This window comes from Pseudomonas sp. S150 (genome assembly GCF_004526365.1).
Taxonomy (GTDB): domain Bacteria; phylum Pseudomonadota; class Gammaproteobacteria; order Pseudomonadales; family Pseudomonadaceae; genus Aquipseudomonas; species Aquipseudomonas putida_A.
This window is the reverse complement of sequence record NZ_CP038207.1, coordinates 1,551,385-1,666,727: the sequence shown is the minus strand read 5'-3', so window position 1 is coordinate 1,666,727 and position 115,343 is coordinate 1,551,385. Positions and strand designations below refer to the sequence as shown.

General features: G+C 60.2%; 97 protein-coding genes and 7 pseudogenes (2 of these 104 only partly in view). 58 read left to right on the top strand and 46 right to left on the bottom strand.

Annotated elements, in window-relative coordinates:
* The 3 genes from E3Z29_RS07585 to E3Z29_RS07575 all read right to left on the bottom strand — a co-directional run.
* Positions 1-18, bottom strand: partial view of an amino acid ABC transporter permease gene (locus E3Z29_RS07585; RefSeq protein WP_007965184.1) — the start only. It extends 1,080 nt beyond the left edge of the window; only the first 18 of its 1,098 coding nucleotides appear in the window; the start codon lies at positions 16-18; the stop codon falls past the left edge of the window.
* A 10-nt stretch (positions 19-28) separates the two neighbouring features.
* On the bottom strand, positions 29-1,210 hold the full coding sequence (locus tag E3Z29_RS07580) for an amino acid ABC transporter permease (protein WP_134785491.1): 1,182 nt from the start codon (positions 1,208-1,210) through the stop codon (positions 29-31).
* Between the two features lie 65 nt (positions 1,211-1,275).
* Entirely contained in the window at positions 1,276-2,307 is a 1,032-nt protein-coding gene (locus E3Z29_RS07575) for an amino acid ABC transporter substrate-binding protein (RefSeq protein WP_007965188.1), read from the bottom strand.
* A 468-nt stretch (positions 2,308-2,775) separates the two neighbouring features.
* Between E3Z29_RS07575 and E3Z29_RS07570 the strand changes: the two genes are divergently transcribed.
* The 5 genes from E3Z29_RS07570 (at position 2,776) to E3Z29_RS07545 (ending at position 8,080) form a co-directional block, all read left to right on the top strand.
* Entirely contained in the window at positions 2,776-3,432 is a 657-nt protein-coding gene (locus tag E3Z29_RS07570; RefSeq protein ID WP_134785490.1) for an alpha/beta hydrolase, read from the top strand.
* A 96-nt stretch (positions 3,433-3,528) separates the two neighbouring features.
* On the top strand, positions 3,529-5,001 hold the full coding sequence (rhlB, locus tag E3Z29_RS07565) for an ATP-dependent RNA helicase RhlB (protein ID WP_134785489.1): 1,473 nt from the start codon (positions 3,529-3,531) through the stop codon (positions 4,999-5,001).
* A 137-nt stretch (positions 5,002-5,138) separates the two neighbouring features.
* Positions 5,139-6,083, top strand: coding sequence for an ornithine cyclodeaminase family protein (locus E3Z29_RS07560; RefSeq protein WP_134785488.1), 945 nt, complete (start codon positions 5,139-5,141; stop codon positions 6,081-6,083).
* 150 nt (positions 6,084-6,233) lie between these two features.
* Entirely contained in the window at positions 6,234-7,361 is a 1,128-nt protein-coding gene (locus E3Z29_RS07550; RefSeq protein WP_134785487.1) for an FAD-binding oxidoreductase, read from the top strand.
* Positions 7,362-7,453: 92 nt separating this feature from the next.
* Entirely contained in the window at positions 7,454-8,080 is a 627-nt protein-coding gene (locus tag E3Z29_RS07545) for a transcriptional regulator (protein ID WP_098967310.1), read from the top strand.
* Between the two features lie 100 nt (positions 8,081-8,180).
* Here the strand turns inward: E3Z29_RS07545 and E3Z29_RS07540 are convergent, their stop codons facing one another.
* The 6 genes from E3Z29_RS07540 to E3Z29_RS07510 form a co-directional block, all read right to left on the bottom strand.
* On the bottom strand, positions 8,181-8,957 hold the full coding sequence (locus tag E3Z29_RS07540; protein ID WP_134785486.1) for an ABC transporter substrate-binding protein: 777 nt from the start codon (positions 8,955-8,957) through the stop codon (positions 8,181-8,183).
* A 283-nt stretch (positions 8,958-9,240) separates the two neighbouring features.
* Positions 9,241-9,693, bottom strand: a complete 453-nt coding sequence (gene moaE / locus E3Z29_RS07530; protein WP_134785484.1) for a molybdopterin synthase catalytic subunit MoaE — start codon at positions 9,691-9,693, stop codon at positions 9,241-9,243.
* A 3-nt stretch (positions 9,694-9,696) separates the two neighbouring features.
* Positions 9,697-9,939: a molybdopterin converting factor subunit 1 gene (gene moaD / locus E3Z29_RS07525; protein ID WP_098967306.1), complete on the bottom strand. Its 243-nt coding sequence runs from the start codon at positions 9,937-9,939 to the stop codon at positions 9,697-9,699.
* Complete coding sequence (moaC, locus tag E3Z29_RS07520; protein ID WP_027610932.1) at positions 9,936-10,409, bottom strand: cyclic pyranopterin monophosphate synthase MoaC; 474 nt, start codon at positions 10,407-10,409, stop codon at positions 9,936-9,938. Before moaC ends, moaD begins: the two co-directional genes overlap by 4 nt.
* A 237-nt stretch (positions 10,410-10,646) precedes the next feature.
* The gene (locus tag E3Z29_RS07515) at positions 10,647-12,041 is read right to left on the bottom strand and encodes a PhoH family protein (protein ID WP_027610931.1); all 1,395 of its coding nucleotides are present in this window, start codon (positions 12,039-12,041) and stop codon (positions 10,647-10,649) included.
* A gap of 337 nt (positions 12,042-12,378) precedes the next feature.
* Entirely contained in the window at positions 12,379-13,455 is a 1,077-nt protein-coding gene (locus tag E3Z29_RS07510; protein ID WP_372241220.1) for a polysaccharide deacetylase family protein, read from the bottom strand.
* A gap of 373 nt (positions 13,456-13,828) precedes the next feature.
* Between E3Z29_RS07510 and yaaA the strand changes: the two genes are divergently transcribed.
* The 13 genes and pseudogenes from yaaA (at position 13,829) to E3Z29_RS07440 (ending at position 32,132) form a co-directional block, all read left to right on the top strand.
* Positions 13,829-14,608 carry a peroxide stress protein YaaA gene (yaaA, locus tag E3Z29_RS07505; protein WP_108181747.1) on the top strand — a complete coding sequence of 260 codons (780 nt, stop codon included), beginning with the start codon at positions 13,829-13,831 and terminating at the stop codon, positions 14,606-14,608.
* Positions 14,609-15,419: 811 nt separating this feature from the next.
* On the top strand, positions 15,420-16,736 hold the full coding sequence (locus tag E3Z29_RS07500) for a nucleotide sugar dehydrogenase (protein ID WP_047601441.1): 1,317 nt from the start codon (positions 15,420-15,422) through the stop codon (positions 16,734-16,736).
* A 106-nt stretch (positions 16,737-16,842) separates the two neighbouring features.
* On the top strand, positions 16,843-18,324 hold the full coding sequence (gene alg8 / locus E3Z29_RS07495) for a glycosyltransferase family 2 protein (RefSeq protein ID WP_219738132.1): 1,482 nt from the start codon (positions 16,843-16,845) through the stop codon (positions 18,322-18,324).
* Between the two features lie 35 nt (positions 18,325-18,359).
* Complete coding sequence (locus tag E3Z29_RS07490; protein WP_098967301.1) at positions 18,360-19,529, top strand: alginate biosynthesis protein Alg44; 1,170 nt, start codon at positions 18,360-18,362, stop codon at positions 19,527-19,529.
* 15 nt (positions 19,530-19,544) lie between these two features.
* Positions 19,545-21,050, top strand: a complete 1,506-nt coding sequence (gene algK / locus E3Z29_RS07480) for an alginate biosynthesis TPR repeat lipoprotein AlgK (protein ID WP_177416189.1) — start codon at positions 19,545-19,547, stop codon at positions 21,048-21,050.
* On the top strand, positions 21,047-22,528 hold the full coding sequence (locus tag E3Z29_RS07475; RefSeq protein WP_134785482.1) for an alginate export family protein: 1,482 nt from the start codon (positions 21,047-21,049) through the stop codon (positions 22,526-22,528). The genes algK and E3Z29_RS07475 overlap by 4 nt, the downstream gene beginning before the upstream one ends.
* A gap of 26 nt (positions 22,529-22,554) precedes the next feature.
* Entirely contained in the window at positions 22,555-24,126 is a 1,572-nt protein-coding gene (gene algG / locus E3Z29_RS07470) for a mannuronan 5-epimerase AlgG (RefSeq protein ID WP_134785481.1), read from the top strand.
* A gap of 10 nt (positions 24,127-24,136) precedes the next feature.
* Positions 24,137-25,597, top strand: a complete 1,461-nt coding sequence (locus tag E3Z29_RS07465) for an alginate O-acetyltransferase (protein WP_098967297.1) — start codon at positions 24,137-24,139, stop codon at positions 25,595-25,597.
* 8 nt (positions 25,598-25,605) lie between these two features.
* Positions 25,606-26,719: pseudogene (locus E3Z29_RS07460) on the top strand (mannuronate-specific alginate lyase).
* A gap of 323 nt (positions 26,720-27,042) precedes the next feature.
* Positions 27,043-28,608: an MBOAT family protein gene (locus E3Z29_RS07455; RefSeq protein ID WP_007969546.1), complete on the top strand. Its 1,566-nt coding sequence runs from the start codon at positions 27,043-27,045 to the stop codon at positions 28,606-28,608.
* Positions 28,609-28,618: 10 nt separating this feature from the next.
* Positions 28,619-29,791: an alginate O-acetyltransferase gene (locus tag E3Z29_RS07450; protein WP_134785480.1), complete on the top strand. Its 1,173-nt coding sequence runs from the start codon at positions 28,619-28,621 to the stop codon at positions 29,789-29,791.
* A 15-nt stretch (positions 29,792-29,806) separates the two neighbouring features.
* A complete protein-coding gene (locus E3Z29_RS07445; protein WP_007969549.1) occupies positions 29,807-30,463 on the top strand; it encodes an alginate O-acetyltransferase AlgF in 657 nt (218 codons plus the stop codon).
* A 216-nt stretch (positions 30,464-30,679) separates the two neighbouring features.
* Positions 30,680-32,132, top strand: a pseudogene (locus E3Z29_RS07440) (mannose-1-phosphate guanylyltransferase/mannose-6-phosphate isomerase).
* A gap of 74 nt (positions 32,133-32,206) precedes the next feature.
* On the opposite strand, the gene E3Z29_RS07435 reads toward E3Z29_RS07440, so the two are convergent.
* On the bottom strand, positions 32,207-35,059 hold the full coding sequence (locus E3Z29_RS07435; RefSeq protein ID WP_134785479.1) for an RHS repeat domain-containing protein: 2,853 nt from the start codon (positions 35,057-35,059) through the stop codon (positions 32,207-32,209).
* A 178-nt stretch (positions 35,060-35,237) separates the two neighbouring features.
* On the opposite strand from E3Z29_RS07435, the gene E3Z29_RS07430 reads away from it, so the two are divergent.
* From E3Z29_RS07430 to E3Z29_RS07420, 3 genes and pseudogenes are all read left to right on the top strand, one after another.
* A complete protein-coding gene (locus E3Z29_RS07430; RefSeq protein ID WP_098967290.1) occupies positions 35,238-35,702 on the top strand; it encodes a multidrug transporter in 465 nt (154 codons plus the stop codon).
* Between the two features lie 36 nt (positions 35,703-35,738).
* On the top strand, positions 35,739-36,563 hold the full coding sequence (locus E3Z29_RS07425; protein ID WP_134785478.1) for an SDR family oxidoreductase: 825 nt from the start codon (positions 35,739-35,741) through the stop codon (positions 36,561-36,563).
* A 73-nt stretch (positions 36,564-36,636) separates the two neighbouring features.
* A pseudogene (locus E3Z29_RS07420) lies at positions 36,637-36,813 on the top strand (short-chain dehydrogenase); the annotation flags it as partial.
* 100 nt (positions 36,814-36,913) lie between these two features.
* Here the strand turns inward: E3Z29_RS07420 and E3Z29_RS07415 are convergent.
* Positions 36,914-37,795 (bottom strand): LysR family transcriptional regulator, encoded by an 882-nt coding sequence (locus E3Z29_RS07415; protein ID WP_134785477.1) that lies wholly within the window; start codon positions 37,793-37,795, stop codon positions 36,914-36,916.
* A gap of 109 nt (positions 37,796-37,904) precedes the next feature.
* Between E3Z29_RS07415 and E3Z29_RS07410 the strand changes: the two genes are divergently transcribed.
* Together E3Z29_RS07410 and E3Z29_RS07405 are read left to right on the top strand one after the other, a co-directional pair.
* On the top strand, positions 37,905-39,275 hold the full coding sequence (locus tag E3Z29_RS07410; protein WP_134785476.1) for an MFS transporter: 1,371 nt from the start codon (positions 37,905-37,907) through the stop codon (positions 39,273-39,275).
* Positions 39,272-39,670: a DUF4440 domain-containing protein gene (locus E3Z29_RS07405; protein WP_098967285.1), complete on the top strand. Its 399-nt coding sequence runs from the start codon at positions 39,272-39,274 to the stop codon at positions 39,668-39,670. Before E3Z29_RS07410 ends, E3Z29_RS07405 begins: the two co-directional genes overlap by 4 nt.
* A gap of 129 nt (positions 39,671-39,799) precedes the next feature.
* Here the strand turns inward: E3Z29_RS07405 and E3Z29_RS07400 are convergent, their stop codons facing one another.
* The 4 genes from E3Z29_RS07400 to E3Z29_RS07385 form a co-directional block, all read right to left on the bottom strand.
* A complete protein-coding gene (locus E3Z29_RS07400; protein ID WP_027610912.1) occupies positions 39,800-40,666 on the bottom strand; it encodes an HlyD family secretion protein in 867 nt (288 codons plus the stop codon).
* A 10-nt stretch (positions 40,667-40,676) separates the two neighbouring features.
* Complete coding sequence (locus E3Z29_RS07395; protein ID WP_003221811.1) at positions 40,677-40,877, bottom strand: DUF1656 domain-containing protein; 201 nt, start codon at positions 40,875-40,877, stop codon at positions 40,677-40,679.
* Positions 40,867-43,059 carry an FUSC family protein gene (locus E3Z29_RS07390; RefSeq protein WP_134785475.1) on the bottom strand — a complete coding sequence of 731 codons (2,193 nt, stop codon included), beginning with the start codon at positions 43,057-43,059 and terminating at the stop codon, positions 40,867-40,869. The genes E3Z29_RS07395 and E3Z29_RS07390 overlap by 11 nt, the downstream gene beginning before the upstream one ends.
* Positions 43,060-43,198: 139 nt before the next feature.
* Positions 43,199-44,698 carry an efflux transporter outer membrane subunit gene (locus E3Z29_RS07385; RefSeq protein WP_134785474.1) on the bottom strand — a complete coding sequence of 500 codons (1,500 nt, stop codon included), beginning with the start codon at positions 44,696-44,698 and terminating at the stop codon, positions 43,199-43,201.
* 275 nt (positions 44,699-44,973) lie between these two features.
* On the opposite strand from E3Z29_RS07385, the gene E3Z29_RS07380 reads away from it, so the two are divergent.
* The 4 genes from E3Z29_RS07380 (at position 44,974) to E3Z29_RS07360 (ending at position 48,971) form a co-directional block, all read left to right on the top strand.
* Positions 44,974-45,942: a LysR family transcriptional regulator gene (locus E3Z29_RS07380; RefSeq protein WP_027610909.1), complete on the top strand. Its 969-nt coding sequence runs from the start codon at positions 44,974-44,976 to the stop codon at positions 45,940-45,942.
* 152 nt (positions 45,943-46,094) lie between these two features.
* Positions 46,095-46,607 (top strand): hypothetical protein, encoded by a 513-nt coding sequence (locus tag E3Z29_RS07375; RefSeq protein ID WP_134785473.1) that lies wholly within the window; start codon positions 46,095-46,097, stop codon positions 46,605-46,607.
* A gap of 731 nt (positions 46,608-47,338) precedes the next feature.
* Positions 47,339-48,313: a D-glycerate dehydrogenase gene (locus E3Z29_RS07365; protein ID WP_134785472.1), complete on the top strand. Its 975-nt coding sequence runs from the start codon at positions 47,339-47,341 to the stop codon at positions 48,311-48,313.
* Positions 48,314-48,461: 148 nt separating this feature from the next.
* Positions 48,462-48,971 (top strand): DUF2165 family protein, encoded by a 510-nt coding sequence (locus E3Z29_RS07360; RefSeq protein WP_134785471.1) that lies wholly within the window; start codon positions 48,462-48,464, stop codon positions 48,969-48,971.
* Positions 48,972-48,990: 19 nt separating this feature from the next.
* On the opposite strand, the gene E3Z29_RS07355 is transcribed toward E3Z29_RS07360, so the two are convergent.
* The gene (locus tag E3Z29_RS07355) at positions 48,991-49,893 is read right to left on the bottom strand and encodes a DMT family transporter (RefSeq protein ID WP_134785470.1); all 903 of its coding nucleotides are present in this window, start codon (positions 49,891-49,893) and stop codon (positions 48,991-48,993) included.
* Between the two features lie 254 nt (positions 49,894-50,147).
* Here E3Z29_RS07355 and E3Z29_RS07350 point away from each other — a divergent pair, with 254 nt between their 5' ends.
* Positions 50,148-51,023, top strand: a complete 876-nt coding sequence (locus E3Z29_RS07350; RefSeq protein ID WP_027610904.1) for a helix-turn-helix domain-containing protein — start codon at positions 50,148-50,150, stop codon at positions 51,021-51,023.
* Between the two features lie 143 nt (positions 51,024-51,166).
* On the opposite strand, the gene E3Z29_RS07345 is transcribed toward E3Z29_RS07350, so the two are convergent.
* The 6 genes from E3Z29_RS07345 to E3Z29_RS07320 form a co-directional block, all read right to left on the bottom strand.
* Positions 51,167-53,596, bottom strand: a complete 2,430-nt coding sequence (locus E3Z29_RS07345; protein WP_115988177.1) for a TonB-dependent receptor — start codon at positions 53,594-53,596, stop codon at positions 51,167-51,169.
* Between the two features lie 214 nt (positions 53,597-53,810).
* Positions 53,811-54,800, bottom strand: coding sequence for a FecR family protein (locus E3Z29_RS07340; RefSeq protein WP_134785469.1), 990 nt, complete (start codon positions 54,798-54,800; stop codon positions 53,811-53,813).
* The gene (locus E3Z29_RS07335; RefSeq protein WP_003221797.1) at positions 54,797-55,363 is read right to left on the bottom strand and encodes an RNA polymerase sigma factor; all 567 of its coding nucleotides are present in this window, start codon (positions 55,361-55,363) and stop codon (positions 54,797-54,799) included. Before E3Z29_RS07335 ends, E3Z29_RS07340 begins: the two co-directional genes overlap by 4 nt.
* Before the next feature lies 1 nt (position 55,364).
* Entirely contained in the window at positions 55,365-55,691 is a 327-nt protein-coding gene (locus tag E3Z29_RS07330) for a DUF3325 domain-containing protein (protein WP_134785468.1), read from the bottom strand.
* Positions 55,691-57,274: a PepSY domain-containing protein gene (locus tag E3Z29_RS07325; protein WP_134785467.1), complete on the bottom strand. Its 1,584-nt coding sequence runs from the start codon at positions 57,272-57,274 to the stop codon at positions 55,691-55,693. Before E3Z29_RS07325 ends, E3Z29_RS07330 begins: the two co-directional genes overlap by 1 nt.
* Complete coding sequence (locus E3Z29_RS07320) at positions 57,271-57,576, bottom strand: DUF3649 domain-containing protein (RefSeq protein ID WP_007967542.1); 306 nt, start codon at positions 57,574-57,576, stop codon at positions 57,271-57,273. Before E3Z29_RS07320 ends, E3Z29_RS07325 begins: the two co-directional genes overlap by 4 nt.
* Positions 57,577-57,754: 178 nt before the next feature.
* On the opposite strand from E3Z29_RS07320, the gene E3Z29_RS07315 reads away from it, so the two are divergent.
* The 3 genes from E3Z29_RS07315 (at position 57,755) to fecA (ending at position 61,710) form a co-directional block, all read left to right on the top strand.
* A complete protein-coding gene (locus tag E3Z29_RS07315) occupies positions 57,755-58,243 on the top strand; it encodes a sigma-70 family RNA polymerase sigma factor (RefSeq protein WP_134785466.1) in 489 nt (162 codons plus the stop codon).
* A complete protein-coding gene (locus E3Z29_RS07310; RefSeq protein ID WP_134785465.1) occupies positions 58,240-59,172 on the top strand; it encodes a DUF4880 domain-containing protein in 933 nt (310 codons plus the stop codon). The genes E3Z29_RS07315 and E3Z29_RS07310 overlap by 4 nt, the downstream gene beginning before the upstream one ends.
* Positions 59,173-59,379: 207 nt before the next feature.
* Entirely contained in the window at positions 59,380-61,710 is a 2,331-nt protein-coding gene (gene fecA / locus E3Z29_RS07305; protein ID WP_134785464.1) for a TonB-dependent Fe(3+) dicitrate receptor FecA, read from the top strand.
* A 282-nt stretch (positions 61,711-61,992) separates the two neighbouring features.
* On the opposite strand, the gene E3Z29_RS07300 is transcribed toward fecA, so the two are convergent.
* Complete coding sequence (locus E3Z29_RS07300; RefSeq protein WP_027610895.1) at positions 61,993-62,397, bottom strand: HPF/RaiA family ribosome-associated protein; 405 nt, start codon at positions 62,395-62,397, stop codon at positions 61,993-61,995.
* A 200-nt stretch (positions 62,398-62,597) separates the two neighbouring features.
* Positions 62,598-63,547 (bottom strand): annotated as a pseudogene (locus tag E3Z29_RS07295) (LysR substrate-binding domain-containing protein).
* A 135-nt stretch (positions 63,548-63,682) separates the two neighbouring features.
* On the opposite strand from E3Z29_RS07295, the gene E3Z29_RS07290 reads away from it, so the two are divergent.
* The 3 genes from E3Z29_RS07290 to E3Z29_RS07280 all read left to right on the top strand — a co-directional run bounded on the left by E3Z29_RS07290 (position 63,683) and on the right by E3Z29_RS07280 (position 67,069).
* Entirely contained in the window at positions 63,683-65,059 is a 1,377-nt protein-coding gene (locus tag E3Z29_RS07290; RefSeq protein WP_134785463.1) for an L-serine ammonia-lyase, read from the top strand.
* A gap of 86 nt (positions 65,060-65,145) precedes the next feature.
* Positions 65,146-66,447, top strand: a complete 1,302-nt coding sequence (locus tag E3Z29_RS07285; protein ID WP_134785462.1) for an HAAAP family serine/threonine permease — start codon at positions 65,146-65,148, stop codon at positions 66,445-66,447.
* A gap of 304 nt (positions 66,448-66,751) precedes the next feature.
* Positions 66,752-67,069 carry a DUF3509 domain-containing protein gene (locus E3Z29_RS07280; protein ID WP_007968083.1) on the top strand — a complete coding sequence of 106 codons (318 nt, stop codon included), beginning with the start codon at positions 66,752-66,754 and terminating at the stop codon, positions 67,067-67,069.
* On the opposite strand, the gene E3Z29_RS07275 is transcribed toward E3Z29_RS07280, so the two are convergent.
* The gene (locus tag E3Z29_RS07275) at positions 67,066-67,566 is read right to left on the bottom strand and encodes a phosphate-starvation-inducible protein PsiE (RefSeq protein WP_003221775.1); all 501 of its coding nucleotides are present in this window, start codon (positions 67,564-67,566) and stop codon (positions 67,066-67,068) included. The genes E3Z29_RS07280 and E3Z29_RS07275 overlap by 4 nt on opposite strands.
* A 325-nt stretch (positions 67,567-67,891) precedes the next feature.
* On the bottom strand, positions 67,892-68,611 hold the full coding sequence (locus tag E3Z29_RS07270; RefSeq protein ID WP_027610892.1) for an autoinducer binding domain-containing protein: 720 nt from the start codon (positions 68,609-68,611) through the stop codon (positions 67,892-67,894).
* A gap of 155 nt (positions 68,612-68,766) precedes the next feature.
* On the opposite strand from E3Z29_RS07270, the gene E3Z29_RS07265 reads away from it, so the two are divergent.
* The 5 genes and pseudogenes from E3Z29_RS07265 to E3Z29_RS07245 all read left to right on the top strand — a co-directional run.
* The gene (locus E3Z29_RS07265; protein WP_027610891.1) at positions 68,767-69,321 is read left to right on the top strand and encodes an acyl-homoserine-lactone synthase; all 555 of its coding nucleotides are present in this window, start codon (positions 68,767-68,769) and stop codon (positions 69,319-69,321) included.
* A gap of 148 nt (positions 69,322-69,469) precedes the next feature.
* On the top strand, positions 69,470-70,714 hold the full coding sequence (locus tag E3Z29_RS07260; RefSeq protein WP_115990443.1) for an AfsA-related hotdog domain-containing protein: 1,245 nt from the start codon (positions 69,470-69,472) through the stop codon (positions 70,712-70,714).
* The gene (locus tag E3Z29_RS07255) at positions 70,711-71,859 is read left to right on the top strand and encodes an NADH:flavin oxidoreductase (RefSeq protein WP_098967261.1); all 1,149 of its coding nucleotides are present in this window, start codon (positions 70,711-70,713) and stop codon (positions 71,857-71,859) included. The genes E3Z29_RS07260 and E3Z29_RS07255 overlap by 4 nt, the downstream gene beginning before the upstream one ends.
* A 13-nt stretch (positions 71,860-71,872) precedes the next feature.
* The gene (locus E3Z29_RS07250; RefSeq protein ID WP_134785461.1) at positions 71,873-72,643 is read left to right on the top strand and encodes an SDR family NAD(P)-dependent oxidoreductase; all 771 of its coding nucleotides are present in this window, start codon (positions 71,873-71,875) and stop codon (positions 72,641-72,643) included.
* 188 nt (positions 72,644-72,831) lie between these two features.
* Positions 72,832-73,086, top strand: a pseudogene (locus E3Z29_RS07245) (YebG family protein); the annotation flags it as partial.
* A 178-nt stretch (positions 73,087-73,264) separates the two neighbouring features.
* Here the strand turns inward: E3Z29_RS07245 and E3Z29_RS07240 are convergent.
* Positions 73,265-74,284 (bottom strand): Glu/Leu/Phe/Val dehydrogenase dimerization domain-containing protein, encoded by a 1,020-nt coding sequence (locus tag E3Z29_RS07240; RefSeq protein WP_047597781.1) that lies wholly within the window; start codon positions 74,282-74,284, stop codon positions 73,265-73,267.
* A 172-nt stretch (positions 74,285-74,456) separates the two neighbouring features.
* Here E3Z29_RS07240 and E3Z29_RS07235 point away from each other — a divergent pair, with 172 nt between their 5' ends.
* Positions 74,457-75,260, top strand: a complete 804-nt coding sequence (locus E3Z29_RS07235) for a SirB1 family protein (protein WP_027610885.1) — start codon at positions 74,457-74,459, stop codon at positions 75,258-75,260.
* A gap of 178 nt (positions 75,261-75,438) precedes the next feature.
* Here the strand turns inward: E3Z29_RS07235 and E3Z29_RS07230 are convergent, their stop codons facing one another.
* The 4 genes and pseudogenes from E3Z29_RS07230 to hmgA all read right to left on the bottom strand — a co-directional run bounded on the left by E3Z29_RS07230 (position 75,439) and on the right by hmgA (position 80,231).
* Entirely contained in the window at positions 75,439-76,809 is a 1,371-nt protein-coding gene (locus tag E3Z29_RS07230) for an aromatic acid/H+ symport family MFS transporter (RefSeq protein WP_134785460.1), read from the bottom strand.
* Positions 76,810-76,970: 161 nt separating this feature from the next.
* Positions 76,971-77,606 (bottom strand): maleylacetoacetate isomerase, encoded by a 636-nt coding sequence (maiA, locus tag E3Z29_RS07225; RefSeq protein ID WP_098967252.1) that lies wholly within the window; start codon positions 77,604-77,606, stop codon positions 76,971-76,973.
* Between the two features lie 12 nt (positions 77,607-77,618).
* Positions 77,619-78,923, bottom strand: a complete 1,305-nt coding sequence (gene fahA, locus E3Z29_RS07220; RefSeq protein ID WP_134785459.1) for a fumarylacetoacetase — start codon at positions 78,921-78,923, stop codon at positions 77,619-77,621.
* 3 nt (positions 78,924-78,926) lie between these two features.
* Positions 78,927-80,231: pseudogene (gene hmgA / locus E3Z29_RS07215) on the bottom strand (homogentisate 1,2-dioxygenase).
* A 165-nt stretch (positions 80,232-80,396) separates the two neighbouring features.
* Here hmgA and E3Z29_RS07210 point away from each other — a divergent pair.
* Positions 80,397-81,182, top strand: a complete 786-nt coding sequence (locus E3Z29_RS07210) for an IclR family transcriptional regulator (protein WP_097090409.1) — start codon at positions 80,397-80,399, stop codon at positions 81,180-81,182.
* A 31-nt stretch (positions 81,183-81,213) separates the two neighbouring features.
* Here E3Z29_RS07210 and E3Z29_RS07205 read toward each other — a convergent pair whose 3' ends face one another.
* The 6 genes from E3Z29_RS07205 to E3Z29_RS07180 form a co-directional block, all read right to left on the bottom strand.
* The gene (locus E3Z29_RS07205) at positions 81,214-84,696 is read right to left on the bottom strand and encodes a dermonecrotic toxin domain-containing protein (protein WP_134785458.1); all 3,483 of its coding nucleotides are present in this window, start codon (positions 84,694-84,696) and stop codon (positions 81,214-81,216) included.
* A gap of 601 nt (positions 84,697-85,297) precedes the next feature.
* Positions 85,298-86,209 carry an SDR family oxidoreductase gene (locus tag E3Z29_RS07200; protein ID WP_134785457.1) on the bottom strand — a complete coding sequence of 304 codons (912 nt, stop codon included), beginning with the start codon at positions 86,207-86,209 and terminating at the stop codon, positions 85,298-85,300.
* Between the two features lie 201 nt (positions 86,210-86,410).
* The gene (locus E3Z29_RS07195) at positions 86,411-87,313 is read right to left on the bottom strand and encodes an alpha/beta fold hydrolase (protein WP_134785456.1); all 903 of its coding nucleotides are present in this window, start codon (positions 87,311-87,313) and stop codon (positions 86,411-86,413) included.
* A complete protein-coding gene (locus tag E3Z29_RS07190) occupies positions 87,313-88,095 on the bottom strand; it encodes a class II aldolase/adducin family protein (RefSeq protein WP_096795378.1) in 783 nt (260 codons plus the stop codon). The genes E3Z29_RS07195 and E3Z29_RS07190 overlap by 1 nt, the downstream gene beginning before the upstream one ends.
* A gap of 131 nt (positions 88,096-88,226) precedes the next feature.
* Positions 88,227-88,913, bottom strand: a complete 687-nt coding sequence (locus E3Z29_RS07185) for an LrgB family protein (RefSeq protein ID WP_097090405.1) — start codon at positions 88,911-88,913, stop codon at positions 88,227-88,229.
* On the bottom strand, positions 88,903-89,289 hold the full coding sequence (locus E3Z29_RS07180) for a CidA/LrgA family protein (RefSeq protein ID WP_027610876.1): 387 nt from the start codon (positions 89,287-89,289) through the stop codon (positions 88,903-88,905). The genes E3Z29_RS07185 and E3Z29_RS07180 overlap by 11 nt, the downstream gene beginning before the upstream one ends.
* A gap of 92 nt (positions 89,290-89,381) precedes the next feature.
* On the opposite strand from E3Z29_RS07180, the gene E3Z29_RS07175 reads away from it, so the two are divergent.
* Entirely contained in the window at positions 89,382-90,269 is an 888-nt protein-coding gene (locus E3Z29_RS07175) for a LysR family transcriptional regulator (protein WP_134785455.1), read from the top strand.
* Here the strand turns inward: E3Z29_RS07175 and E3Z29_RS07170 are convergent.
* The gene (locus E3Z29_RS07170) at positions 90,259-90,714 is read right to left on the bottom strand and encodes a flavodoxin (RefSeq protein WP_134785454.1); all 456 of its coding nucleotides are present in this window, start codon (positions 90,712-90,714) and stop codon (positions 90,259-90,261) included. The genes E3Z29_RS07175 and E3Z29_RS07170 overlap by 11 nt on opposite strands.
* A 152-nt stretch (positions 90,715-90,866) precedes the next feature.
* Between E3Z29_RS07170 and E3Z29_RS07165 the strand changes: the two genes are divergently transcribed.
* The gene (locus tag E3Z29_RS07165; protein ID WP_095139534.1) at positions 90,867-91,343 is read left to right on the top strand and encodes a PAS domain-containing protein; all 477 of its coding nucleotides are present in this window, start codon (positions 90,867-90,869) and stop codon (positions 91,341-91,343) included.
* A 55-nt stretch (positions 91,344-91,398) separates the two neighbouring features.
* A complete protein-coding gene (locus E3Z29_RS07160) occupies positions 91,399-92,004 on the top strand; it encodes a hypothetical protein (protein ID WP_027610872.1) in 606 nt (201 codons plus the stop codon).
* A 3-nt stretch (positions 92,005-92,007) separates the two neighbouring features.
* Here the strand turns inward: E3Z29_RS07160 and E3Z29_RS07155 are convergent, their stop codons facing one another.
* Positions 92,008-92,967: a MerR family transcriptional regulator gene (locus E3Z29_RS07155; protein ID WP_096795375.1), complete on the bottom strand. Its 960-nt coding sequence runs from the start codon at positions 92,965-92,967 to the stop codon at positions 92,008-92,010.
* A 213-nt stretch (positions 92,968-93,180) separates the two neighbouring features.
* On the opposite strand from E3Z29_RS07155, the gene E3Z29_RS07150 reads away from it, so the two are divergent.
* From E3Z29_RS07150 to E3Z29_RS07125, 6 genes are all read left to right on the top strand, one after another.
* The gene (locus E3Z29_RS07150; protein WP_098967238.1) at positions 93,181-93,750 is read left to right on the top strand and encodes an antibiotic biosynthesis monooxygenase; all 570 of its coding nucleotides are present in this window, start codon (positions 93,181-93,183) and stop codon (positions 93,748-93,750) included.
* Positions 93,751-93,929: 179 nt separating this feature from the next.
* Positions 93,930-94,640, top strand: a complete 711-nt coding sequence (gene folM / locus E3Z29_RS07145; RefSeq protein WP_134785453.1) for a dihydromonapterin reductase — start codon at positions 93,930-93,932, stop codon at positions 94,638-94,640.
* Positions 94,641-94,661: 21 nt separating this feature from the next.
* Entirely contained in the window at positions 94,662-95,222 is a 561-nt protein-coding gene (gene folE, locus E3Z29_RS07140; protein ID WP_097090401.1) for a GTP cyclohydrolase I FolE, read from the top strand.
* A complete protein-coding gene (gene folX / locus E3Z29_RS07135) occupies positions 95,223-95,594 on the top strand; it encodes a dihydroneopterin triphosphate 2'-epimerase (protein ID WP_007968040.1) in 372 nt (123 codons plus the stop codon).
* Between the two features lie 96 nt (positions 95,595-95,690).
* Positions 95,691-95,987, top strand: coding sequence for a DUF1244 domain-containing protein (locus E3Z29_RS07130; RefSeq protein ID WP_115986687.1), 297 nt, complete (start codon positions 95,691-95,693; stop codon positions 95,985-95,987).
* Positions 95,980-96,318, top strand: a complete 339-nt coding sequence (locus tag E3Z29_RS07125) for a HopJ type III effector protein (protein ID WP_134785452.1) — start codon at positions 95,980-95,982, stop codon at positions 96,316-96,318. Before E3Z29_RS07130 ends, E3Z29_RS07125 begins: the two co-directional genes overlap by 8 nt.
* 182 nt (positions 96,319-96,500) lie before the next feature.
* On the opposite strand, the gene trxB is transcribed toward E3Z29_RS07125, so the two are convergent.
* Positions 96,501-97,463: a thioredoxin-disulfide reductase gene (gene trxB / locus E3Z29_RS07120; protein WP_003221727.1), complete on the bottom strand. Its 963-nt coding sequence runs from the start codon at positions 97,461-97,463 to the stop codon at positions 96,501-96,503.
* A gap of 311 nt (positions 97,464-97,774) precedes the next feature.
* Here trxB and cysZ point away from each other — a divergent pair, with 311 nt between their 5' ends.
* The 3 genes from cysZ to E3Z29_RS07100 all read left to right on the top strand — a co-directional run bounded on the left by cysZ (position 97,775) and on the right by E3Z29_RS07100 (position 101,563).
* Positions 97,775-98,533: a sulfate transporter CysZ gene (gene cysZ, locus E3Z29_RS07110; RefSeq protein WP_134785451.1), complete on the top strand. Its 759-nt coding sequence runs from the start codon at positions 97,775-97,777 to the stop codon at positions 98,531-98,533.
* Positions 98,534-98,707: 174 nt separating this feature from the next.
* Positions 98,708-100,279 carry a family 20 glycosylhydrolase gene (locus E3Z29_RS07105; RefSeq protein ID WP_134785450.1) on the top strand — a complete coding sequence of 524 codons (1,572 nt, stop codon included), beginning with the start codon at positions 98,708-98,710 and terminating at the stop codon, positions 100,277-100,279.
* Between the two features lie 84 nt (positions 100,280-100,363).
* Positions 100,364-101,563, top strand: a complete 1,200-nt coding sequence (locus tag E3Z29_RS07100) for a glycosyltransferase family 1 protein (protein ID WP_134785449.1) — start codon at positions 100,364-100,366, stop codon at positions 101,561-101,563.
* 111 nt (positions 101,564-101,674) lie between these two features.
* Here E3Z29_RS07100 and E3Z29_RS07095 read toward each other — a convergent pair whose 3' ends face one another.
* The 3 genes from E3Z29_RS07095 to E3Z29_RS07085 form a co-directional block, all read right to left on the bottom strand.
* Entirely contained in the window at positions 101,675-102,778 is a 1,104-nt protein-coding gene (locus tag E3Z29_RS07095) for an NADH:flavin oxidoreductase (protein ID WP_003221722.1), read from the bottom strand.
* Between the two features lie 141 nt (positions 102,779-102,919).
* Positions 102,920-103,402 (bottom strand): glutathione peroxidase, encoded by a 483-nt coding sequence (locus E3Z29_RS07090; protein ID WP_027610864.1) that lies wholly within the window; start codon positions 103,400-103,402, stop codon positions 102,920-102,922.
* 122 nt (positions 103,403-103,524) lie between these two features.
* The gene (locus E3Z29_RS07085; RefSeq protein ID WP_007968032.1) at positions 103,525-104,010 is read right to left on the bottom strand and encodes a peptidylprolyl isomerase; all 486 of its coding nucleotides are present in this window, start codon (positions 104,008-104,010) and stop codon (positions 103,525-103,527) included.
* On the opposite strand from E3Z29_RS07085, the gene E3Z29_RS07080 reads away from it, so the two are divergent.
* Genes E3Z29_RS07080 through E3Z29_RS07070 form a run of 3 tightly spaced genes read left to right on the top strand, consistent with a single transcriptional unit; the run spans position 103,979 to position 107,371 of the window.
* Positions 103,979-104,305 (top strand): DUF3565 domain-containing protein, encoded by a 327-nt coding sequence (locus tag E3Z29_RS07080; protein WP_096795392.1) that lies wholly within the window; start codon positions 103,979-103,981, stop codon positions 104,303-104,305. The genes E3Z29_RS07085 and E3Z29_RS07080 overlap by 32 nt on opposite strands.
* Before the next feature lie 60 nt (positions 104,306-104,365).
* Positions 104,366-106,465 (top strand): phosphate acetyltransferase, encoded by a 2,100-nt coding sequence (pta, locus tag E3Z29_RS07075; protein ID WP_098967230.1) that lies wholly within the window; start codon positions 104,366-104,368, stop codon positions 106,463-106,465.
* Positions 106,466-107,371 carry an acyltransferase gene (locus tag E3Z29_RS07070; RefSeq protein ID WP_134785448.1) on the top strand — a complete coding sequence of 302 codons (906 nt, stop codon included), beginning with the start codon at positions 106,466-106,468 and terminating at the stop codon, positions 107,369-107,371.
* A gap of 711 nt (positions 107,372-108,082) precedes the next feature.
* On the opposite strand, the gene cysN is transcribed toward E3Z29_RS07070, so the two are convergent.
* The 3 genes from cysN to E3Z29_RS07055 all read right to left on the bottom strand — a co-directional run bounded on the left by cysN (position 108,083) and on the right by E3Z29_RS07055 (position 111,916).
* The gene (gene cysN / locus E3Z29_RS07065; RefSeq protein ID WP_027610861.1) at positions 108,083-109,981 is read right to left on the bottom strand and encodes a sulfate adenylyltransferase subunit CysN; all 1,899 of its coding nucleotides are present in this window, start codon (positions 109,979-109,981) and stop codon (positions 108,083-108,085) included.
* Positions 109,982-109,990: 9 nt separating this feature from the next.
* Positions 109,991-110,908, bottom strand: coding sequence for a sulfate adenylyltransferase subunit CysD (gene cysD, locus E3Z29_RS07060; protein ID WP_098967227.1), 918 nt, complete (start codon positions 110,906-110,908; stop codon positions 109,991-109,993).
* Positions 110,909-111,157: 249 nt separating this feature from the next.
* On the bottom strand, positions 111,158-111,916 hold the full coding sequence (locus tag E3Z29_RS07055) for a Nif3-like dinuclear metal center hexameric protein (protein ID WP_134785447.1): 759 nt from the start codon (positions 111,914-111,916) through the stop codon (positions 111,158-111,160).
* A 103-nt stretch (positions 111,917-112,019) separates the two neighbouring features.
* Between E3Z29_RS07055 and algW the strand changes: the two genes are divergently transcribed.
* On the top strand, positions 112,020-113,174 hold the full coding sequence (algW, locus tag E3Z29_RS07050) for a Do family serine endopeptidase AlgW (protein ID WP_096795365.1): 1,155 nt from the start codon (positions 112,020-112,022) through the stop codon (positions 113,172-113,174).
* Between the two features lie 87 nt (positions 113,175-113,261).
* Positions 113,262-115,343, top strand: a pseudogene (locus E3Z29_RS07045) (TonB-dependent siderophore receptor) (its annotated part continues 15 nt past the right edge of the window); the annotation flags it as partial.

Sequence of the window (115,343 nt, the reverse complement as noted above, 5' to 3'; positions counted from 1 at the left end):
GAAAGTATGGGTTGTCATGCGCGTTTCCTCACCGCTCGATCAGCGCAATGCGCTTGTTGTACCAGTTCATCAGCAGGGAAATGCTGATACTGATCGCCAGGTACACGCTCATGGTGATGGCAATGACTTCGATCGCCTGACCGGTCTGGTTGAGCACGGTGCCGGCGAACAGCGAAACCATTTCCGGATAACCGATACCGGCGGCCAGCGACGAGTTCTTCGCCAGGTTCAGGTATTGGCTGGTCAGCGGCGGAATGATCACTCGCAAGGCTTGCGGAATGATCACCTTGCGCAGGGTTGGGCCGTTGCGCAGGCCGAGCGAACGCGCCGCTTCGGTCTGGCCATGGCTGACCGACTTGATCCCCGAACGGACGATTTCCGCAATGAACGCTGCGGTGTACACGGTCAGGGCGAGGGTCAGCGCCAGCAGTTCCGGGATCAGCACCCAGCCACCGACGAAGTTGAAACCCTTGAGTTGCGGCATTTCCCAGTGCAGGGGGGCACCGAAGATCAGCGCGCACAAGGTCGGGATCACCAGCAGGATAGCCAGGCCGGTCCAGAACTTGTGAAACGGTACGCCGGTGTCTTCGAAACGCTTGTTGGCCCAGCGGCACATCAGCACGATGGCGACGATGGCCAGCACCACACTGATGAAGAACGCCCAGAAGCCGTCAGCCATTTGCGCGGCCGGCATGTTCAGGCCCCGGCTGCTGACGAAGAAGGTGTCGCCGAAGTTGTGGCTGTTGCGCGGTCCCGGCATGGTCAGGAATACCGCGAAGTACCAGAACAGGATCTGCAGCAGCGGCGGAATGTTGCGGAACACTTCCACGTACACGGTCGCCAGTTTGCTGATGATCCAGTTCGGCGACAGCCGCGCCACACCGATGATGAAGCCCAGCAGGGTCGCCAGGATCACGCCGATGAAGGTCACCAACAGGGTGTTGAGCAAGCCGATCACGAACACCCGAGCGTAACTGTCCGCTTCGGTGTAGGAGATCAGGTGCTGAGCGATGCCGAACCCGGCACTGCGCTCCAGAAAGCTGAAACCGGAAGTGATGCCCCGGTGCTGAAGGTTGGTCTGGGTGTTGTCGAACAGATACCAGCCCATGGCGATCACCGCCACGACGGTGATGATCTGAAACAGCCACGCACGCACTCGCGGATCGCTGAGGCTGAGCCTCTGCTTTGGTGCGCCGATTGAATTTTGCATGAAGTGCCCCGGAAGAAATGGAACAGAACATCACCCGGCGGTTGGCCCGCCGGGTGATAGAACCATTAGCGCACTGGTGGTGCGTACTGAATGCCGCCGTTGGTCCACAGCGCGTTCAGGCCACGGTCGATTTCCAGCGGAGTGCTCTTGCCGAGGTTTTTCTCGAAGATTTCACCGTAGTTACCGACCTGCGAAACGATTTTCACAACCCAGTCCTTCGGCAGTTTCAGGTCCTTGCCGTATTCACCGTCAGCACCCAGCAGACGAGCGACGTCCGGGTTCTTGGTGGATTTGGCTTCTTCCAGCACGTTTTTCGACGTCACGCCGGCTTCTTCAGTGTTCAGCAGCGCGTAGCCAACCCAGCGAACGATCGCCAGCCACTCGTCGTCGCCGTTACGCACGACCGGGCCCAGTGGTTCTTTGGAGATGGTTTCCGGCAGTACCACGTAGTCTTTTGGCGAAGCCAGTTTGCTGCGCTGTGCGTACAGCTGCGACTTGTCGGAGGTCAGCACGTCGCAACGACCGGATTCCAGCGACTTGGCGCTTTCATCGGAGGTGTCGAAAGTGATCGGGGTGTACTTCAGGCCGTTGGCGCGGAAGTAGTCGGAGACGTTCAGTTCGGTGGTGGTACCGGCCTGGATGCAGATGGTTGCACCGTCCAGTTCCTTGGCACTTTTCACGCCCAGCTTGTTGTTGGCCAGGAAGCCCACGCCGTCGTAGTAAGTGATGAAGCCCGGGAATTTCAGGCCCATGCCGGCGTCACGCGAGCTGGTCATGGTGGTGTTGCGCGAGAGCAGGTCGATTTCGCCGGACTGCAGCGCGGTGAAGCGCTCCTTGGCGTTCAACTGGCTGAACTTGACCTTGTTGGCGTCGCCGAATACGGCAGCGGCCACAGCGCGGCAGACGTCAGCGTCGATCCCGAGGATCTTGCCCGAAGCGTCCGGTACCGAGAAACCCGGCAGACCGTCGCTCACGCCACACTGCACGAAACCTTTCTTCTGCACGGCATCCAGGGTTGCACCCGCCTGAGCGAACCCGCTGACGCCGAGTACTGCTGCTGCAGTCACGACCGCCAGAGTGGATTTCAACATCTTCATTCAAACCTCCAGTTTTGCTCTTGTTGTGTCGGAGCTTGAGTCCAGTCGCACCCTTTTGAGGCGTTGTTGACCCGTGTTGGCTTTTTTTGGGGTCAACCGACGTAAGACCTTCGCTATGAGTCTAGTAGGAGAAAATCCACATCATGGACAACTCACTTCTCACCAATCGGCCGAACGGGCTGTAGCCCTTTCACGTTCGCTTTGCCCGTAGCGGCCATCGGCGAACATCCATCACCGGATTCTTTGCAATCCCGTCGCAAGACGTACACTGATAGTGTTACCGCAAGGCGTAGGACGCTTCGTACAGAATCCTCCATAGCAAAGCCCGTACCACACCGCTTGCTGAAGCGATTGCGCGACAGGTCAATAGCAAAACTTGTAGCCTTGCGACATCTTCTTAACGGATCGACCGGACGCGCACCTCAATCACGCACTTATTGAGAGCGCCCGCACATTTTTGGAGCAGCCATGACCGAGCCCCTGATTCTTCAACCCGTAAAGCCTGCAGACGCCTGCGTAATCTGGCTGCACGGCCTCGGCGCGGACCGCTATGACTTCTTGCCGGTCGCCGAAGCGCTGCAGGAAAGCCTGCTGAGTACGCGCTTCGTATTGCCGCAAGCGCCGACCCTGCCCGTCACCATCAATGGTGGTTACGAGATGCCGAGCTGGTACGACATAAAGGCCATGAGCCCGGCGCGGTCGATTGACCGTGACCAGTTGGAAGCGTCGGCGGATCGCATCATTGAATTGATCGAAAAGGAGCGCGCCAGCGGAATAGACGCTTCGCGGATTTTTCTCGCCGGGTTTTCCCAAGGCGGCGCCGTCGTTCTGCACACCGCTTATATAAAGTGGCAAGGTCCGTTGGGTGGCGTACTTGCCCTGTCCACCTACGCCCCGACCTTCACTGACGAGATGGAGCTTTCAGCCAGTCAGCAGCGTATTCCTGCGCTGTGCCTGCACGGCCAGTTCGACAGCGTGGTGCAGAACTCGATGGGGCGCAGTGCCTATGAGCATTTGGTGAAGCATGGTGTCACCGTGACATGGCAGGAATACCCAATGGAGCACGAAGTGTTACCCGAAGAAATTCGTGATATCGGCGTCTGGCTGGGCGAACGCCTGCGTTGATCGTTTCAGCGCGAACGCCCCTTTGATCATCCCACTACGCCGCGCCCGTTTCTTGCATTACACTGGCCGGCGTACATTCCTTAACCAATTGATGAGATGACCGTGCTCAAAGCACTCAAGAAAATGTTCGGTAAAAGCGAGGCTGAGCAGCTCGCGCCAGTCCCCAGTGCGCCGTCGCACGCCCCCGGCCCTCGCAGCGATGTGCCCAAGGCTGAACGTCCGGCTCCGGTAGCGACACCCCAGCCTGAGCCGCAACCTGCCGTCGCCACCGAACCGGTCCGCGCCGAAGCGCCGAAACCACCCCGGCCGCGCCGCGAACCGAAGCCCAAGGCACCGGTCATTCCCTGGAAACTCGAAGATTTCGTCGTCGAACCCCAGGAAGGCAAAACCCGCTTTCACGATTTCAAGCTCGCTCCGGAACTGATGCACGCCATCCAGGACCTGGGCTTCCCGTACTGCACGCCGATCCAGGCGCAGGTGCTGGGTTTCACCCTCGCCGGCAAAGATGCCATCGGCCGCGCGCAGACCGGCACCGGCAAGACCGCTGCGTTCCTGATCTCGATCATCACTCAGTTGTTGCAGACGCCACCGCCGAAAGAACGCTACATGGGTGAACCCCGTGCGCTGATCATCGCACCGACCCGTGAGCTGGTGGTGCAGATCGCCAAGGATGCTGCCGACCTGACCAAGTACACCGGCCTCAACGTCATGACGTTCGTTGGCGGCATGGACTTCGACAAGCAACTCAAGCACCTCGAAGCACGCCACTGCGACATCCTTGTCGCCACCCCAGGCCGTCTGCTCGACTTCAATCAGCGCGGCGACGTGCACCTGGACATGGTCGAAGTGATGGTGCTGGACGAAGCCGACCGCATGCTCGACATGGGCTTCATCCCGCAAGTGCGGCAGATCATTCGCCAGACCCCGCCGAAGTCCGAGCGTCAGACCCTGCTGTTCTCCGCGACCTTCACCGAAGACGTGATGAACCTGGCCAAGCAATGGACCACCGATCCGGCAATCGTCGAAATCGAAATCACCAACGTGGCCAACGAAAACGTCGAGCAGCACATCTATGCCGTGGCCGCGGCTGACAAATACAAACTGCTCTACAACCTGGTCAACGATAACGGCTGGGAGCGCGTGATCGTCTTCGCCAACCGCAAGGATGAAGTGCGCCGCATCGAAGAACGCCTGGTGCGCGACGGCATCAACGCCGCGCAGCTGTCCGGCGACGTGCCGCAGCACAAGCGCATCAAGACCCTCGAAGGCTTCCGCGAAGGCAAGATCCGCGTGCTGGTGGCCACCGATGTCGCCGGTCGCGGCATCCACATCGACGGCATCAGCCACGTGATCAACTTCACCCTGCCGGAAGTCCCGGACGACTACGTGCACCGCATCGGCCGCACCGGTCGCGCGGGCGCCGACGGCGTGTCGATCAGCTTCGCCGGCGAGGACGACTCCTACCAACTGCCGTCGATCGAAGAGAAACTCGGTCGCAAGATCAGCTGCGAAACACCGCCTACGCACCTGTTGCGCACCGTTGAACGCAAGCGTCCGCAGCCGCAGTAAGCGCCCCGTAACGCAAAAAGCGCAGCCGGCAACGGACTGCGCTTTTTTTTGCCCGGCGTTTTCAACAGGCGCTTGCGATAGACAACTAAAAGTCCATAATGGACAAATTAGTTTATATCCAGACCGCGGAGCCTGACATGTCCAGTACACCCTACGTGATCGACCACACCCAGGCCCGCGAGCTGCTGGCGCGCATCGACGTGCCGCAGATCCTGCGCAAACTGTTCCGCGACCTCGCCGCCGGCCACGCCGTGCAACCGGCGCAGCAACTGGTGGAGTTTCCGCAGGGCGCCGGCGACTTCATCAATTATCTGGGGGTGCTGGCCGAGGATGGCGTGTACGGGGTCAAGACCTCGCCGTACATCGTCCGCGAGCAAGGGCCACTGGTCACGGCGTGGACCCTATTGATGTCGATGAAAACCGGCCAACCGCTGTTGCTTTGCGATGCCGGCGAGCTGACCAGCGCACGCACTGCAGCGACCACCGCCGTTGCTGTCGATGCCCTCGCCCCGCTGAATGCCCAACGGCTGGCGATCATCGGCAGCGGCAAGGTTGCTCAGGCGCATCTGCATTACGTGAAAGGTCTGCGCGACTGGCAGAACATCAGCGTGTATTCGCCGAGCCTGTCGGAAGACGCTGAAACCCGGGCGCTGCTGAAAGAGATCTACCCGGGGGTGAAGATTGCCGACAGCCGCGATGTCGCCCACATAGACGCGGACGTGATCATGCTCTGCACCTCGTCCGCCGGCCCAGTGATCGACCCGGCCAGCTTGAGCAAACCGGCGCTGATCACCTCGATCAGCACCAACGCGCCACGCGCCCATGAGGTGCCGCCGCAGAGCCTGAGCGACATGCAAGTGTTCTGTGACTATCGGCTGACCACGCCGGGCTCGGCCGGTGAGATGTTGATCGCGACCGAGCAGCATGGCTGGAGCAAGGATTTGATTGTCGGTGACCTTGCTGACCTGCTCAGCGAGAAAGTGCCGCGCCCTGATTACGACCGTCACGTATTTTTCCGTTCAATCGGCCTGGGCCTGGAAGACATTGCGCTGGCGAATGCGGTTTATCTCTTAACCCACTGACACCACAAATCCCATTGTGGGAGCGGGCTTGCTCGCGAAGAGGCCGTATCAGGCAACGCATTTGCCGAATGACATACCGCCTTCGCGAGCAAGCCCGCTCCCACAGGGGATCAGCGAATTTTCCAATATTGCGAGCAACTGGAGACTTTCATGAGCCAGGCAGATTTCATCATCATCGGCGGCGGGATTGCCGGCGCTTCCACCGGTTTCTGGCTGTCGCCCCACGCCAAAGTGATCGTGCTCGAACGTGAATCGCACCCGGCCTATCACTCCACCGGGCGTTCTGCCGCGCTGTACACCGCCGCCTACGGTACGCCGCAGGTGCGGGCGCTGACACTGGCCAGCCGTGAGTTTTTCGACCATCCGCCGAGCGGTTTCTGTGAGCACCCATTGCTGACACCGCGCGGCGAAATGACCGTGGACTTCAGCGGTGACGCCGCCGAGCTGAACAACCAGTACCTCAGCGCCAAAGCCACAGTGCCAGAAATGCAGCTGCTCAGCGCCGACGAAGCCTGCGCCCGTCTGCCGATCCTGCGTCGGGAAAAAGTCCACGGCGCGATCTACGATCCGACCGCCAGTGACATCGACACCGACGCCCTGCATCAGGGCTACCTGCGCGGTATCCGCCGCAACAACGGCGAGGTGCACACCGATTGCGAAGTGCTGGGCCTGACGCGCGACGCCGCTGGCCTCTGGCAGGTGCAAACCAACGGTCAGACCTTCCGCGCGCCGGTCATCATCAACGCCGCCGGCGCCTGGGCTGACCAGATCGGCGCGCTGGCTGGCGCCCAGGCGCTGGGCCTGCAACCGAAACGCCGTGCGGCGTTCATTTTCGCCGGCCCCGAGGGCGTGGACATTCATCACTGGCCGATGCTGGTCAGCCTCGACGAATCGTTCTACATGAAGCCCGACGCCGGGATGTTCCTCGGCTCGCCGGCCAACGCCGACCCGGTCGAACCGCATGACGTGCAACCGGAAGAGCTGGACATCGCCATGGGCATCTATCAGATCGAAGAGGCTACGACCCTGACTATCCGCCGCCCGATCCGCACCTGGGCCGGACTGCGCAGCTTCGTCGCCGACGGTGATCTGCTCAGCGGTTTCGATCCGCAGGTGCCGGGGCTGTTCTGGGTCGCGGCCCAGGGTGGTTACGGCATCCAGACTTCACCGGCCATGGGCCAGGCCAGTGCGGCATTGGTGCGTGGGCAGGCGTTGCCTGAACACCTGCGTCAGTTCGGCCTGAGCAGCGCCATGCTCTCCCCCTCACGGCTGCGCTGAAGGCCCCTGCGGATGACGCGCCCAACGGATTGCGGCACACTCGCAGCGCCCCCGTGCACGGGGGCGCTGACGCCGCCTGGAGCTCCACAATCATGACCGCCCCCGAATTCGATCCGGCACTGGATAACTTCCGTGCCATCGCCGACGCCATCGCCACGCTGTTCTTTCCCCACGCCGAAGTGGTGCTGCACGACCTGCGCACGCAGAAGGTCGACTACATCGCCAACAACCTGTCCAAGCGCGAGATCGGCGACGATTCATCGCTTGAAGACATGCTCAGCGAGGAGGTCAGCGAGCGCAACATCGGCCCGTACGAAAAGCTCAATTGGGACGGCCAGAAAATCCGCAGCCTGAGCACCGTGCTGCGCGACCACGATGAGCGGCCGCTGGCGGTGCTGTGCATCAACCTGAATATTTCGCTGTTCGAGAATGCCAAGGCTGCGCTGGATCTGTTCCTGTCGCCGAGCAAACTGATCCCGCAGCCGGATTCACTGTTTCGCGATGACTGGCAGGAACGCATCAACACCTTCCTCCACGCCTGGCTGCGCGAGCGCCAGCTGAGCCTGAATCTGCTGACCCGCGATCACAAGCGCGAACTGGTATTGGCCCTGCACGCCGAAGGCGCGTTCAAGGGCAAGAGCGCCTCGAACTATGTGGCCAATGTGCTGAACATGGGGCGGGCGACGGTGTACAAGCATTTGAAGGAATTGAAGGGCTGAAGATCTGCATTGGCAGTTCTGGCCCCATCGCGAGCAGGCTCACTCCTACAGTTGGAATGCGTTCCCCTGTAGGAGTGAGCCTGCTCGCGATAGCGGACTATCAGTCGCCGTAGATGTCGGACTTGAAATACTTCTGGGAAATCTTCTGATACTCGCCACTCGCCCGAATCCCGTCGATGGCCGTGTTCAACTCACTGACCAGCTCGGTATTGCCCTTGCGCACCGCGATCCCCGCGCCCTCGCCCACGTACTTCGGATCCTTCAGCTCCGGCCCGACAAACGCATAGCCCTTGCCGCGCGGCATCGACAGGAAATCGTTCAGCGGGATGGTGTCGGCGAAAATCGCATCGAGCCGCCCGGCCGACAGGTCCATGTAGATTTCTTCGTTATTGCCGTAGCGCTTGACGTTGATGCCCTTCGGTTCGAACACCTCGGTAGCATAACGATCGGTGGTGGTGGCGCGCTGCACGCCGACGGTTTTGCCCTTGAGGCTGGCGTACTGGTCGTCGACCGTGGCGCCTTCCTTCATCACCAGCCGTGACGACGTGAAGTAGTACTTGTGGGTGAAATCCACCGACTTCTTGCGGTCTTCGTTGATGGTCATCGACGACAAAGCCATGTCGATTTTCTTCACTTTCAACGAAGGAATCAGACCATCGAACTCACCCTCGACCCACACACACTTGACCTTCATCTGCGCGCACAGGGCGTTGCCGATGTCGTAGTCGAAACCGACGATTTCACCCTTGTCGGTTTTCGAAGCGAACGGTGGATAAGCGGCCTCGATGCCGATGCGCAGGGTTTTCTCGGCGGCAAACGAGCTGGTGCACGCCAACAGGCTCAGGGCCAGACCGGTGATCAGGGGGAGTTTCTTCATGTTCGTTCTCTCGCGGGTTGTTGTTGGTTTGGCAAGACGAAGAAGAGCAGCTGGGAGCAGGGAGCTACGAGCGGCAAGATTGAAGCTTTTTGTACTTGGAAATCCATATTGGACTTATAGGTATAAGCCGTCAATTAGGGAAGAGAGTGTGTCTGCGAGGTTTTTGGTGTTACAGATGGCCCCTTCGCGAGCAAGCTCGCTCCCACATTGGATTTGGGAACGACACAGATCCAATGTGGGAGCGAGCTTGCTCGCGAAGACGGACTTGAAGGCGCTATAAAAACTATTTTTTCCAGCGATCCGCAGCGGCATGATCACTGTCACGCCCCTCGACCCAGCGCGGGCCGTTACTGGTGTTTTCTTTTTTCCAGAACGGCGCGCGGGTTTTCAGGTAGTCCATGACGAAGGCGCAGGCGTCGAACGCCGCCTGGCGATGGGCGCTGGCCGCACCGACAAACACGATCGGCTCGCCAGGCTCCAGCGCGCCGATGCGGTGCAGCACTTCCAGCTTCAGCAACGGCCAGCGCTGCTCGGCCTCGACGGCGATCTTGCCAAGGGCTTTTTCGGTCATGCCCGGATAATGCTCGAGGAACATACCCGCCACATCCAGCCCGTCATTGAAGTCGCGCACGTAGCCGACAAAGCTCACCACCGCGCCGACACCGACATTCGCCGCGTGCATCGCGTTGACTTCAGCGCCGGGATCGAACGCCATGGACTGCACCCGAATCGCCATGCCTCAGCCTCCGGTCACGGTGGGGAAAAACGCCACTTCGTCGCCATCGCTCACCGGCTCGTCGAGCGGGCACAGGTCTTCGTTGCGTGCGCACATCAGGTTCTGTTCGCTCAGCACTTCGGCGCCCTCGCGTTGCGCGAGCAGCGCACGCACAGCGTCGACCGTGGCGAAATCGCCTTCGACCTCCACCGAGTCCACGCCCAGCGCTTCACGATAACGGGCAAAGAATTTAACCGTCAGCTTCATGGCTGCTCCGCCTGAAAATGCCCGCTCTTGCCGCCGACCTTCTCCAGCAGACGCACGCTTTCGATGATCATGCCGCGATCCACCGCTTTGCACATGTCATAGATGGTCAGTGCGGCGACGCTGGCAGCGGTCAGTGCTTCCATCTCGACGCCGGTCTGCCCCGACAGCTTGCAGCGGGCGACGATGCGCACGCTGTCGTCACCTTCAGCGCTGAGTTCAACCTTGACCCCGGTCAGCATCAGCGGATGGCACAGCGGGATCAGATCACTGGTTTTCTTCGCCGCCTGAATGCCGGCAATGCGCGCCACGGCAAACACGTCGCCCTTGGGATGGCCGCCGCTGACGATCATCTGCAAGGTTTCGGGGAGCATGCGCACCAGCGCTTGGGCCGTCGCCTCACGGAACGTCACGGCTTTTTCGGTGACGTCGACCATGTTGGCGCGACCTTGGGAATCGAGATGAGTCAGCACGGGATTACTCCTGATCAGGAGCAGGGATTGTAAACCTGTGGGTCAAATTTCCGCATCACTGATTATGAATTCACCACTATCCCCTGTGGGAGCGGGCTTGCTCGCGAAAGCGGTGTATCAGGCACACATTTGGTGGCTGACACACCGCTTTCGCGAGCAAGCCCGCTCCCACATTGGGTGATGTGTTTATCCATAAAAAACGGGCGGCTGTCAGGCCGCCCGTTTTCTGGTGAAGGGTTACAAATGCGATTCGGCGTATTCGGCCAGAATCGAACGTGGCACCCCTTGCAGGGTGATGTGCACACCGTTGGGGAAATCCTTGAAGCGTTCGGTCAGATAGGTCAGCCCGGAACTGGTCGCGGACAGATAAGGGGTGTCGATCTGTGCCAGGTTGCCCAGGCACACCACTTTGGAACCGGCGCCGGCCCGGGTGATGATGGTTTTCATCTGGTGCGGCGTGAGGTTCTGGCATTCGTCGATCAGGATCAGGCTCTGCTGGAAGCTGCGACCGCGAATGTAGTTGAGCGATTTGAACTGCAACGGCACTTTGCTGAGGATGTAATCGACGCTGCCATGGGTGTTTTCGTCATCCATGTGCAAGGCTTCGAGGTTGTCGGTGATGGCGCCCAGCCAAGGTTCCATTTTTTCCGCTTCAGTACCCGGCAGGAAGCCGATTTCCTGGTCCAGGCCCTGCACGCTGCGGGTCGCGATAATGCGGCGATAGCGCTTGCTGACCATGGTCTGCTCGATCGCCGCGGCCAGTGCCAGAATGGTTTTACCGGAACCCGCTGCACCCGACAGGTTGACCAGGTGAATGTCCGGATCCAGCAAGGCATACAGCGCCAGGCTCTGGTAGATGTCGCGCGGTTTGAGGCCCCAGGCTTCCTGATGCAGCAACGGTTCCTGATGCAGGTCGAGGATCAGCAGCTTGTCTTCCTGAATTTCCTTGATCCAGCCGACAAAGCCTTGTTCGTCAATGATGAACTCGTTGATGTGCACCGCCGGCAGGTTGTCGATCAACTGCACCTGATGCCAGGTGCGGCCGTGATCCTGACGGGTTTCGACTTTGCTGACGCGGTCCCAGAAGGAGCCGGTCATGTTGTGGTAGCCATTGGGCAGCAGGGACACGTCATCGACCAACTGGTCGGTGCTGTAGTCCTCGGCATCGATCCCGCAGGCGCGCGCCTTGAGGCGCATGTTGATGTCTTTGGTGACCAGCACCACGGCCTTCTTCGGATCACGGGTGTGCAGGTCGATCAACTGGTTGATGATTTTGTTGTCGTTCAGATGCTCGGGCAGAATCAGGTTCGACTCGGCCTGTTTGCTCATCAGAATTGACAGCAAGCCCTTTGGCCCGCCCTTGCCGCGCTGAATCGGCACACCCAGTTCAACGTCCTCGGGGGAGGCATCGCCCAGGGTCTTGTCGATCAGGCGGATCGCCTGGCGGCATTCGGCAGCAACGCTGTGATGGCCGCTCTTGAGCTTGTCCAGCTCTTCGAGCACGGTCATCGGGATCGCGACGTGGTGTTCTTCGAAATTCAGCAGGGCATTTGGATCGTGAATCAATACGTTGGTATCGAGTACATAAAGGATTGGCTGGTTGGAAGAAGGGCTACGTCCGTGATCATCCATACTCGGTCACCTTTGTGGGAGCCATTCGACGCAATACCTGGGCGGTGCTGCGCCTCGAAGTGACTGCCGAATTCATCCACGAGGGCCTGGATGAACTGCACACAAAAGGAGTCTTGGAAGACGCCACCTGTGTTGCAGGTTTCGGCGGTCTGTCTTCGTAATACTCCAAAACCCATGACATAAAAAAGCACTTTGACGGTTTTTTTAAGTTTATTTTGCAGAGTGACGAAAAGCCCTTGGCGGACCGTCCAGACCCCGCTAAAGTCGGAAGTCCGCCTGCATCGAATTCTCTAGAAAAATCGCCCCAAGCCCAATGTTTCCGGGCTTTTTCCGTTTATCAGCGAAACCCGTCCTGACAGTCTTCAAAGCCGATGCCGCTTTGTGCAGTTTGCGTGATCAGCCACGGCAACGCGGTCTTCACCGCATCCTGTTTCATGTTGAAATTGATCACCCCGTGACGCCACAGCAGCATCAGGGTCAGCACCCGCTGCGCACTCTGTGCGCCCTTGAGCTTGCCAGCGCCGTCCTGGGCGTCGATGTCCCACAGCGCCACTTGCAGGCCCTGATTGCGGAAGAAGCTGCCGGCATCACTGCGGCGCTGTCCCTCCGGCGGACGGAACAGTGGCACATAGTTCTCCGGCAACTTGTTCTTCACCAGATCGGCGCTGCGGCGCACCGAGTCCTGCCAGTCCTGCCAATAGCTGTGGGAACGGAACTCCCAACCCTGCACGCCCACACACTGTTTCGAGAACTCCGATTGCAGGTTGCTCACCGAGCGATCGGCCAGACGCGCCTGCACATCCTTGCCCAACAGGAAGAACGTGCCGCTGAGATTGGATTTGCGCAGGTAGTCGGCAATCCAGTCGGTGTTGTCCGGCTGCAGATTGGCGGCGCTGTCGAAGCTCAGCAGAAACAGTCGATCGTGCATCTCGTCGCCATTGCGCTCGTAGTCGCCGAATTGATCGACTTCGCTGCTGGTTTGCGGCGACAGCGCGGCCTTGCGCATCAGCTCGTCCAGATACTGCAGATGAAACAACCGGCTCGGCTCGGCCCACTTGGTGTAATAGCTGTCGTCGCTGACCACGAACTTGGCGGCCTGCTCGCGCAGGGTCGGCAGGTCTTCGACGAGGAAGCAGAACGAGGCATCCTGATCGCAGCTCTGCTGGGCGAAGTTGTAGTTGGCCAACAGACGTTCCCAGAGCCGCTGGCGCAGGCGGCTGATCGCGTCGACGTTGACCGTGCGCAGCCCAAGGCGCTGGGCCAGCGCGGCCTCGTCCAGCGCCTCGGTGCCGAGCAGGCCCCGGGCGAACATGAGGATTTCCGCGCGCGAGGCGACGTCGAACAGCGTCGGGCTGCTCAGTTGCTCCGGCCAGGTGCTGCGATCCAGCGTCGCCACATCGCCCGGCGCCGCCATGGCCCCGAAGCTCAACAGCCACGCGGTGAATAAAAGAACAATGCGCAAAGGGGTGTCTCCATAACCAAACCCGCGCGGCACTATAGCTGATGTGCAAGCTTCAAGGACGCTGCCCTCACCCCAGCCCTCTCCCGGAGGGAGAGGGAGCCGATCTTCATGTTTTCAAACCTGAGTTCGACTGGATATTTCAGGTCGATGTATGACTCTAGAACAACACGGTCAGCTCCCTCTCCCTCCGGGAGAGGGCTGGGGTGAGGGGAAAATCCACCAGCCGTCGCAAAAGCCCGAGCTTCCTGATACCTATTACCCTCATAGCTGGAGTCCACTCGGCCAACCCCCTAGAATCGCCCCCACGATAAAAGGAGACGACTTCATGCTGATGGTGATTTCCCCCGCCAAGACCCTCGATTACGAAACACCGCCGGCGACCCAGCGCTTTACCCAGCCGCAATACCTCGATCACTCTCAGGAGCTGATCCAGCAGCTGCGCGAACTGAGCCCGGCACAGATCAGCGAACTGATGCACGTGTCCGACAAGATCGGCGGCCTGAATGCCGCGCGTTTCGGCAGCTGGACGCCCGCCTTCACCCCGGAAAACGCCAAGCAGGCGCTGCTCGCGTTCAAGGGTGACGTGTACACCGGCCTCGACGCGCAATCGTTCAGCGAAGCTCAGTTCGACTATGCGCAAAAGCACTTGCGCATGCTCTCCGGTCTCTATGGCCTGCTGCGTCCGCTGGACCTGATGCAGCCGTATCGTCTGGAAATGGGCACCAAACTGGCCAACGCCCGTGGCAAGGACCTGTACGCGTTCTGGGGCACGCGCATCAGCGAATGGCTCAACGAAGCGCTGGCCGATCAGGGCGACGATGTGCTGCTGAACCTGGCCTCCAACGAGTACTTTTCGGCGGTCAAACGCAGCGCCCTGAACGCCCGGATCATCAACACCGATTTCAAGGACCTGAAGAACGGCCAGTACAAGATCATCAGCTTCTACGCGAAGAAGGCCCGCGGCCTGATGAGCCGTTTCGTGATTCAGGAAAAAATCAACGATCCTGCCCTGCTCAAGCAGTTCGATGTGCAGGGTTATCGCTACAGCGCCGAGCAATCGAAACCGGACAATCTGGTATTTCTGCGCGACCACGCCCCGGAATAAAGCATGCCCATTGCACGACTCTTTCTATAAAGAGTCGTGCAGCTCGCACGACGTCAAAAATCCCTCGCAACATTTCGCCGTTTTATTGGCGCCATAAAATCGTCCTGCCCAATTCTAATTTTAGTTTCACTCGACAGCCGCACTTTTTTTCAGTAGTGGCACGTAAATTTTTTTACGGTAGTGGCACAAAACTATCTAGCTCGATTACGCACCGATTAACAAAGGCCCAAATCGAAAGTGCTATCAAATTGAGACCAGTGCCATCTTTGGCAATATTTCAAAAAATTTCAGATTTCGCGATGAGCGGGTAGGAACTATGTCCAAATGCATAGCTCATACCACCGGTAACGATTCTCGCCGAGTTTGTACGAGATAACTTACGCAGAGCGGAGAACCATGTAACCAAGTTGTCACAGCAACTTGCCTAGATGGTTCACTCATCTGATCAACTAACGATGGATAGGTGATACGCACCATAAACATCCTCTACAAGGCCAAGGCTGCGCCCCTGTAATTGTGCTCGCCTGAGCACCCAACCGCTTGATCTACGGGCCTTTCGTCCGACATCAGGTGGACTGAACACATGCACAAGCGTCTTCCAGCAAGAAGATCCGCTGCATAACAGGGCAAGTCATAACAACTAAGGCCTAGTTGCGCACATCTTGAGTGCACTTATTTAGACACTCGGAACTTAGTATGCCTGCACACGGCATTGTGGCGCCTGTATGCCGCACTTTCGAGTGCACTATGACCGCTGAACACCATTAACTCCGGCCATCTAATGGCTTGATAAAACACAGAGGTAATTGCGATGCGCATCAGCATATTTGGTTTGGGTTACGTTGGCGCAGTGTGTGCCGGTTGCCTGTCTGCACGGGGCCATGACGTGGTTGGCGTCGATGTTGCCAAAGACAAGATCGACATGATCAACGCCGGCAAGTCGCCGATTGTGGAACCGGGTCTGGGCGAACTTCTGGCTCAGGGTATCGAGACCGGTCGTCTGCGCGGTACGACCAACTTCGCCGAGGCGATTCGTGACACCGACCTGTCGATGATCTGCGTCGGTACGCCGAGTAAGAAGAACGGCGACCTGGAACTGAACTACATCGAGGCGGTGTGCCGCGAGATCGGTTTCGTACTGCGTGAAAAAACCACCCGCCACACCATCGTGGTACGCAGCACCGTGCTGCCGGGCACCGTCGCCAACGTGGTGATCCCGATCCTCGAAGACTGCTCGGGCAAGAAGGCCGGTGTCGATTTCGGCGTCGCGGTCAACCCGGAATTCCTGCGTGAATCCACCGCGATCAAGGACTACGACCTGCCACCGATGACCGTCATTGGCGAGTTCGACAAGGCCTCGGGCGACGTTCTGCAATCGCTGTACGAAGAACTCGACGCGCCGATCATCCGCAAGGACATCGCGGTCGCCGAGATGATCAAGTACACCTGCAACGTCTGGCACGCAACCAAGGTCACCTTCGCCAACGAGATCGGCAACATCGCCAAAGCGGTCGGCGTCGATGGTCGTGAAGTGATGGACGTGGTCTGCCAGGACAAGACCCTCAACCTGTCCCAGTACTACATGCGCCCGGGCTTCGCCTTCGGCGGTTCGTGCCTGCCCAAAGACGTGCGCGCCCTGACCTACCGTGCAGGTTCGCTTGACGTCGAAGCACCGTTGCTCAACTCGCTGATGCGCAGTAACGAATCGCAAGTGCAGAACGCCTTCGACATCGTTGAAAGCCACGACAAACGCAAAGTCGCCCTGCTCGGTCTGAGCTTCAAGGCCGGTACCGATGACCTGCGCGAAAGTCCGCTGGTGGAACTGGCCGAAATGCTGATCGGCAAGGGCTACGACCTGAGCATCTACGACAGCAACGTCGAGTACGCCCGTGTTCACGGCGCGAACAAGGACTACATCGAGTCGAAGATCCCGCACGTGTCGTCCCTGCTCAACTCGGACTTCGATTCGGTGATCGACAACTCCGACGTGATCATCCTCGGCAACCGCGACGAGAAATTCCGCGCGCTGGCCCAGGAAGCACCGCAAGGCAAACAGGTCATCGACCTGGTCGGCTTCATGGCCAAAGCCACCAACCCGGGTACTCGCACTGAAGGTATCTGCTGGTAAGTCAGCCTTCCGGCCGGGGGGTTTGAACCCTCGGCCGGTTCTTCGCCTGCCTTAACCCCATCGGGCCACCCGACAGGCTCGCCCGAGATAGAGACGGATGCAGATTATGCACAGGCTAAAGCACGGCCTACTTCAGGCCGCCGGTTGGCTGTTTTACCTCAGTTTGTTGTTGGGCCTGGCCTTGATGCTGCCCACGTCCACGTTCGACTCCGAGTCGAAGGACTTTATTTTCCTGATTGGCGCCGTGGGTATCTGGCGCTACTCGATGGGTGCAACGCACTTTGTGCGCGGCATGATTTTTCTCTACATCGTTTACCCGCACCTGCGCCGCAAAGTGCGCAAGCTGGGTAAAGCGGCGGATCCGTCGCATGTATTTCTGATGGTCACCAGTTTCCGCATCGACGCGCTGACCACCGCACAGGTCTACAGCTCGGTGATCCGCGAAGCCATCGACTGCGAACTGCCGACCACCGTGGTCTGCTCGATCGTCGAAATGTCCGATGAGCTGCTGGTGAAAGCGCTGTGGGCGCGGATGAATCCGCCGGACCGCGTGAAGCTCGACTTCGTGCGCATTCCCGGCACCGGCAAGCGCGATGGCCTGGCCTACGGTTTCCGCGCGATCTCTCGCCACCTGCCGGACGACCGCGCCGTGGTGGCCGTGATCGACGGCGACACCGTGCTTGGCGAAGGCACCGTGCGCAAGACCGTGCCGTGGTTCCAGCTGTTCGGCAACGTCGGCGGCCTGACCACCAACGAGTTCTGCGAGGTGCGCGGCGGCTACATCATGAGCGAATGGCACAAGCTGCGTTTTGCCCAGCGCCACATCAACATGTGCTCGATGGCCCTGTCCAAGCGCGTGCTGACCATGACCGGGCGCATGTCGGTGTTTCGTGCCACCGTGGTGACCGATCCGGAATTCATCGCCGACGTCGAAAGCGACTCGCTGCAACACTGGCGCCTGGGCCGTTTCAAGTTTCTCACCGGCGACGACAAGTCGAGCTGGTTCAGCCTGATGCGCCTGGGTTACGACACCTTTTACGTGCCGGACGCCGCGATCAACACCGTTGAGCATCCGCCGGAAAAGAGCTTCATCAAGGCCAGCCGCAAACTGATGTTCCGCTGGTACGGCAACAACCTGCGCCAGAACTCGCGAGCGCTGGGCCTGGGTGTAAAACGCCTCGGCGCCTTCACCTCGGTGGTGCTGTTCGATCAGCGCGTATCGATGTGGACGTCGTTGCTGGGCCTGACCGTGGCGATCATCGCCAGCTTCAAGTACGGCGGCGCGTTCATCCTCGCCTACCTGCTGTGGATCGGCATCACCCGCCTGATTCTGACCCTGTTGCTGTCGTGCTCCGGTCACCGGATCGGCCCGGCCTATCCCGTGATTCTGTATTACAACCAGATCGTTGGTGCGCTGGTGAAGATCTACGTGTTCTTCCGCCTCGACCAGCAATCCTGGACGCGCCAACCCACTTCCCTGACCCGTGATCTCGCCAGCTTTCAACGTTGGTTCAACACCTGGTCGTCTCGGACCATGACCTTCTCCGCCGGCAGCATTTTCGTCGCCGTGCTGCTGATGATGGTCTGACCTGCCCCTATTGAATTAACAAGGAAATCGCCCCCATGAATACCGCCGTCAACGCCAACGTAGTGCATGAATCCGAAGCCCAGCGTCAGCACGCCCGAGTGAAAATCCCGGCCAAACTGCGTTTCTTCGGCCCGGACCGGACGCCGGTCGAAGCGCGGGTCCTCGACCTGTCCGCCGGTGGTCTGGCGTTCAACGCCGGGCAACTGCCGCTGACCCTCGGCGAGGTGTACAAGGCACGCCTGCAATTCGTCATCGACAACCTCGGTCTGGCCATGGACGTCGAACTGCAAGTGCGCTCCTACGATCGCCAGAGCGGCCGCGCCGGTTGCCAGTTCCAGAACCTGGAACCGCAGGATATTTCCACCCTGCGCCACCTGATCACTTCGCACCTGGCCGGCGACATCGTCAGCATGGGTGAAGTGCTGGCGACCCTGCAGCGCGACAACTTCACCAAGGCGCGCAAGGTCAAGGACGGCGGCAGCGGCATGACCCCGTTCGGGCGTCTGAAAGCCGTGACCTTCAGCGCCGGCATCTTCGCCATTGGCCTGGTGGCGTTCGGTTTCGTCTTCAAGTCGGTGTACGGCATGTACTTCGTCAGCCACGCGCAAGCAGGTCTGGTCAGCGTGCCGGGAATGAACATCACCATGCCGCGTGACGGCACCGTGCAGAGCCTGGTCAAGTCTGACGGCGTGGCCGCCAAAGGCGCGCCGCTGGCGACCTTCAGCACCAGCATGCTCGACGTGCTCAAGGGCCATCTGGACGAAGACCAGTTGCAACCGGCCAAGGTTGAAGAACTGTTCGGCAAGCAGATGACCGGCACCCTGACTTCGCCGTGCGATTGCACCGTGGCCCAGCAACTGGTGGCTGACGGTCAGTACGCGAGCAAGGGCGACGTGATCTTCACTCTGGTACCGCGCAACACCCAGGCCACCGTCGATGCACGCTTCTCCTATCGCCAGTTCGGCGACGTGCGTCCGGGGACGCCAGTGAGCTTCCAGATCGCCGGCGAAGACCAGACCCGCACCGGCAAGATCGTCAGCAGCACCAGCCTGAAAAGCGCCGACCTGTCCTCCGACATCCGCGTGCAGATCCAGCCGGACGAACCGCTGGACAGCAGCTTCGCCGGCCGCCCGGTGGAAGTGAACAGCGACCGTGGCCCGAACCTGAACTGGCTGATCGACAAAGCCATGGCTGCCGGTCTTTAAGTCGAGGACATGCCTGTGACGATTCCTACTCTTTTGAACACGCCGCAGCCCTTGTGGGAGCGGGCTTGCTCGCGAATGCGGTTCAACATTCAAAATCAGTGTGGGCTGACACACCGCCTTCGCGAGCAAGCCCGCTCCCACATGGGTCCGCTGTGTGCAGTCGCACTGGCGGTAAGTCTCGCCGGTTGCGCCGGCCTGCCCGACCAACGCCTGGCCAACGAAGCGCTCAAGCGTGGCGACACCGCCACCGCCGCGCAGAACTACCGCGCACTGGCAGATCTGGGTTATAGCGAGGCGCAAGTCGGTCTCGCCGATATCCAGGTCGACAGCCGCGACCCCGAGCAGATCAAACAGGCCGAGGCGACTTACCGTGCCGCCGCCGACGTGTCGCCACGGGCCCAGGCCCGTCTCGGGCGCCTGCTGGTAGCCAAGCCGGGTTCCACCGAAGCCGAGCACCACGAAGCCGAAAGCCTGTTGAAAAAAGCCGCCGCCAATGGCGAAGGCAACACGTTGATCCCGCTGGCGATGCTGTACCTGCAATTCCCGCACAGCTTCCCGAACATCAACGCACAGCAGCAGATCGATCAGTGGCGCAAATCCGGCTACCCGGAAGCCGGTCTGGCGCAGGTGCTGCTGTATCGCACCCAGGGCACTTACGACCAGCATCTGGATGACGTGGAAAAAATCTGCAAAGCCGCGCTCAACACCACCGACATCTGCTACGTCGAATTGGCCACGGTCTATCAGAAACGCGCCCAGCCGGAGCAACAGGCCGAGCTGATCAAGCAGATGCAGGCCGGTTACAGCCGTGGCACGGTCAGCGCGCAGCGCGTCGATTCGGTGGCCCGCGTGCTGGCCGATTCGACCCTGGGCAAGACCGACGAGAAGACCGCGCAGTCGCTGCTCGAACCGATCGCACCGGGCTACCCGGCATCGTGGGTGACCCTCGCGCAACTGCTCTACGACTTCCCGGAACTGGGCGACGTCGATCAGATGATGAAGTACCTGGACAACGGCCGCGCCGCCGACCAGCCGCGCGCCGAACTGTTGCTGGGCAAGCTCTACTACGAAGGCAAACTGGTGCCGGCCGACGCCAAAGTCGCTGAAGAACACTTCCAGAAAGCCGTCGGCCGCGAAGTCGCCGCCGACTACTACCTCGGCCAGATCTATCGCCGTGGTTATCTGGGCAAGGTCTACCCGCAGAAGGCCCTCGACCACCTGCTGACCGCTGCGCGCAATGGCCAGAACAGCGCCGATTTCGCCATTGCCCAACTGTTTTCCCAAGGCAAGGGCACCAAGCCCGACCCGCTCAACGCCTATGTCTTCAGCCAATTGGCCAAGGCGCAGAACACCCCGCAAGCCGATGAACTGGCGACCACCCTGGCAGCACAATTGCCGCCCGAGCGTCTGGCCGAAGCCCAGCGCCTGCTGCAACAGGAACAGGCCAGCCGTGGCGCCCTGAACCAGAACACGCTGCAACTGCACGCCCTGCAAGAAGAAGACGGCGAGGAATCCCTATGAAGTTGAATCCCTTTGTGAAGGCCGGCATTGGCCTCACGTTCGCGCTGATCTGGTCTTGCCCGACACTGGCCGCGATCACTGAAACCAAGAACTTCGGTCTGGAAGTAAAAATCACCGGCCAGTCCGAAGACGACCGCGACCTCGGCACCGCCAGCGGTGGCGACGTCAACGGTGTGGGCCTGGACCTGCGTCCGTGGGTCTACGGCGAAAGCGGCGCGTGGAGTGCCTACGCCATGGGTCAGGCTGTGACCTCGACCGACATCATCGAGACCGACACCCTGCAGCAGTCCGACGGTGAGCAAACCACCGACAACAGCGACCGCAAAACCAAGAAAAACTATCTGGCGATGCGCGAGTTCTGGGTCGGCTACAGCGGCCTGACGCCGTACCCCGGCGAGATGCTCAAGCTCGGTCGCCAGCGCCTGCGCAATGACGACGGCCAATGGCGCGACACCAACATCGAAGCGCTGAACTGGACCTTCGACACCACCCTGTTGCGCGCCAACGTCGGTGTCGCCGAACGCTTCAGCGAATACCGCACTGACCTCAAAGAGCTGGCGCCGAAAGACAAGGATCGCCTGCACGCCTACGCCGATGCCGCCTATCAGTGGACCCCGGGTAACTGGGTCGGCATTCGCGGTCATCACACCCACGACAACGGCAAGCTCGATTACGCCGAACCGGGCGTGCCCCGCGACACCCTCGACAAAACCCAGAACGGCGACATCAGCTGGCTCGGTCTGACCGCCGACAGCGACGCCTACAACTGGCGCAACACCAACACCGTCAACTACTGGGGCAGCATCACTGGCATGAGCGGCGACCTCGATTCGGTCAACCCGCTGAACGCCGATGGCAGCCGTCCGGCACAAGCCAAGCGCAGTGATGACATCAACGGCTGGGCCACCGACTTGGGCGTGCGCCTGCGCCTCGATCCGCAGTGGCAGGTCGGTGCGGCCTACGCTCGCGCCAGCGCCGATTACCAGCAGAACGGTCTGGAGAGCAACCGCTCCAACTACACCGGTACCCGCTCGCGCGTGCACCGCTTCGGCGAAGCGTTCCGTGGCGAAATGAACAACATGCAGACCGCGACCCTGTTCGGTTCGTGGATGCTCAACGATCAGTACGACGCCAGCGTGATCTACCACAAGTTCTGGCGCGTGGACGGCAACAAGCCGGTGGGCAGCAACGGCATCAACGCCGTGGAAAACAACACCGACGACGTCACCGGCGCAATCCTCTCCAGCACCTCGCTGCCGCTGCAGGATGGCAACAAGGACCTGGGCCAGGAAATGGATCTGGTGGTGACCAAGTACTTCAAGCAAGGCCTGTTGCCGGCGGCGTTGAGCCAGTCGATCGACGAGCCGTCGGCGCTGGTGCGCTTCCGTGGCGGTGTGTTCAAGCCCGGTGATGCCTATGGCAGCCAGGTCGATTCGTACATGCACCGCGCGTTCATCGACGTGATCTGGCGCTTCTGATGCAAACCGCCAAGGGAGTGCCCGACATGCACCATGCAAGGAAAGGCTCGCTCAGCCTGTTGGCCGGCGCCATGCTGCTGGCCTCCGCTGGCGCGTTCGCCACGGTGGAACCGGCCAAGCCTGTGACCACCGCCAAAGAGCTGCAACAAGCCAAGACCTACACCGTCAGCAGCGCGCCGACCGAGGCGCTGGAACTGGCCAAGCCGAAACTGCCCGACCTGTCCGGCTTCACCGCCGAGGCCGCTGCCGCGAAGATCAATCGCAGCAAACCGGGCAAGATCAGCGTGCGCCGGATGATGCAGGAAGACGCGCTGAAGGACTTCATCGGCGGCGACAACAAGATGGCCGAATGGGTGGTGCGTCAGCACGGCATCCCGCAGGCGATCTTCGTCGACGACGGTTACCTGAACCTCAAGGATCTGGCGCAGAAGCTGCCCAAGCAGTACTTCAGCGAGACCTCGCCGGGCGTGTACCTGGCGAAGCTGCCAATCGTGGTAGGCCGTAAAGGCATCCTCGAAATCGACGGCCAGACCCAGGAGTTGCGTCTGTCGCAAGAGGCCGGCTCGTTCCTGGTCAACGACGGTCAGCTGTTCGTGCGTGACACCAAAGTCACCGGCTGGCGCGAGAAGGACAACGGCCCGGCCACCTTCCGTTCGCCGAAGGAATTCCGGCCGTTTCTGCTGGCCTGGGGCGGCACCGAGACCTACATCGTCAACAGCAAGATGGCCAGTTTCGGCTACGCCAACAGTAAGTCGTACGGGGTGAGTATTTCCCAGTACACGCCGAACATGGCCAAGGTGCTCAAGCGCCCTGAACCGACCGGCTGGATCGTCGGCTCCGAGTTCTCCGACATGTGGTACGGCTTCTACTGCTACGAGACCCGCGACTTCGTGGTCAAGGGCAACACCTACAAGGACAACATCGTCTACGGCATCGACCCGCACGACCGTTCCCACGGTCTGATCATTGCCGAGAACACCGTCCACGGTACGAAGAAGAAGCACGGCATCATCATTTCCCGAGAAGTGAACGACAGCTTCATCTTCAACAACAAGAGCTACGACAACCACCTCTCGGGCCTGGTGATCGACCGTAACAGCGTCAACAACATCATCGCCTACAACGAGATCTACAAGAACCACACGGACGGCATCACGCTTTACGAGTCCGCCGACAACCTGCTGTGGGGCAACAAGGTCATCAGCAACAAACGTCACGGCATCCGCATTCGTAACAGCGTGAACATCCGCCTCTACGAAAACGTCGCCATGGCCAACGGGCTGACCGGCGTCTACGGCCACATCAAGGACCTGACCGACACCGACCGTGACATCAAGCTCGACCCGTTCGACGCGCAAGTCTCGCTGATCGTGGTCGGCGGTGAACTGGCGGCCAACGGCAGCGGCCCGATGGCCATCGACTCGCCATTGAGCGTCGAGCTGTATCGCGTATCGATGCTGGCGCCGACCAAATCCAGCGGCATCAGCTTCAACGGCATCCTCGGCGAGCGCCAGGATGAAATTCTCGACCTGCTGGTGCGCCAGCAGAAAGCCGTACTGATCGACCCTGTCGAACGCCAGACCGAAATGCGGGACTGAGGATAATTTTATGCACCCACACTTGATCAAATTACTCAGCCTGTCGGCCCTGACCGTGGGCATTATGGCGGCCAGCAATGCTGCCCGCGCCGATGACGCGGCGGGCGCCACCCCGCCAAAATTCAGCGCCGAACCATGCTGCAACCTGTGCCCGGCCGCGCACGACGCGAAGAACTACACCACGCGTTATCAGCAAAACTTCACCACCCTAGTGCAGGCGCAGGGCGACTGGCTGTTCCGTACCCAGGAAGATTTGCGCACCGAGTTCAACACCACCCCGGCCGGCTACAAACGCCTGCAACAGCTGCACGATGCGTTCAAGGCCAAAGGCGTCGAACTGGTGATCGTCTATCAGCCGACCCGTGGCCTGGTGAACCGCAACAAGCTCAACCCGCAGGAAAAAGCCGCGTTCGATTACGAGAAAGCGCTGGGCAACTACAAGACCATGCTCGGCCGTTTCGCGCAGATGGGTTACGTGGTGCCGGACCTGTCGCCGCTGACCAACGAATCGCTGCCGGACACCCTGCCCGCCCACGATTTCTACTTCCGCGGCGACCAGCACTGGACGCCATACGGCGCTCAGCGCACAGCGAAAATCGTCGCCGAGAAGGTCAAGCAGATCCCGGCCTTCGCCGACATTCCCAAGCGTGAATTCGAGACCAAGCGCACCGGGCGCATGGGCAAGACCGGCACCCTGCACAACATGGCCGGGCAACTGTGCGGCACCAGTTACGCGATCCAGTACATGGACCAGTTCACCACCGAGCCGAAAGGCGAGGCCGGTGACGGCGACCTGTTCGGTGATTCCGGCAACCCGCAAATCACCCTCGTGGGCACCTCGCACAGCGGCAAGAACTACAACTTCGCCGGCTTCCTCGAAGAGGCCATTGGCGCCGACATTCTCAACGTCGCCTTCCCCGGCGGTGGTCTCGAAGGTTCGATGCTGCAGTACCTCGGTAGCGACGAATTCCAGAAGACTCCGCCGAAGATTCTGATCTGGGAATTCTCGCCGCTGTACCGCCTCGACCAGGAGACCATCTACCGCCAGATGATGTCGCTGCTCGATAACGGCTGCGAAGGCAAAGACACGCAAATGTCCGCCAGCACCACGCTCAAGCCCGGCGGCAAACAGGAACTGCTGGTCAACAGCAAGAACCTGAACCTGCAGAACAGCAGTCATCAGGTCGACATCCGCTTCGCCGACCCCTCGGTGAAAACCCTGCAAGCCACCCTCTGGTACATGAACGGTCGCCACGAGGACATCAAGATCGAGAAACCGGAAACCTCCGACACCGACGGTCGTTTCGCCTTTGAGCTGCGCACGGACGAAGACTGGGCCTCGCAAAATCTGCTGGCAGTCGAAGTCCAGGGCCCGGAAGCGGGTACTGCGCCACAAAAAGTCGAAGCGAAAATCTGCAAACGCAACGTATTCCCGGGCGCTGGGCCACAAACCGCTCAGCTCGGGCAATGAGGTCTGCTATGCGAAATCGAACGATCAAACACTTGCTTGCGCCATCCCTGCTGACCCTGGCGATGTTCGCCGGGGCCACTCAGGCCGCCGCGCCACTGCGTCCGCCGCAGGGCTACTTTGCTCCTGTGGATAAATTCAAGAGCGGCGACAACAGCGAAGGCTGCGATGCGATGCCCGCGCCGTACACCGGGCCGCTGCAATTTCGCAGCAAGTACGAAGGCTCGGACAAGGCCCGCGCGACCCTGAACGTGCAGTCGGAAAAAGCCTTCCGCGACACCACCAAGGACATCACCACGCTGGAGCGCGGCACCGCCAAACGAGTGATGCAGTTCATGCGCGACGGTCGTCCGGAGCAGCTCGACTGCACGCTGAACTGGCTGACCGCGTGGGCCAAGGCCGATGCGTTGATGTCGAAAGACTTCAACCACACCGGCAAATCGATGCGCAAATGGGCGCTGGGCAGCATGGCCTCTTCGTACATTCGCCTGAAGTTCTCCGACTCGCATCCGTTGGCCACGCATCAGCAAGAAGCGCAGCAGATCGAGGCGTGGTTCAGCAAGATGGCCGATCAGGTGGTCAGCGACTGGGACAACCTGCCGCTGGAAAAAACCAACAACCACTCGTACTGGGCCGCGTGGTCGGTGATGGCGACCTCGATCGCCACCAACCGTCGCGACCTGTTTGATTGGGCGGTGAAGGAATACAAGGTCGGGGTCAATCAAATCGACGCCGACGGCTTCCTGCCCAACGAACTCAAGCGCCAGCAACGCGCCCTCGCCTATCACAACTACGCCCTGCCGCCACTGGCGATGATCGCCAGTTTCGCCCAGGTCAACGGTGTCGATCTGCGTCAGGAAAACAACAGCGCGCTCAAGCGTCTGGGTGACCGGGTGCTGGCCGGGGTAAAAGACCCGGATCAGTTCGAGAAGAAGAACGGCAAAGAGCAGGACATGACCGACCTGAAAAGAGGACATGAAATTCGCCTGGCTCGAACCGTTCTGCACCCTCTACACCTGCCCGGCGGATGTGATCGAGAAGAAGCACGGCATGCAACCGTTCAAGACCTTCCGCCTCGGCGGCGACCTGACCAAGGTCTACGACCCGTCCCACGAGAAGGGCTAAAAGCCCCTCACCCTAACCCTCTCCCGGAGGGAGAGGGGACTGACCGAGGTGTTTTTGAGAAATCCGCCGACCTGATACATCCAGTCGATCTCAGGTGTTGAAAAACAATCGAGATCAGGCTGCACAGAAATACCGAGTCGATCTCGATATTGGCAGCGCCAGAGATCAGGCTCCCTCTCCCTCCGGGAGAGGGCGGGGGTGAGGGAAAGATTTCAAGTCCCTCCGCAACCCTGAAAGAAACACGCATCACCCCCCTCCAATAGCACGGGGGGTTTGGGGGGGCTTTGGCCCTTGACTGTTGGTTCAAACATGGAGAGATCGGGATGGTATTTTCATCCAACGTGTTCCTGTTTCTGTTCTTGCCGATCTTTCTCGGCTTGTACTACCTGAGCGGGCAACGCTATCGCAACCTGTTGCTGCTGATCGCCAGCTACGTGTTCTACGCGTGGTGGCGGGTGGACTTCCTGGCGCTGTTCGCCGGCGTCACCCTGTGGAATTACTGGATCGGCCTGAAAGTCGGTGCTGCCGGCGTGCGTACCAAACCGGCACAGCGCTGGCTGCTGCTCGGCGTCGCGGTCGACCTGTGCATCCTCGGCTACTTCAAATACGCCAATTTCGGCGTGGACAGCATCAACGCGATCATGACCTCGTTCGGTCTGGAACCGTTCATCCTGACCCACGTGCTGCTGCCGATCGGTATCTCGTTCTACATCTTCGAGTCGATCAGCTACATCATCGACGTGTATCGCGGCGACACCCCGGCCACGCGCAACCTGATCGACTTCGCGGCGTTCGTGGCGATTTTCCCGCACCTGATTGCTGGCCCGGTTCTGCGTTTCCGCGACCTCGCCGACCAGTTCAACAACCGCACCCACACCCTCGACAAGTTCTCCGAAGGTTGCACGCGGTTCATGCAGGGTTTCATCAAGAAAGTCTTCATCGCTGACACCCTCGCCGTGGTCGCCGACCACTGCTTCGCCCTGCAAAACCCGACTACCGGGGATGCCTGGCTTGGCGCGCTGGCGTACACCGCGCAGCTGTATTTCGACTTCTCCGGCTACAGCGACATGGCCATTGGTCTGGGCCTGATGATGGGTTTCCGCTTCATGGAAAACTTCAAGCAGCCGTACATCAGCCAGTCGATCACCGAGTTCTGGCGCCGCTGGCACATCAGCCTGTCGACCTGGCTGCGTGACTACCTGTACATCACCCTCGGCGGTAACCGCAAAGGCACGCTGATGACCTATCGCAACCTGTTCCTGACCATGCTCCTGGGTGGTCTGTGGCACGGCGCGAACATCACTTACATCGTCTGGGGCGCCTGGCACGGCATGTGGCTGGCGATCGAAAAAATGCTCGGCATCAACACCTCGCCGCGCAGCCTGAACCCGATCCGCTGGGCGCTGACCTTCCTGCTGGTGGTGATGGGCTGGGTGATCTTCCGTGCCGAAAACCTGCACGTCGCCGGGCGCATGTACGGCGCGATGTTCAGCTTCAGCGACTGGTCGCTGTCGGAACTCAACCGCGCCAGCCTCACCGGTCTGCAAGTGGCGACCCTGGTGGTGGCGTACGCAACCCTGGCGTTCTTCGGCCTGCGTGATCTGTACACCAACCAGCCTCCGGTGAAGAGCAAACCTGAAGTCAACGTCGAAGCCAACGGCCCTGCCACCGCGACCCCGGGCATGATCAAAGCCGCGCCTGGCGAAAACCCGGCGAGCATCCACGAGCCTGGCTACACCGTCGGCGTCGAAGCCCAGGTGCAACCGGCCTACTGGACGGCGGACTGGTCACGCTACGTGATGCGCGGGCTGATCCTGCTGCTGTTCATCGCCTCGATTCTCAAACTCTCGGCGCAAAGCTTCTCGCCGTTCCTTTACTTCCAGTTCTGAGGGATCTGACATGACCCGCTCATTACGCATCTTCTACATCGCGCTGTTTCTGCTGACCCTGCTGGTGCTCGGTCTGTGGTCGGTGCGCAGCTTCTTCGGCTTCAGCACCAACGCCGATGCGACGGTGCTCAACGGTCGCTGGACAAAAGCTGTGGAAACCCACTACGACGATCAGTTTCCGATCAAGCGCCTGGGCACCAACCTCTGGGCGGCGCTGGATTTCAAACTGTTCAACGAAGGTCGTCCGGGCGTGGTGCTCGGTCGCGATCAGTGGCTGTACAGCGACGAGGAATTCAACCCGATCGTCAACGAAGAGCTGAACCTGCAAGGCAACTACGCGCTGGTCGAAGGCGTGCGCCAGACCCTCAAGGCCAAAGGCGTAAAACTGGTAATGGCCATCGTCCCTGCCAAAGTGCGCCTGTACCCGGAACACCTGGGTGAAGTGAAACCGGCGAGTATCCACGCCAACCTCTATCAGGACTTCCACGCCCGTGTCGCGGCGGACAAGATCCTCGCCCCGGACCTGCTCGGCCCGCTGCAACAGGCCAAGCAGAACGGTCAGCAAGTGTTCCTGCGCACCGACACTCACTGGACCCCGGAAGGCGCCGAGATCGCCGCCAACACTCTGGCGAAAACCATCGCCGCCAAGTTCCCGCTCAGCGGCGAGCCACAGCGCTTTGTCACCACGCCAGCGGAGAAGGTCACGCACAAGGGCGACCTGCGTCTGTTCCTGCCGCTGGATCCGCTGTTCGAAAACCTGATGCCGGCACAAGAGCCGCTGCAGAAGCGCAACACCGTGGCCGCCGAGCAGCCTGCCGGTGACGACGCGCTGTTCGCCAGCAGCGAAGTACCGGTCGCGCTGATCGGTACCAGCTACAGCGCCAACCCCAACTGGAACTTCGTCGGTGCGCTGAAACAAGCGCTGCACAGTGACGTGGTCAATTACGCCGAAGACGGCCACGGCCCGATCCTGCCGATGCTCAGCTACCTGAAAAGCGATGACTTCAAGAACAGCCCGCCACAGGTGCTGATCTGGGAGTTTCCTGAACGATATCTGCCTGTGAACAACGAAATCGGCGACGCCGACCCACAGTGGGTCGCAGAGCTCAAACAAGCCGGTGCTCGCCAACAAAACGTAGCCATCAACTCCAAATCCGAGACGCCCGATCGGGCGCAAAACTGAAAGAGAGGTAACACCATGACTTTCACAACTACTCCTCGTCGTCTCGCAAAACGCTTCGCACTGGTTGCAGGCCTCAGCGTGCTTTCCGTCCAGGCCTTCGCCGGTGGCGACGCCGCGCTGTACGGCCCGACCGCACCGAAAGGCTCGACTTTCGTGCGGGTCTACAACGCCAGCAACGCCGAAGTCAGCGCCACCGTCGGCAGCACCAACCTGAGCGACGTTGCGCCACTGGCCAGCAGCGACTTCAGCTTCATGCCGGGCGGCGACTACAGCGCCAAGGTCGGCAGCCAGACCCTGCCGGTCAAACTCGCCGGCGACCACTACTACACCCTGGTCAACAACGCTTCCGGCGCGCCACAACTGATCGAAGAACCGCCGTTCAAGAACAAGCAGAAATCCCTGGTGCGCGTGCAGAACCTCAGCGACAAGCCGCTGACCCTGAAGACCGCTGACGGCAAGACCGACGTGGTGCCGAACGTGGCCGCCAAGGGCCGTGGCGAACGTGAAATCAACCCGGTGAAAGTCAGCCTGGCGCTGTACGAAGGTGACAAGAAAGTCGGCGACGTGAAACCGGTCGCTCTGGAGCGCGGTGAGGCAGCGGTGCTGTACGTCACCGGTTCCGGCAGCAGCCTGTCGCCAGTCTGGGTGAAACGCCCGGTGTCGACTCGCTAATCATTTTTCCTGACTGACCCCGTCCCCACTGTGGGAGGGGGCTTGCTCGCGAAAGCGGTCTGACATTCAACCGATATGTCGACTGATAAACCGCCTTCGGGAGCAAGCCCCCTCCCACCCTTGATCGGGTTGTCAGTTCGGATACGAGACAAAAACAAGAGTGAAACGACACAACGTTCGTGCCTCTAACCAATCGATTTTTATGGAGTAAACAATATGATTCCGGTGATCTTGTCAGGTGGTAGCGGTTCACGTCTTTGGCCGCTTTCGCGCAAGCAATTCCCTAACCAATTCCTGGCCCTGACCGGTGAACACACGCTGTTCCAGCAAACTCTGGAACGTCTGGTGTTCGAAGGCATGGACACGCCGATCGTGGTCTGCAACAAGGATCACCGCTTCATCGTCAACGAGCAGTTAGCCAACCGTAACCTCGAATGCCAGCGCATCCTGATGGAACCGTTCGGCCGCAACACAGCACCAGCGGTAGCGCTGACTGCGATGATGCTGGTCAACGAAGGCCGTGACGAACTGATGCTGGTGCTGCCGGCCGACCATGTGCTGGAAGACCAGAAAGCCCTGCAACGCGCCCTCGCCCTGGCCACGGTCGCCGCCGAAAACGGCGAGATGGTGCTGTTCGGCGTGCCGGCGACCAAACCGGAAACCGGCTATGGCTACATCAAATCCACCGGCGACTCGCTGCTGCCCGAGGGCGTCAGCCGCGTCTCGCACTTCGTCGAGAAACCCGACGTCAAACGTGCCACCGAGTACGTTGAATCCGGCGGCTACTACTGGAACAGCGGCATGTTCCTGTTCCGCGCCAGCCGCTTCCTCGAAGAGCTGAAAAAGCACGATCCGGACATCTACGACACCTGCCTGCTGACCCTCGAGCGCAGCCAGCAGGATGCCGACACCGTCACACTGGACGAAGCTACCTTCGCCTGCTGCCCGGACAACTCCATCGACTACTCGGTGATGGAAAAGACCCAGCGCGCCTGCGTGGTGCCGCTGACCGCTGGCTGGAGCGATGTCGGCTGCTGGTCGTCGCTGTGGGAAGTCAACGAGAAAGACGCCAACGGTAACGTCAGCAAAGGCGACGTGGTAATCCAGGACAGCAAGAACTGCATGATCCACGGCAACGGCAAACTGGTGTCGGTGATCGGGCTGGAAAACATCGTCGTGGTCGAAACCAAGGACGCGATGATGATCGCGCACAAGGACAAGGTTCAGGGCGTCAAGCAGATGGTCAACACCCTCAACGAGCAGGGCCGCAGCGAAACCCAGAACCACTGCGAGGTTTACCGTCCGTGGGGGTCCTACGACTCGGTGGACATGGGCGGGCGCTTCCAGGTCAAGCACATCTCGGTCAAAACCGGGTGCGTGCCTGTCGCTGCAGATGCACCACCACCGCGCCGAACACTGGATCGTGGTCAGCGGCACTGCTGAAGTGACCTGCGACGAGAACGTCTTTCTGCTCACTGAAAACCAGTCGACCTACATCCCGATCGCCTCGGTGCACCGCCTGCGCAACCCGGGCAAGATCCCGCTGGAAATCATCGAAGTGCAATCGGGCAGCTATCTCGGTGAAGATGATATCGAACGCTTCGAAGATATCTACGGTCGCTCCACCCCGATCGAACGTGGCGTGTCGGTGAAAACCATCGCGCAGTGATCACCCGGCAATGAGAAGCCCCCTTCCAGCCCGCTGCGTCCCCTATCCGCAGTGGGTTGGGCGGGGGCTTTTTTTCAACTCAACGAATGTTGTCGAGTCAGCCTTGGCCGGGAATATCCCCCCAGCGATTGCTGCCTTCCCGCGTAAGGAGCCGGTGCGAGCAGTCCGATAAAGTCCTGGGTCCGCTGCAGGCTCTGCAGCGTACTGGACGTTTGCATCGACAAGTCGGAAACCGCTTCGAAAAGCTCCGGATCCGCGCTGCCGGTGGTTGCCAGCTCGGTAAGGATGGCCTGCGTCCTGAACTCGACCATGTCGATGCCTGCCGAAAGATGTTCGTAAGTGTTGCTTAACGCCTCAGCATTCAGTCCCTGCGCTGCATGGATGAATTCCCGCCCCGTCTGGAACAGCCCCCGAGTTTCTGGTCCCAGTTTTTCAGAGACTGCCTCGATCACTTTGCCCTCGACCTTGGCGCGCGCCATTTCGGTCAATCGTGATCGACCGTCGGCTGTGCGCGGATCATGCGCTGCCAATTGCAGTTTCACTGTGGCAAGACTCAGCTTCTTTTTCGGCTCGACGCTTTCAACCAGAGCCTTGGGATTCAATTCGCTGCCCTTGAAATGGATAGGTCGGTTCAACTGATAGGTGTCCACCACCTTGTCGATGGCTGCACCCGCCAACTTATCGCCGACCTTCGTGCCAATCTTGCCCCCAAGCGAACCGGCTACCGGTCCGAACACGGTGCCCATTGCAGTGCCAATCGTGCCCCATGCGGCTTGAGCGCCTGCGCTGAACATGCTGCTGGCCAGTTGCGTGCCGACGCGCCTGACCAAGGCCTGAAACCGGTGTCGCGCCTGAGTGTGGTTGAGCAATGAGTTTCTGACGTCCGCTGCCGCCGAGGTCATCGTGCTCATTAATGCCTGCTGCTTTTGCACACTGTCAGCCAACTCAGATGTGGCGGTCTTCCCGCCCCCATCGGTGTCGACATGGTTCATGGGCGAGTTACCCACCATCTGATACAGGTTCGGCCCGTCGATAAAGCCTTTCGGGTCAGGATTCAACCAGCGCTGCAACCACGGCATGTAATAGCGATAGCCATAATAATAGAGACCTGTGGCATCGCGCTCCTTACCCGAATAACGCAGGGTTTTGTAACTGGCCTCGGTGTCCTTACTCCACGCCGTTTCACCGGACGGGAAGAAAGTTTCTTGACTGATGAGCCGGGCATCCTCGCCCAGTTCCAGGCAGGTCGATCCGAGATGATCCGTCAGCGTGTACCGATAATGGTCATTGGAACCGGTGGGCGGAGCACTTTCCCAGTGCAGCACGTGTACACGGCTGATGTGGCCCTCGACGCAGATCACTTGCAGTTGTTCACCGGTGGCCGTGTCGGTACGTAGCTCCAGCCCAGGCAAATAGCGCACCTGGGCCGTGACGCCGCGGGCATTCGTCTGGAGTGAGCGAATCTTGCGCACACGTTGGCCGGCACCGTCGTAGCAATAGTGTTCACGGTCATTGGGGCCGCTGGCACGTTCGACCGGCGTGACCGATTGCAACTGATTACGCAGATTCCACGTCAATGAACTCCCCGCGTACAGCGCTCGCAAATTGCCACGGGGATCGAACGCCGCGGCAATCTCCTCTTCCGTCGGTGGCACGCCATTACGGTAAGGCAAACAGCGATTACTTGATCGCGCAGCTTTGAGCTCGCGGCCATTGCGCACGCCAACATGCGTCAGCAGCATCAGATTGCCAGATTCATCGTAGTGGAAGGTCTGTCGATAATTGCTCACTGCTGCCGGATCGTCACGTCCGATGGACGCCGGACCTTGAGTAGCAGCACCTGCTTCCCAACCGGTGGCCACATGCAACTGGTAGAAGCTGTCATAGTCGAAACGACTGGCAGGATCGATACGCTGGTTGGCGAAATACCGGATCGGCAGTGCCTTGTCCTCGATGCTCAGCAAGTTGCCCATCGGGTCATAGTCGTAGATCAGATGTTGCAATACCTCGCCCCCGGCTTTCCTCGCATGGCGGGTTAGCAGAAGACCATCCTCGGGCTGATAGGTCAGCGTCGTCAGCACACCATTGCCCGCCAGCTCCTGAGTGACTTGCCCATCAGCGTTGTAACGAATGTCGCTCACCAGCGTTTGCGCTTTGGTCTGGTGCCGCAATTGCAGATGGCAGGCGCACAACTGACCGTCCAGCGTCAACTCGCGGTCCTGTCGATTATCACGTGCATCGACTTGTTCGAGTACCTGCCCCAGCGGCCCGAAGCGCCAGCGGGTCGTTGCACCGTCACCGGGCTCCAGCAAGCGCTGGCGGTCATCAACGTTTTGCGGCCAATCGGGGGCGCTGGGGTCGAGGGTGAAGTGCCGTGTGCTTTCAATGCATTGCCCACTGATTGCAAAGCTTTGCGAGCACACACTACCCGCCGGATCATCGTGCCGAATCAACTGGCCCAGCTGATTCCGGGAGGGATCACCCGCGCCGGGCTGACCGTAAGTGAGACGTTCGACGCACCGCCTAGGCTCGGATGCGCCTTCTTCGAACACGGCAATCGGACGCAGCAACGGGTCGTGTTGCACCTCGCGCCAGGTTTCTCGACTGTCCCAGTCGTACAGCGTCTCGGCACCCAGCCCGTACAACGCCAGCTGCGTGCCGGCATCGACGCTGTCGGAGCGCAGCGTTTGCCCGATCAACGAATAAAGGGTGCGCAGATTCGCTGGCGTCAGCGGCTCGGTCGTTTGCAGTGCCCACAGGCGCGGATCCCACTGTTCCACAACCCTTCCGGCAGCGTCGCGCGCCGTGCGATTGACGCGGGTTTGAGCTGGGCAAAGGTCGTCGGCACGCCAATAACCAACCGTCCGAACCTGCAGTCCGCGCGGGTCGCTTACTGAAAGCGTCGGTGTTTTGCCATGCTTGTTCATCAGCTTGCTCCCGGCACTAGCGTTATCCATGCTTCAGGGCATCAGAGCATCCGCGCTTTACGATTTTCAACTGTCAGAAATTACAGTACCGACTGACGGTACATTCGGAATACGCGCGAATGTCCATTGCGCCGGCCCTCCGGTAGGATGGTACTCACGAACCAAGGAGCGTTCCCTCATGTTCATCGGCATCCTGCTGATCATCACCTGGTTGATTCTGCTGCTGCGCTATCCCGCCAAGGCTGTGCCGGTCTCCGTGGCCGCGGCTGTCGGTCTGGGCCTGGTGGCCATGTGGGTGGTGTGGCTGGACAACCGCGAGCTCAAGCAACTGGCGCGCCTTGAGATGCGCATCAGCTATGCACCGGAACAATGCCCGGCAGATCGGCCGCTGCAATTGAAAATGAAAAACGGCAACGACGTGCCGCTGACTGAACTGCGCTGGCGCATCGCAGCTTACGCGCCGGGCGACACGGTCAATCTGGCCGACAACCAATACACCGCCCCGCGCTATCGCGGCCCCGGCGAACTGCAGGCCGGTGGCGACTGGGAAGACTGCCTGCCGATGCCGCCACTGCGCCCCGGTTATCGCCCACAAACCCTAGAGTTTCGTGCCGAGCGCTTGCAGGGCAGTTTCTCCGACTGATCCCCCTCCTCCCATTTTTTGCACAAGGAATGCGCCATGCCCGTTGCGTTGATTACCGGTTGCTCCAGCGGCATTGGCCGCGCCCTCGCTGACGCGTTCAAAGCCGCCGGTTACGAGGTCTGGGCCAGTGCGCGCAAGGCTGAAGACGTCGCGGCCCTCGCCGCTGCGGGGTTCAGCGCAATCGCGCTGGACGTCAATGACAGTGTGGCGCTGGAACAACTCGCTGAGCGCATCAACCAGCAACACGGCGGCCTCGACGTGCTGATCAACAACGCCGGTTATGGCGCCATGGGACCGCTGCTCGATGGCGGCGTGCCGGCCATGCAGCGCCAGTTCGAGACCAACGTGTTCTCGATTGTCGGCGTCACTCGCGCACTGTTCCCGGTGCTGCGCCGGGCCAAGGGGCTGGTGGTGAACATCGGCAGTGTCTCAGGGGTACTGGTCACGCCGTTCGCCGGCGCCTACTGCGCCTCGAAGGCCGCGGTGCATGCGCTGAGCGATGCGCTGCGCATGGAGCTGGCGCCGTTCGGTATCCGCGTGATGGAGGTCCAGCCTGGGGCGATCCAGTCGAGCTTTGCCAAGAATGCCGGGCACGAAGCCGAGCAACTGATCAACGAGCAATCACCGTGGTTTCCGTTGCGCGAGGGGATTCGTGCGCGGGCCAAGGCATCGCAGGACAAGCCGACGCCGGCCAGTGAGTTTGCGGCTGAGTTGCTCAAAGCGGTGCAGCAGAACACGCCGCCACGCTTGATCCGCATTGGTAATGGCAGCCGCGCGTTGCCATTGCTGGCGACGTTATTGCCCAAGGGATTGCTGGAGTCGACGTTGATGAAGCGGTTCGGCTTGCGTGGGAAGCTCTGAGACCGGGTTGACGCTTTCGCGAGCAAGCCCGCTCCCACAGGAGAATGCATTCCAAATGTGGGAGGAGAAATCGACGCCGGCCAGTGAGTTTGCGGCTGAGTTGCTCAAAGCGGTGCAGCAGAACACGCCGCCACGCTTGATCCGCATTGGTAATGGCAGCCGCGCGTTGCCGTTGCTGGCGACGTTATTGCCCAAGGGATTGCTGGAGTCGACGTTGATGAAGCGGTTCGGCTTGCGTGGGAAGCTCTGAGACCGGGTTGACGCTTTCGCGAGCAAGCCCGCTCCCACAGGAGAATGCATTCCAAATGTGGGAGCGGGCTTGCTCGCGAAGGGGCCAGATCAGCCAGCATTCAGCCCCAGCCCTTCATGAAATCAATAAACGCCCGTACCTTCAGCGGCAGATGCCGGGTATCCGGGTACAGCGCATAAACACCCTGCTGGGCAAAGCGATAATCGGCCAGCAACCGCACCAATCGCCCCGCCTGCAGATCCTCCTGAATCAGCCACTGCGGCAAAATCGCCACGCCTTGGCCAGTCAGCGCAAACGCCCTGAGCGTCGCCGAGTTGTCGGCGACGATGGCGGTGGTCCCCGGTTTTGGCTGGTAGACATGCTCACTGCCGGCCGGGTCGGTCACGGTCATTTCCGGAACTCGGCCATGGCCCAGCGTCGGCATCGACTCCAGCGTTGCCAGCGTGGCAACCGGCGCGAAGCGCTCGACCAGTTGCGGCGCTGCCACCGCAAACACTTCGAACCTCGACAACTGCACCGCGCGCAGATTGGAGTCGTGCATGCGTCCCAGACGGATCGCCATGTCGAAGCGCTCGGAGATCAGATCGGCGTGGGTCGAGGATGTCGACAAGTGAATGTTCAGTTGCGGCTGTTGCTGGCGAAACACCTCCAGCGCCGGCACCACTTGGGCCAGGGCAAACTCCACGGTGGTGGTGATGCGCAACGTGCCCTTGAGTTGCGAATGCTCAGAGCGCGCTTCCTCGATCGCCAGTCGCGCTTCGTCGAGGGTGCGCAGGCAGCGCCGATAGAAGCGCTCGCCGGCATCGGTCAGGGCCAGTTGCCGAGTGTTACGCGTGAGCAAGGTGACGCCCAGTTCTTCTTCCAGGCGCTTGAGATTGAAGCTCACCACCGCCCGAGTTTGGCCCAGCGTCTCAGCAGCCGCCGTCAACGACCCGGCCTCGACCACGGCTTTGAAAGTGTCAAAACGGTCCAGACTGACCATATCCAGCGCACTCCCTGTCAAAATTATTTTGACAAACTAGCAGGCAAACCAGCGTTTTCCTAACGCCTGAAGCGCACTACCCTGCGCGTCTCATTACAGGGAAGCTGCCATGGCCTATCGCTCGAAAGTCGCGCTGGTGTATCTGTTCGGGTTCGCCCTCGACCTGCTGAACATGTTCGCCGCGAGCATTGCCTACCCGGACATCGCCCGGGAATTACAGGCATCAGTGACGCAACTGGCGTGGATCACCAACGCCTACATGCTCGGGCTGACGCTGATCATTCCGCTGAGTGTGTGGCTGGCGGCACGGCTGGGCGAACGGCGGCTGATTCTCGGCTCGTTGCTGCTGTTCGGTGTCGCTTCCGGTCTGGTGGCCCAGGCCGGGTCGATTGAAAGCCTGATTGTCTGGCGCCTGCTGCAAGGCCTCGGTGGCGGGTTGTTGCTGCCGATCGGTCAGGCCCTGGCTTATCGGCAGTATCCCGCGACACAACGCGCGCACCTGACCGGCGTGGTGCTGATGGTCGCGCTGATGGTGCCAGCCCTGTCGCCGGCGGCGGGGGGGCTGATCGTCGAGGCGTTGTCGTGGCGCTGGATTTTCTACCTGAACATGCCGCTGGCGCTGCTCGCGTTCGGCCTGGGTCTGCTGTGGTTGCAAGCGGATCAACCCGGCACGGAACGCCCGACACTGGATCTGCGCGGCCTGCTGCTGGCGGTGGCAGCCCTGACACTGTTGTTGATTGCCGTGAGCCTGGCGAGCGCCGCCGCTACCCGACACCTCGCCAGCGGCGTTCTGCTGCTCGGCGTCCTGACCTTATGGCTGTACCTGCGTGATGGCTGGCACAAACCCGACGCGGTGCTCGACCTGCAACTGCTCAAGAGTCCGTCACTGCGTTTGGCAATGCTGATCTACCTGTTCGTGCCCGGGGTGTTTACCGGCACCAACATGATTGCCGTGTTGTACCTGCACGACCTCGGTTTCGGCGCCGCGCAGACCGGTGCGTTGATGCTGTCCTGGGCGGCCGCATCGGGGGTGGCGATCATGCTCGGCAAACGCAGTTTCAACCGCATTGGCCCCAAACCGCTGCTGATCACCGGGATGCTTTTGCAGTGCCTGGGGATTGTCCTGCTGATGCGCATCGAACAACCCGCCGCCACGCCGCTGATCATTGCCTATGCCTTGATGGGACTGGGCGGCAGCCTGTGCAGCGTCACCGCGCAGAGCCTGGCATTTGTCGGCATCGCGCCGGAAAAAATGGGCCACTCCAGCGCTCTGTGGAACATCAATCGCCAGCTCGGTTTCTGTCTTGGCGCCGCGTTGCTCAGTTCGCTGTTGGGCGCACTGGGCGGCAACGGATTCAAATACTGCTTTGTCGCGGCGGCCTTGCTCACCTTGTTGCCCATGATCGCCGTGCTGCGTTTCGACGCCTCCACAGTGCTCGCCCTGCTGAGCCCACCTCCCCTTCAGGAAAAATCCACATGACTGACTACAACGAATATTTTGATGAAGTGATCCAGGCCCACCTGGTGATCGAACGCTGGTTTGCCGTGGAGCAGGATTCAGCCGAAATGGAGCGCTTGCTGAGCCGGTTCTCGGCGGATTTTTCCATGGTCACGCCGCTGGGCCGGGCGCTGGATATCGAAGCCTTGCGTGCGCTGTTTCACGCGGCGGGCGGGAAGAAGCCCGGGTTCAGGATCGAGCTCAGTGAGCTGCGCGGGATTGCGCTGCATGCGCATGGCGCGACGCTGAGTTATCGCGAGCAGCAGAGCGATGCGAGCGGGTTGCGCAGCGATCGCCGGTCGACGGTGGTGTTTGAAAAGACCGAGGCCGGGCGGGTGCTGTGGCGGCATTTGCAGGAGACGTTTTGCGCTGAGTGATTACTCGGTTTTGGTCTGAAAGACCGGGTTGTCCTTATCGCGAGCAGGCTCACTCCTACAAGGAATCTTCGGTGTGGCAGAGATCCAGTGTAGGAGTGAGCCTGCTCGCGATTCAGTCGGCGCGGTCTGTCAGTTATCCACAGACTCTTGCTTCACCACCACCGTGCAAGTAATCCCCGCCGCCAACAACACACCCTCCGGCACTTCGTCGATGTGAATGCGCACCGGCACCCGCTGCGCCAGACGCACCCAGTTGAACGTCGGGTTCACATCGGCGATCAGCTCGCGGCTTTCCGGGTTGTCGCGGTCGTAGATGCCGCGGGAAATGCTCTCCACGTGGCCCTTCAACACTTCGCCGCTCATCAGTTGCATGTCGGCTTTGTCGCCTACGCGCACATGCGGCAGCTTGGTCTCTTCGAAGAAGCCGTAGACCCAGAACGAGTTCATGTCGACCACGGCCATTTTCGCTTCGCCGATGCGCGCGTAGTCGCCGCGATGCACGTTGAGGTTGGTCACGTAGCCGTCCACCGCCGCGCGCACTTCGGTGCGTTTCAGGTTGAGTTCGGCGGCTTCCAGTTGCGCTTGTGCGTGTTGGTAATCGGCGAGTGCGGCGTCGGCGATGTTGCTGGCGTCGTCGCGGTTTTCCTTGGAGATCACCAGGTTGTCGAGGTCGGCGCGACGATGCGCGTTGACCTTGCGCATCTCCCAGGTCGACTTGCGCGACGCGACCAGCGACTGCGCCTGCTTGACCGCGATGCGGTAGTGCTCGGGATCGATCTGCATCAGCAAATCGCCCTTCTTCACCAATTGGTTGTCGCGCACCGGTACGTCGACCACTTCCCCGGTGACGTCGGCGGCGACGTTGATGATGTCCGCCCGCACCCGGCCGTCGCGGGTCCACGGGGTGTTCATGTAGTGCTCCCACAGGGTCCGGCCGATCCACAGTGCCAGGGCCAGCACCAGCAGGGTCGCAAGCAGGCTGAAAAACTTTTTCATCAGAACGTTCTCAACGGTAGACAGTCAGCGCCATGGCGCCGAACAGACAGGTAAACAGACTCAGACGCAAAAGCGCCGGGTGCCAGAAAAAACGGTACAGGTCGAACCCCGACAGGAACCGGTCCAGCGCCCAGGCCAGCGCCGCAGCGACAAAGAACATCAGGGTCATGGTCGGCATGTACACGCCGTGGAAGGCGATTTCACGAGGCATGGGCAAGTCCTTCGGGCTTGGCGACGGCGTAGGCAGCGAGTGGTGATTGCGGATCGAGCAACGAGGTGCGGATGAAGTGCAGATAGCTCTTCACCCGGCGTAACGCGGACGTGTCGAAGTGCGGCGCGAACGGCTCGTCGGTCGCGGCGACCCTACTGATCGCGTGATCGACCGCCACCAGTGCGCGTTCCAGGTTGCTCGGGTTCGGTTGCAGAAACAGTCGCACCAGCGCCCGGCCCATCACGCGAATTGCCTGACGCCACGGCTGCGATTCGGCATACGCCGGATGCACCGGGAGGATCGCCTGTTCCTTGCGCAACTCGATGATCGCGTGGCCGACTTCGAGCACCACGAACATCCAGCGCAGCAGGTTCTTCTGCACGGTCGGCTGCCCGGCGGCGAGACCATAAGCCTGATGCAGCAAGTCACGAGTACGACTCTCGAAACTCGACGCCAGGCCCTTGAGTTTGCCGCTGATCGCGTAGACAACCTGACCGCGCAAATCCTGCTCCAGGCGCTTCCACAACCAGCGGCTGTTGGGCGGCAGAATGATTGCGCCAGCAGCGGCGCAGACCAGCATGCCCATGACCATGGCGATGTAGTCGTTGATGAAGGTGTAGGGGTTGTAAATGGTCAGGTTGTCCGGCACCGAACCGGTGCTGAAGAAGATCAACAGACCGAGACCGACCCCGGCGTATTGCGGTCGCGAAGCGAGGAACGAGCCGAGCACGATCACTGGCGCAAGCATCACGCACAACAGCGGAAATCCATCGATCCACGGGAAGATGAAAAACATCTCGACGAAGCCGATCAGCGCCCCGAGGAACGTACCGCAGGCCATTTGAAAAGCCATGCGTTTCGGGTTCGGCGTGGCGGCGGATAGGCCCACGGTGGCGGCAGCGATCAGGGTCATGGTCGCGCCGCTCGGCCACGCGGTGGCGACCCAATAGCTGCCCAGCACAATCAGGATGAACGAGGCGCGAATCCCCGAAGCCGCAGCGGCCCACCAGTTGGTTTGCGGGGTGAACGGCTCGTCCCAGCGCTCACGTTCGTGGCGGTGATCGGCCAGCGAGGCGTGGGTCTGTGCATAACTGTGCAGGTCGTCGACGAAGCGATAGAGCAGTTCGTATGCAGTGTGGAAATCCAGTTGTTCGGCTTCACTCGGACCGGTTTCCTGAAAGGCTGCACGCAGGCTGCGCACCCGCGCCGGCAGACCTTCCTTGTAGCTCGCCAGTGCCGTGACCAAACGTGCCGCGTCCGGGCTGGTCAAGGCGCGGCCACTGAAGCCGTCGAGCACTTCGGCCAGATCCTGCAGACCCGGCCTGATCGCGGTCACCACGTGTTCTTCGTCATTCACGCGCAGGCGTTCCAGCAACTGATGCAGGGCGTTGAAGCGCGTGGTAATGCCCATGAACTCGCTGTTCAAACGGCTGAGGCGACCGTTGCGCCGACGCATGTGCGGGTCTTCGAATACGGTGACGCTGCGCAGCCCTTCCAGGCCCACGGCTTCGGCGATAAAACGCACGTTGCTCGCTTCGAACGATTCGGCTTTGCTGCGTCCGCGCAAGCCATCGGTGACGAACAACGCGAACACGCCGAAGCGCTGATACAGCGCGTTGCGCATCGCCGCGCTGGCGGTTTGCGGCAGGACCGCGGCGCTGACCACCGTCGAGCAGAGAATCCCCAGCGAGATCTCCAGCACCCGCCAGACGGCGGCCATGAACGCACCATCCGGATGCGCCAGCGCGGGCAGTCCGACCATCGCCGCGGTGTAGCCCGCAAGGACAAAACCGTAGGCGCGGAAGTTACGGCAACGCGCCGCACCGGCCGAGCAGATGCCGACCCAAATCGCCAGCGAACCGAGGAACAACTCAGTGTTCTGCGCGAACAGCGAGATCAGCGTGACCATCATCGCCGACCCGGCCAGGGTGCCAAGGAAACGATAGAAACTCTTGGCGAACACCTGGCCGCTCTGCGGCTGCATGACGATGAACACGGTGATCATCGCCGTGCGCGGTTGCGGCAACTCCAGGCGCATCGCCAGCCACAGCGTGAGGAACGCGGCAAGCAATACCTTGAAGATATACACCCAGGTCACGCCATCGCTGCGCGCCCAGTCAAACAAACCCCGGCGCCATTCCAGGGAGTAGAGCCAGCGTAGAGGTGCGGGCAAGGGTGTCATAAAATTTTGCTCAAGAATTCAGTCGAACCGGAGAACCTGTGGGAGCGGGCTTGCTCGCGAATGCGGTGTGTCAGACACCTGATGCGCTGGCTGACACACCTCATTCGCGAGCAAGCCCGCTCCCACAAGGGTTGTGTGTTCACCGCAAAAGGGCCGGGGTTTTCGGGGCTGCCGTTTGCTCGGTGGTGGGCACATCATTGCCAGCCCCGAGGCCGCCACCCAACGCCGTCACCAACTCGGCATGCGCACTCAAGCGCGCCGCCTGCACCTGCTGCTGCACTTGCTGTTGCTTGAACAGCAAGGTCTGCGCATTCAGCACGTTGAGGTAATCGGTGAGGCCACGCTGATAGGCGATCATCGCGATGTCGTAGGTCTTCTGCGCGGTAGCCACCGACTCGGCGGCGAAGGCTTGCTGCTTGTCCATCGACTCGCGACGGATCAACTGGTCGGAGATGTTCTTCAGCGCATTGACCAGCGTCTGGTTGTAATGCGCCACGGCGATGTCATACCCGGCGGAGGCTTCACCCAATTCGCTGCGTAAACGCCCACCGTCGAAGATCGGCAGCGGGATTGCCGGGCCGACGTTGTAATTGAGTTTCTTGCCAGTCAAAAACTCCAGCGCCCCGCCGCCGGTGGCCATGTAGCCAAGGCTGCCGACCAGATCGACGTTGGGATAAAACCCGGCATGCGCGACATCGATGCCGCGTGCCTGGGCCGCCACTTGCCAGCGACTGGCGACCACGTCCGGGCGCTGACCGAGCAACTCGGCGGGCAATGCCGATGGCAGTTTCAACGCAGCACCCAGCGCCAGCGTCGGCCGCTGCAACTGCGCACCGTCGCCCGGGCCTTTGCCGGCCAGCGCGGCGATCTGGTTGCGGCTCAGGGCGATTTCTTCGTCCAGCGCATCCAGTTGCCGATGGGTCTCCGGCAACGGCGTTTCCGCCTGACTGACTTCAAAGTGCGTGCCGATGCCGCCGTCCAGACGCTTCTGCGCCAGATCCAAAATCTGCTGTTGCTGCTTGAGGGTCGCGGCGACGATGTCGCGCTGGGCGTAATGCAGCGACAGCTCGATGTAGGCGCGCACGATATTGTTCTGCAATTCCAGCTGCGCCAGCCGCGCTTCGGCGGCGCTCATGTGCGCCAGATCCACCGCGCGTTCGCTGGCATTGCTTTCCCGCCCCCAGAGGTCGAGGGCGTAGCTGAAACCCAGCGCGGCGTTGTTGTCCCAGGTGGTGGTGTTGGCCAACTCGCCCGGGCCGTAGAACTGGTCGGTCGGCCAGTTGTGGCGTTTGAGCGTCGACTCGCCATTGATCTGCAACGACTCGGCCGCTTCGGCGACACCGGCCAGCGCCTTGGCCTGCCGCACCCGAGCAGCGGCCATGGCCATGGTCGGACTGCCCTGCACGGCGAGGTCGATCCAGTGATTGAGTTGCGGGTCGCCGTAGGCTTGCCACCATTGTGCGGTGGGCCAGTTTGCGTCACGGGCGGCGTGGGCGATGGCGTCGTCAGTGGCCAGTGCGTCGGCTTCCAATGCCGTGCTATGCGGGGCAATTCCTTGCGTTGAGATGCAGCCGCTGAGACCCAGGGTAAAAGCCAGAACACTGAGCGGCAAAAGCGCTCTGATGATGCGACGCGGCACAGCTGCGAATTCCTGAAAGAGGATAAGGCGGGGATTTGTGCAGGGGTTGCCGCAGGCTGCGATCTTTTGATCTTGATTCCCTTAAAACAAAATCAAAAGATCGCAGCCTGCGGCAGCTCCTACAGGGAGCGGCGCAATTCTAGGTGGGCGCCTTGGTGGCGATAAGCTGGGATTCCTGTGAATCTTTGTTACCGTTAACGAGATAATCCGTTGGTCGGGGGTCTCAGCCCCTGAAACTTCGTGTCACAATTTGCCATCTCCCTTGAGAGCACCCCATGGACACATTGCAAAACATGCGCGCCTTCAGTTGTGTGGCCGAAGCCGGCAGCTTCACCGCCGCCGCCGTGCAACTCGACACCACCACGGCCAACGTCTCGCGCGCGGTCTCCAACCTGGAAGCCCACCTGCAAACCCGCCTGCTCAATCGCACGACCCGGCGCATCGCCCTGACCGAGGCCGGCAAGCGCTACCTGCTGCGCTGCGAACAGATCCTGGCCTATGTCGAAGAAGCCGAAGCCGAGGCCAGCCAGGCCCACGCCCGCCCCGCCGGCCAGTTGAAAGTGCACACCATGACCGGCATCGGCCAGCACTTCGTGATCGACGCCATCGCCCGCTACCGCAAGACCCACCCGGACGTGACCTTCGACCTGACCATGGCCAACCGCGTGCCGGACCTGCTCGACGAGGGCTACGACGTGTCCATCGTGCTCGCCAGCGAACTGCCGGACTCGGGCTTCGTCTCGCAACGCCTGGGCATCACCTACAGCATCGTCTGCGCCTCCCCGGCCTACGTGAAAGCCAACGGCTGCGCACAAAAGCCCGCAGACCTGCTGAACCACGCCTGCCTGCGCCTCGTCAGCCCGGTGATCCCCCTGGAAAAATGGGCCTTCAACGGCCCGGACGGCCAGGAAATGGTCACCATCAACAGCTCGCCGTTCCTGGTGAACTCCGCCGATGCGATGAAAGCCGCGATCATCAGCGGCATGGGCGTCGGCGTCCTGCCGGTCTACGCCGCCATCGAAGGCCTGCGCAACGGCACGCTGGTGCGGATGATGCCCAACTACCGCTCGCAGGAACTCAACCTGTACGCGATCTACCCGTCGCGGCAATACCTGGATGCGAAGATCAAGACCTGGGTCGAGTATTTGCGCGGGTCACTGCCGGAAATCCTTGCCGCGCACCAGGCAGAACTGGCCGCCTACGAGCTAAGCGGCAGCCTGGCTGGGGCAAGAGTGGCAAATTGACGTTATTTAGGGGGGGCGGCAAAGGAATGCCAAACCCTGCATTTTGAATACTCCCCGCTTAAATATCACCTGTCAGATATGACAGTGGACGGGCAGATTCTTTCGGCGAAACATCCTGGGGCACGTCTCATTAACTCCACGGAAGAAAAGCCATGAATTTTTTTTACTCCCCCCCCGAAAACCACCTCGTCACCGCAGAAGGCGAACTCAACGCCACCATCCATAACAACTTTAAGTTCCCGGATTTCAAAGGTATTCCACAGTTTTTCGTCACTAATGAGAAGATCGTAGTCGTATCTGCACGACACCAAATAACGGAAAACCAATGGAACTCCATTACCGTAACCTTCCCCTATTTGGTTGAAAACAGACGGTATGAGTTTCAACTAAATAGCGCAGTAGAACCTCCTTTGTTCATCGAAAGTTGCCGAACAGCCGATGGCGGCTCCATGAATCGTCCACACCCGGCCAAAGACGACGTTGGTCATATCATTTTTGATTTCGATCCCAACGCCGGAACACTGGAAGCCACCTTCAACTACACCATCATCGGCGACCAATCGGAAGTGCACCAAGCGGTAGGAAACATAAAAATCAAAGGTCTGACGCACACAAACGGTTACTGCCTCGAAAAACTTTTCAGCGAGTCCAACGCTTCCAACTGAGCTGGTAAGCCTCATTTGTGATCTCGCTATCTGACAAGTTGGCCGAGCTGGCGGTTGAATCGGGTGCTGGATAATGTGGAAGTGAGCCAATCTGCAGCACACAGCTGAGCCATTGTGGGAGCGGGCTTGCTCGCGAAGGCGTAAGCACATCCAACACTTTCGGTGACTGACACACCGCTTTCGCGAGCAAGCCCGCTCCCACAGTGGGATTGGGTCAGTCAGTTGGAAACTGGTCGGCTGTCAGGCCGCCATCGCGAGCAGGCGCACTCCTACAGAAAAGCAAAGCAGTCCAGACAGACCGCATGCTCTTCACCACTCAAATGGCCGAGTGTCAGCTCGCCGAAAGCTCTTGATCTTGCCGTGCCGGCCCCATCGGCAGGCTGAGTGGAGGGGTTTATCCGGGGGGAGGCGCGCAGCGCCATGCGGCGAAGCCGCATACATCGAGAGGAGGTGCAGCGAAGCAAACCGGAGGCGATGCCCCCGGATGAACCCCGCAACGAAGGAACCCGAGCCTAAGCGAGGGCCGAACGCAGGGGCCAAGACCTTTGCTTCCTTTGGGGCGTTTGCCAAAGGGAGTCGCTGTAAGAGCGAAACCGCCAGCAGCAGCACCCGAAGCAACGGATATGTCCCCCATCAACCCAAAGCATGGTCGGCCCAGAGGCCGCCAAGACAACCCAAAACAGAAATGTTAGCTTGCTTGGCAATAAAGCCCAGAAGCCGAGCCCATAGCGATGAAAAAAACAGTCCTGGCCTTCAGCCGCATCACCCCACCCATGATCGAACGCCTGCAGCAAGAGTTCGACGTCATCGTCCCCAACCCGAAGAACGGCGACATCAACGCCCAATTCAACGAAGCCCTCCCCCACGCCCACGGCCTGATCGGCGTCGGCCGCAAACTCGGCAAAGCCCAACTCGAAACCGCCACAAAACTCGAAGTAGTCTCCAGCGTCTCCGTCGGCTACGACAACTACGACCTCGACTACTTCAATGAACGCGGGATCATGCTCACCAACACCCCCGACGTACTCACCGAAAGCACCGCCGACCTCGCCTTCGCCCTGATCATGAGCAGCGCCCGCCGCGTCGCCGAACTCGACGCCTGGACCAAGGCCGGCCAATGGCAGGCCAGCGTCGGCGCACCGTTGTTCGGCTGTGACGTCCACGGCAAAACCCTGGGCATCGTCGGCATGGGCAATATCGGCGCCGCCGTCGCCCGCCGTGGCCATTTCGGCTTCAACATGCCGATTATCTACAGCGGCAACAGCCGCAAGACCGAACTGGAACAGCAACTCGGCGCGCAGTTCCGCAGCCTTGACCAACTGCTGGCCGAAGCCGACTTCGTCTGCCTGGTGGTGCCGCTCAGCGACAAAACCCGCCACCTGATCAGCCATCGCGAATTGGCGTTGATGAAGCCGGGGGCGATTCTGGTCAACATCTCCCGTGGCCCGGTGGTCGACGAGCCGGCGCTGATCGAAGCCCTGCAAAACAATCGCATCCGTGGCGCCGGACTGGACGTCTACGAGAAAGAACCGCTGGCCGAGTCGCCGCTGTTCCAGTTGAAAAATGCTGTGACATTGCCGCACATCGGCTCCGCCACGAATGAAACGCGCGAAGCCATGGCCGATCGTGCACTGGCCAATCTGCGCAGCGCGCTGCTCGGCGAACGCCCGCAGGACCTGGTCAATCCGCAAGTCTGGCGCGGATAAAAAATGACGGGCAAGTGCAGAACCGCACTTGCCCGTTAGTTGCCGCCCTACACAACTTGAAATTGAACAACAAAGCCAATTTAACAACAGCATTATAAGCTCTGCCTGGCAATCGAATGATCGACCACTGCTATGGAGAGCTAATCCCGTGAACAACCTGACAACCGATAAAGTTATTCGCTACAGCAAAGTTATATTGATGGCTTACATCAGCTTCTTTGGTGTATTGGTGATGATTCACAACTTTACCGACTATGACTCGAACTACACGTACGTGGCTCATATCCTGAGCATGGACACTACTATCGCCAATGACTCCATAAAATACCGAGCCATCGATTCACCGATGATTCATCACCGGATCTACTGGTTCATCATCACGATGGAAGTGACGTATACGACGTTATGCCTGATAGGCACCTATCAACTCTATCGGCACATCAATGCGCCTGCAGAGGTATTCCATGAGGCAAAAAAGTTCTCGATCATGGGCATACTGGCGGCAATTTTCATTTATTACGTGTGCCTGCAAACCGTGGGGGTGGAATGGTTTGACATGGACACCTCACAATCATGGAATGCCAAGGACTGGGCCCGGCATATCATTGACTTCATATTCCCGGTGATGATTTACATCACCTTGAAAGTCGAGCGCTGATGTTCAGTGATCGTTTGTTTCATACCAACTTCCCCTGCACCGGCGCCACCAGCGTTTTCGGCTTACGAAACACCAAGACATTACCCAGCATCACCAACACCAGCCCGAACAACGCCGGTGCCGTCCACTGATAACCTTCAACAAACGCTGACACGTTCAGTGCCACCACCGGGAACAGCACGGTGCAATACGCCGCACGCTCCGGCCCCATACGTCCGACCAACGTCAGGTACGCGGTGAAGCCGATCACCGAACCGGGGATCACCAGATACAGTAACGCCCCGACGTAACGTGGCGACCACTCCATGTCGAACGCAATGCCATTGACCAGACACCACACCGACAACATCGCCGCCCCGTAGGCCATGCCCCAGGCATTGGTGGTCAAGGGTTTCAAGCCTGCCTTCTGCTGCAGACTCGACAACATATTGCCCGCCGAAAAACACAAGGTGCCACACAGCGCCAGGCCAAGACCAAGCAACGTTTCGGGGCTGGCGTGATGGCCGGCCAGTTCCGGCCAGAACAGCATTCCCAGACCAAACAGGCCGAGCGCCCCGCCCATCAAAACATTGCGCGCGATGCGCTGACCGAAGAATACGCGTGCATTGAGCGCATTCCACAAAGTGGCCGTGGAAAACACCACCGCCACCAGCCCGCTGGGAATCCACTGGCTGGCGGTCAGAAAGCACATGAAGTTGACGCAGAACAGGCACAACCCCTGCGCCACACAGATCAAATGGCCACGCCGATTCATCGGTTGCAGCCGCCGACTGAGCAGCAACAGCACGAACAGCACCAGCGCGGCGAGACCGAAGCGATAAACGATCGACACCGGAATCGCCACCACGCCCAGTTGCCATTTCAGGGCAATCCAGGTGGTGCCCCAGATCAGCACGGTCAGCAGATACAGCGAAAGGTTCATGACGAAACTCCTGAGAACACCGGGCACTCTGTGGCAAGCGAGCTTGCTCGCGCTTGAGTGCGCAGCACTCACTGATGGGTCCGCTGCGCAGCCCGGCGGGAGCAAGCGCCCTCGCCACAGGGTTGTGTTGTATGGAGGTTCAGGGTGCGACAGCAACGATCGGGGCGCTTGCAGATTCTTGCGCTTTTGTCGCTCGACAGGCTGGCAGCGCGAAAGCTACGGAGTAGGATGCAAGGCGTTGGAGAGAACCGAATATGGCCGCTATCGATACCCTGCAAGTCTTCCAAGCCCTCAACCGCTCGCCGAATGCACGCCTGTTGCACAGCGCCGATCTCGGTGACGGCTTGTCTGCGGCCCTGTGGACCAACCACCACGATGCCCAGGAATACGAAACGCCGAGCCACCACACGCTTTCCTGCTACATCGCCGGGGGCACGGGCACCTTTCGCCGTGGCCAACCGGGGCGCAAGGGCGGACCGGACAAGTTGTGCATCCTGCCCGCCGATCACCAATCGGGCTGGGTGATCAACGGCGATCTGCGTCTCGCTCATCTGTATTTCAGCGCCGAACAATTTGCCTTGGGTTGCGTCACGCTGCTGGATCGCGAGCCGCGAGAGATGCAGTTGCGCGAGCAGACCTTTCTGGAAGATCCGCAGCAGGCCCGACGCTTTCGTCAGCTACTGACACTGAATTGGGACGAACCGGCCGAACGCCTGCTGACCAGCAGCATTGCGCATGAATTGATCAGCCATACCCTGCTCAGCCAGGTCGGCGCCCGGCAGGGTGTGCGCCTCAAGGGCGGACTGGCGCCCCATCAGCGGCGGCAACTGGTCGAGTTCATCGACAATCAGTTGGCCGAGCCGATCAGCCTCGGGCAACTGGCCGGATTGTGTGCGCTGTCGGAATACCACTTTGCGCGGATGTTTCGCGTGAGCTTCGGCCTGCCGCCGCATCAGTACGTGCTGGCGCGGCGCTTGAACCGGGCGCGGGAATTGTTGCGTGGCACGGCGTTGCCGCTGGGGGAGATTGCATTGGCGTGCGGGTTTGCCAGTGCCAGTCATTTCACCAACCGGTTTCGGCAGGTGTTGGGTGGGACGCCTGGGGAATATCGGCAGGCATTTTTGCGTTAGAGGCGGGATTTTTATTGCCTGTTCGGGCCTCTTCGCGAGCAAGCCCGCTCCCACAAGGTCTGCGGCCGTTCAAGACGTTTATGTCCGACCGGGGAACCTGTGGGAGCGGGCTTGCTCGCGAAGAACGATGACGCGGTCCTGGATCAGAACTCCAAAGTGCTCGACAACGAAATCTGCCGCGAATCGCCCATCGACACAAAGAACCGGCTCGCCGCGGAGGTGTAGTAGGTGCGGTCGAACAGGTTCTTCACGTTGAGCTGGAACTTGACCTTCTGCCCTTCGAGTCTGGTGTCGTAAGTGGCAAACGCATCGGCCACGGTGTAGCTCGGCAGGTCGAAATCATTCACCGCATTGCCCGCGCGTTCGCCGACATACCGCGCCCCGGCACCGACCCGCAGTTGGTCGCCACCCATCACGCTGCCGAAGTCATACACCGCCGACAATGAACCGCTGTTCTTCGCCACGTTTTGCAAGCGATTGCCTTTGTAGTCCGGGTCTTCGGTGACCTCGGCATCGGTGTAGGCATAGGCGCCGATCAGGCTCCAGCGATCGGTCAACTGCCCGGTCAGGTCCAGTTCCAGACCCCGGGAACGCACTTCGCCAGCCGCGCTGTAAATGGTGGTCGGGCCTTCAGAATTGGAGACCAGCACGTTGCGCTTCTTGATGTCGAACAGCGCGATATTGCCGGTGATGCGCCCCGGCATATCCAGACGCGCACCCAGTTCCCACGACTTGGCCTCTTCCGGCGCAATGCTGCCGTCGAGCACGGTGCTGCTGCCGCTGAGCGGGGCGATGGTCGAGTTGGGTTTGAACGATTCGGTGTAGCTGCCGTAGAACGATAATTCGTCGGTGTAGCGATACACCAGACCGGCGCGCGGTACGAATTTCTGCCCGTTGCTGTCGGTGTTGGCCTTGAACGGCACGCCTTTGCCGGCGTACTGGTCGTACTCCTGGAAGCGTCCGCCGGCGACCAGAATCCACTGGTCGTTGAGGTGTATCGAGTCCTGCAGAAACACCGAATCGCTGCGCAGCAGATCGGTCTGCGCGCTGTCCGCCGGGCTGACCGTGGTGCCTTCGACTTCACGGCCATACACCGGATTGACATAGCTGAAGGTGCTCAGGCTTTTCTGGCGGATCAGGTCAGCGCGGTAGATCTTGCGGTACTCATCGTCAACGCCGAACACCAGATCATGTTGCATGCCCAGCAGGTTGACTTTGCCTTCGAGGCTGGCGGTGGTGAAACGGTCAGTGCTGATCGCGCCTTGCGTGCCGTCCATGCTGCGGGTCAGCGTGCCTTTTTTGGTGTCGATGGCGGTCACGCGGACCTGGCTGGCGTCGTAGGTTTCGCGGTTCCAGCTGTAGCCAAAATGGGCTTTCCAGTCGTCGTTGAGTTCGTGGTCGGCTTCGAAGTGGTACAGGTCGGAACGGCCTTCCATGTCGTTGAACGGCTCGTCCAGACGCTCGTTGCGCGAGATGTCCAGCGGATGGTTGGTGCGCGGATCGATTACCGTGCCCCGGTCGAACGGGGTGAGAAACTCGCGGTGTTCATAGCCGAACGACAGCTGGGTACGCTCGCCGAACCAGGCCAGCGACGGCGCGATCAGCGTCTCGCGGTGAGTGCCGTAGTTGCGCCAGTAATCTTCGTCTTCATGGTCCAGCACCAGCCGATAGGCCAGCCCTGATTCACCCAGCGCACCAGTGCTGTCGAAGGTGCCACCGCTGCCATTTTTGCCGTCGCCGTAGGTGGAACCGCGCAGGGTCAGGGCGTTGTATTGAGTCAGTTCCGGCTTCTTGCTGACCAGGTTGACCACGCCGCCCGGATCCTGAATGCCGTAGAGCAACGAGGCCGGGCCCTTGAGCACTTCGACCCGATCGACCGTCGCGTTCATGCCACGGCCCTGCACGATCGGCATGCCGTCGCGCATGATCGAGCCATTGCGGTTGTCGCCGAAACCGCGGGTCATCACCGAGTCTTGCGTGCTGCCCAAGGTGTTGCCCTGGGTGATGCCGCTGACGTTGGCCAACGCATCGTCGAGATTGCGCGGGGCCTGATCACGGATCACCTGGGCCGGAATCACGTTGACGGTCTGCGGAATTTCCTGCAGCGAAGCCGAGGAGCGCATCACCGAACTGGTCTGCGGCGGCTGATAGCTCATCGACTCGTCACGCATCGACGTGATGGTGGTCGCGCCAAGATTGAGTGCGCCTGCGGTGGGTTGCGGTTCCAGCGCCAGGGTGTGGCTGTCGGTACGGCGAAAGGTCATGCCGGAACCACTGAGCAGGCGTTGCAGCGCCTGTTCGGCGCTCATCTGGCCGCTGACGGCCGGGGCGTTGAGGCCGTACGGCGCTTCATCGGTGTAGACCACGCTTTGCCCGGTGACGCGGCTGAAGTCGCTCAGAGCCTGGGGCAGTGGTTTGGCGCTCAGGGAGAAACTGAACTGTTTCTGTGTCGGGCTGCTGACGGTTTCAGCGGCCAGCGCCACACTCAGCGGCAACAGCGCCAACGCCGAAAAACTCAATGCCGAAACACCCAACCACTGTTTGACCGAACCCGATTTTGCCCTGGACTTCATTGCTCAATGACCTGTGTAGAACCGCAACGGATGCGAATGACTCGCAGTTTCAGTCACTACACGGATGGGGCTGCGGTTTACCTCACCACAAATTTGAAAATATTTTTCGAGAGCAGTGTCGGTAGTTCTGACGCCTTCGCGAGCAAGCCCGCTCCCACATTCTGGAATGCATTCCCCTGTGGGAGCGGGCTTGCTCGCGAAGAGGCCAGTAGACCTAGCGCAAAATAATCAGATGCCCCAGCACCTGATGCTGCTCAAACCCCAGCACCCCTCGCAACGAACTCAGCACCGCCTGCGGATCCTTGCTCGGAAAACTGCCGCTGACCTTGCGCGCTGCCAGTTCATCATTGAGCACAACAATCCGTCCCGGGTAATAGCGCCGCAGATCCTCCACCACATCGGCCAGTGACGCCTTGTAGTAATTCAGCCAGCCCTGACGCCAAGCCAGTTGCGCCTCGCTGTCCACCGCGTGCAGTTTTTCCGCACTGCCCTGCCCGTAAGCCACTTGCTGGCCGGCGGTCAGAATCTGCTGTTGCGCGTTGCGATTCGCCGTCACGCCAACGCGCCCGGACAGCACCGTGACCTGCGCACCTGCGGGCTGCAGACGCACTTCGAATTGCGTGCCGAGCACCCGCGCCTCGCCCTTCTCCGCCGCGACCACAAACGGATCCCCCGTATGCGTGACACTGAAAAATCCGGCACCGCGGCGCAATTGCACATGCCGCTCGCCCTGACTGAAATCCACCGCGATGGCACTGTCGGCATCCAGCGTGACTTGCGATTGATCGGCCAGGGTCACGGTGCGGACTTCACCCGGCGCCGAGACGTAATCGGCACCGAGATCATCGATCCAGCGCTGCGGCTGCCAACCCGTGCCAAGGCTGATCATCAGCATCAGACACGCGGCCATCGCCAGCGCGCCCGACCAGCGCAGCAGCAGTAAACGACGCGGACGATCCATCGCATTGAGGTAGCCCTGCAACGCCAACGCCTCTTCATCGGCCAAGGTACGCGCCGGACTTTCGCTCAACTCCCAGAGCACTTGCGCCTGGGCGTAGGCCTCGGCGTGGGCCGGGTCGGCGCGCAGCCATTGGCTGAAGGTCAGTTGATCGCCGGTGCTCGGGCGGTCGTGCAGCAGGCTCAGCCAGGCGAGCGCGGCCTGCTCCTGAGCAGGCGTCGGGGTGACGCGGTCGGTGACTTTCACGGTGCTTTCCCTGGCAGACGTGGCGCGGGTTCGCGCAGGCTGGCCTTGCAGGCCTCGAGGGCGCGCATCATATGTTTTTCCACGGCGCTTTGGGACAGGCCCATGGCTTTGGCGATGTCTGCGTATTTGCGGCCGTGGATGCGATTGAGCAGGAAGATCTGCCGGGTGCGTTCGGGCAAGGCACGCAACGCCGCCTCGACATGGCGCAGATCATTGCCCGCTTCGAGCGCGGCTTGCGGTTCGCTGCCGTGACTGTCCGGCGCATCCGGTTGCCAGCCCTCATTGACCCGCACCCGCGTGCCTTCGCTGCGCAAGTGATCGATGGCGATGTTGCCGGCGCAGCGCAAAAGATAGGTGCTGAGTTCTTCGACCTGCACCAGCGGCCGTCGCCAGAAACGCAGAAACAGGTCCTGCACCAGATCCGCTGCCGTGGCCCGGCAGCCGACGCGCCGGTTGACCAGCGCTTCCATCTGCGAGCGCTGCGACAGGAACACCTGAAGAAAATGCGCACGCGCGCCGTGCGGTTCGTCGTCGCGGGATTCCGGGGGATGACCGATCAGCATGTCAGACCTGCGCCCAGGCAGCGACCGGACTGGCCAGCAGGCTCAACCCGGCCAGTGCGAGGGCCAGACGTGGGCGATACGGCAGCAACAGCACCAACGCCAAGGCGCTGAGCATGAGCACCGCGAACCAGTCGACCAGACCGAAACTCCAGCCGTGTTCAGCGACTGCCGCCCAAAGCGACAGCCCGAGCAACAGCCAACCGGCGAGTTTCAGACCCCGTGCGCGTCGCGCCGAGGGTTTGTTGCCGAGCAGTTCATCATGGTGCCGAGGCATCGACAGACACAGCGCGCTGAACGCGGCATAGCACAGCAACAACGCCAGCAACATCAGTTGACCTCCTGCTCAAGCGCGATCGGTCGCGGCTTTTCGCGGGATGTTTTTTTCACGCTGACGGCGCCGCCGGCACGCTGCATTTTCCATGCGGCCCAGCCGAGGAACAGACCTGCGCCCAGGCAAGTCAGATCGAAACCCGCCAGCGTCCAGTCACCTTGCGCCAGCGTTACCCCGAGATTCCACGGTGTGGTCAGATTGATCAGCGGCGCCGCGATAAACAGCACGGCAGCCAGCGCGAGCTGTTCGACCCAGGCCTTGCGCCCTTTGCGCAGCAACGCATGCACCACACTCAAAGCCCAGGCGATAAAAAACGCATTCACTTCCTGATCGGCGCGCCCGAGCAGATCTGTCGGCAACAGGCGATTGGCCAAAAAGAACACCGCCACCGCCAACACCAGCCCGGCCATGCTGGCGATGTTCAGCACTTCCACCAGACGCAATTCGAACGGCATCACGCCGCTCTTGGCGTGTTTGAGCTGGCGCTTGCCAAGCCAGATCACCAGCCCGGTGCCGATCATCGCGGTACTCGCCAGACCGCAGATGAAATACAGCCAGCGCAACGTCGCCCCGGCGAAGTGGCCCATGTGCAAACCGTAGAACGTGCCGCCGACTGCCATCGCCACTGGCTGCTCCGGGGTGCTGCCGAGGCGCTCGCCGGTGACGCCGTTGAACGTCACCGCGCGACCGAAATCGTGGACGACGCGGTCGCCACGGCGCGACAGCACCACCGAGGCATTCGCGTCCCCCGGATTGTTCACTGTCAGCCGCGCGGTGCTGCCTCCCGCCCACTGCTCGCTGGCCTTGGCCAGCAGTGGAGCCATCGGGCTCAGCGGCGCCGCCCGGTTGGCTGGCTCAGGGGTCTTCGATGCCGGAAAAACTTCGTCGTAAAAGGTGCGCACGTCGCCGTTATAGGACGCCAGAATGCTCGCCGGCATGACCATCGCCATGAAAATCACCAGGCTGCTGTAGGTGATCATCAAGTGAAACGGCAATACCAGCACGCCGACCGCGTTATGCCCGTCGAGCCATGAACGCTGGCCTTTGCCCGGGCGAAAGGTGAAGAAGTCCTTGAAGATTTTCTTGTGGGTGATGATGCCGGTGATCAGCCCGACGAACATCACCATTGCCGCCATCGTCGCCAGCCAGCGGCCCCATGGATAAGGCATTTGCAGCTGGAAATGGAAGCGATAGAAGAACTCGCCGCCCAGACTTTCGCGGGCCTGGACTTCACTGCCGGTCTGCGCGTCGAGTGTTCTGGATTCGAACTTGCCGCGCTGGCCCGGTGCGTTCGGCACCTGCTGCCAGCGCACCGTTAGGCCCGGGTCACGGGCGTCGGGCAAGTCGATCAGCCAGCGCGAGGCGCCGGCGGCGTGTTGCTGCAGGTAACTTTGCGCCAGGGTCAGGCTCGCTTCGGCATTGATGGGTCGTGCGGGAATTTCCGGCTGCATCCAGTGGCTGATCTCATCCTTGAAATAGGCCAGCGTTCCGGTGAGGAAAATCGCAAACAGCAGCCAGCCGAACACCAGCCCCGTCCACGTGTGCAGCCAGGCCATCGACTGACGAAAGCCCTCTTTCATGCGTAACCCAAGCCCCGCGCGGCACCCGACACCGTTGCCAGAATCACGCTGGGCACCAGCAAACCGACCCACGCCGACCACGCCGTGCGGCAAGCGAAGCACCACAGCACCGCGACCAGATAGACCAGAAAGGAAATGGTCATACCGGTCACCACCGCTTCGGCGCGGCTCAACGGCAGCCACATCGTCAACGCGACACTGGCCAGCGCCGCGACCAGATAGCCGCCGAACACCGCCGCCAGCACCCGCGAAGTGACAGCCAGACGATAGGACATGGGAAGTGAGGCGAGTTTGCCTTTCATGTTTCGACCCTGAAACGAAAAAACGTCCGGCCGACAAGCCGAACCAACAGGCGAGCAATATTAATGATAAATATTCTCATACGCAAAAGCATCTGATTGCCGGACACCCTCGCCCGCCCCTACAATGCGAACAGTTCTTGTTCTCTAACGCATCCAACGTGCGCCCGGAGTAATACCCTTGCCGTCCGCCCATCCCGTCGAATCGCTCTACCACGACCACCACAGCTGGCTCACCGGCTGGTTGCGGCGCAGACTCGGCTGCCCGGACAGCGCGGCGGATCTGGCTCAGGACACCTTCATCCGCGTGCTCACTGCACGTGAACAATCGGTAATTGTTGAGCCGCGCGCGTTTCTCACCACCCTCGCCAAACGTGTGCTGTTCAATCACTACCGCCGCCAGGACCTGGAACGCGCCTACCTCGACACCTTGGCGCAGATGCCGGAAATGGTTGCGCCATCGGAAGAAGACAAAGCGATCATCCTGCAAACCCTGATCGAGCTGGATCAGCTGCTCGATGGCTTGCCACGTCTGGTCAAGCGCGCCTTTTTGCTGGCGCAGGTCGATGGCCTGACTTATCCGCAAATCGCCGCCGAACTGGGCATCTCCGTAGCCACGGTCAAACGCCATCTGCACAAAGCCGCCCTGCGCTGCTATTTCGCCCTATGAACCGCGCTCCGGATTTCTCTGCGCAAGTGGCCGAACAGGCCGTGCACTGGCTGATGGAAATGCAGCAAGGCACGCTCTCCCCGCGTCAGCAACAAGCCTGGCAACAATGGCTGGACGCCCACAGCGAACATCGTCGGGCGTGGGAACACATGCAGCGGGTCAACCAGCGCTTGCGCGGCGTGGCTTCGCCATTGGCCCATGCCGCGTTGAACGGGCAGAAGTCTTCCAGTCGCCGTCAGGCGCTCAAGTTGCTGCTGCTTCTGGGTGCCGGTTCTGCCGTCACCTGGGGCATGCGCGAGCACAATCCGCTGCCGACGCTGCTCGCCGATTACCGCAGCCCGCTGGGGGAGCGCCGCAAAGTTACGCTGGGTGCGGGCAGCCAGTTGCAGCTCAACACCGCGAGCGCAGCGGACGTGGACAGCACGCAACGGCTGATCCGTTTGCTGGAAGGCGAGATCCTCCTAAGCACCGCCCAAGCGTTCGAAGTGCGCACGGCGCAAGGGCTGTTGAAAACCAGTGCTGCCCGACTCAACGTCCGGCAATTTGCCGATCGCACGCAGGTGGCGCTATTCGAAGGCCAGGTCGAATTGATCCGCCACGGGCACGCGCCGATGGGGCTGCCCGTCGCTCGTCAGCTGAGTTTCAGCGCCACTTCCGTCAGCGAAGCCAAGCCACTGGACGCCAACAGCGGCGCCTGGACCGACGGCATGCTGATCGCCGCACACATGCGCCTGGGCGATTTTCTTGAAGAGCTCGGCCGCTACCGTCGTGGCCAGTTGCATTGCGATGCGAAAGTGGCCGACCTGCTGATCTCCGGGACTTATCCACTGGACGACAGCGAGCGGATTCTTGATCTGCTGCAAATCAGTCTGCCGGTGAAAGTGCGGCGGTTTACCCGCTATTGGGTCAGCGTCGAGGCCCGGGTTTAAAACAAAACTGTGGCGAGGAAGCTTGCTCCCGCTGGCCTGCGCAACAGGCCCTCAATACAGTGGCCGCTTCGCGCCCCAACGGCAGCAAGCTCCCTCGCCACAAAATCAGTCATGCAAAAAATATTCGTAAACCGTGAGCCGTTTTTCAGATCTGGCGTGACAGAGAAGGAAAGCCCCCTTGATTCAACCTTCTCAGGATCACCCTTCATGCACCCCACCCGCCTCACGCCACTGGCCCGTCGCCTGCGCAACCTCATACTGGGCGCCAGCCTGAGCTTCAGCGCTCTGCCGGCCATGGCCGCCGAAACCAGGGTTTACCACATCGCCCCGGCATCGCTGGAAAACACCCTCAACCAGTTTGGTCGTGAAGCCGGCGTGCTGATTTCCTTCGGTTCGCAGATCACCAGCGGCGTGCAAAGCCGTGGCCTCGAAGGCAGCTACAGCACCGCAGAAGGTCTCGATGCATTGCTCGAAGGCACCGGCCTGCAAGCCCGCGCCGAAGGCAACAATGCCTTCAGCCTGCAACCGGTCGGCGACACGGCGCTGGAGCTGGACACCTCGAAAGTCGTCGGTGACTGGCTCGGTGAAGCGGCGCAGGTCAACGTGTTCGAACACCCCGGCGCCCGCGATGTGATCCGCCGCGAAGACTTCGAACGTCAAGGCGCGACTCAGGCGCGCGATGTGCTCAACCGCATCCCCGGGGTCAACGCTCCGGAAAACAACGGCACCGGCAGCCATGACATGGCGCTGAACTTCGGCATTCGCGGCCTCAATCCGCGCCTGGCCGCGCGCTCGACCGTACTGATGGACGGCATTCCCGTGCCATTCGCACCGTACGGCCAACCGCAGTTGTCGTTTGCGCCGATCAGCATGGGCAACATGGATGCCGTGGACGTGGTGCGTGGCGGCGGCGCCGTGCGATACGGCCCGCAGAACGTCGGTGGCGTGGTCAACTTCGTGACCCGCGCCATTCCCGACGCGCCGACGGTCAAGGGTGGTTTCCAGACTGAGACCAGTCCGTCGTCGAGCCATGACGGCTTCAAGACCAACGCCAACCTGCTGGCCGGCGGCACCAACGAAAATGGTCTGGGCGGCGCGCTGCTGTACTCCGGCACCCGTGGCGGTGACTGGCGTGAACACAGCGACAGCGAAATCGACGACCTGATCCTCAAGGGCAAATACCAGCTCGACGAGGCCAACAGCTTCAACGCCATGGCCCAGTATTACGAAGGCAAGGCCGACATGCCCGGCGGCCTCAGCGTTGCCGATTACGACGCCGATCCGTATCAGTCGACGCGCCTGAAAGACCAGTTCTGGGGTCGCCGCACAATGTTCAACTTCGGCTATCGCTATCAGGAAGATCGCCGCGAATTCACCGCCAACACCTTCTTCACCAAGACCCTGCGCAGCGGCTATCTGGATCAGGGCAGTTTCCTCTCGCTGTCACCGCGCGAATATTGGGTACGCGGTTTCGAAACGCGTTTCGCCCAAGGCTTCGACCTCGGCCCGACCAGCCATGAAGTCGGCGTCGGTTACCGCTTCATCAACGAGGCCGGCCACGAGTTGCGCTATCGCACGCCGATCAGCAGCAACCAATACCCGACTACCGACAGCCGCAACGACCGCGACACCCGCGGTGGAACCGAAGCCAATGCGTTGTTCGTCGACGATCGCATCGACATCGGCAAATGGACCATCACTCCGGGCGTGCGCTACGAGATGATCGAGTCGCAGCAGACCAACAACCTGACCGACGTCAAATACAAGGGCGACTACAACACCGCGCTGCCGGCGCTGAACGTGCTGTATCACCTGAGCGACAGCTGGAATCTGTACGCCAACACCGAAGGTTCGTTCGGCAGCGTGCAATACAGTCAGATGCCCAACCGTGTGAGCAGCGGCGAAGTCAAACCGGAGAAGGCCGGCACCTGGGAACTCGGAACCCGTTATGACAACGGCACCCTGCGCGCGGAAATCGGTGCGTTCCTGATCAACTTCGACAACCAGTACGAAAGCAACCAGACCAACGATTCGGTGATCGCCCGAGGCGAGACCCGCCATCAGGGCATCGAGACCAGCGTCAACTACGCGCTGGATGACTTGAGCCCGGCACTCGCCGGTTTCGATGTGTACGCCACTTATGCCTATGTTGACGCGACCATCCGTGAGGACGGGCCGAACAAGGGCAATCGCGTGCCGTTCTCGTCGAAACACAAAGGCACGATTGGCGTCGGTTATACCGAGGGCCCGTGGAAACTCAACGTCGACAGCAGCTTCCAGAGCGACCAGTTCGCCGACAATGCCAACACCTCCAGGGAAAGCGCCGACGGCAGCACCGGCAAGATTCCCGGTTACATGCTGTTCAGCAGCCGCGCCGGTTATGACTTCGGCCCGCAATTGTCGGATCTGAACGTGGCGGTGGGGGTGAAGAACATTTTCAACACCCAGTATTTCACCCGCTCGTTTGATGACAACAATAAAGGCAAGTACGTGGGTGAACCGCGCACGGTGTACGTGCAAACCACCCTCGCGTTCTGAGATTGAAAAAACCCTCACCCTAACCCTCTCCCAAGGGAGAGGAGACTGATTGCGGGATGCTTGCGAAGTACGCCGACCTGATTCTACTTTGCCGAATCCATAGTCGAGTCGGTCTTTCAGGTCGATGTTTCACGTCAGACACCTCGGTCGGCCCCCTCTCCCGGAGGGAGAGGGCTGGGGTGAGGGGCCGCTTTCTGATGCCCTGCGCAAAAAACGCCACAAACAAAAACGGGCCTGCTTGCGCAGGCCCGTTCTCATGGGGTGGCTTGAAAAATCAGCGTATCAACTGTTGATCGCTGCCTGTTCGTTCTCGAGAAATTCTTCCTCCAGCAGTGCATCATTCGCCTTGCTGAATGGCACGATGGCGGCGCGAGGTTTGCCTCGCAGTTTGCCAAACAGGTGCTCCAGCGCGTGTTCCAGTTTTTCGGCTGCACCGTCGATCGCCTGTTCCAGCGAATCGGCTTTGTGGGTGACGGAAATCGGTTGATGGCCTTTTGGCCGCGCTTCCAGTTGGCAGCGCAAGTCATGGGGACCTGGTTTGTCGCCGTTCTCGTCGCTCAGGTGGACTTCGACACGGGTCAGGTCTTCTTCATAACGTTCGAGCGTGCTCTCAATAGTTGTACGTACCCACTCCTCCAGTCGCTTACTGCTTTGAATATGGTTATCGCTGTTGACTTGGATTTGCATAGTTCATCCCTTATTTCAGCTAGCTCGCCAGAGGCCTTGAATTGGATTTCCTGACCTCCTGGTTACAACAATCGGCCCGACCGACGAACATTTCAACCCCTGAAAAAAGATAAATATTCATTCGCAAAAAAAGCCGGACAACCGGGCAAGTCACTGGTAAGGTCGGGAGTTGGGTCGCTTCGCAACCCTGCAAAATCTGCTCACAATTGCCCGTCGTTCAACGGGTGCAAGCTGCGGAAAATCCCCGCCTCCTCCACCAGCCAGTCATGCACCGCGCGCACGCCCGGATGGCTCAAGGCCCCCGGCGCATACAGCAGCACGTAGCGTTTGTGGTTGGGCACCGACAGGCCGAACGGCACAATCAACGTCCCGCGCTCCAGTTCATCGTTGAGCAACGTGCGCCGGGCAATCGCCACGCCCATACCGGCGATCGCCGCTTCGATGGTCAGGTGATTGCGATTGAACGTGTGCCCACGCCGTACGTCGGCACCTTCAAAGCCAATCGCGTTCAGATAAAACTCCCATTCCGCATATTCATAACTGCCGCGCCAGGCGGTGATGTCGTGCAACAACGGGAAATGCACCAGGTCCACCGGCCCATGCAGCGGCGGACGTCCACGCAACAGGCTCGGCGCGCACACCGGGAAAATCTGTTCGTCAAGCAAGGCTGTGGATAACAGCCCCGGATAGCTGCCGTCATTCAGGTCAATCGCCAGATCAAAATCGCCCTCATGCAACGGCACGCTGCTGTCCTCTGCCACCAGCCGTAACTGGATGTCCGGATAACGCTGTTGCAAACGCGGCAAACGCGGGGTCAGCCATTTGCTGAGGAACGATGGAATCGAACGCACCCGCAGAATCCCGCTGATCATCCCGGCATCCAGACCGACGCAATTCAGCATCGATGCTGCCATAGGCCTCGTTGACCGTGATGGCCAGTCGCTGGCCTTCCGCACTCAACTCCACACCCCGCGCTCGTCGGTGGAACAGGCGAAAACCCAGTCGCTCTTCCAGTTGGCGAATCTGCTGGCTGACCGCTCCCCGGAGTGATGTGCAGCTCTTCCGCACAACGGGTGAACGACAGGTGCCGCGCGGCACAGGAAAACACCTGCAGCCAGACGTAGGTCTGGGCATGCAATTGACGACTCATTGTTTAGTCCTGCTAAAGGCTTACTTAGGAAATTTCGTTAGTCACGTAGGACCGAGGTAGGCAGTATCGCCGACATTGCGCTTGTCCTACAAAAAATGGCGGCGATTTCTACTCCATTGCTTGTAAGGGTTTAGCATGGCTATCAGTGTTTTCGATCTATTCAAAGTCGGCATCGGTCCGTCCAGTTCCCACACCGTCGGCCCGATGCGCGCCGCCGCGACCTTCGCCCAGGCGCTGATCGAGCAACGCTTGCTCAACGATGTGCGTCGCGTGGAAATCCGTTTGTACGGTTCGCTGTCGGCCACCGGCGTCGGCCACGCCACCGACCGCGCGACGGTCATGGGCCTGATGGGCGAATGGCCGGACAGCATCGATCCGGCGACCATCGATCCACGCATCCAGCAACTGCGCGAAAGCGGCCTGTTGCTGCTTGCCGGCCAGAGAGAAATTTCCTTCAACTGGCAGCGCGATCTCCTGCTGCTGGACGAAAGCCTGCCCTACCACCCCAACGCCATGTCGCTGACAGCCTTCGGCGAAAGCGCCGAGCTGTTCACGCAGACGTACTACTCGATTGGCGGCGGTTTCATCATCGAAGCGGCGGAAGCCGAGTCCGGTGTGGCGCCGGCCGGCGACGTGGTGTTGCCGTTCGATTTTTCCAGCGCTGCCGAACTGCTGAACCTGTGCAGGCAGCACAACTTGCGCGTGTCGGAACTGATGATGGCCAACGAACGGGCCTGGCGCAGCGACGCTGAGATCCGTAACGGCTTGCTGCACATCTGGTCGGTGATGCGCGAGTGCGTCGAACAGGGCTTGCGCCACGAAGGCATCCTGCCCGGTGGGCTGAAAGTGCCGCGCCGCGCGGCGAAATTGCACCGCAGCCTGCTGGAAATCGGCAAGCCGAACGTGATCAGTTCAACGCTGTCGGCGATGGAGTGGGTCAACCTGTTCGCCCTCGCCGTCAACGAAGAGAACGCTGCCGGAGGGCGCATGGTCACCGCGCCGACCAACGGCGCGGCCGGGATCATTCCGGCGGTGCTGCACTACTACATGAAATTCAATCCGGACGCGTCTGACGATGACGTCGTCGCGTTCTTCATGGGCGCCGCCGCCGTCGGCATTCTGTGTAAGAAAAATGCCTCGATCTCCGGCGCCGAAGTCGGCTGCCAGGGCGAAGTCGGTTCGGCCTGCGCCATGGCCGCGGCGGGCCTCGCTGAAGTGCTCGGCGCAACCCCGGAGCAACTGGAAAACGCCGCTGAAATCGGCCTGGAACACAACCTCGGCCTGACCTGCGACCCGGTCGGCGGCCTGGTGCAGGTGCCGTGTATCGAACGCAACGCCATCGCCGCGGTGAAGGCGATCAACGCCACGCAAATGGCCCTGCGCGGCGATGGCAAACACTTCATTTCCCTCGACCGGGTAATCCGCACCATGCGCGATACCGGCGCCGACATGCACGACAAATACAAAGAGACTTCACGGGGCGGCCTGGCTGTGAACTGGGTGGAATGCTGACGCGCATTGCCTGACCGTCCCGGCGGTCCGCAACTTGCGGCCCGCCAACCGTGAGCCCGAGCAAAAATAATAACGAGGCAAAAACGATGACCGATGTACGTACACCTGCTGCCGAAAATCCCGCTGTAGATCGCACACGTAACACCGAAATAGCCCACAAGGGCTGGAGCAAATCCGACACCACCTGGATGCTCGGTCTGTATGGCACCGCCATCGGTGCCGGCACTTTGTTTCTGCCGATCAACGCCGGCGTCGGCGGTTTCTGGCCGTTGCTGATTCTGGCGTTGCTGGCGTTCCCGATGACCTTTTTCGCCCACCGGGGCCTGACCCGCTTCGTCTTGTCCGGGCGTTCGGGCGACATCACCGAAGTCGTTGAAGAACACTTCGGCATCGGTGCCGGCAAGCTGATCACCCTGCTGTACTTCTTCGCGATCTTCCCGATCCTGCTGGTGTACAGCGTTGCACTGACCAACACCCTGAGCAGTTTTCTCGAACACCAATTGCACATCGCCCCGCCACCCCGGGCGATTCTGTCGCTGGCGCTGATCCTCGGCCTGATGGCCATCGTGCGTTGCGGGCAGAACGTGATCGTCAAAGCCATGAGCGTGCTGGTCTATCCGTTCGTCGCCGCGCTGCTGTTGCTCGGCCTGAGCCTTATCCCCAACTGGAACGGCGCGTTCTTCGCCAGCGCCAAGGAAGCGATGCCGCTGTCGACGTTCCTCAAGACCCTGTGGCTGGCGATCCCGGTGATGGTGTTCTCGTTCAACCACTCGCCGATCATCTCCGCCTTCGCGGTTGACCAGAAGCAGCGCTACGGCGCCGAGGCCGAACGCAAGAGCAGCGGCATCCTCGCCATGGCCCACGGGATGATGGTGGTGACGGTGATGTTCTTCTGCTTCAGCTGCGTGCTGGCGCTGTCGCCGGCGGATCTGGCGGCCGCGAAAGCGCAGAACATTTCGATCCTGTCGTACCTCGCCAACCACTTCCAGACCCCGGTCATCGCTTACGCCGCGCCGCTGATCGCGCTGGTGGCGATCACCAAATCCTTCCTCGGCCACTACATCGGCGCCAGCGAAGGCTTTCAGGGCATGATCGTCAAGAGCCTGCGCGGTCGTGGCAAGGTGATGTCGGCGAGCTGGCTGAACCGTGCGACCGCGCTGTTCATGATCCTCAGCTGCTGGGCCGTGGCGACGTTCAACCCGAGCATCCTCGGCATGATCGAAACCCTCGGCGGGCCAGTGATTGCCTGCCTGCTGTTCCTGATGCCGATGTACGCCATCCGCCGTGTGCCAGCCTTGCGCCAGTACTCGGGACAGGCGTCCAACGTGTTCGTGGTGCTGATCGGCCTGATTGCACTGTCGGCGATCATCTACTCGGTTCTGCCCTGAAACGGGCCACAAATGACAAAGGCGAGCCATGGGCTCGCCTTTTTTATGCCGTATCCATTGTCCAACAATTTTCCCGGCACAGCCCTTGCTATGACCTGTGCAGGAGCTGTCGAGTGCAACGAGGCTGCGATCTTTTGATCTGCATGACGCACATCAAGACGCTGCAGAGCAAAAGATCGCAGCCTGCGGCAGCTCCCACTTAAAGCAACAACACAGGCCACGGAATCGCCGATGATCAGGTATTGCGAACCAACCCGATCACGGCCGGTCAACAACTGCACGTTCAATCAGGCGGTGACGCATCATGGACAACCCTTTTCAGATCATTACCGATGCCTTCGCGCCGGACTATCAGATCAACCTGAGCATTCAGGGGCTGGACGGCAGCATCATGCTGACCCTGTCCAACAGCGGCCGAATCGTCGCCAAACGGATGATCAGCGCCGAACAGCGCAACGATCCGGTACGGCTCAAGCGGCTGGTGCAAAGCATTCAGTTCGGCATCGCCATCGAACAGGGCCACAGCGCCATGGCGATCCTTGAAGCGATGACCAGCGGCGACGGGCTTCCTCCGCCACCGCAGCAGAGCAACGGCCAGCCTCGGCCGTCGATGGGGCTTTAAAGCTCGCCCTTCTCGATCTCGGGATGTTCACCGGAGCCGGCGCCGAGCTTGCGTTGCGGTTTTTCGATCTTCACCGACGGAAATTGCGACGAGGCGTAACGCACCACCAGGATCGAGAACGCCAGCAGCAGAATGCCGCCGCACAGATAGATGATGCCCATGTCCGGCGGGTTGTGGTGCGAGACGTTGGAGATCAGCAGGCGGGTCAGCGCAGTGATCGCCACGTAGATCAGGAAGCGCACCGGCATGTGGTTGGTCTTGAAGTAAATCCCGACCATCGCCCCCAGTTCCAGATAGATGAACAGCAACAGAATGTCATCGATCTTGATGTGACCTTCTTCGAGCATGCCGAGAAATTCCATCACCGCCGCCCATGCGGTCACCGCACCAATGGCGAACAGCGCCAGGTAGTGGAAGGTCTCGACGAACAGGTTGCCCAGGGACTCGGCCAGTTGATGCACGTTTTGCCGCAGTTTCTCGGCCCAGTTGATTTTCACGATGATGTTCCTTAGCCCGATGCGAGCGGATGATGCCGGTTGGACGTGACGGTTTTCTGTATGCGCTATGCGCCATGCAGAAACGAGGCCACGCATCATGGCGAGCCGGCATGAAACCTGCGCCGTGGCGTTTGGTCGCACCGTTGAACAGGCACCGTCGTCAGGAATGTTTGTGACGCTATAACTGAAGTTTCTTGATGAATTCGTTACGCTTGAAAAGGCATTAGCTTATAAATGAAATATTATTAATCGGGAAAATCTGTGAACTCACGCACAAACACTCCGGTTATTCACCAGTTAGTTATCCAATAAATGACCAGGGTAATTATTTCCACAGCAGGCCCATCAGCGAAGCTTTAACTGCAGCGGCAATCTTGTTTTGGCAACCGAGTTTCTTCAGGCAATGGTTAATATGGAAGTTTACTGTCCTTTTGCTGATGCCGAGGATCACCGAAACATCGTCCGATGACTTTCCGTCAGCGGTCCATTGCAGGATTTCCTTTTCTCTCTGCGACAGTTCTATCGGCACCGGGAGCACCGAATCGGCGCCGCGCATCTGCAGGCGCGTCAGCCCCAGGTGAGTAATCTGGGCCAGCCAGGACAGCTGCGCCTGTTTGGTTTCGAGTTCCTGCGCGGTGATCGTCCCGCTGCCCCGGGCAAAGGTCACCAGCCCTTGGGTTTCGCTGTTGAGCAGCGTCTGCCCCCAGCCCTCCGAGAGCCCGTGAGCCTGCGCATCCTGCCAGAATTCGGGCATCTGAGCCTTGAGTTCAGCGTCCCACAGCACCGGTTTCACGCTGCGCATTGCGCGCTGGACGTAAGGATCGATGTCCAGGTAACGATTGGCGGAATAGGCAGCTTGCCAGGCGGGCGAATAATTATTGGCGAGAAAAAGACAAGGCTTGGTGATGGGGAAAAGCCGGCGTGACCCGTAAGCCACATAATCAAACTCCAACTGCCTGGCGACGGTCTTGATACTGTCGAACAACAACTCGACATCCGTTGCAGACATGGCGTTTTCCAACAGTTCAGCCTGCCAATATGACATAGAGATTCCTTTCCCACAGTTAATGCTGTCGGCCTCTTGCCAACATGCCTAGCATATTTCCAAATGTTTCCGCTAGCTGTCAAGGGTGACAGGTAGTATGCGAGCGCAGTGTGCACTTTAATCGCCACCCAACCAATCACTAAACGGAATCTGTGATGGATTACTTGTCAGGACGTTATGACGAGTTGACGACACTAAAGCGTCAACGCTTGGCTCAATATCGCTATCAGGTGTTCGTCGAACGCCTCGGCTGGCAATTATCCACGCCGGACGATTTCGAGTTCGACCAATTTGATCACAGCGGCACTCACTACATCGTCGCCGAAGAACACGACGGCAACATCAAGGGATGCGCCCGCCTGCTGCCCACCACCCAGCCGTATCTGCTGAGTGAAGTATTCACTTCGTTGCTCGGCGACAAGCCGGCCCCGTGCGGCGATGACATCTGGGAGCTGTCGCGCTTCACCTCACTGGACCTCGATGCCGAGGGCGGCAAAAACGAACAGATGATGTCCGACGAAAACACCGTCGGCCTGTTCATGGCCACGCTGGAGTACGCCCGAACCTGCGGCGTTTCACATCTGGTGTCAGTGTCCCCGGTTGCCATCGGACGCCTGCTCAGACGTGGCGGCATCGACTACAAATGGCTGGCGCCGCTGCAGGTTCTGGACAACCGAACCCTGGGCGCCTGCTACATCACGGTGCAGTAACCCTGCCCGACACTCGATAACAAGAAAACAAGAAAACACATCAACTGAAGCTGCTGACACGCGTCGAGCAGCACCTTTCGGTGTGGGTCGATTTCACGCCATGGATAGCAACTGCCTTACAACCAACGTTCAACACAGAGGGATGATCATGATCGACATGCACAGGAAAGTTGCCAAAGACATCGTCCACAAGGGCCACGATGACGACGTGCTGATTTACGACGCTCACCACTTGCTGCCGGCCTGGCTGCCGGCCGCCGTCGTGCAACGGGCGAACCTTGATCCAATGGATCTGGAGATCGTCAATCAGGCCTATCGGCTGGACAGCGAACGTCTGGTGCTGCGCTCGCTGCCAACCATCATTGACCTGGAAGAGCTCGAACAGGCAGGCCTGTCGGACTGTCTGCCGGAACTGCTGACGAATTACGAAAAGGCCACCGACCACCTGATCCTCAGCGGCATCTGGGTGCTGGAAAGCACCGAAGCCAAACTGGCTCGACTGCCCGGTTGCGGCAACGGCCTGAGCCTCGATCAGCGCCGGCAGGTACATGATGTCCTGAAAAACCTGGACGGCTGCCCGCAGCAGGGTCTGCTCTATTTCACCCTGTTCAACGACACCGCCAATTACTTTTTCTACCGCAAGCACCACGAGCACGTGCCCGGCCTGATGCTGATCGAAGCGGCACGCCAGGCGATGTACGCGCAGTTCTACGAGCACAGCGGTTATGCCCGCGGTGAGGTGTCGATTTCCATCGTTGATCTGCTGTCGAGTTTTCCCCGTTACACCGAGTCTTCGTTTCAGGTGGATGTGCTGGTTGGCGACTACGAAGGCATGGCCCAGCCACGGGCACGCAAGGTCGACAAGCGTGCGCGATTCTTCCAGCGGGGCGAGCTGGTGGCCGACATTCGCCTGCACGGTGAAGTGATCAAGATGCCGGTGTTCAAGCGCATGCGCAATATCAACATCGACCCCGCCTGCTGGTTCCGTCCGCTCAAGGGCATACGCCATGAAGTGCTGGTGCGCCTGGATTCAGGTCGTCACCTCTCCGCCCGCCTTGAGCTGCTGTCGATGGCCGGCCTGCAAGTGCAATGCGACAGCCCGCTCGAGGCTTCCGAGCGCGGACACGTCTACCTGTACCTGGAAAACGAAGGGATGATCAGCCTGCCGTTGCAATCGCTGCACGCCAGCGACGCGACAAAGGCCGGCACGCTCAAACTGCACCTGGCAGAGCTGGATTCGCCGTTGCGCTTCAAGTGGCGCGAAGTGCTCAAACAGTTCGCTTACTTCTCCCACGAAGAAACCGCCCCGGTTCCGGCGCCCGTCCTCGGCCAACCGTTGTGGATGACCTTCGACCAAGCTTCGGCGATGCCCGAACAAAGGAAGGAAGCATGATGCCGCGCTATCCCCACGTGCTGGAGCCGCTGCGGCTGGCCGGCGGGCTGGAGTTGCGCAATCGGCTGTTCTTCGCGTCGATGGGCGTGGACCTGGCCGATCACAGCGGGTGCGTGACGCCCGCCATGATCGAGTTCTATCAGGGCATCATGGAGGGCGGTTGCTCCATGGCGTTTCTGTGCAACGCCACGGTCTCGCCGCAATCGCGTCTGCAGAGCACCGGGCTCGGCCTGTTCGAGGAGCATCAGGGCGAATCGCTCAAGGCGATGTTCGCGATGGCCGAGCAGGTCAACACGCCGGTGGGTGTGCAACTGCAGCATTACGGCGGTCAGGGCACCACCACCCACACCGGCGTTGCCGTGCTGACCCCGAGTGGTGTGCCCTGCCCGCGCGTGTCGAAACTCGATCCGGATTACCGCGTGCGGATCATGGACGAAAGCGACATCGCCCTGGTGATCGAGCAGTTCGCCCATTCCGCCTGGCTGGCCTGGACCAACGGCGCGCGACTGGTGCAGTTGCAGGCATCCAACGGCTACCTGCTGAGCAGTTTTCTCTCGCCGCACACCAACAAGCGCACTGACCGATATGGCGGCAGCGAAGAGAACCGTGCGCGCCTGTTGCTCGACGTGGTCAAGGCCATCCGCGAGCGCACCCAGGGCCAACTGATCGTCACTATTCGTCTGGGCATCGACGACCGTCTGGGCGCTGAAGGGCTGCAATATCCGGACCTCAAGGAAACCGTGCAGGCGCTCTGTCAGGCCGGCGTTGCCGCGCTGGAATGTTCGATGTGCATGGGCGCGACCTTCGGCCAGTTGATCGTGCATTCGGAGACCATGGACCACTACCTGCAAGCCGGAGTGCGGGCGATCAAGTCGGTGTCGACAGTGCCGGTGGGTTACGCCGGTTTCATCGACGGTCTGGACAAGGCCGAGCAGTTGCTCGCCGACGGCGTATGCGATTGGGTGGGGATGTCGCGGGCGCTGTTTGCCGACAACGACCTGATCAATAAAACCCTGCAGGGCCGCTCCGCCGACATCCACAAATGCCGATGGGACAGCCAGTGCTTCAGTGACAAAAGCAATCCGCGACTGGATCGGGTGTATTGCTGCGTAAACCCGAAATATTTACGCCCCGCGTTGGCATAAGGAGATGCGACATATGTACGATTTTCTAGGAAAAGTCTGCCTGGTCACCGGCGGCACCAGCGGCATTGGCGAAACCGTCAGCGAACGCCTGATCAAGGCCGGCGCCGATGTGATCGTGTTCGGCCGGGACGAGGAAAAAGGCGCGGCGCTGGCCGATCGGCTGGGTGAACACTGCCGCTTTATCGCCTGCGATGTCGGTGATCCGGCGCAGGTCGAGCAGGCGTTCGCGACCATTCGTTCGGCCTACGGCCGCCTCGATTGCGCGTTCAACAATGCCGGCGTGACCGCCAAATACGGAGCGCTCGCGCAATCGTGCCCGGAGGACTGGATGAAGGTGATGAACATCAACGTCAACGGCACCTACCACTGCATGCGCCATGAACTGCAACTGATGCTCATCCGCGGCACCGGGGCCATCGTCAATACCTCGTCCTGCGCCGGTGTGGTACCGATTGGCGGCCAGGTCGCCTATGTCGCCAGCAAGCAGGCGATCAACGGCATGACCCAGGTGGCGTCGATCGAAAATGCGCGGCTGGAAGACGGCGGCTGCATTCGCGTCAATGCGGTCGCCCCGGGGCCGATCCTCGGCGGCATGAACAGCGAGGCACGCCTGAAAGCCGCACCGGAAAACACCCAGCGCAAAATCAACGTGACGTCGATGAAACGCTTCGGCACGGCGGACGAAGTGGCCAACGCGGTGCTCTGGCTGCTCAGCGATCAATCCGCATACGTCACGGGTGTGATCATGCCTATCGATGGTGGTTACGCCAGCGGCAAGTTCTGAAATCAAAAAAACCAACGACCCGCCGTGTGCGGGTCGTTTTGTTTGAGGCGCGTGCATCAGGAAAAATGCCGAATCCGGTCTACATTGAAAAGCCACTACCCAAAGCGCAGGGATTCGCTTATCCTTTCGCTGTATATAAATACAGTAGTCGCTAAGACAACTAAATGTGAAGGCATGTGAGGTGGTGAATGGCCGTCGAAGTGGTATACCGCAGCAGCCGAGATCTGGAGCGCTTGTTCATGGATAAAGCCGAAGCTGACCGTCATGACAAAATGCTCGAACTGGCCGAGATGCTGTCCGAAGTGTTGCAAAAAGCCGTGCCGTCGCTGAACGAGCAGCAGGTTGAAGAAGTCGGAATCTACATGGCGAAGAACCGCGATGTGTTCGCCAAGGCCTTCAAGAGCCAGCCTGATGCGCTGTCGGAGCTGATCAATGCACCGGCAGAAGTAGTCGAAAAAGACGCAGCGGCTGAGCCGGAAGAAGCTCCAGTGAAGCCGGTTAAAGCGGCGAAAGCTGCCAAGTAACCACGTTTGAATCGAAAAGATCGCAGCCTGCGGCAGCTCCTACAGGGAATACGCATTCCATATGTAGGAGCTGGCGCAGGCTGCGATCTTTTGCTTTTCAGCGATACAGGACTTTCTCTGCCAACTCATCCGCTACCCGCGCCGGCGAACGCTTCTCGGCCTGCGCATGGGCAAACACTTCGGTCAGCCGCGAACTGATCTTCGACAGGTGCGCAGTAATTGTCCCCAGCTCTTCGCCGCGATGCTTGAGCGAGACATAAATCAACCCGCCCGCATTGATCACATAATCCGGTGCATACAGAATCCCGCGCCGCTCCAGTTGATCGGCCACGTCCAGATGCGTCAGTTGATTGTTCGCTGAACCGGCCACCGCCGAGCAGCGCAGTTGCGTCACCGTGTGACTGTTGAGCACCCCGCCCAGGCCGCACGGCGCAAGGATGTCGCAGGGTGTACTGAGCAAGGCGTCGTTGGCGATCGGATGCGCGTTAAGCTGTTCCATCGCCAGTTGCACCTTGCCGTGATCGATATCGCTGACCAGCAATTCGGCGCCTGCCGCGTGTAGCTGCTCGGCCAGTGCATAACCGACGTTGCCCAAGCCCTGAATCGCCACGCGCAAGCCTTCAAGATTGTCGCTGCCCAGCCGCGCCATGGCGGTGGCGCGAATCCCTGTGAACACGCCCATCGCCGCATGCGGCGCCGGGTCGCCGGCCGAGGTGGTGCTGGTGACATGCTGGGTCTGCTGGGCAATGCAATCCATGTCCGCCACCGAAGTGCCGCTGTCGATGGCGGTGATGTAGCGACCGTCGAGCTGCTCGATGCAGCGGCCAAACGCTTCGAACAACGCAGCGCGGTTTTCCACATGCGCCGGGCGCACAATCACCGCCACCCCGCCGCCCTGATCGAGCCCGGCCAGTGCCGCCTTGTAGCTCATGCCCTGTGCCAGGCGAATGGCGTCCTCGACTGCGGATTCGTCGTTGGGATAGGCAAGATAACGACAACCGCCCAAGGCAGGCCCGAGGCGACTGTTATGAATGGCAATGACCGCCTTCAACCCGGTGACAGGGTCAACGCTGAGGTGCAGCGATTCCAGGCGAGTGCTTTGCATGAGAGCGAACATCGGCAGGCTCCCGAATCACTTCTGGTAGACGCCAGTATAGGCTTGCGCCCAAAAATTGCTGAAGCGCACCGGAATAAGCGCCCGCTTCGACGGCGACTTTGCGGCATAACCTGGCCGGTACTGGACGAATGGCGCGGACGGGGCTAAAACGAGGCATTCCCCGGAGATTTCGATGAGTCCGCGCCAACGCTTTTTCGAGTGTCTGCACCGTTCACCGCCCGCGCTGTTCGAAGCGGCGCTGTGGATGGCTGCCGAGCACGAAAAAGGCCTCGATGTAGAAGCGCTGCAACAGGACTTCAAGGAGCTGCAACAGCGCGTCAGCTACGGCTTGCCGATGCTGCCAGTCAGCGAACTGGCGCAACCGTTGCTGCGGCGGTTGAATGATCTGGGCTTCTCTCAGGACGATTTTCTGCCGCTACGCCCACAAGTCGCGTTGTTGCACAAAGTGTTGCAGACCCGCCGCGGCCAGCCGCTGACCCTGTCCCTGATTGCTCTGGAACTGGCCCGTGGTCTGGAGATTCCGCTGGTCGGGGTGAACTTCCCCGGGCATTTCCTGCTGCGGGTACCCGGTGCTGATCACCTGCTGGATCCCTGCGGCGGTCGGCGGCTGTACCCCAATGACTGTCGCGAGTTGTTGCAACGTCAGTACGGCGCGCACCTCAAACTCAACGCTGACCATCTGGCCACCGCCAGCCCAGAGCAGATGCTCCAGCGCCTGTCACGCAACCTGCGGCAGTTGCATCTGGCCCATGAGGATTACATTGCCGCGCTGATCGATGCCGAACGCGTGCTGGAACTGGGCGGTGCCAGCGCCGCCGATTATCTGGCCCGCGCCAGCCTGTATCAACGGCTCGATTGCCCGAACGCGGAGCGCTTCGATCTGGAGCATGCGCTGCTGCTCAGTGATGATCCGATCCAGCGCCTGCGCCTGACTGAGCGGCTTGGGCACCTGCCGCCGAATTCAGTCGTCCACTAATCCCTGGGAGCGAGCTTGCTCGCAAAGCGTCGTGTCAGCGATGAATGCATCGAAGCCTGAATCGCCTTCGCGAGCAAGCCCGCTCCCACAGGGTTCAGCGTGAACCCATCCTTCTGCATCACAACGATCCCTTGTGGGAGCGTGGCTTGCCCGCGATGCAGACGCACCGGTTTTTCTGTCAGACCGCGTTATCGTTCTTCGCGAGCAAGCTCGCTCCCACATTGGATTGCGGGATATCTGAAGGCGAGCGCACCTGGATGATCAGCAGCGCCGCAATAACCGCCGGAATCGCGCAGAAGAAGAAAATCTGCGTCACCGGAATGTGCATCGCCAGCAGCATGCTGCCGAACAACGGCCCGAGGATCGAACCGAAGCGCCCTACCCCCAACGCCCAGCCAGTGCCCGTGGCGCGTACATGCGCCGGGTAGAAGTTGCTGGCGAAGGCGTTCAGCGTCAGTTGCCCACCGATGATGCAGAACCCGGCGGCAAACACGCAGGCCACCAGATAGCGCGGGTTGTCGTGGTTCAAGCCCAGCAGAATCGTGCACAGCGCCGCCCCGGCCAACACCGCGCAGAGCAGCCGGACCTTGCGTTTCAGGCGGTCGGCGAACCAGGCCATGCACACCGCGCCCAAAGTGCCGGCGAACAGGAACATCGAGGTCACCAGGTTGGCTTCATTGAGTTTCAGACCGCTTTCCAGCAACAGCGTCGGCAGCCAGCTGATCATGAAATACAACAGAATCAGGCTGACAAAAAACGTCGCCCAGATCAGCAGAGTCGGTCGTGCATAACCGTTGCGGAACAGCTCGACCACGGTCAGCTTGCTGCCCTGCTCGCGCTCGTTCTGTTCAACGGTCGCGGCCGGCGGTTGCCAGTCCGGCAGCATTCGCGCGGTGACTTTGCGCAGGCGCACATAGGGCGGTGCATCGCGCAGCAGACGCGGCAGCGATTCCGGCAGCATCCACCACAGGAACGGGAACAGCAGCAACGGCGTGACACCACCGGCAAGGAACACCGCTTGCCAGCCAAAGCGGTCGATGAAGCCAGCGGCGACAAAACCACCCGCCGCACCGCCAAACGAAAACCCGCAAGCGGCCAGCGTCACCATCAAGGTGCGCAGACGAGGCGGTGAATATTCCGACATCAAGGCCATGGCACTGGGCATCGCACCGCCCATGCCGATACCGCAGATGAAGCGCGCGATCATCAAGGTGTTCAGAGAATCGGCGAACACCATCAACACCGTCAGGCTGGCGTAGATCAGCACGCAGGCGAGCAGGATTCGCCGCACGCCGAAGCGATCGGCCAGCGGCGTCACCGCGAGCGAGCCGAGCGTGAGGCCCAACAGGTTGGCGCTGAAAACCGGCCCGAACGCGGCTTTCTCCAGCCCCCAGTCCTGAGCCAGAGCCGGCACCACGTAACCGAGCACCTGGGCGTCATAGCCGTCGGTGACTAGCAGCAAGGCGAGCAGGATCAGCAATAACCACTGATACCGGGACACAGGACGGGCGTCGAGTGCCGCGCGAAAGCTGGCAATCTGGTTGTGCATCGCAAGGTACCTGTTTTGTTTTTATGATTTTTTTGGCGGGCGCCGAATCTCCCCTGTGGGAGCGGGCTTGCTCGCGAAAGCGGTGTATCAGTCAGCATCCCGGTACCTGACACTCCGCTTTCGCGAGCAAGCCCGCTCCCACATTGGGGCAAGGTGAAGCTTTAAGGGGTATCCGGCTGATTGGCCGGATGCGCCTTGATGAACGCCGAATGCTCAGCCGCCAACGCCGCCACCCGACAAATCCGCGGGTAAGCCTGCAGCGAAACACCGAAGCGCTCGGCCGCATACAACTGCGGAATCAGATAAACATCCGCCACACACGGCCACTCACCGAAACAGAAACCGCTGTCACCGATCAATTGCTCGACGGCCGCCAGCCCCTGACTGATCCAGTGCGCGATCCACTCCACCACCTGCGGCTCTTCGTGGCCCAACTGACGCAGGCGATTGAGCACGCTGACGTTATGCAGCGGATGCACATCGCAGCCGATCACCGCCGCCACACCGCGAACATGAGCACGGGCAGCGAGGTCTTCGGGCAGCAATGGCAGCTGTGGATAACGCTCTTCCAGGTACTCGATGATCGCCGGCGACTGAATCAGCAGCTCGCCGTCATCGGTGCGCAGGGCCGGCACCCGGCCCTGCGGATTGATCGCCAGATACGCCGGCTGGCGATGCTCACCTCCCGACGGCGCGATCAGATTGACCGGCAACGCTGTGTAGTCGAGCCCTTTCAGCGCCAACGCGATACGCACCCGATAAGACGAGGTCGAGCGGTAATAGGTGTAGAGATCCATGATCCGCTCCTGTCAGCGCGCCGCCAGCACTTTGCCGCGGCATTCGCCGAAGCCGATCGAGGCAAAACCGTCACGGGCGCAGCGCGCACGCAGAATGATTTCGTCGCCGTCTTCGAGGAATTTGCGCACTTCGCCGGAGGCCAGTTCGATCGGCTTTTTACCGCCCTCGGTGATTTCCAGCAGGCTGCCGAACTGACCGCTTTGCGGACCGGACAAGGTGCCCGAACCGAACAAGTCACCGGCCTGCAACTGGCAGCCGTTGACGCTGTGGTGCGCGACCATTTGTGCGACGGTCCAGTACATGTAGCGAGTGTTGCTCAGGGTCAGGCGATGGGCTGGCAGATTCTGTTCGCGCATGGCTTCGGTGAGCAGCAGCACTTCCAGTTCGATGTCGAAGGCGCCGCCATCTTGATCACGTTTGTCGAACAGGTATGGCAGCGGCTGCGGATCACCTTCCGGGCGCGCAGGTTGTGCCATACGGAATGGCTCCAGCGCTTCGGCCGTCACCACCCATGGCGAAACACTGGTGATAAAACTCTTGGAGAGGAACGGGCCCAGCGGCTGGTATTCCCATGCCTGGATATCGCGGGCCGACCAGTCGTTGAGCAGACAGAAACCGGCGATGTGTTCGGCGGCGTCACCGATGGCGATCGGCTCGCCCATGTCGTTGCCCTGACCGATCCAGATGCCCAGTTCCAGTTCGTAGTCCAGACGGGCGCAAGGGCCAAAAGTCGGCTCGCTGGCACCGGCTGGCAGGGTCTGGCCTTTCGGGCGGCGCACGTCGGTGCCGGAGGCGCGCACGGTGGAGGCGCGACCGTGATAACCGATCGGCACGTGCTTGTAGTTAGGCAGCAGCGGGTTGTCCGGGCGGAACAGTTTGCCGACGTTCTGCGCGTGCTCGATGCCCACGTAGAAGTCGGTGTAATCGCTGATGCGTGCCGGCAGGTGCATCTGACAATCAGCAGCCAGTGGCAGCAGTTTTGCGCCTTGGGCTTCGATGGCGCCGCGATGAGTGCTGCCCTCGCCGAACAATTCCAGCAAGCGGCTGCGCAAGGCTACGCGGGCTTCACGACCGAGGTCGAAGAAGGCGTTCAGCAGACCGCCGTGCATGGCTTCGACCGCGCTGCGTGCCGGGCCGTCGAACAGGCCGGCTTCAAGCGCCACCTGCAGATCGAAAATATGTTCACCGATCGCCACGCCCGCGCGCGGCGCCGAGCCGCCAGTGCTGAACACGCCCAGCGGCAGGTTCTGCAGCGGGAAATCCGCGTGGCCATTGGCCGAAGCAACCCAGCTGCGGGTGATGGAAGTCTGAGTCATGGGTTATCTCCGGGTCGGGTCGAACGTGGCGGGCAGCGTGGCCCAGCAGGCGTCGTATGTGGATTGCAGTTGCGGGCAGTCGAGGGCGAAGCGGCTTGGGCGCAGCACCTGACTGGTCTCGAACATGAAGGCCATGGTGTTATCGATCTTCGCCGGTTTGAGTTCCGCGTTGATCGCTTTGGTGCAGGTTTCGCCATCCGGGCCGTGGGCGCTCATGCAGCTGTGCAGCGAGGCACCGCCGGGCACGAACCCTTCAGCCTTGGCGTCGTATTCGCCCTGGATCAGGCCCATGAATTCGTTCATCAGGTTGCGATGGAACCACGGCGGACGGAAGGTGTTCTCGGCGACCATCCAGCGTGGCGGGAAGATCACGAAGTCGAGGTTGGCCAGACCGTGCACGCTGGTCGGCGAGGTCAGCACGGTGAAGATCGACGGATCCGGGTGATCGAAGCTCACGGTGCCGATGGTGTTGAAACGGCGCAGATCATATTTGTACGGCACGTTGTTGCCGTGCCAGGCCACCACGTTCAGCGGCGAATGATCGAGCTCGGTGCCCCACACCTGGCCGAGGAATTTCTGCACCAGCGTGGTCGGCTGCTGCAGGTTTTCGTAGGCGGCGACCGGGGCGAGGAAGTCCCGCGGATTGGCCAGACCGTTGCTGCCGATCGGCCCCAGATCCGGCAGGCGCAGCGGCGCGCCGTGGTTCTCGGCAACGTAACCGCGCGCCTGCGGATCAAGCAGCTCGACGCGGAATTTCAGGCCACGCGGCAGCACAGCAATTTCCAGCGGCGCGACTTCGAGCACGCCGAGTTCAGTGGCAATTCGCAGCCGCCCCAGTTGCGGCACCAGCAGCAGTTCGCCGTCGGCGTTGTAAAACACCCGCTCCATCGAACGGTTGGCGGTTTAGTTATAGATGCTGATGCCGGCTGGTTTTTCCGCCGCCGAATTGGCCACCATGCCGACCAGACCGTCGATGAAATCAGTCGGCTCGGCCGGGATATCCAGAGGATTCCAGCGCAGGCGATTGGGCGTCACTTCACCCAACGGGCCGCCGGCCAGTTGCCGCTCCAGTTTGACGAACGCCGGGTGATTGGCCGACGGCTGGATCCGGTACATCCAGGTACGCCGGGATTCACTGCGGGTCATGGTAAACGCAGTGCCGGAGAGCAATTCGGTATAGAGGCCGTACGGGGCTTTTTGCGGGGAGTTCTGGCCGATGGGCAAGGCGCCGGGCAACGCTTCACTGCTGAATTCGTTGCCGAAACCGGACTGGTACGCCAGCTCCGACGCGTTTGAATCGAGGTTCATGGAGCCTCCTGAACAGGGAGTCGGCAGTGGCCCATCGCTCTGGCTCAGAGCTTTGCGCACGCCGGGGTTGTTATTATCGTAATTCGATTACGCATAACGTAATTTGCTCGCTATCCAGCGTCAAGCTATAAAGACGCCCATTCGTTTTCGGATCCCGGCCGCACCATGGAAAAAACCAGCGACAGCAACGGCAAACAGAAAGTCCGCTCCGCCGAGGTCGGCACCGACATCCTCAAGGCGTTGGCCGAGTTGTCGCCCTCTACCTCACTGTCGCGTCTGGCCGAACATGTGCAGATGCCGGCAAGCAAGGTGCACCGCTATCTCCAGGCACTGATCGCCAGCGGTTTTGCCGAGCAGAATGCCGCCACCAACCACTACGGCCTCGGCCGTGAAGCGTTGCGTGTAGGCCTGGCAGCCCTGAACAGTATGGACGTGCTGAAAGTCGCCGCCCTGCCCCTGTCCGAGCTGCGCGACGAATTGAATGAAACCTGCTTTCTGGCGGTGTGGGGCAATCAGGGCGCGACCGTGGTGCACATCGAACCGGCGGTGCGCGCGGTGACGGTGGTGACGCAACTGGGTTCGGTGTTGCCGTTACTCAGCTCGTCCACCGGGCTGGTGTTCAGTGCCTTTCTGCCGCATCGGGAAACCGATGAGTTGCGCGCGCAGGAAATCGCCGTCGCCGGCCATCCACTGGCCGATCAAAATGCCTACAGCGGTTTGTGCGAGCAGATCCGTGAACGCGGTCTGCATCATGTGCACGGCTTGTTGATGCCAGGTGTGGACGCGTTGTCAGCCCCGGTGTTCAACGCAGTCGGGCAGATAGCGGCAGTGCTGACCATCGTCGGCCCGACTTCACTGTTCCACGCTGATGAAGACGGCCCGGCGGCGCAGCGGTTACTGGCGGCGTCGCGGGCCGTGAGCTGGCGAATGGGGTATGAGCAAGCCGGTTGAGTCAGGCGATCTCCAGGCGCCAGCCCGGGGATCAGCGCACGATGGTCTGGCTGATGCTGGTTGCCCGATCCTTCATCAATTCAGTGAAGAAATCGATCAACTGTTGATCTGCCGCTTTATGACCCGCCGCCTCGGCGACGAATTGCGCCGCCGACCGTGCATCATCGACCAGACCGAGAAACGATCGTTGAACGTTGGTCACCTGCTTGATCACCTCTGCGCTCGCACCGGCTGTGGCCGCCTGGCCGAGCGTAAATAGTCCGATCAACGCGTCCGCGCCGTATCCCAGTGCCGCCGAGTAGTCACCGCGCCGTTGCGCCTGTGCTCCGTCGTAGACACTTTTCATCATCTGCACCGCAACGGCCACGGAGCCAATAGGCGGCACGGCGAGACTGATGACATTCACCACTTTGATCAGGCCATCGTAAACCAGTCCCGCGATAACCTCCTTCAAACTGGTGGTTCGCTCATCGATATCGCTCAATGCGCGACGCACTCTCCGATCATGGAACGTGAAGAGGTTGTTCAACTTGGCGCGTTCTTGCGTCTTGACCGGAGGCAGAGGTTTCCCGCTCGCGGCAAGATCGTCAAAATAATCATTGATTACTTTTTGATCGACGATTGCAACCCGGTCAAAGTAGTAATCGCGCATCGGTCCGTATTGGAAACGAATGGATGGAATGAAATCGTTGATGGGTCGATAGGCAACGCCATCCGGCGCATCGGGCGTATATAACCAGTCGTGGAACTGGCCGAGAATGTTCATCCGCAGGATGTAGACACCCGCAACCGTACGATCCCTCGACTTGGTCAAGCCTGTTTTCCCGATATTGAATTCGTAAAGACCTTCATCACCTTCTGCGGACGAATCATTGATCGGGTAGTGATAGACATCCTCTTTCAAATTCCCGACAACCCGTTGTAGCGCTAAAAAAATGTCAGACCCAAACCTGCCATCGATGTAGTTGGAGAGCAGATCGTAATGCATCTGACAGCGAATTTTTTTTGCGTGAACGGCGCGCTTGAATGCATAGCCAGGATGCTTCCCGTCCAGATAGTCGGTATTGAGCATTTCCGTATACCTGTCGCCAGGACGGAATGTTTTCGATAACGAGGACAGATCGCGAATATCCAGCTGATCGACTGCCGGATGGCCACCCGTCAAAAAATACCTCGGGTCATACTTGCTCGGATATGCCGGATTGGCAGCTTCAAACGACAGCCCTTCGATGAGCAGATCCGTTACGCTTTTCTGAAAATCGTCAGTCTGGACAATAATCTGATCCGGACTGATCTCGACATTTCGTCCTCGCGAACGCAACAGGCTTTCAAGGTTCTGCTTTACCGCATCATGGGTAAAGCGTTCGAAAGAAGGGAACGCATTGTCCCTTGCCTCTACGGTGGAGAGCGCTTTCAGTTCGGTATTCAATCGAGCGTAACGTTTGCGCGGCTCAATCCCGAGGTAGCGGTAAGGCGCAGGCGCAATGGTCTTGTGTAACGCCAGTTCAGACTGATAAGCGACTTTGACGTCATTGAGCAACGGCGCGGTGCCATTGGGGAAAAGGTCCGGGTATTGGGTATCCAGCTTATATAGATAATGGGTGGAGTGACGGCTGGCACCGCGCAACGATCCGGCATCGTGCAAATAGTCCGGATGAATCAATGACGCCGCGTATTGACGATCAGCGGTCATGGCCGATTCAAACCATTTGTTCAGAGCGAATGCATCCGCAAACGTCATGAAAACAGACTTGCCTGCAGGTGTTATCAGATAAACAAGATAGTTCCGAGTCTCCGGTGCCTGAAAAACCATCACACCTTTCAAGGCGGGCCCCGGGATCTGCAGGCTCAGTTTCAATCCGCGGATAGACACCGACGAGTCACCTGCCAGCGCCCTTTCGATTACCTTCGCTTCGGTTTCACTGAAGACGCCCGAATGGCGCGCAACGAAAAGCGCGAACTCGATGTTGCTGTGCAAGTGGTCGCGATACGCCTGTGCAAACTCCGGCGATGGATCAGCCGGAAGACTGGATACAAACTGCGAGCGCACGTTGATGTTGTTCAACCATTGCTCAAGTGCAGCAGCGGACAGCTTGCTGCCGGGCGGCATCCCGGTGAGGCTGATTTCGGCTTTATACCCCTCGTCATGCAGACCGAAGATGATGAATTCCGTCAGGGTCCGGTTATCGACCTGCTCTAGGGTGCGGCCCCCCAGTTGCATCTTGTGGACGCTGCGCACCTTTATCGTCTCGGCTTCCAGTTGCTCACCCAACGCGCTCATCGCCCACTCGGAAAAACAACGCAAGACATAATCTTTAAACGAGAAACACCTGTCGAAAACCACCTGGTAGTCAGAGTGATATTTCTCCATCGAGTGCTCAAGCTCGACGTAACGCTGCTGAAGAGTGTTACCACCGTTCTTCAGCCAGAGTGGCCATTCGGTCCGCTTGAGTTCTGCCTGCACTTGATCGAATCGACGACCGATGTCAGCACGCATCACCGACAACATCTGATTGTCCTGCAATACCCGGCTGAACGCTCGAGTCTGGCCCTTGCGATCGCGCATCAGACTTGCAAGCGTCTCAAGTTGTCCCTTCAAGTAAGCGTCGACACAATGAGCGGACACACTTTGCGTGGCTTTAGGGAAAGCGATTTTGCTACCGGACGCCGATACACGCGCCAGCAGCGTTGCATGCACCTCGAGATTCCTGGCGAAGTATTCAAAGCCGTTGCCTGGCGTGTGAATGACATAACCGGTGGGCTCATTGAGCAGTTTCATTTGCGGATCCGCCCGCATCGCATTATCGAGGACAAACCCCGGAATAAGCGAAGTGCGAGAGTCGGATTCAGGACTCACCACAACGTTATAAGCGCCGGCGCCGTTTTCCAGGTTCAACAAATAGCAATAGCGCGTCGCCATGCCGTGATCCAGAAATCCCGCCATGGCTTTTAAAGAAAGCTCCGCTGTCAGCACAACGTTATAAGCCTGCTGCAAGGCCTGTTTATTTGTCAGCCCGGTCTTTTCAGTTGTTGCGACTTTTACGGGTGCCGCCCAATACTTGGCCATCTCCGAACGCAGGCTGCTTTCCAGATTTCGCAGCGTATAAGTAATAACCTCCTCAGCCTCGATAATACTGAAGCCTTTGACTCTCATCTGTTCGCCAACGGTATCGGGCAGGTGAAAGACACCGTCCCCGCCGCCAGCCAGATAGCTCGGCAGCACATTATTATCAAGACAATGAAGCAATACCTCAGAGAGTTTCCCCGAAGGACGACGTTCAATCTCATTGGACTGATCGGTGATATTGATATAAACATTATCAATATCGATATTCTTCTGCCGCTGCTGCAATTCTTGCTGCAATGCCTGCCGAGCAATCTGCCGAACTGTCGGGATCGCCTCAACAATAGCGAACAAATCATTCTGCGCGGCAGCGGCCTTTACCCACTCAGCCCTCCAGGTTACTTCTGCACCTTCAGAACCTCGCATCAAACTTTTGTATAACTTATCCATATTCAAGTCCTATCCTTCAAGTTCAGTGAACACAACCCCGCATCACTGCGATAGCGAAAGATAGTTTTATTTTTAACAAACAAGAAGCGCCAGTTCATTTCAACAAATATAGATTACAAGGTATTAACCGAAACAAAAAAACCACCTGTGAAAAATGACAAATTCACAGACAAATAATCCGCACAAAACTTTATACAAAGTCACTAACTCAACCATCCAGAATAGACAGCGAAGCGATATATTTCCGGGCGCGAACACTTTGCGCAGTCCGTGCAGGATCCTGTGGCGCGATCAAGACTGTTGCACGCCCCGTAACAGTGCATGTCCGGAATCGCTATTTTTCCTTCGGGTTCAAGTGCTTATTCTGAGCGGGCTTTCAGGCAGACGCCGCAAAGCACCAAGCCTTGGCTGCTGAGCAACTCGCGCCAGCGCTGACCGATTTCAGATGAGTCGATGCTTCGATTGATCGCCCCGGTGTTCACTGACGTTGATTTGTAGCTCCTTGATCCAACGTCTTACCTTGGCCGCTGCGTTTGCAGCGGCCTTTTTTATGGGCGAAGGCTTTACCGGCGGGATCGGTATTTGCGGGGCGTGGCAAACGTTACAGCGAATACTTCTGCAAATTCGCCATCATTTCCTTCAGCGCTTCAATGTTGTCCTTCGGATGCGCCGCGCCTTCGAAATCGCAGATCTGCTGCCAGTGCGCCGCGACATCTTCCGGGGAGAAGCCGCTGCGGGGATCGAAGCCAGCACCGAGGCTGCGTTCCCAGCGCACCTTGCCCATCCAGCCGCCACCGACTTCAAACAGGCCGGACGTTTCCTGGCACTGTTCACTGGCCAGGTACACCACCAGCGGGCTGACCAGTTCCGGTTTGAGCTGTTCGAACACATGCGGCGGGATCAGGCCTTCGGTCATGCGCGTGCCGCCGGTAGGCGCGATGGCATTGACCAGAATATTGTTCTTGCGACCTTCGATGGCCAGGGTACGGGTCAGGCCGTAGAGGCCGAGTTTGGCCATACCGTAGTTGGACTGGCCGAAGTTGCCGTAGATGCCCGAGGTCGAGGCGGTGAAGATCACCCGGCCGTAGTTTTGCTCGCGCAAGTGCGGCCAGGCGGCCCGGGTCACTTTGTAGGCGCCCTCGACGTGGACGCGATAGACAAGATCCCAGTCGGCGTCGTCCATCTTGTGAAAGGTCTTGTCGCGCAGAATCCCGGCGTTGTTCACCACCACGTCGACGCGGCCAAACGCATCGAGAGCGTTCTGTACCAGTTTGTCGCCGTCGGTGACCGAGTCGTGGTTGGCCTCGGCGATGCCGCCGGCTTCGCGAATTTCCGCCACCACACGGTCGGCGGCGGAAGCGTTGGCCCCTTCGCCCTGGGTCGAGCCGCCGAGGTCGTTGACCAGCACTTTGGCGCCGTGCCGGGCGAACAGCAACGCGTGCGCCCGACCCAAGCCACCACCGGCACCGGTGACGATCACGACTTTATCTTCGAAACGTACGGATTCATTCATCGCAGGAACTCCAGCAGGCCAGTATTGAGTCCGAGTGTCAGGCACAGGGCTTTGGGTCACAACGAATACGGCTGAGGCTGAATGGTGCGCGATAAGGGTGAGGGATGATGAGGGCGTCAAAAGATCAAAAGATCGCAGCCTGCGGCAGCTCCTACAGAAGATCGGTGTAGGAGCTGCCGCAGGCTGCGATCTTTTGATCTTTCAGGAGCACGCGACCTTGCGCGGCGGCAACTCCAGGCGCTCACGAAACGCCAGGTAATGCTTGAGCACCTGCACCGGCGCTTCGATCTGCGGATAGTGGCCGATACCTGACAGTAGCACCGTATCGGCGTCGGCAATCAGTTCGCGGTAACGTTCGACCATGTGCGCACCGGAAACCGGGTCAACTTCGCCATCAATCACCCGTAGCGGGATTTCATCACGCTGCATGGCCGCCACCCAGCGGTCGCGCTGCACACGGCGCTCGGGGATGTAGCCGATCAGTTTGTGCAGGATGCGCGGCCCGCGATGGGTCTCGATCAGACTCCAGAAATCATCCAGTTCACTTTCGCTGGGGCCGGTCTGCGGGCCGAAGATCTGGCGGAAACTTTTCACCAGTGCATCACGGCTGAACGCCCGTCCGATCATCCAGCCCAGCGGGCTGAGCAGCAGCTTTTGCATCAGCACAGGACGATGGGTTTCGGGGAACAGCCCGCCATTGAGAAAGACGCAACTGGCGACCTCGATCCGGTTTTCGTAATGCCGGGCGAGCAATTCCTGGGCAACGCTGTCGCCGTAATCGTGGGCCAGCACATGCACCGCTTGCTCGACCTGAAGATGCGCCAGCAGCGCCTGTTGCAAGTCGGCCTGTTCCAGCAGGCTGTAGCGGTGGTTCAACGGTTTGGCCGAGTCACCGAAACCGAGCATGTCACAGGCGATCACCCGGTAGCGCTGGGCCAGAGGCTGCCACAGGTAGTGCCAGTCCCAACTGGCCGTCGGGAAACCGTGGATCAGCAGCAGCGGCTCACCCTGCCCCGCCGTCCAGTAACGGATCGACTGGCCGCGGAAGACAAACGTCCGGCTGCGTTTGCGCCAGACACACAGAGGAATCTCGGCAAGAGGCATCAGAGTTTATATCCGGGGTCTTGTTTATCGAGTTTGCGCAGCAACGCCGGCCAGGCCAGCGCGCCGCCCATGCCTTGAGCACTTTTGGTGACGCCGGCGATCATCGCTTTGGCGCCCGCCAGGATCTGCGGTTCGATGGCAATCAGTTCAGCAGCGCCGGTTTGCGCCATGACCTGAATATCGCAGGCGCGCTGGAAGGTGAACATCATCAGAAAGGTGTCGGCGATGGTGCCGCCACAGGTCAGCAGACCGTGGTTGTGCAGCATCAGGAAATTGTTCTCGCCCAGGTCGGCTTGCAAGCGCGCCTTCTCTTCATGATTCAGCGCCACGCCTTCATAGGCGTGATAGGCCAGGCTCGACAGCACGAACAGCGATTGCTGGCTGATCGGCAACACACCCTGTTTTTGCGCTGAAACGGCTACACCGGACGCGGTGTGGGTATGCAGCACACAAACCACATCGTGCCTTACCTCGTGCACGGCGCTGTGGATGGTGTAACCGGCGGGATTGATTTCGTAGGGACTGTCCATGAGCTTGTGGCCGGCCTGATCGACTTTGACCAGGCTCGACGCGGTGATCTCATGGAACATCAACCCGAACGGGTTGATCAGGAAGTCTTCGGTGCCCGGGACCTTGGCCGAGATGTGGGTGAAGATCAGGTCATCCCAGCCATGTAGCGCAACCAGCCGATAACAGGCGGCGAGATCGACCCGGGTCTGCCATTCCGCGGCACTGACCTGGTCTTTGACATCAAGGGACAATTGGACGGGGGCTACGCTCACTGTATGCACCTCTGCGTTCTTATTGTTCTGCACGTACGAGCAGTCTAGTCAGGCGCAGAGGATCGCGTAGTTGCATTGCCAGCCAGCTTGATGACTGAGCGGGTCAGCCAGGCAAACTCCTTGGATCCATGTCAAAGCAACGACGCCAACAAAGGCGCGGCGAACAGATTGAGCAGCCCGGTCAGCACCATCACCAGCCCCGCCACCGAGCCTTCCTCACCCCCCACTTCATGCGCCCGACTGACGCCTGCGCCGTGCGCGCCAACCCCGAACAACGCGCCGCGCGCCAACGCACTGCGCAACGGCAGCCACTTGAGCAATACGCCGCCGAGCATCGCGCCGAACACGCCGGTAAACATCACGAACACGGCAGTCAGTTCCGGCACGCCACCGAGATCCTGCGCCAGCGGCATGGCGAATGGCGTGGTGATCGAACGCGGCACCAGCGACATCGTCACCGAGCTATCCAGCGCCAGCGCTCTGGCCAGGCCGAACGACGTAGCGATCGACGCCGCGCTGCCGGCAAGCATGCCCAGCAACAGCGCTGACCAGTGCCGCACCAGCAGACGCCGCTGCTGCCAGATCGGTACGGCGAAGGCCACCGTCACCGGCCCGAGCACCAGCATCAACCAATGGGTATTGCTGGCGTATTCGGCATAGGCGGTGTGCAACGGCACCGCGAGCGCAAGCAACAGCGCCGGCACCAGGATCAACGGCGACAGCAAATAACGCCCGGTGCGCCGGTAAATCCAGCGACTGAACAGGTACGCCAACAGCGTAAAGGCGAGCCAGAACATCGGCATCCATTCAAGCTTCATGGGACCGCCTCAGGCGCACGGCCAGCTCCACGGTGAAGGCTGTCACCAGCATCACCATCAGGGTGCTGGCGCCGATCACCAGCAAAATCCGCCAGCCGTCATCGCGCAACAGCGCGCCGTAGTCGAGCAGACTCATCAGCGCCGGAATAAAGAACAGCAGCATCTCGGCCATCAGCAATCCGGCCCCCAGTTGCAGCGCCGCCGGTTTGACCCAGCCAAACGCGAATGCCAGCAGCAACAGGGCCATGCCGATCACGCCGCCGGGAATCGGCCAGGCCAGCCACGCGGCGATCTGGCAGCCGAGCAGGTAGAGACCGAGCAACACGGCCAGTTCTGCGAATAGACGGGACAGGTATTTGAGGGATGCGGCGTTCATGATGGGCTCCTTACTGGCTTATTTTACGAAGCGGCCTGTCATCCCAGAAGCGAATTGTTAGACTCAGCCCTATTCCACAATAGAATCGGATGATGGAATTCAAACAGCTGCGCAGTTTTGTCGAAGTCATGCATCAGGGCGGCTTCACCCAAGCGGCGAAAACCCTGCACATCAGCCAATCGGCAGTGAGCAAGCAAGTCGCGCAACTGGAGCAGAGCCTCGGCACGCCGTTGCTCGAACGACTCGGCTCGCAATTGCGCCTGACCGCCGCGGGCAGCGTGGTGCTGCAGCGCGCCGAGGGCATGTTGCGCCTGCGCAATGAATTGCTCAGCGAACTGGATGATCTGAGCCAACTGGCGCGCGGCGAATTGCGCCTCGGTCTGCCGCTGTTGGGTAGTGATGCGCTGTTCGCCGGGTTGTTCGCCGAGTATCGCCGGCGCTATCCGAACATCAGCATTCAATTGCTTGAGGGTGGCAGCCGCAATGTCGAGCAAGCGGTGCTCAGCGGCGAACTGGAGTTAGGCGGGAGCCTGCTGCCGAAAGATCCGCAGTTCGATTTCCAGCCGTTCTGCGATGAGAAACTCGATGCGTTATTGCCGGTGGATCATCCGTTGGCGGGGCGCGGCGAGATTGGCCTTGAGGAATTGGCCGACACGCCGTTCCTGTTGTATCAGCGCAGCTTCGTGCTCAATGACCGTTTACTGCAGGCCTGCCAGCAACTGGGCTTTACCCCGAAAGAAGGCGGGCGCAGCGGGCAGGCGGATTTTCTCGTGGCACTGGTGGCCGCCGGGCAAGGCGTGGTGCTGCTGCCCAGCGTGGTGGCCCGGGCACTGGAGCGTCCGGGCGTGGTGCGCCTGACCTTGCGCGCGCCAGATTATTTGCGCTGGGACATCGCCTTCATCTGGCGCCAGGGCGCCTATCTGTCGAAAGCCGCGCAGGCCTGGCTGGCTCTGCTGCGTGAGCGCGCGATCAGCCCTTGAGCGTGTCGATCAATTGCGCCAGCCATGGCTCGGCGTCGGTTTCCGGGGTCACACTTTCGCTGGCGTCCAGACGCAGCATCTCCTGCACTTCGCGCACGCTCAGTTCGGCGAACAATTCACGCATCAGTTCGCCGCCGCCACAGAACGTGTCGCCGTAACTGGCATCACCCAAGCCGATCACCGCGCCCGGCAAACCGCGCCACGCGGCTGGCAACTGGTCGCGAATCGCCGAATACAACGGCTGCAGGTTATCCGGCAACTCGCCCATGCCAGTGGTAGACGTCACCGCGAGAAACGCTTCAGGTGCGAACGCCTGGATATCCGCCAGGCTGGCGCGCGGGTTGTAGAAGGTTTCAAAACCGGCGTCTTTCAGCAGGTTCTGCGCGTGACGGGCGACTTCTTCGGCCGTGCCGTAAACCGAGCCGGAGAGGATGGCGACTTTCATCAATCTGATCCTGAAGCTGAAAAAAAGAGCGGCGATAGTAGCAGTCCGACGCAAAAGCCGCGATCCAGCCCCGATTCGCCGTGATAGCCAGTAGACAGCGGCGTTGGAACTTCTAGAATGCCAGCCATTATCGACACTGAAAGGATTCATTGATGATCAACGCCAGCCTGCTGCAAATGGTGATCAACGCGTCGAACGACGGGATCGTCGTCGCTGAGAAGGAAGGCGAGCAGGACAACATCCTGATCTATGTGAACCCGGCCTTCGAACGTCTGACCGGTTACAGCAGCGAAGAAATTCTTTATCAGGACTGCCGCTTTCTGCAATCCGGTGATCGTGATCAGGCAAGCCTGGAAAGGATTCGCGAAGTGCTGCGCAACGGTGGCGCTTGTCGCGAAACATTGCGCAACTATCGCAAGGACGGCACGCCTTTCTGGAATGAACTGTCGCTATCGACGGTAAAAAACGCCGATGACGGCCAGACCTATTTCGTTGGCGTGCAGAAAGACGTCACGGTTCAGGTCAAGGCGCAGCAACGCGTAATTCAGCTGGAGGCAGAGGTTGCAGCACTGCAAGCAGAGCTGAAAGCGTTGAAAGCGACGAACGGCGCAAACAAATCTGCGAACTAAGTGTCATTAACTACAATCACCAATGACTTTGTAACTATATCTTTCGAGCCAGGCCATGCAACGCGACGCCCTCCTGACCCAGGATGAGCTGGATTTCATCCAGACCATGCAGCACAACCCGCAGCTCAATGTGCGGGATGCGACGTCGAGCCTGCTGGTCAATGGTGGTTCGCAGATCCGTGACCTGCTCACGCGCCTGGCGGCTCACGAGCAAGTGACCATCCAGGCCAACTTCGAAAATCAGCAAATGACCTTCCCGCTGCATCTGGTGGAAGACGAATTCCACGCGTTGCACCTGCGTCTGGGCGTGCCGAGCATTTACGAAGACGGGCCGATGATTCGCCCATGGCGCCTGACCCTCGAAGAGCCGGTCGCGCTGGAAAACGCAAAAGGGCAGCCAGGCATGATGTGGGTGCACGAGGTGTCGCACAAAGGCGTGCTGCTGGAAATGCGCAACAAGACCAAACCGCCCAAGCATTTCGCCCTGTGGTTCAGCCCTTCAGGTTATGAGCGGATTTCCCTGCGCGGCAATTTCGAGCGCGAAACCGAGCACGGTTTTTACGCCTACGAGCTGAGCCAGACCGATGCCGATGAAACCGAACGCCTGCGCCAGTTCATCCTGCAACAACACCGTCTGACCCACCCCGCCCTGCACACCTGAAATTCAGGTATCCAGCGTACCTGCGAGAAATTGCGTCATGCGCTGACGCATCGTCGCCCCTTCATTGCCCAGACAACCGATCGACGATCCGGCCAGACTGTCCTGTGCCAGATCGGCAGCGTCGCCGGCGAGCATTACCTGACAGTCGAGACTCAAGGCCAGTCGATTCAGACGGCGCGGCAAATCCGCGGTGGGGGCGTGGTTGGAAAAAAGCACCAGCGCCTGCGGCTTGATCCGCTCGCACACCAGCGCCAACTCATCGAATGGCTGGCCGGTGGTCAGCACCCGCACGCCCGCATCATTGCCACTGAGAAACAACGCGGCAACCAGTAGCTCGAGTTCACGACACTGACCGGCGAGCGCACTGACAATCACTTTGCGCGGCTGGGTGCCGCGCAGCGCGACGATCCGCTGCAACACCCGCGCCCGCAGGAACCCGTCGAAAAACAGCCACTCGCTGGTCTGCCCGAAGGCATCCTGGCGCTGCAACATCTGCAGCCACAAAGGCATGAGAATGTTCTGAAACACTACCGGCAGCGAGTAGGACGAGAAGATCTGGTTGTAAACCTGATCCAGCGCGCGGTCGTCGAACGAACTGACGGCCAATTGCACCTGCTGCTGCCATTGCGCGTAATCGGCCTGGACCAGATCATCGGGGATGATATGGGCCAAGGCTTTCAGCGGCTCGGTCCTCGCCAGGATCTTGCCGACCTTGCTCACGGCAACGCCGCGATCAATCCAGTCGACAATGCTGCGCACGCGCTCGATTTCGGTCATCGAATACAACCGGTGCCCGCTTTCGGTGCGCGTCGGCTGGATCAGACCGTAGCGGCGCTCCCATGCACGCAGCGTTACCGGGTTGACGCCGGTCAGCCGCGACACCTCCCGAATAGGGAACAACTCTTCGCGCTCAAGTGCGACAGAGGCCTGCGAGGCAGGGTTAGCGTCCGTGATAACAGCCATGGTGCTGATGTGTCCGCTCGGTAAATTTGGATCCCATTCTACATCCGATGCCCTCTGTCGGTTCAACCCAATAAACAGAGACGAAAGTCTCTGAAACTGTCATCAAAATCGGGAATAATCCTTGCTTGTTGAAAAGCGCAGACCCCCTACCCCGGTTTGCGCAATGCGAAACCTCCTACCCGGAGCGCCGCACTCGAAATATGGAGATACACAATGTCTACTTCCCCCGTCACGCTGATGGTTGCGCGTCGCGTCGCCGACGGCCGCTATCAGGACCTGATTGCCTGGCTGCGCGAAGGCGAACAACTGGCCACTGACTTTCCCGGTTATCTAGGTTCCGGCGTGCTCGCTCCGCCACCCGGTGACAACGAATTCCAGATCATTTTCCGCTTCGTCGACGAGCAGACCCTGCACGCCTGGGAGCACTCGGTCTCGCGTACCGCGTGGCTGGCGCGGGGCAGCGATCTGTTCGAGCATCCCAAGGAGCATCGGGTCAGCGGCATCGAAGGCTGGTTCGGCGCTGCCGGTCAACGGCCACCACGCTGGAAACAGGCCGTGGCGATCTGGCTGGCGTTCTTCCCGGTGTCGCTGCTGTTCAACTTTGTCCTCGGACCGCTGCTCGGCGAGATGAGCCTGCTGCCGCGAGTATTGGTCAGTACGGCGTGCCTGACGCCGTTGATGGTGTATTTCTTTATTCCACTGTCGACACGGTTGCTGGCGGGTTGGCTGAACAGCGTCCCGGCACCTCGACTGCCTGTTGAACCAGTGTCTCAAAACCGCTGAGCGCCCATGTGGGAGCGGGCTTGCTCGCGAAAGCGTCGTGTCAGTTGATGTATCCGTGCCTGGCACACCGCCTTCGCGAGCAAGCCCGGCTCCCACAAAAGCACAGCACCCGTCTTGCGATAGGTGGGCACCCCGCGTCACTGTTATAGTTTTTGCTCCAACCGCGACGCGAGCCGTTCATGTCCATATCCTCCGCCCCGATCCTCATCACCGGTGCCGGCCAGCGTGTCGGTCTGCACTGCGCACACCGTTTGCTTGAAGACGGCCATCGGGTCATCTTCACCTACCGCAGCGAACGTCCGGGCGTACAAGCCCTGCGTGATCTGGGCGCTGTCGCGGTGTTCGCGGACTTCTCCAGCGAAGCCACCATCCTCGCCTTCATCGATGAACTGAAAACCCACACCGACTGCCTGCGCGCCATCGTCCACAACGCCTCCGAATGGCTGGCGGAAACCCCGGGCAGTGAAGCCGAGGCCTTCTCGCGCATGCTCAACGTGCACATGCTCGCGCCGTATCTGATCAACCTGCACTGCGCCGACCTGCTCAAAGGCTCGACCCCGGCCGACATCATCCACATCAGCGACGACGTCACGCGCAAGGGCAGCAGCAAACACATCGGTTATTGCGCCAGCAAAGCCGGGCTCGACAGCCTGACCCTGTCCTTCGCCGCGCGCTACGCGCCGGCAATCAAAGTCAACGGCATCGCGCCGGCCCTGCTATTGTTCAATCCCGACGACGACGCGGCGTACCGCGCCAGGGCGCTGGCCAAATCCGCGCTGGGCATCGAACCCGGCAGCGAAGTGATCTACCAGAGCCTGCGCTATCTGCTCGACAACCCCTATGTCACCGGCACAACCCTGACCGTCAACGGCGGACGGCACGTCAAATAAGCTGCTGCGCGAGGATCTCCCATGACCCGTTCCCTGCCCGAGAATTACCGCGAGATCCTCATCGGCCTCGGCGAAGACCCCGACCGCGAAGGTCTGCTCGATACCCCGGTGCGCGCGGCCAAGGCCATGCAATACCTGTGTCACGGCTATGAACAGAGTGTGGATCAGATCGTCAACGGCGCGCTGTTTGCCTCCGACAGCGACGAGATGATCATCGTCGCCGACATCGAGCTCTACTCGTTGTGCGAACATCACCTGCTGCCCTTCATCGGCAAGGCCCATGTGGCTTATATTCCGACAGGCAAGGTGCTGGGGCTGTCGAAGATCGCGCGGCTGGTGGACATGTTCGCCCGGCGCCTGCAGATTCAGGAGAACCTCACCCGGCAGATTGCCGATGCGGTGCAGCAAGTCACCGATGCCGCCGGCGTCGCGGTGGTCATCGAGGCCCGGCACATGTGCATGATGATGCGCGGTGTCGAGAAACAGAATTCGACCATGAACACCTCGGTCATGCTTGGCGCCTTTCGCGACTCGAGCAACACCCGCCAGGAGTTCCTGCAATTGATTGGACGGAGCAAGTAAATGTCACAACTTCAACCGGGAATGGCGCGCATCCGGGTCAAGGATCTGCGCTTGCGCACCTTTATCGGGATCAACGAGGACGAGATCCTCAACAAGCAGGATGTGCTGATCAATCTCACGATCCTGTACGCCGCGCAGGAAGCGGTGCGCGACAACGACATCGATCACGCGCTGAATTACCGCACCATCACCAAGGCGATCATCGCCCACGTCGAGGGCAATCGGTTTGCGCTGCTCGAACGCCTGACCCAGGAACTGCTGGATCTGGTGATGACTCATGCTGCAGTGCTGTACGCCGAAGTCGAAGTCGACAAGCCGCATGCGCTGCGTTTTGCCGAGTCGGTGTCAATAACGCTTGCAGCGAGCCGCTAGCTTCAAGCTTCAAGCGGCAAGTTGTAAACTTCGTATCAACGCCACCCATCTTGCAGCTTGAAGCTCGTCGCTTGAAGCTGTCTCGCAGAGACTCCCATGACCGAGCAACAACGCCTCGAACTCGAAGCCGCCGCCTTCCGCCGGCTGGTCGCCCATCTGGACAGCCGCAAGGACGTGCAGAACATCGACCTGATGAACCTCGCCGGGTTCTGCCGCAACTGCCTGTCCAAGTGGTACAAGGCTGCCGCCGACGAGAAGCAGATCGAGGTCAGCCTCGACGACGCCCGTGAAGTGGTTTACGGCATGCCTTATGCCGAATGGAAAGCCCAATACCAGCAAGAAGCCAGCGCCGAACAACAGGCGGCGTTCGCCAAAGGAAAACCCAATGAGTGATCTGAACACCCTGCGCGCCAGCCTCAAGAGCGGCGAACACCTTTTCGCCGACACCCTGGCTTTCATCGCCGCCGGTTACGACTATCAGCCTCAGGCGTTCAACAATGGTGGCGTGGAAAACGCCGCCGGGCAGAACGAAGGTTCGTGCAAGACCTTGGGTCTGGCGCTACTGGAAGGCTTGAGCGATGAAGAAGCGCTGCTGGCATTCGGCGAGCATTACCGCTCGGTGGTGGCGACGCCTGAAGGCAGCGACCACGGCAATATTCGCGCGCTGATCAAGCACGGTCTGGCGGGTGTGAAGTTCAAAACGCAGCCCCTGACCCGTCGCTGATTTCCATAGCCAACGCCATCCCCTGTGGGAGCGGGCTTGCTCGCGAAGGCGCCGTGCCAGGCGACTTTTCTTTGTCTGACACACCGCTTTCGCGAGCAAGCCCGCTCCCACAGGGTTATGCGATGTAGCGGAAATACGGGCATAAAAAAACCGGCCGAAGCCGGTTTTTTTGTGTCTGCGATTTAGAACGAAGCGTTCTGCAGACCGTCCAGGTAACGCTCGGTGTCCAGTGCCGCCATGCAGCCAGCGCCGGCCGAGGTGATGGCCTGACGGTAAACATGGTCAGCCACGTCACCGGCAGCGAAGATGCCTTCAACGCTGGTGGCAGTGGCGTTGCCGTCACGGCCGCCCTGCACTACCAGATAACCGTCTTTCAGGGTCAACTGGCCTTCGAACAGCGAAGTGTTCGGAGTGTGGCCGATCGCGATGAACACGCCGTCGACTTTGATTTCGTCGAAGCTGCCGTCGTTGTTCTTCAGACGCGCACCGGTCACGCCCATGTTGTCGCCCAGCACTTCGTCGAGGTTGGCGTTCAACTTGAGGATGATCTTGCCTTCGGCCACGCGGGCGTTGAGCTTGTCGATCAGGATCTTCTCGGCGCGGAAGGTTTCGCGACGGTGGATCAGGGTCACGGTGCTGGCGATGTTGGCCAGGTACAGCGCCTCTTCAACAGCGGTGTTGCCGCCGCCGACCACCGCCACTGGCTTGTTGCGGTAGAAGAAACCGTCGCAGGTCGCGCAGGCCGAAACGCCTTTGCCCATGAACGCTTCTTCCGACGGCAGGCCCAGGTAGCGAGCGCTGGCACCGGTAGCGATGATCAGGGCGTCGCAGGTGTAAGTCGCGCTGTCGCCGGTCAGGGTGTACGGCTTGGCAGCGAAGTCCACGGCGTTGATGTGATCGAAAACGATCTCGGTTTCAAAACGCTCGGCGTGCTCGCGCATCCGCTCCATCAGGGCCGGACCGGTCAGGCCGTGCACGTCGCCCGGCCAGTTGTCGACTTCGGTGGTGGTGGTCAATTGACCGCCGGCCTGCATGCCGGTAATCAGCAGTGGCTTGAGGTTGGCACGGGCGGCGTAGACCGCAGCGCTGTAACCGGCAGGGCCGGAACCGAGAATAATCACTCGCGAATGACGGACTTCAGACATGACCTGCTCCTGTTGACCGGGCCGAAACACTGGCGCGGAACGCCGGACTGCCGGCGGGAATAAAAAAGGACTGTGGATAACCTTGGGGAAGGCATGAGCTCGACAGTCCTGTAAAAAGTTGGGTGCAGCGTATCGAGGGGGGCAAGATTAAGGAAATACGGATTAACAATCCAGCTCATAGGTGGTCTCTATACGCAGACTCCGACCAGATCGATGTCTTTGTTACAGTGAATGTCGATCGCTCTGCCGCGCTTTCGCACCTGTTGCAAAGTCGGTAAGGTCGGCGCGTTTTCCCTTGCTCGGAGCACCTTATGCCCGCCCCTGTTCTGTCTGGCCCGCAATACCTGCGCGAAGGCCTCAAACTGGTTCTCAGCCCGGGCCTGCGCCTGTTCGTGTTGCTGCCGCTGGCGATCAACCTGGTGCTGTTCGTCGGATTGATCTATCTGGCCGGCCATCAGTTCAGCCTGTGGGTCGACAGCCTGATGCCGTCGCTGCCCGACTGGCTGAGTTTCCTCAGCTACATCCTCTGGCCGCTGTTCGTGGTGCTGGTGGCGTTGATGGTGTTCTTCACCTTCACCATGCTCGCCAACGTGATCGCTGCGCCGTTCAACGGTTTCCTCGCGGAAAAAGTCGAAGTGGTGGTACGCGGCACCGATGATTTCCCGGCCTTCAGCTGGGGCGAACTGATCGCGATGATCCCGCGCACCCTCGCCCGGGAAATGCGCAAACTCGGCTACTTCCTGCCCCGGGCGATCGGCCTGTTCATCCTCTCGTTCATCCCGGTGGTGAACATCGTCGCCGCCCCGCTGTGGCTGCTGTTCGGCGTGTGGATGATGGCGATCCAGTACATCGACTACCCGGCGGACAACCACAAACTGGGCTGGAACGAGATGCTCGCCTGGCTGCGGCAGAAACGCTGGCAGAGCATGAGTTTTGGCGGGATCGTCTATCTGGCGCTGCTGATTCCGGTGGTGAACATTCTGATGATGCCGGCGGCGGTAGCGGGAGCGACGTTGTTCTGGGTACGCGAACAGGGAGAAAAGTCGCTGACGCCCCCGACAATCTCTTGAGCGATTCTGGCGCAGACGCCTCGTATCACCGTGGCCTCTGCGCTGCAACCTGTTACTTATGACAGTTGGCAGTTGCCAATTTCCAGCATCAACTACACCCTCGGCTGATCCGTCATCGAGAGTGTTCCTGTTGTCCGGTCAAGTGAAGCCTTCATCCATTTGGAGATTGCACTTATGACCAGAATTTCAGCTGCCAAACCCCGAGAACTCGTCAGCACGGAGTATCCCTGGCTTGAAATGAGCCCTTGCGTACTGTTCGCCACCGGCCACACCGGCGTCCCCTACAACATTCTCGCGACCACACGTATCTACATCTCTCACGAGAGCCTGCGTCCGCTGGCTACCCGCCTGGCGCAGGGTTTTGTCGGAGCCGCCGAGCTGACCACACCGCCAGCAATCGTGCTGATGTCGGGCTCACCGGAACAAGCAGGCAGCGGTGACGTGGAGCTGAGGCTTGAGGTTCCCGACACCAGCGGCGTGGTGATCCCCGTGCACGGAGAACCAGAGAAATACCGAATCGATGTCACAGCGTTCATTCGCGTTGCAGCGTCCAACCTGACGGCCATGGCGCGAGCACTCACGACGTTGCATAAAGCCGTCAGAATCTCAACCGAGCTGACGCGATGCAAAGTCATCGATGCCCCGGCTTTTGCCGAACGCTCAGTGATGATTGATATGGGGCGTCGGCAATTCACACCGGACTGGATGATCTGCCTGATTCAGGAAATGGCCTGGAACCAGCTCAACACCTTGCATTTGCACCTCACTGATAATGAGGGTGTCCGCGTCATCTTTCCTTCTTATCCTGACCTGTCGAGCAGCGATGCCTGGAGCGCCGCGGACCTCAAGCGCGTGCTCGACACGGCTGCCAGTTATTACGTTCAGGTGATTCCCGAACTGGACATGCCCGGCCACATGAACTGGATCCTGCGCAACCGACCAGAACTCCAGTTGAAACTGAGCAACGGAACGGTCGTCACCAAAGCCCTCGACTTCAGCCTTGCCGCCGCGAGGGCGTTCATGAAGACACTCTTCAGCGATTTGATGAACCTGTTCCCTGACAGTCGTTACATCCACCTCGGTGCCGATGAGTATTTTCTGAGCCCGATCACACCGGCAAATACCCCGCAACTGGCGGCCTACGCCCGTGCTGCGTCAGGCAATCCGAGCGCAACTTCGGAAGATGCCGTGCGGTATTTCGTCAACGATGTCGCAAACCTGATAAAGGGAAAAGGCAAAATCGCTCGCGTCTGGAACGATGGCGCCGTGCAAACGGTTCAACACATTACGTTGGATAAACAGGTGCAAATCGAGTGCTGGAGCATATGGGGCAGCGTTCGCGGGAATTTGAACGTGAAGGATCTGGTCGACTCCGGGTACAGCGTCATCAACGCACACGGTGACTTTTACTTTATCGTCAACCGGAGCTGGGACAACCTCCATCACCCCCTGCACTCACCACGCGGGATCCACGATGTGTGGCGCCCCAACCGGTTCATGGACGAAGCGGGAAACAAATACACCGAGATTGCCGTAGGGCATCCGGCAATGGTCGGGGGCGGCATTCAGTTGTGGATCGAGCGACCGACCTTCAGCTCCCCCGAGGAAATGTGGACTCAACTGGGACCCTGGCTATTGCCGCTAGGCCAGCGTACCTGGGGTTCACCGCCTGCCGTCGAGCGCTTCAGAAACCTGCCGCTTCTGTCACGCGTCATGCAAACTCCACCGCCCGTACCTTGGTGGTGATGCCTGGCTGACGCCTGCACGAGCACTTCAACCGCCGTCTGGGCAGCAGTCATAAATCCATCATCCGAACGTCACAAGCACGACATGGCCTCAGCCGACACTGAGGTCATGACGACAGCTCTGCATATCACTCTGATCAGCGAAACCTTCCCACCGGAAATCAACGGGGTGGCCAATACCCTTGGTCGCTTGTGCGATGGCTTGCGCGCGCGTGGGCATCAGGTGGAACTGGTGCGACCGCGCCAGGCGGGCGATCCGCAGCGCGTCGAGGACGATGCCTTGCTGTTGTGTCGAGGCTGGCCGTTGCCGGGTTATCCCGGGCTGCAATGGGGACAGTCGTCGATGCACAAGCTGCTGCGGCGCTGGAAGCGTCATCGCCCGGACGTTTTGTACATCGCCACCGAAGGCCCGCTCGGTTTGTCGGCGTTGCGTGCGGCGCGACGCCTGGGGATCTCGGTGGTCAGCGGTTTTCACACCAATTTCCAGCAATACACCCACCAGTACGGACTGAGTTTGCTGACGCGCTTGCTGACCCATTATCTGCGCTGGTTTCACAATCGCTCGGCGATGACCCTGGTACCCAGTGTCAGTCAGCGCCTGGAACTGGAGCGTCGGCATTTCAACCGACTCGCCCTGCTCTCCCGCGGCGTGGACAGCCAGCTGTTTCACCCGGCCAAGCGCCTGAACGGATTGCGTGAGCAATGGGGCCTGAGCGAGCACGACATCGCGGTGATTCACGTCGGCCGGCTGGCCCCGGAAAAGAACCTCGGCCTGCTCAAGCGCTGCTTCGACACCCTGTGCCGCACTTATCCACAGCGCAAACTGAAGCTGATCGTGGTCGGCGACGGACCGCAACGGCCTGCGTTGGAAAAGGAGCTGCCCGAGGCGATCTTCTGTGGTTCACAACGCGGCGAAGCGCTGGCGGCGCACTATGCGTCCGGCGATATCTTCCTGTTCCCGAGCATGACCGAAACCTTCGGCAATGTGGTGCTGGAAGCACTGGCGTCAGGGCTGGGGGTGGTGGCGTACGATCAGGCTGCGGCAGCGCAGCACATTCGCCACGGTTACAACGGCGTGTTGGCGATGCCCGGTGATGAACAAGCGTTCTGCGATGCGGCGGCGTGGTTGCTGGAGGAAGATGAGACCTTGCGTTGCGTGCGCCTGAATGCGCGCCAGCATGCCAGTCGCCAGGGGTGGGCGGCGATCATCGAGCAATTTGAAAAGCACTTGCGTGGCGCGTGTGTGCGGGAGCGGGTGTTGCCGAATGCGCAGACATTGCCTTAGATCATCGTCGACTCTGATGCCCTCTTCGCGAGCAAGCTCGCTCCCACATTTGGAATGCATTTCAAAATGTGGGAGCGAGCTTGCTCGCGAAGGGGTCGGTAATGGCGACGCTTAAACCAGGGTCATCAACGCCTCACGGCTGAACGGCAGAATATCCTGCTCACGCCCTTCACGGACTTTCAGCGCCCAGTCCGGATCCACCAGCAGCGCACGGCCCACTGCCACCAGATCGAACTCGTCGTTGTTCAGACGCTCCAGCAGTTTCTCCAGGCTTGCCGGTTGTGCGACCTTGTCGGTGTTGACCATGAACTGCAGGAACTCGCCGTCCAGGCCGACGCTGCCTACGGTGATGGTCGGTTTGCCGGTCAGTTTGCGCGTCCAGCCGGCCAGGTTCAGCTCGGAACCGTCAAATTCAGGCTCCCAGAAACGCCGCGTCGAGCAGTGGAAAATGTCCACCCCGGCGTCGGCCAACGGCTTGAGGAATTCGCCCAGCGCCTCCGGGGTCTGCACCAGACGCGCGGTGTAATCCTGCTGCTTCCACTGCGAAAAACGGAAGATGATCGGGAAGCCTTCACCGACTGCCGCGCGCACCGCTTGAATCAACTCGATGGCGAAGCGCGAACGGTTGGCCAGGCTGCCGCCGTATTCGTCGGTGCGCTGGTTGCTGCCTTCCCAGAAGAACTGGTCGATCAGATAGCCGTGGGCGCCGTGGATTTCCACGCCGTCCATACCGATGCTTTGCGCATCCTTCGCCGCTTGGGCGAAAGCACCGATCACGTCTTGAATGTCCTGCTTGGTCATGCCGTGGACCACGACCTGACCATCCTTGAGTTTTTCCGTCGGGCCGTAAGCCGGGACGCTGGCGTCCGGCTCGGTGCCGATGCGGCGCACGCTGCCGACATGCCACAGTTGCGGAACAATCTTCCCGCCCTCGGCATGCACCGCGTCGACGACTTTTTTCCAGCCGGCCAGTGGCGCTTCGCCGAAGAACTGCGGCACATTCGGGTAACCGTTGGAAGCCTTGTGACCGACGGTGGTGCCTTCGGTGATGATCAGGCCAACACCGGCCGCAGCGCGGCGACGGTAGTACTCGATCACTTTGGAATTGGGTACGCCACCCGGGGAAAACGAGCGGGTCATCGGCGCCATCACCACGCGGGTCGGCAGTTCGAGGGCACCGAGGTGGAACGGTTTGAACAGGGCTTGCACCGGCATTGGAAGGCTCCACAGGGAATGACTTTATGACGGCGATAATATGAACAGTCAGCGCCTTTTAACAGCACTATTGATTTGAATGATTAAGGGTCAAAAGTCAGGCAAAAAAAATCGCAGCTCGATGGCTGCGATTTTTGTGTTTCAGCCCAGCGCTTTTTCAATCGCGTGGACAATGGTCGGATCATCCGGCGGCGTGCGCGGCGAGAATCGCGCCAATACCCGGCCATCCTTGCCGAGCAGGAATTTCTCGAAGTTCCAGGTGATATCCCCCGGAAACTCCGCGCCCTCGCCCGCCAGCAAGCGGTATAGCTGATGACGATCATGGCCGTTGACTTCAAGCTTGCTCGACAACGGGAACGTCACGCCATAGTTCAGGCTGCAGAACTCCTGGATTTGCTGTTCGGTACCTGGCTCCTGACCGGCAAACTGGTTGCACGGCAGGCCCAGCACACTGAAGCCCTTGCCCTTGAATTGCTGGTAGAGGTTTTCCAGCGCCGCGTACTGTGGGGTCAAGCCGCATTTGGAGGCGACGTTGACCACCAGCACGACTTGGCCTTTGAAAGGCGCCAGCGGTAGCTCCTGACCATCCAGGGCTGTCAACTTAAGGTCGTGAAAAGCACTCATGACGGACTCCAGATTCCCGTGTTCTACTCGAAACAGCCACTTGGCGAGAGCACCAAGGACAGCCGCGGACTAAAAAGGCGCCCGCAGGCGCCTCTCCAGTACTCGAAGCTTAGCGCAGAAAATCAGTGGTGATGGCCACCTTCGCCATGGACGTGGCCATGAGCGACTTCTTCCTGGCTGGCGTCACGGATAGCAACGACCTTCACTTTGAAGTTCAGGCGCTGACCGGCCAGTGGGTGGTTGCCGTCGACGGTGACGTCGTCGCCGTCCAGGTCACGGATGGTCACGATCTGCATCTGGCCATCCGGCGCCGAAGCGTGGAACTGCATGCCGACTTCCAGCTCGTCAACGCCTTCGAACATGCTGCGGCTCAGGGTGCTGACCAGCTCGGCAGCATATTCGCCGTAAGCGTCTTCCGGCTCAACGGACACTTCCAGCTCGTCACCAACAGCTTTGCCTTCCAGAGCTTTTTCCAGGCCCGGGATGATGTTGCCTGCGCCTTGCAGGTAGACCAGCGGAGCGCCGCCGGCGGAGCTGTCGATGACCTCACCAGCGTCGTTGGTCAGGGTATAGTCGATGGAGACAGCCTTATTGGCGGCGATCAGCATGGGGCGAGACCTTTTGCAGAAGAATATAGAAAGGCCAAGTTTAGCGAAGCAATCGCGCGAAAGCGAACACAACCCGGACAAACGGGATTCGACAATCGCCGGCTTCCATCAGGATGAAGACGGTCACTGGGTGGCCGAGCTTTCCTGTGGCCACACCCAGCACCTGCGTCACCAGCCGCCGTGGCAATCGCGGCCATGGGTCCTGGACCCGGCGCAACGTATTGAAAAAATAGGCCAACCCTTTGACTGCGGTTGGTGCGCACAAGGCTCGGTTAGCGATAACCTTGGCGACTGAATTGCGGTAGGCGGTCACGTATAGATCGCCACCATTGCCATGCACCTTTAGAGAATCCGCATGCAAACTTTTTTTATCGCGCCCACCGATTTTGGCGTGGGTCTGACCTCCATCAGCCTCGGGCTGGTGCGTACCCTGGAGCGGGCCGGACTGAAAGTCGGCTTCTTCAAACCGATTGCCCAGCCGCATCCGGGCGACACTGGTCCTGAGCGCTCCACCGAACTGGTAGCGCGCACCCACGGCCTGAAACCGCCGCAGCCACTGGGCCTGGCCCATGTCGAGCGGATGCTCGGCGACGGTCAGCTCGATGAGTTGCTCGAAGAAATCATCGCCTTGTATCAGCAAGCTGCCATCGGCAAAGACGTGCTGGTAGTCGAAGGCATGGTGCCGACCCGCAGCGCCAGCTACGCCGCGCGGGTCAATTTGCACCTGGCGAAAAGCCTGGATGCCGAGGTGATTCTGGTCTCGGCCCCGGAAAACGAAGTGCTTGCCGAACTCTCCGGCCGCGTGGAATTGCAGGCGCAATTGTTCGGCGGCCCGAAAGATCCAAAAGTCCTCGGCGTAATCCTCAACAAGGTCAAGACCGAGGAGAGCATGGACGCCTTCGCCACGCGCCTCAAAGAGCATTCGCCGTTGTTGCGCAGCGGTGATTTCCGCCTGCTCGGTTGCATTCCGTTCCAGCCCGAACTCAACGCACCGCGCACCCGTGACGTCGCCGACCTGATGGGCGCGCAGGTGCTCAACGCCGGCGATTACGAAACCCGGCGCATGACCAAAATCATCATCTGTGCACGGACCATGCGCAACACCGTGGAGCTGCTCAAGCCCGGCGTACTGGTGGTGACCCCGGGTGATCGCGACGACATCATCCTCGCGGTCAGCCTCGCGGCACTCAATGGCGTACCGCTGGCCGGGCTGTTGCTGACCAGCGACACCCTGCCCGATCCACGCATCATGGACCTATGCCGTGGCGCGTTGCAGGCCGGTCTGCCGGTGCTGTCGGTGAGCACTGGCTCCTACGACACCGCCAACCTGCTCAATGGCCTGAACAAGGAAATCCCCATCGATGACCGCGAGCGTGCGGAGATCATCACTGACTTCGTCGCCAGCCATCTCGACGCGAAATGGCTGCATCAACGCTGCGGCACGCCGCGGGAAATGCGCCTGTCACCCGCGGTATTCCGCTATCAACTGATTCAACGGGCGCAGTCGGCGAACAAACGTATCGTCCTGCCCGAAGGCAGCGAGCCGCTCACCGTGCAAGCGGCAGCAATCTGCCAGGAGCGCGGCATCGCCCGTTGCGTGTTGCTGGCCAAACCCGAAGACGTCGAAGCCGTGGCCCGTGCGCAAGGTATCGAGTTGCCGCCGGGGCTGGAGATCCTCGATCCGGATCTGATCCGCGAGCGCTACATCGAGCCGATGGTCGCCCTGCGCAAAAGCAAAAGCCTCAACGCGCCGATGGCCGAACAGCAACTGGAAGACACCGTGGTGATCGGCACCATGATGCTCGCGCTGGATGAGGTCGACGGCCTGGTCTCCGGTGTGATCAACACCACCGCCAACACCATCCGCCCGGCCCTGCAACTGATCAAGACCGCACCGGGCTGTACGCTGGTGTCGTCGGTGTTTTTCATGCTGTTCCCCGAAGAAGTGCTGGTCTACGGCGACTGTGTGATGAACCCGCACCCGAGCGCCGCCGAACTGGCGGAGATCGCCCTGCAAAGCGCTGATTCCGCAGCAGCATTCGGCATCACCCCGCGCGTGGCGATGATCAGTTACTCCAGCGGCGAATCGGCCAGCGGTGAAGAAGTCGAGAAAGTCCGCGAAGCCACCCTGCTCGCCCACGAGCAACAGCACTCGCTGCTGATCGACGGCCCGCTGCAATACGACGCCGCTGCCAACGCAGACGTTGCCCGGCAACTGGCGCCGAACAGCCAGGTGGCCGGTCGCGCCACGGTGTTCGTGTTCCCCGACCTGAACACCGGCAACACCACCCACAAAGCCGTGCAGCGCAGCGCCGACTGCGTCAGCCTCGGCCCGATGCTGCAAGGCTTGCGCAAACCGGTGAACGACCTGCCGCGCGGCGCGCAGGTCGACGACATCGTCTACACCATCGCCCTGACCGCGATTCAAGCCGCCAACCGACCTATGGATGTGTAAATGCTGGACTTCCTGCCCGCCCCGATTCGCGGCGTGATCGCCGCGCTGCTGTTGGCACTCAATACGATTCTGCTGTGCTCGTTCCTGTTCTGCGTCGCGCTGATCAAAGTGCTGCCCTTCGACCTCGCCCGCCGCGCCTCACTGTGGCTGATGAGCCACACCCACGAAGCCTGGATCAGCAACAACAAAGGCTGGATGAACCTGGTGCGCCGCACCCGCTGGCACATCAGCGGCCTGCAAGGTCTGGACTATCAACACTCATACCTGATCACCAGCAACCACCAGAGCTGGGTCGACATTCTGGTGCTGCAATACGTGCTCAACCGCCGGATCCAGCCGCTGAAATTCTTCCTCAAGCAGGAGCTGATCTGGGTTCCGGTGATCGGTCTGGCGTGGTGGGCGCTGGGCTTCCCGTTCATGAAGCGCTACTCCAAGGCGTACCTGGAAAAGCATCCAGAGAAGAAAGGCAAAGACCTGGAAACCACGCGCAAGACCTGCGCGAAATTCCGCAACCACCCGGTGGGGATTTTCAACTTCGTCGAAGGCACGCGCTTCACCGAAGGCAAACATGCGCAACAGCAGTCCCCGTTCAAATACCTGCTCAAACCCAAGGCTGGCGGCATCGCCTTCGTGCTGGACGCGATGGGTGAGCAACTGGAGTCGATCGTCAACGTGACCATCCACTATCCGGGCGGGCGTCCGGGTTTCTGGGATCTGCTGTGCGGCAACGTGCGCGACGTGGTGGTGCACTTTGAAGAGCTGAAAATCCCGCCGGCCTTCATCGGCAAGAACTACGACCAGGACGGTGAGTATCGCCTGCAATTCCAGGGATGGATCAATCAGCTGTGGCAGGACAAGGATGCGCTGCTGGAACAGATGCACCGCGAATTCGCAGACAAACGTTAATCCCCTGTAGGAGCGAGCCTGCTCGCGATAGCGGTGGAACAGCCACTCCCAATGTTGAACGACATACCGCTATCGCGAGCAGGCTCACTCCCACAGTTGGATGGAGTGCATCAGTTAGAGCTTGGTCGGCTGTGAGGCCGCCTTCGCGAGCAAGCCCGCTCCCACAGTTTGAAACCGGTGTATTCAGGTAGAGATTGGTCGGCTGTCAGGCCGCCATCGCTGGCAAGCCAGCTCCCACAGGAAAAACTAAAGCCAGGCGCACGCTTTTCACCACTCAAATGGCCGAGTGTCAGCTCGCCGAAAGCTCTTGATCTTGATCCACGGGCGACGTCGGAAGGCTGAGCGTAGGGATTGATCCGGGGGTGGGAGCGCAGCGACCGTTTGGCGCAGCCAAACACAGCGAGAGGAGGTGTAGCGAAGCAAACCGTAGGCGCTGCCCCCCGGATCAATCCCGCAGCGAAGGGACCCCGAGCCCCAGCGAGCGGGCCGAACGCAGGAGCAAGCGTTTTTGGTTACTTTTTAGGCGTTTGTAAAAAGTGACCCGCCGTAAGGGCGGAACCCTAAGAAGCCGTTACCGCAGCAACGGATATACACCCAAAACCCCCAGAGCATGGTCAGCCCAAAAGCCGCCACCGCCGAAAACCAAATGCCCCCCAATAAAAAACCCGCCGATGATCACTCATCCGCGGGCCTTTCATTTCCGGCTAAAGCTTAAATCGCGCCACGCTTGCGCAGCAGATCCAGCACCTGCTTGACGCTCTCTTCCAACGACAGCGACTGCGTGTCGATCACCAGATCAGCATTCAGCGGCACGTCATACGGGAACGACTCACCCGGAATATTATCGCCACCCGCAGCATACAAGCCCTGCGGATCACGCTCGGCACACACCGCCGGCGAGGCCTGCACATAAACCGTCAGCAGACGCTCCTTGCCGATCAGATCCTTGGCCTGCTCGCGACCTTCGGCGCTCGGCGCCACAAACGCCGCCAGAGTCAACAGACCCGCCTCGTTGAACTGACGCGCCACATGCGCAGCACGCCGCCAGTTCTCGGTACGACCGGCACGATCCTGCGGCAGCCCTTTGTTCAGGTCGTGACGCAGATTCTGACCATCGAGCACAAACACCGCACGGCCCATGTCGAACAGCTTGCGCTCGACCGCGTAGGCCAGCGTGCTCTTGCCCGCGCCCGACAGGCCGCTGAACAGCACGGTCGCTGGCTGCTGGCCGAAACGCTGGGAACGTTCCTCAGTGGCAACGTGAGCCAGTTTGCCGTGGTGCGAGGCAGTCCCATGAGCCACTGGCTGAGCGACGATCATGCCGGCGCCGACGGTGCCGTTGGTCAAACGGTCGATGACGATGAACGCGCCGGTGGTGCGGTTGCTGTCGTAACCGTCGAGGGCGATCGGCGCGTCGAGCGCGATCTTCACCTTGCCGATTTCGTTGAGCTGCAACGCGCTCGCCGGGCCTTCTTCGAGGGTGTTCACGTCGACCTTGTTGACGATGCTGGCAATCGAGCCCGGCACGTAACTGGTGGCGCGCTTGATGTCGTATTTCTTGCCCGGCAGCATCGGCTCTTCAGCCATCCACACCAGCATCGCTTCGAAGCTGTCAGTGACCGGCGGCACGTTGTCGGCATGCACCAGCAGGTCGCCACGGGAGATGTCGATTTCATCTTCCATGGTCAGCGTCACCGCTTGACCCGGGCCGGCCTGCTCCAGCTCACCTTCGAAGGTGACGATGGATTTGACGCGGCTGCTCTTGCCCGACGGCAGAACCACCACTTCGTCGCCCTTGTGCACGATGCCGCTGGCGAGGGTGCCAGCGAAACCGCGGAAGTTCAGGTTCGGACGGTTGACGTACTGCACCGGGAAACGCAAATCGGTGAAGTTGCGGTCGCCCGCCACTTCCACGGTCTCGAGGATTTCCATCAGCGACTGGCCTTTGTACCAAGGCGAGCGCTCGGACTTGTTCACTACGTTGTCGCCCTTGAGGGCAGACATCGGCACGAAGTGCATGCTGGTCGGCTTCATCTTCAAGCCTTCGGCGAACTTCAGGTAGTCGGCCTTGATCGACTCGAACACGCCTTCATCGAAGTCTTTCAGGTCCATCTTGTTGATGGCGACGACGATGTGCTTGATGCCCAGCAACGAGGCGATGAAGCTGTGGCGACGGGTCTGGGTCTGCACGCCGTAACGGGCGTCGACCAGGATGATCGCCAGGTCACAGGTGGACGCACCGGTGGCCATGTTGCGGGTGTACTGCTCATGGCCAGGGGTGTCGGCGATGATGAATTTGCGTTTGGCGGTGGAGAAATAGCGGTAGGCGACATCGATGGTGATGCCCTGCTCACGCTCAGCCTGCAGGCCATCGACCAGCAACGCCAGGTCGATGTCGTCACCGGTGGTGCCGACTTTCTTCGAATCGCGAGTGATAGCTTCCAGGTGATCTTCGTAGATCATCTTGGAGTCGTGCAGCAGGCGCCCGATCAGGGTGCTCTTGCCGTCATCGACGTTACCGCAGGTCAAAAAGCGCAGCAGCTCTTTACGTTCGTGCTGGCCCAGGTAGGCGAGGATGTCCTCGCTGATCAAATCAGATGCGTGCGACATGACAACCCCTTAGAAATAACCCTGACGTTTCTTGTCTTCCATCGAGCCTGCGCCATCGTGGTCGATGACCCGGCCCTGGCGCTCGGAAGTTCGCGTCAGGAGCATTTCCTGAATGATGTCCGTGAGGCTTTCGGCCTCGGACTCCACCGCGCCCGTCAACGGGTAGCAGCCAAGGGTACGGAAACGCACTTTCTTTTTGACGATGCGTGCCTTGTCCTCGTCGGACAGGTGTTCAAGGATACGGTCGTCGTCGATCATGATCAGCGTGCCGTTCTTCTCGATCACTTCGCGCTCGGCGGCGAAGTACAGCGGCACGATCGGGATGCCTTCGAGGTAGATGTATTGCCAGATGTCCAGCTCGGTCCAGTTCGACAACGGGAACACACGAATGGATTCGCCCTTGTTGACCTTGCCGTTGTAGACGTTCCACAGCTCAGGGCGCTGGTTTTTCGGGTCCCAGCGGTGCTTGCTGTCGCGGAACGAGTACACGCGCTCTTTCGCGCGGGATTTCTCTTCATCGCGACGGGCGCCGCCGAACGCGGCGTCGAAACCATGCTTGTCGAGCGCCTGTTTCAGGCCCTCGGTCTTCATGATGTCGGTGTGTTTGGCGCTGCCGTGGGTGAACGGGTTGATGTTCTGCGCCACGCCATCGGGGTTGATGTGGGTGATCAGGTCCAGGCCCAGCTCTTCGACCATCTTGTCGCGGAACTTGTACATCTCCTGGAATTTCCAGCGAGTGTCGACGTGCATCACCGGAAACGGCAGTTTGCCCGGGAAGAACGCCTTGCGTGCCAGATGCAGCATCACGGCGGAGTCTTTACCGATGGAGTACAGCATCACCGGGTTGTCGAACTCGGCGGCCACCTCGCGGATGATGTGGATGCTTTCCGCCTCCAGCTGTTTCAGATGCGTCAGTTTGTCGACCATGGCTACTCACGAAAGCTTTCTTATGAACGGCCAGCGGGCCGTGTTCGAGCGGGGAATCCTAGCACAGCGACCTCTTCTAATCAGGACGCCTACTAGATCGAAAGGGCATATGAATATGCCCACCCGTTTGGGCACCCACCCCTTGTAGGAGTGAGCCTGCTCGCGATAGCGGTGTATCAGTCGCCGCTATGTTGAATGTGACAAAGCTATCGCGAGCAGGCTCACTCCTACAGGCGAAATGCGGTGGATTCAGATAGGGTTCGGGCAATCGATGAAGATGTGTTCGAGGGCGAAACGTTTTGCCAGGTAGTCACCCAGCGCCTGCACGCCATAGCGCTCGGTGGCGTGGTGGCCGGCGGCGATGAAGCTGATGTCGTTTTCCCGCGCGCTGTGGAAGGTCTGCTCGGAGGCTTCACCGCTGAGGAACAGATCGACACCCGCCGCCACGCCCTGATCGATATAGCCCTGCCCGCCACCGGTGCACCAGCCGATCCGACGAATCATCCCACTGCCCTCGACCAGCAGCGGCTCGCGGCCCATGACGTCTTTAACCTTGCGGGCGAAATCACGCGCAGTCATCGGCTCATTCAACGACCCGACCAGTCCGACAATTTTGAGGTTGTCCGGATCCAGTGGCCCTTCAACGGTAATGTCCAGCTGACGCGCCAGTTGCACGTTGTTGCCGACCTCCGGATGCAGATCCAGCGGCAAGTGATAGGCGAGCAGACTGATGTCGTGCTTGAGCAAAGTCTTCAAGCGCCGCTGCTTCATGCCGGTGATGCACGGGTTCTCGCCTTTCCAGAAATAACCGTGATGCACCAGTATCAGATCGGCCTCGGCCTCCACCGCCGCGTCAAGCAGCGCCTGACTGGCGGTGACGCCACTGACGATGCGCATCACTTGCGGGCGGCCTTCGACCTGCAGGCCGTTCGGGCAATAATCAGCGATTTTTGCACTGCCAAGGTAACGGTCGGCTTCTTCGACGAGAGTGCTGAGAGCGACAGCCATGAAAGACTCCTAAATATCCCGTTCAGAGGCGCGCGCGGCCTCGTATAATGCGCGACATTATGGGCGGTCTGCCCCCGCCTGCAACTTTTCCAGGACGTGCTTAATGCTCAAGGCGCTGCGTTTTTTTGGCTGGCCGCTGTTGGCCGGTGTGCTTATCGCTCTGTTGATTATTCAGCGTTACCCGCAGTGGGTCGGGCTGCCGAGCCTCGATGTCAACCTGCAACAGGCCCCGCAAACCACCAGCGTGCAGCAGGGACCGGTGTCCTATGCCGACGCAGTGACCATCGCCGCACCCTCGGTAGTCAACCTTTACACCACCAAGGTCATCAACAAACCGGCGCACCCGCTGTTTGAAGATCCGCAGTTCCGGCGCTTCTTCGGTGACAACTCGCCGAAGCAGAAACGCATGGAATCGAGCCTCGGTTCCGGGGTGATCATGAGCCCGGAAGGCTACATTCTGACCAACAACCACGTGACCACCGGCGCCGACCAGATCGTGGTTGCGCTCAAGGACGGTCGCGAAACCCTTGCCCGCGTCATCGGCAGCGACCCGGAAACCGACCTCGCGGTACTGAAGATCGACTTGAAAAACCTGCCGGCAATCACCGTCGGCCGCTCCGACAGCATCCGCATCGGCGATGTCGCGCTGGCCATCGGCAACCCGTTCGGCGTCGGCCAGACCGTGACCATGGGCATCATCAGCGCTACCGGGCGCAACCAGTTGGGCCTGAACAACTACGAAGACTTCATCCAGACCGACGCGGCGATCAACCCGGGCAACTCCGGCGGCGCACTGGTCGATGCCAACGGCAACCTCACCGGCATCAATACGGCGATCTTCTCCAAGTCCGGCGGCTCGCAGGGCATCGGTTTTGCGATCCCGGTGAAACTGGCAATGGAAGTGATGAAGTCGATTATCGAGCACGGTCAGGTGATTCGTGGCTGGCTCGGTATTGAAGTGCAGCCGCTGACCCAGGAACTGGCCGAGTCGTTTGGCCTGTCCGGGCGTCCGGGGATCGTCGTGGCGGGGATCTTCCGCGATGGCCCGGCACAGAAGGCCGGCCTGCAACTGGGTGACGTGATTCTGAGTATCGACGGCGAACCGGCTGGTGATGGCCGCAAGTCCATGAACCAAGTGGCGCGGATCAAGCCGACTGACAAAGTGACCATTCAGGTCATGCGCAACGGCAAAGAACTGAAGCTCACCGCTGAAATCGGCCTGCGTCCGCCGCCTGCACCGGTGAAAGAAGAAGAGTAAAACTTTATTCGCGCCGAGTGCGCGAATGAAAGACACTCTCAACAGGCATGTTATATTGTTTCAATTTAACGATTGGAACAACATAACATGTCGTCTCGAAAAAAGGCTTCGCTGCTTGGCCTGACCCTGGGCCTGCTGGGCGATCCGGTCTTCGCCGAAGATCCGCAACCCCTCGAACTCGACGCCATCAGCGTCACTTCCGATTATGAATCCCCCAGCGGGCCGGTCAGCGGCTACCGCGCGACGCGCTCCGCCAGTGCAACCAAAACCGACACCGCCATCCGCGACATTCCCCAAGCGATCAGCGTGGTGCCGGCCAGCGTGCTCAAGGATCTGGGCAGCCACAATGTCGAACGCGCACTGGAATTTGCCGGCGGCGTGTCGAAGCAGAACAATTTCGGCGGCCTGACGCTGTACGAATACAGCGTACGCGGCTTCACCACCTCGGAGTTCTACAAGGACGGTTTCAGCGCCAATCGCGGCTACCCGAGCACGCCGGACGCGGCCAATGTGGAGCGCATCGAAGTCCTCAAAGGTCCGGCCGCGAGCCTGTATGGCCGTGGCGATCCTGGCGGCACGGTAAACATCGTCACCAAAAAGCCGCAGCCCGAAGCGTTCACCACCCTGCAGACCAGCGCTGGCAGCTGGGATCGTTATCGCACGGCACTGGACGTCAACACGCCGCTCGACGAGCAGGGGGACGTGCTCTCGCGGATCAACCTCGCGGTCGAAGACAACCACAGCTTCCGTGATCACGTCGACAGCCAGCGGGTCTTCGTCGCACCTTCGATCAGTTGGCAACTGAGCCCGGACACTTCGTTGTTGGTGGAAAGCGAAATCGTCCGGCACAACTCCACGTTCGACCGAGGAATCGTCGCGCCGAACAACAAATGGAGCGGCGTCTCGCGCTCGACCTTCCTTGGTGAACCGAACGACGGCAACATCGACAACCACAACAACCTGCTCCAGACCACCCTCGAACATCACCTCAGCGACAGCTGGAAACTGCGTCTGGCCAGCCACTACAAGGAAGGCAAACTGTGGGGCGACGCGTCTGAAAGTCGTGCGCTGAACGCCGATGGTCACACGGTCAACCGACGCTACCGCGAACGGGACACTAACTGGCACGACAGCATCACCCAATTGGAGCTGCGCGGTCTGTTCGACCTCGGCCCATGGCAGCACGAACTGCTGATCGGCACCGAATACGAGAACTTCCGCAAGAACGAACGCGTCACTACCATCGCTGGCGGTCCCTACGCCATCGACATCTACAAGCCGATCTACGGCCAACCGAAACCCAACGGCCCACGCTCGGGTACTGACTTCTTCGAGCACGTCGAAAGCCACGCACTGAACCTGCAGGATCAAATCATCTTCACCGACAAACTGCGCGGGATGATCGGCGCACGCTTCGAACACTTTGATCAACGCATCGACGATCACACCCGCGATGCCAAAAGCCAGCAGACTCACGACGCCCTCACCCAACGCGCCGGCCTGCTCTATCAGTTGACGCCGTACACCGGCCTGTTCGCCAACACCTCGACCTCGTTCAAACCGAATAACGGCCTCGACGCCTCCGGCAAATCCTTCGATCCCGAAGAAGGTGTCGGCTACGAAATCGGCATCAAGAACGAACTGTTCGACGAGCGCCTGAGCAGCACCCTCGCCTTCTTCCACATCGACAAGGAAAACGTCCTCGCCCTCGATCCGAACACCGATACCAGCCGCGCGATGGGCAAGGCGCGCAGTCGCGGTTTCGACTGGCAAGTGACCGGGCAAGTGACCGATGCCGTGCGGGTGATGGGTGCCTTCGCTTACATCGACGCTGAAGTGACCAAGGGCGACGCGGCAATCCCGACCGGCAGCCGCATCCTCGGCGTGGCCAAGCGCAGTGGCAGCCTGCTCGGTGTGTACGAATTTCAGGACGGCCATTTGCGCGGCTCGGACGTCGGCGCGGCGTTCACCTATGTCGGCGATCGCTCCGGTGAAGCCGGCGGTGATTTTGAAATGCCGGCCTATCACACCGTCGATCTGCTGGCCCATTACAAGGCCAGCGACAACGTCACGGTTGGCCTGAACCTGAACAATCTCTTCGACGAAAAATATTACGAGCGCTCCTACAGCAATTATTGGGTCAACCCCGGCGAGCCGCGCAATTTCACC

Bases quoted from the DNA above. Each gene is read 5' to 3' on its own strand.
- folM (WP_134785453.1), top strand. From the start codon at position 93,930: ATGTCCATATCCTCCGCCCCGATCCTCATCACCGGTGCCGGCCAGCGT.
- E3Z29_RS07235 (WP_027610885.1), top strand. From the start codon at position 74,457: ATGAGTCCGCGCCAACGCTTTTTCGAGTGTCTGCACCGTTCACCGCCC.
- E3Z29_RS07580 (WP_134785491.1), bottom strand. From the start codon at position 1,210: ATGCAAAATTCAATCGGCGCACCAAAGCAGAGGCTCAGCCTCAGCGAT.
- E3Z29_RS07055 (WP_134785447.1), bottom strand. From the start codon at position 111,916: ATGGCTGTCGCTCTCAGCACTCTCGTCGAAGAAGCCGACCGTTACCTT.
- E3Z29_RS07500 (WP_047601441.1), top strand. From the start codon at position 15,420: ATGCGCATCAGCATATTTGGTTTGGGTTACGTTGGCGCAGTGTGTGCC.
- pta (WP_098967230.1), top strand. From the start codon at position 104,366: ATGCAAACTTTTTTTATCGCGCCCACCGATTTTGGCGTGGGTCTGACC.
- E3Z29_RS07575 (WP_007965188.1), bottom strand. From the start codon at position 2,307: ATGAAGATGTTGAAATCCACTCTGGCGGTCGTGACTGCAGCAGCAGTA.
- E3Z29_RS07250 (WP_134785461.1), top strand. From the start codon at position 71,873: ATGTACGATTTTCTAGGAAAAGTCTGCCTGGTCACCGGCGGCACCAGC.
- E3Z29_RS07095 (WP_003221722.1), bottom strand. From the start codon at position 102,778: ATGCCGGTGCAAGCCCTGTTCAAACCGTTCCACCTCGGTGCCCTCGAA.
- E3Z29_RS07170 (WP_134785454.1), bottom strand. From the start codon at position 90,714: ATGAAAGTCGCCATCCTCTCCGGCTCGGTTTACGGCACGGCCGAAGAA.
- cysN (WP_027610861.1), bottom strand. From the start codon at position 109,981: ATGTCGCACGCATCTGATTTGATCAGCGAGGACATCCTCGCCTACCTG.
- E3Z29_RS07085 (WP_007968032.1), bottom strand. From the start codon at position 104,010: ATGCTGATCGCCGCCAATAAGGCTGTCTCCATCGACTATACCCTGACC.
- E3Z29_RS07390 (WP_134785475.1), bottom strand. From the start codon at position 43,059: ATGACACCCTTGCCCGCACCTCTACGCTGGCTCTACTCCCTGGAATGG.
- E3Z29_RS07410 (WP_134785476.1), top strand. From the start codon at position 37,905: ATGGCCTATCGCTCGAAAGTCGCGCTGGTGTATCTGTTCGGGTTCGCC.
- E3Z29_RS07375 (WP_134785473.1), top strand. From the start codon at position 46,095: ATGAATTTTTTTTACTCCCCCCCCGAAAACCACCTCGTCACCGCAGAA.
- E3Z29_RS07290 (WP_134785463.1), top strand. From the start codon at position 63,683: ATGGCTATCAGTGTTTTCGATCTATTCAAAGTCGGCATCGGTCCGTCC.
- E3Z29_RS07400 (WP_027610912.1), bottom strand. From the start codon at position 40,666: ATGAAAAAGTTTTTCAGCCTGCTTGCGACCCTGCTGGTGCTGGCCCTG.
- E3Z29_RS07160 (WP_027610872.1), top strand. From the start codon at position 91,399: ATGCAACGCGACGCCCTCCTGACCCAGGATGAGCTGGATTTCATCCAG.
- E3Z29_RS07510 (WP_372241220.1), bottom strand. From the start codon at position 13,455: ATGGCGGCGCCGGGCGATGTGGCGACGCTGGATCGCAGCACCTGGCCG.
- E3Z29_RS07195 (WP_134785456.1), bottom strand. From the start codon at position 87,313: ATGCCTCTTGCCGAGATTCCTCTGTGTGTCTGGCGCAAACGCAGCCGG.
- E3Z29_RS07325 (WP_134785467.1), bottom strand. From the start codon at position 57,274: ATGAAAGAGGGCTTTCGTCAGTCGATGGCCTGGCTGCACACGTGGACG.
- E3Z29_RS07465 (WP_098967297.1), top strand. From the start codon at position 24,137: ATGCACCCACACTTGATCAAATTACTCAGCCTGTCGGCCCTGACCGTG.
- folX (WP_007968040.1), top strand. From the start codon at position 95,223: ATGTCACAACTTCAACCGGGAATGGCGCGCATCCGGGTCAAGGATCTG.
- E3Z29_RS07125 (WP_134785452.1), top strand. From the start codon at position 95,980: ATGAGTGATCTGAACACCCTGCGCGCCAGCCTCAAGAGCGGCGAACAC.
- E3Z29_RS07320 (WP_007967542.1), bottom strand. From the start codon at position 57,576: ATGAAAGGCAAACTCGCCTCACTTCCCATGTCCTATCGTCTGGCTGTC.
- E3Z29_RS07350 (WP_027610904.1), top strand. From the start codon at position 50,148: ATGGCCGCTATCGATACCCTGCAAGTCTTCCAAGCCCTCAACCGCTCG.
- E3Z29_RS07345 (WP_115988177.1), bottom strand. From the start codon at position 53,596: ATGAAGTCCAGGGCAAAATCGGGTTCGGTCAAACAGTGGTTGGGTGTT.
- E3Z29_RS07205 (WP_134785458.1), bottom strand. From the start codon at position 84,696: ATGGATAAGTTATACAAAAGTTTGATGCGAGGTTCTGAAGGTGCAGAA.
- E3Z29_RS07490 (WP_098967301.1), top strand. From the start codon at position 18,360: ATGAATACCGCCGTCAACGCCAACGTAGTGCATGAATCCGAAGCCCAG.
- E3Z29_RS07310 (WP_134785465.1), top strand. From the start codon at position 58,240: ATGAACCGCGCTCCGGATTTCTCTGCGCAAGTGGCCGAACAGGCCGTG.
- alg8 (WP_219738132.1), top strand. From the start codon at position 16,843: ATGCACAGGCTAAAGCACGGCCTACTTCAGGCCGCCGGTTGGCTGTTT.
- E3Z29_RS07560 (WP_134785488.1), top strand. From the start codon at position 5,139: ATGTCCAGTACACCCTACGTGATCGACCACACCCAGGCCCGCGAGCTG.
- E3Z29_RS07175 (WP_134785455.1), top strand. From the start codon at position 89,382: ATGGAATTCAAACAGCTGCGCAGTTTTGTCGAAGTCATGCATCAGGGC.
- E3Z29_RS07515 (WP_027610931.1), bottom strand. From the start codon at position 12,041: ATGGATGATCACGGACGTAGCCCTTCTTCCAACCAGCCAATCCTTTAT.
- E3Z29_RS07080 (WP_096795392.1), top strand. From the start codon at position 103,979: ATGGAGACAGCCTTATTGGCGGCGATCAGCATGGGGCGAGACCTTTTG.
- yaaA (WP_108181747.1), top strand. From the start codon at position 13,829: ATGCTGATGGTGATTTCCCCCGCCAAGACCCTCGATTACGAAACACCG.
- E3Z29_RS07300 (WP_027610895.1), bottom strand. From the start codon at position 62,397: ATGCAAATCCAAGTCAACAGCGATAACCATATTCAAAGCAGTAAGCGA.
- E3Z29_RS07285 (WP_134785462.1), top strand. From the start codon at position 65,146: ATGACCGATGTACGTACACCTGCTGCCGAAAATCCCGCTGTAGATCGC.
- E3Z29_RS07475 (WP_134785482.1), top strand. From the start codon at position 21,047: ATGAAGTTGAATCCCTTTGTGAAGGCCGGCATTGGCCTCACGTTCGCG.
- algG (WP_134785481.1), top strand. From the start codon at position 22,555: ATGCACCATGCAAGGAAAGGCTCGCTCAGCCTGTTGGCCGGCGCCATG.
- E3Z29_RS07200 (WP_134785457.1), bottom strand. From the start codon at position 86,209: ATGAATGAATCCGTACGTTTCGAAGATAAAGTCGTGATCGTCACCGGT.
- cysZ (WP_134785451.1), top strand. From the start codon at position 97,775: ATGCCCGCCCCTGTTCTGTCTGGCCCGCAATACCTGCGCGAAGGCCTC.
- E3Z29_RS07445 (WP_007969549.1), top strand. From the start codon at position 29,807: ATGACTTTCACAACTACTCCTCGTCGTCTCGCAAAACGCTTCGCACTG.
- rhlB (WP_134785489.1), top strand. From the start codon at position 3,529: ATGACCGTGCTCAAAGCACTCAAGAAAATGTTCGGTAAAAGCGAGGCT.
- E3Z29_RS07435 (WP_134785479.1), bottom strand. From the start codon at position 35,059: ATGAACAAGCATGGCAAAACACCGACGCTTTCAGTAAGCGACCCGCGC.
- E3Z29_RS07100 (WP_134785449.1), top strand. From the start codon at position 100,364: ATGGCCTCAGCCGACACTGAGGTCATGACGACAGCTCTGCATATCACT.
- E3Z29_RS07255 (WP_098967261.1), top strand. From the start codon at position 70,711: ATGATGCCGCGCTATCCCCACGTGCTGGAGCCGCTGCGGCTGGCCGGC.
- E3Z29_RS07105 (WP_134785450.1), top strand. From the start codon at position 98,708: ATGACCAGAATTTCAGCTGCCAAACCCCGAGAACTCGTCAGCACGGAG.
- maiA (WP_098967252.1), bottom strand. From the start codon at position 77,606: ATGGATCTCTACACCTATTACCGCTCGACCTCGTCTTATCGGGTGCGT.
- E3Z29_RS07185 (WP_097090405.1), bottom strand. From the start codon at position 88,913: ATGAAGCTTGAATGGATGCCGATGTTCTGGCTCGCCTTTACGCTGTTG.
- cysD (WP_098967227.1), bottom strand. From the start codon at position 110,908: ATGGTCGACAAACTGACGCATCTGAAACAGCTGGAGGCGGAAAGCATC.
- E3Z29_RS07335 (WP_003221797.1), bottom strand. From the start codon at position 55,363: ATGCTGATCGGTCATCCCCCGGAATCCCGCGACGACGAACCGCACGGC.
- E3Z29_RS07455 (WP_007969546.1), top strand. From the start codon at position 27,043: ATGGTATTTTCATCCAACGTGTTCCTGTTTCTGTTCTTGCCGATCTTT.
- E3Z29_RS07165 (WP_095139534.1), top strand. From the start codon at position 90,867: ATGATCAACGCCAGCCTGCTGCAAATGGTGATCAACGCGTCGAACGAC.
- E3Z29_RS07405 (WP_098967285.1), top strand. From the start codon at position 39,272: ATGACTGACTACAACGAATATTTTGATGAAGTGATCCAGGCCCACCTG.
- fecA (WP_134785464.1), top strand. From the start codon at position 59,380: ATGCACCCCACCCGCCTCACGCCACTGGCCCGTCGCCTGCGCAACCTC.
- E3Z29_RS07265 (WP_027610891.1), top strand. From the start codon at position 68,767: ATGGATTACTTGTCAGGACGTTATGACGAGTTGACGACACTAAAGCGT.
- E3Z29_RS07070 (WP_134785448.1), top strand. From the start codon at position 106,466: ATGCTGGACTTCCTGCCCGCCCCGATTCGCGGCGTGATCGCCGCGCTG.
- E3Z29_RS07450 (WP_134785480.1), top strand. From the start codon at position 28,619: ATGACCCGCTCATTACGCATCTTCTACATCGCGCTGTTTCTGCTGACC.
- algW (WP_096795365.1), top strand. From the start codon at position 112,020: ATGCTCAAGGCGCTGCGTTTTTTTGGCTGGCCGCTGTTGGCCGGTGTG.
- E3Z29_RS07230 (WP_134785460.1), bottom strand. From the start codon at position 76,809: ATGCACAACCAGATTGCCAGCTTTCGCGCGGCACTCGACGCCCGTCCT.
- moaD (WP_098967306.1), bottom strand. From the start codon at position 9,939: ATGAAGCTGACGGTTAAATTCTTTGCCCGTTATCGTGAAGCGCTGGGC.
- E3Z29_RS07270 (WP_027610892.1), bottom strand. From the start codon at position 68,611: ATGTCATATTGGCAGGCTGAACTGTTGGAAAACGCCATGTCTGCAACG.
- E3Z29_RS07540 (WP_134785486.1), bottom strand. From the start codon at position 8,957: ATGAAGAAACTCCCCCTGATCACCGGTCTGGCCCTGAGCCTGTTGGCG.
- moaE (WP_134785484.1), bottom strand. From the start codon at position 9,693: ATGGCGATTCGGGTGCAGTCCATGGCGTTCGATCCCGGCGCTGAAGTC.
- E3Z29_RS07280 (WP_007968083.1), top strand. From the start codon at position 66,752: ATGGACAACCCTTTTCAGATCATTACCGATGCCTTCGCGCCGGACTAT.
- E3Z29_RS07155 (WP_096795375.1), bottom strand. From the start codon at position 92,967: ATGGCTGTTATCACGGACGCTAACCCTGCCTCGCAGGCCTCTGTCGCA.
- E3Z29_RS07570 (WP_134785490.1), top strand. From the start codon at position 2,776: ATGACCGAGCCCCTGATTCTTCAACCCGTAAAGCCTGCAGACGCCTGC.
- trxB (WP_003221727.1), bottom strand. From the start codon at position 97,463: ATGTCTGAAGTCCGTCATTCGCGAGTGATTATTCTCGGTTCCGGCCCT.
- E3Z29_RS07180 (WP_027610876.1), bottom strand. From the start codon at position 89,289: ATGAACGCCGCATCCCTCAAATACCTGTCCCGTCTATTCGCAGAACTG.
- E3Z29_RS07260 (WP_115990443.1), top strand. From the start codon at position 69,470: ATGATCGACATGCACAGGAAAGTTGCCAAAGACATCGTCCACAAGGGC.
- E3Z29_RS07550 (WP_134785487.1), top strand. From the start codon at position 6,234: ATGAGCCAGGCAGATTTCATCATCATCGGCGGCGGGATTGCCGGCGCT.
- E3Z29_RS07210 (WP_097090409.1), top strand. From the start codon at position 80,397: ATGGAAAAAACCAGCGACAGCAACGGCAAACAGAAAGTCCGCTCCGCC.
- E3Z29_RS07330 (WP_134785468.1), bottom strand. From the start codon at position 55,691: ATGTTGCTGGCGTTGTTGCTGTGCTATGCCGCGTTCAGCGCGCTGTGT.
- E3Z29_RS07090 (WP_027610864.1), bottom strand. From the start codon at position 103,402: ATGAGTGCTTTTCACGACCTTAAGTTGACAGCCCTGGATGGTCAGGAG.
- E3Z29_RS07425 (WP_134785478.1), top strand. From the start codon at position 35,739: ATGCCCGTTGCGTTGATTACCGGTTGCTCCAGCGGCATTGGCCGCGCC.
- E3Z29_RS07365 (WP_134785472.1), top strand. From the start codon at position 47,339: ATGAAAAAAACAGTCCTGGCCTTCAGCCGCATCACCCCACCCATGATC.
- fahA (WP_134785459.1), bottom strand. From the start codon at position 78,923: ATGACTCAGACTTCCATCACCCGCAGCTGGGTTGCTTCGGCCAATGGC.
- E3Z29_RS07130 (WP_115986687.1), top strand. From the start codon at position 95,691: ATGACCGAGCAACAACGCCTCGAACTCGAAGCCGCCGCCTTCCGCCGG.
- E3Z29_RS07545 (WP_098967310.1), top strand. From the start codon at position 7,454: ATGACCGCCCCCGAATTCGATCCGGCACTGGATAACTTCCGTGCCATC.
- E3Z29_RS07240 (WP_047597781.1), bottom strand. From the start codon at position 74,284: ATGTTCGCTCTCATGCAAAGCACTCGCCTGGAATCGCTGCACCTCAGC.
- E3Z29_RS07355 (WP_134785470.1), bottom strand. From the start codon at position 49,893: ATGAACCTTTCGCTGTATCTGCTGACCGTGCTGATCTGGGGCACCACC.
- E3Z29_RS07380 (WP_027610909.1), top strand. From the start codon at position 44,974: ATGGACACATTGCAAAACATGCGCGCCTTCAGTTGTGTGGCCGAAGCC.
- folE (WP_097090401.1), top strand. From the start codon at position 94,662: ATGACCCGTTCCCTGCCCGAGAATTACCGCGAGATCCTCATCGGCCTC.
- E3Z29_RS07150 (WP_098967238.1), top strand. From the start codon at position 93,181: ATGTCTACTTCCCCCGTCACGCTGATGGTTGCGCGTCGCGTCGCCGAC.
- E3Z29_RS07415 (WP_134785477.1), bottom strand. From the start codon at position 37,795: ATGGTCAGTCTGGACCGTTTTGACACTTTCAAAGCCGTGGTCGAGGCC.
- E3Z29_RS07430 (WP_098967290.1), top strand. From the start codon at position 35,238: ATGTTCATCGGCATCCTGCTGATCATCACCTGGTTGATTCTGCTGCTG.
- E3Z29_RS07395 (WP_003221811.1), bottom strand. From the start codon at position 40,877: ATGCCTCGTGAAATCGCCTTCCACGGCGTGTACATGCCGACCATGACC.